This window comes from Nocardia sp. NPDC050435 (assembly GCF_040655395.1).
Lineage (GTDB): Bacteria > Actinomycetota > Actinomycetes > Mycobacteriales > Mycobacteriaceae > Nocardia.
This window is the reverse complement of sequence record NZ_JBFAJW010000017.1, coordinates 53,551-155,645: the sequence shown is the minus strand read 5'-3', so window position 1 is coordinate 155,645 and position 102,095 is coordinate 53,551. Positions and strand designations below refer to the sequence as shown.

At 68.7% G+C, this 102,095-nt stretch carries 105 protein-coding genes, 2 pseudogenes and 1 riboswitch (1 of these 108 running past the window's edge); of the genes and pseudogenes, 46 read left to right on the top strand and 61 right to left on the bottom strand.

The window, feature by feature from the left end; all coding sequences use genetic code 11:
* The 7 genes from AB0I43_RS38345 to AB0I43_RS38315 form a co-directional block, all read right to left on the bottom strand.
* The coding region (locus AB0I43_RS38345; RefSeq protein ID WP_357433663.1) for a hypothetical protein at positions 1-246 on the bottom strand (246 nt) is incomplete at its 3' end.
* Positions 243-704, bottom strand: coding sequence for a hypothetical protein (locus AB0I43_RS38340; RefSeq protein WP_357433661.1), 462 nt, complete (start codon positions 702-704; stop codon positions 243-245). The genes AB0I43_RS38340 and AB0I43_RS38345, both read right to left, overlap by 4 nt.
* An 85-nt stretch (positions 705-789) precedes the next feature.
* Positions 790-1,320 carry a single-stranded DNA-binding protein gene (locus AB0I43_RS38335; RefSeq protein ID WP_357433659.1) on the bottom strand — a complete coding sequence of 177 codons (531 nt, stop codon included), beginning with the start codon at positions 1,318-1,320 and terminating at the stop codon, positions 790-792.
* A gap of 46 nt (positions 1,321-1,366) precedes the next feature.
* Positions 1,367-3,049, bottom strand: a complete 1,683-nt coding sequence (locus AB0I43_RS38330) for a ParB N-terminal domain-containing protein (protein WP_357433657.1) — start codon at positions 3,047-3,049, stop codon at positions 1,367-1,369.
* A 36-nt stretch (positions 3,050-3,085) separates the two neighbouring features.
* Positions 3,086-3,310, bottom strand: coding sequence for a hypothetical protein (locus AB0I43_RS38325; RefSeq protein ID WP_357433655.1), 225 nt, complete (start codon positions 3,308-3,310; stop codon positions 3,086-3,088).
* A gap of 123 nt (positions 3,311-3,433) precedes the next feature.
* A complete protein-coding gene (gene dprA, locus AB0I43_RS38320; protein ID WP_357433653.1) occupies positions 3,434-4,339 on the bottom strand; it encodes a DNA-processing protein DprA in 906 nt (301 codons plus the stop codon).
* Positions 4,336-5,391 carry a DUF4192 domain-containing protein gene (locus AB0I43_RS38315; RefSeq protein ID WP_357433651.1) on the bottom strand — a complete coding sequence of 352 codons (1,056 nt, stop codon included), beginning with the start codon at positions 5,389-5,391 and terminating at the stop codon, positions 4,336-4,338. Before AB0I43_RS38315 ends, dprA begins: the two co-directional genes overlap by 4 nt.
* Before the next feature lie 85 nt (positions 5,392-5,476).
* On the opposite strand from AB0I43_RS38315, the gene AB0I43_RS38310 reads away from it, so the two are divergent.
* From AB0I43_RS38310 to fxsT, 3 genes are all read left to right on the top strand, one after another.
* Positions 5,477-5,704: a hypothetical protein gene (locus AB0I43_RS38310; protein ID WP_357433649.1), complete on the top strand. Its 228-nt coding sequence runs from the start codon at positions 5,477-5,479 to the stop codon at positions 5,702-5,704.
* A 385-nt stretch (positions 5,705-6,089) separates the two neighbouring features.
* A complete protein-coding gene (locus AB0I43_RS38305; RefSeq protein WP_357433647.1) occupies positions 6,090-6,518 on the top strand; it encodes a hypothetical protein in 429 nt (142 codons plus the stop codon).
* Positions 6,519-6,534: 16 nt separating this feature from the next.
* Positions 6,535-9,369, top strand: a complete 2,835-nt coding sequence (gene fxsT, locus AB0I43_RS38300; protein ID WP_357433645.1) for an FxSxx-COOH system tetratricopeptide repeat protein — start codon at positions 6,535-6,537, stop codon at positions 9,367-9,369.
* A gap of 51 nt (positions 9,370-9,420) precedes the next feature.
* Here fxsT and AB0I43_RS38295 read toward each other — a convergent pair whose 3' ends face one another.
* The 19 genes from AB0I43_RS38295 to AB0I43_RS38205 all read right to left on the bottom strand — a co-directional run bounded on the left by AB0I43_RS38295 (position 9,421) and on the right by AB0I43_RS38205 (position 20,881).
* On the bottom strand, positions 9,421-9,759 hold the full coding sequence (locus tag AB0I43_RS38295) for a hypothetical protein (protein ID WP_357433643.1): 339 nt from the start codon (positions 9,757-9,759) through the stop codon (positions 9,421-9,423).
* Positions 9,760-10,161: 402 nt separating this feature from the next.
* On the bottom strand, positions 10,162-10,725 hold the full coding sequence (locus tag AB0I43_RS38290) for a hypothetical protein (protein WP_357433641.1): 564 nt from the start codon (positions 10,723-10,725) through the stop codon (positions 10,162-10,164).
* A 15-nt stretch (positions 10,726-10,740) separates the two neighbouring features.
* Positions 10,741-11,184, bottom strand: coding sequence for an HIT domain-containing protein (locus AB0I43_RS38285; protein ID WP_357433639.1), 444 nt, complete (start codon positions 11,182-11,184; stop codon positions 10,741-10,743).
* Positions 11,185-11,222: 38 nt separating this feature from the next.
* Entirely contained in the window at positions 11,223-11,447 is a 225-nt protein-coding gene (locus AB0I43_RS38280; protein WP_357433637.1) for a hypothetical protein, read from the bottom strand.
* Between the two features lie 49 nt (positions 11,448-11,496).
* Positions 11,497-12,180 (bottom strand): hypothetical protein, encoded by a 684-nt coding sequence (locus AB0I43_RS38275; RefSeq protein WP_357433635.1) that lies wholly within the window; start codon positions 12,178-12,180, stop codon positions 11,497-11,499.
* Positions 12,181-12,218: 38 nt separating this feature from the next.
* On the bottom strand, positions 12,219-12,422 hold the full coding sequence (locus AB0I43_RS38270) for a hypothetical protein (protein ID WP_357433633.1): 204 nt from the start codon (positions 12,420-12,422) through the stop codon (positions 12,219-12,221).
* Positions 12,410-12,910 (bottom strand): hypothetical protein, encoded by a 501-nt coding sequence (locus AB0I43_RS38265; RefSeq protein ID WP_357433631.1) that lies wholly within the window; start codon positions 12,908-12,910, stop codon positions 12,410-12,412. The genes AB0I43_RS38270 and AB0I43_RS38265 overlap by 13 nt, the downstream gene beginning before the upstream one ends.
* A gap of 5 nt (positions 12,911-12,915) precedes the next feature.
* Positions 12,916-13,185: a hypothetical protein gene (locus AB0I43_RS38260; protein ID WP_357433629.1), complete on the bottom strand. Its 270-nt coding sequence runs from the start codon at positions 13,183-13,185 to the stop codon at positions 12,916-12,918.
* A gap of 74 nt (positions 13,186-13,259) precedes the next feature.
* Entirely contained in the window at positions 13,260-14,033 is a 774-nt protein-coding gene (locus AB0I43_RS38255) for a hypothetical protein (protein ID WP_357433627.1), read from the bottom strand.
* A complete protein-coding gene (locus AB0I43_RS38250; protein WP_357433626.1) occupies positions 14,021-15,157 on the bottom strand; it encodes an amidoligase family protein in 1,137 nt (378 codons plus the stop codon). The genes AB0I43_RS38255 and AB0I43_RS38250 overlap by 13 nt, the downstream gene beginning before the upstream one ends.
* An 89-nt stretch (positions 15,158-15,246) precedes the next feature.
* Positions 15,247-16,047: a class II glutamine amidotransferase gene (locus AB0I43_RS38245; RefSeq protein ID WP_357433624.1), complete on the bottom strand. Its 801-nt coding sequence runs from the start codon at positions 16,045-16,047 to the stop codon at positions 15,247-15,249.
* On the bottom strand, positions 16,035-17,243 hold the full coding sequence (locus AB0I43_RS38240; RefSeq protein ID WP_357433622.1) for a hypothetical protein: 1,209 nt from the start codon (positions 17,241-17,243) through the stop codon (positions 16,035-16,037). The genes AB0I43_RS38245 and AB0I43_RS38240 overlap by 13 nt, the downstream gene beginning before the upstream one ends.
* Positions 17,244-17,405: 162 nt before the next feature.
* Complete coding sequence (locus AB0I43_RS38235) at positions 17,406-17,759, bottom strand: hypothetical protein (RefSeq protein WP_357433620.1); 354 nt, start codon at positions 17,757-17,759, stop codon at positions 17,406-17,408.
* Positions 17,756-18,163 carry a hypothetical protein gene (locus AB0I43_RS38230; RefSeq protein ID WP_357433618.1) on the bottom strand — a complete coding sequence of 136 codons (408 nt, stop codon included), beginning with the start codon at positions 18,161-18,163 and terminating at the stop codon, positions 17,756-17,758. The genes AB0I43_RS38235 and AB0I43_RS38230 overlap by 4 nt, the downstream gene beginning before the upstream one ends.
* Before the next feature lie 201 nt (positions 18,164-18,364).
* On the bottom strand, positions 18,365-18,691 hold the full coding sequence (locus tag AB0I43_RS38225; protein WP_357433616.1) for a hypothetical protein: 327 nt from the start codon (positions 18,689-18,691) through the stop codon (positions 18,365-18,367).
* Positions 18,630-19,466: a hypothetical protein gene (locus tag AB0I43_RS38220; RefSeq protein WP_357433614.1), complete on the bottom strand. Its 837-nt coding sequence runs from the start codon at positions 19,464-19,466 to the stop codon at positions 18,630-18,632. The genes AB0I43_RS38225 and AB0I43_RS38220 overlap by 62 nt, the downstream gene beginning before the upstream one ends.
* A gap of 213 nt (positions 19,467-19,679) precedes the next feature.
* Positions 19,680-20,294, bottom strand: coding sequence for a class I SAM-dependent methyltransferase (locus tag AB0I43_RS38215; RefSeq protein WP_357433612.1), 615 nt, complete (start codon positions 20,292-20,294; stop codon positions 19,680-19,682).
* 48 nt (positions 20,295-20,342) lie between these two features.
* On the bottom strand, positions 20,343-20,483 hold the full coding sequence (locus tag AB0I43_RS38210) for a hypothetical protein (protein WP_357433610.1): 141 nt from the start codon (positions 20,481-20,483) through the stop codon (positions 20,343-20,345).
* 137 nt (positions 20,484-20,620) lie between these two features.
* Positions 20,621-20,881 (bottom strand): hypothetical protein, encoded by a 261-nt coding sequence (locus AB0I43_RS38205; RefSeq protein ID WP_357433608.1) that lies wholly within the window; start codon positions 20,879-20,881, stop codon positions 20,621-20,623.
* A gap of 88 nt (positions 20,882-20,969) precedes the next feature.
* Here AB0I43_RS38205 and AB0I43_RS38200 point away from each other — a divergent pair, with 88 nt between their 5' ends.
* Positions 20,970-21,515, top strand: coding sequence for a hypothetical protein (locus AB0I43_RS38200; RefSeq protein WP_357433606.1), 546 nt, complete (start codon positions 20,970-20,972; stop codon positions 21,513-21,515).
* Positions 21,516-21,531: 16 nt separating this feature from the next.
* Here the strand turns inward: AB0I43_RS38200 and AB0I43_RS38195 are convergent, their stop codons facing one another.
* Complete coding sequence (locus tag AB0I43_RS38195; RefSeq protein WP_357433604.1) at positions 21,532-22,149, bottom strand: hypothetical protein; 618 nt, start codon at positions 22,147-22,149, stop codon at positions 21,532-21,534.
* Between the two features lie 582 nt (positions 22,150-22,731).
* Here AB0I43_RS38195 and cutA (AB0I43_RS38190) point away from each other — a divergent pair.
* Positions 22,732-22,854 (top strand): annotated as a pseudogene (cutA, locus tag AB0I43_RS38190) (divalent cation tolerance protein CutA); the annotation flags it as partial.
* Positions 22,855-22,933: 79 nt separating this feature from the next.
* Complete coding sequence (cutA, locus tag AB0I43_RS38185) at positions 22,934-23,053, top strand: divalent cation tolerance protein CutA (protein WP_357433602.1); 120 nt, start codon at positions 22,934-22,936, stop codon at positions 23,051-23,053.
* Between the two features lie 423 nt (positions 23,054-23,476).
* On the opposite strand, the gene AB0I43_RS38180 is transcribed toward cutA (AB0I43_RS38185), so the two are convergent.
* Positions 23,477-24,361 (bottom strand): helix-turn-helix domain-containing protein, encoded by an 885-nt coding sequence (locus tag AB0I43_RS38180; protein ID WP_357433600.1) that lies wholly within the window; start codon positions 24,359-24,361, stop codon positions 23,477-23,479.
* An 896-nt stretch (positions 24,362-25,257) separates the two neighbouring features.
* On the opposite strand from AB0I43_RS38180, the gene AB0I43_RS38175 reads away from it, so the two are divergent.
* From AB0I43_RS38175 to AB0I43_RS38145, 7 genes are all read left to right on the top strand, one after another.
* Positions 25,258-25,563 (top strand): hypothetical protein, encoded by a 306-nt coding sequence (locus tag AB0I43_RS38175; RefSeq protein WP_357433598.1) that lies wholly within the window; start codon positions 25,258-25,260, stop codon positions 25,561-25,563.
* A 110-nt stretch (positions 25,564-25,673) separates the two neighbouring features.
* Positions 25,674-26,684: a hypothetical protein gene (locus tag AB0I43_RS38170; protein WP_357433596.1), complete on the top strand. Its 1,011-nt coding sequence runs from the start codon at positions 25,674-25,676 to the stop codon at positions 26,682-26,684.
* 101 nt (positions 26,685-26,785) lie between these two features.
* Positions 26,786-27,490, top strand: coding sequence for a murein transglycosylase (locus AB0I43_RS38165; protein WP_357433594.1), 705 nt, complete (start codon positions 26,786-26,788; stop codon positions 27,488-27,490).
* A gap of 163 nt (positions 27,491-27,653) precedes the next feature.
* Entirely contained in the window at positions 27,654-27,842 is a 189-nt protein-coding gene (locus tag AB0I43_RS38160; RefSeq protein ID WP_357433592.1) for a hypothetical protein, read from the top strand.
* Between the two features lie 351 nt (positions 27,843-28,193).
* Positions 28,194-34,604: a PA14 domain-containing protein gene (locus tag AB0I43_RS38155; protein ID WP_357433590.1), complete on the top strand. Its 6,411-nt coding sequence runs from the start codon at positions 28,194-28,196 to the stop codon at positions 34,602-34,604.
* 209 nt (positions 34,605-34,813) lie between these two features.
* The gene (locus tag AB0I43_RS38150) at positions 34,814-35,188 is read left to right on the top strand and encodes a hypothetical protein (protein WP_357433588.1); all 375 of its coding nucleotides are present in this window, start codon (positions 34,814-34,816) and stop codon (positions 35,186-35,188) included.
* A 1,037-nt stretch (positions 35,189-36,225) separates the two neighbouring features.
* Complete coding sequence (locus AB0I43_RS38145) at positions 36,226-38,184, top strand: UvrD-helicase domain-containing protein (RefSeq protein WP_356976787.1); 1,959 nt, start codon at positions 36,226-36,228, stop codon at positions 38,182-38,184.
* 86 nt (positions 38,185-38,270) lie between these two features.
* Here the strand turns inward: AB0I43_RS38145 and AB0I43_RS38140 are convergent, their stop codons facing one another.
* On the bottom strand, positions 38,271-38,456 hold the full coding sequence (locus AB0I43_RS38140; RefSeq protein ID WP_356976786.1) for a hypothetical protein: 186 nt from the start codon (positions 38,454-38,456) through the stop codon (positions 38,271-38,273).
* Between the two features lie 171 nt (positions 38,457-38,627).
* On the opposite strand from AB0I43_RS38140, the gene AB0I43_RS38135 reads away from it, so the two are divergent.
* Together AB0I43_RS38135 and AB0I43_RS38130 are read left to right on the top strand one after the other, a co-directional pair.
* Positions 38,628-39,359 carry a hypothetical protein gene (locus AB0I43_RS38135; protein ID WP_356976785.1) on the top strand — a complete coding sequence of 244 codons (732 nt, stop codon included), beginning with the start codon at positions 38,628-38,630 and terminating at the stop codon, positions 39,357-39,359.
* 249 nt (positions 39,360-39,608) lie between these two features.
* Positions 39,609-41,174, top strand: coding sequence for an NAD(P)/FAD-dependent oxidoreductase (locus AB0I43_RS38130; RefSeq protein ID WP_356976784.1), 1,566 nt, complete (start codon positions 39,609-39,611; stop codon positions 41,172-41,174).
* Here the strand turns inward: AB0I43_RS38130 and AB0I43_RS38125 are convergent.
* Entirely contained in the window at positions 41,161-41,730 is a 570-nt protein-coding gene (locus AB0I43_RS38125) for a hypothetical protein (protein WP_356976782.1), read from the bottom strand. The two genes, AB0I43_RS38130 and AB0I43_RS38125, sit on opposite strands and share 14 nt — an antisense overlap.
* 149 nt (positions 41,731-41,879) lie before the next feature.
* On the opposite strand from AB0I43_RS38125, the gene AB0I43_RS38120 reads away from it, so the two are divergent.
* From AB0I43_RS38120 to AB0I43_RS38105, 4 genes are read left to right on the top strand one after another with little or no spacing between them, the layout of a single operon-like run.
* Positions 41,880-42,368: a hypothetical protein gene (locus AB0I43_RS38120; RefSeq protein WP_356976781.1), complete on the top strand. Its 489-nt coding sequence runs from the start codon at positions 41,880-41,882 to the stop codon at positions 42,366-42,368.
* Between the two features lie 34 nt (positions 42,369-42,402).
* Complete coding sequence (locus AB0I43_RS38115) at positions 42,403-43,233, top strand: ABC transporter permease (RefSeq protein WP_356976780.1); 831 nt, start codon at positions 42,403-42,405, stop codon at positions 43,231-43,233.
* Positions 43,230-43,952, top strand: coding sequence for an ABC transporter ATP-binding protein (locus AB0I43_RS38110; protein WP_356976779.1), 723 nt, complete (start codon positions 43,230-43,232; stop codon positions 43,950-43,952). The genes AB0I43_RS38115 and AB0I43_RS38110 overlap by 4 nt, the downstream gene beginning before the upstream one ends.
* A 20-nt stretch (positions 43,953-43,972) precedes the next feature.
* On the top strand, positions 43,973-44,950 hold the full coding sequence (locus AB0I43_RS38105; protein WP_356976778.1) for an ABC transporter substrate-binding protein: 978 nt from the start codon (positions 43,973-43,975) through the stop codon (positions 44,948-44,950).
* A gap of 6 nt (positions 44,951-44,956) precedes the next feature.
* Here AB0I43_RS38105 and AB0I43_RS38100 read toward each other — a convergent pair whose 3' ends face one another.
* Together AB0I43_RS38100 and ribB are read right to left on the bottom strand one after the other, a co-directional pair.
* On the bottom strand, positions 44,957-45,631 hold the full coding sequence (locus AB0I43_RS38100) for an HAD family phosphatase (protein ID WP_356976777.1): 675 nt from the start codon (positions 45,629-45,631) through the stop codon (positions 44,957-44,959).
* The gene (gene ribB / locus AB0I43_RS38095) at positions 45,628-46,287 is read right to left on the bottom strand and encodes a 3,4-dihydroxy-2-butanone-4-phosphate synthase (protein WP_356976775.1); all 660 of its coding nucleotides are present in this window, start codon (positions 46,285-46,287) and stop codon (positions 45,628-45,630) included. The genes AB0I43_RS38100 and ribB overlap by 4 nt, the downstream gene beginning before the upstream one ends.
* Positions 46,288-46,446: 159 nt before the next feature.
* Between ribB and AB0I43_RS38090 the strand changes: the two genes are divergently transcribed.
* Together AB0I43_RS38090 and AB0I43_RS38085 are read left to right on the top strand one after the other, a co-directional pair.
* Entirely contained in the window at positions 46,447-47,982 is a 1,536-nt protein-coding gene (locus AB0I43_RS38090) for an alpha/beta fold hydrolase (RefSeq protein ID WP_356976773.1), read from the top strand.
* Between the two features lie 43 nt (positions 47,983-48,025).
* Positions 48,026-48,859, top strand: a complete 834-nt coding sequence (locus tag AB0I43_RS38085) for an alpha/beta hydrolase (RefSeq protein ID WP_356976772.1) — start codon at positions 48,026-48,028, stop codon at positions 48,857-48,859.
* On the opposite strand, the gene AB0I43_RS38080 is transcribed toward AB0I43_RS38085, so the two are convergent.
* Positions 48,825-50,018 (bottom strand): macrolide family glycosyltransferase, encoded by a 1,194-nt coding sequence (locus AB0I43_RS38080; RefSeq protein WP_356976770.1) that lies wholly within the window; start codon positions 50,016-50,018, stop codon positions 48,825-48,827. The genes AB0I43_RS38085 and AB0I43_RS38080 overlap by 35 nt on opposite strands.
* Positions 50,019-50,030: 12 nt before the next feature.
* Positions 50,031-50,690, bottom strand: coding sequence for a CatB-related O-acetyltransferase (locus AB0I43_RS38075; RefSeq protein WP_356976768.1), 660 nt, complete (start codon positions 50,688-50,690; stop codon positions 50,031-50,033).
* Positions 50,691-50,780: 90 nt separating this feature from the next.
* Here AB0I43_RS38075 and AB0I43_RS38070 point away from each other — a divergent pair, with 90 nt between their 5' ends.
* The gene (locus AB0I43_RS38070) at positions 50,781-51,422 is read left to right on the top strand and encodes a TetR/AcrR family transcriptional regulator (protein WP_356976766.1); all 642 of its coding nucleotides are present in this window, start codon (positions 50,781-50,783) and stop codon (positions 51,420-51,422) included.
* A 132-nt stretch (positions 51,423-51,554) separates the two neighbouring features.
* On the top strand, positions 51,555-54,716 hold the full coding sequence (locus AB0I43_RS38065; protein WP_356976764.1) for a BTAD domain-containing putative transcriptional regulator: 3,162 nt from the start codon (positions 51,555-51,557) through the stop codon (positions 54,714-54,716).
* A gap of 3 nt (positions 54,717-54,719) precedes the next feature.
* Here the strand turns inward: AB0I43_RS38065 and AB0I43_RS38060 are convergent, their stop codons facing one another.
* Both AB0I43_RS38060 and AB0I43_RS38055 read right to left on the bottom strand, forming a co-directional pair.
* The gene (locus AB0I43_RS38060) at positions 54,720-55,535 is read right to left on the bottom strand and encodes an alpha/beta hydrolase (RefSeq protein WP_356976763.1); all 816 of its coding nucleotides are present in this window, start codon (positions 55,533-55,535) and stop codon (positions 54,720-54,722) included.
* A gap of 164 nt (positions 55,536-55,699) precedes the next feature.
* Positions 55,700-56,926 carry a glycosyltransferase family 4 protein gene (locus AB0I43_RS38055; protein WP_356976761.1) on the bottom strand — a complete coding sequence of 409 codons (1,227 nt, stop codon included), beginning with the start codon at positions 56,924-56,926 and terminating at the stop codon, positions 55,700-55,702.
* 345 nt (positions 56,927-57,271) lie between these two features.
* Between AB0I43_RS38055 and AB0I43_RS38050 the strand changes: the two genes are divergently transcribed.
* The 7 genes from AB0I43_RS38050 to AB0I43_RS38020 all read left to right on the top strand — a co-directional run bounded on the left by AB0I43_RS38050 (position 57,272) and on the right by AB0I43_RS38020 (position 67,533).
* Positions 57,272-58,747, top strand: coding sequence for an alpha/beta fold hydrolase (locus AB0I43_RS38050; protein WP_356976759.1), 1,476 nt, complete (start codon positions 57,272-57,274; stop codon positions 58,745-58,747).
* A gap of 47 nt (positions 58,748-58,794) precedes the next feature.
* The gene (locus AB0I43_RS38045; RefSeq protein WP_356976757.1) at positions 58,795-59,478 is read left to right on the top strand and encodes a response regulator transcription factor; all 684 of its coding nucleotides are present in this window, start codon (positions 58,795-58,797) and stop codon (positions 59,476-59,478) included.
* Positions 59,478-60,785, top strand: a complete 1,308-nt coding sequence (locus AB0I43_RS38040) for a HAMP domain-containing sensor histidine kinase (protein ID WP_356976755.1) — start codon at positions 59,478-59,480, stop codon at positions 60,783-60,785. The genes AB0I43_RS38045 and AB0I43_RS38040 overlap by 1 nt, the downstream gene beginning before the upstream one ends.
* Positions 60,786-60,958: 173 nt before the next feature.
* Positions 60,959-61,148, top strand: a riboswitch (cobalamin riboswitch).
* 12 nt (positions 61,149-61,160) lie between these two features.
* Positions 61,161-62,756: an ABC transporter substrate-binding protein gene (locus AB0I43_RS38035; protein ID WP_356976753.1), complete on the top strand. Its 1,596-nt coding sequence runs from the start codon at positions 61,161-61,163 to the stop codon at positions 62,754-62,756.
* Positions 62,757-62,761: 5 nt separating this feature from the next.
* Positions 62,762-63,727, top strand: a complete 966-nt coding sequence (locus AB0I43_RS38030; RefSeq protein ID WP_356976751.1) for an ABC transporter permease — start codon at positions 62,762-62,764, stop codon at positions 63,725-63,727.
* Entirely contained in the window at positions 63,724-66,261 is a 2,538-nt protein-coding gene (locus AB0I43_RS38025; protein WP_356976749.1) for an ATP-binding cassette domain-containing protein, read from the top strand. The genes AB0I43_RS38030 and AB0I43_RS38025 overlap by 4 nt, the downstream gene beginning before the upstream one ends.
* A 57-nt stretch (positions 66,262-66,318) precedes the next feature.
* Positions 66,319-67,533, top strand: coding sequence for a nitrate/nitrite transporter (locus AB0I43_RS38020; RefSeq protein WP_356976748.1), 1,215 nt, complete (start codon positions 66,319-66,321; stop codon positions 67,531-67,533).
* Here the strand turns inward: AB0I43_RS38020 and AB0I43_RS38015 are convergent.
* A complete protein-coding gene (locus AB0I43_RS38015; protein WP_356976746.1) occupies positions 67,530-68,504 on the bottom strand; it encodes a hypothetical protein in 975 nt (324 codons plus the stop codon). The two genes, AB0I43_RS38020 and AB0I43_RS38015, sit on opposite strands and share 4 nt — an antisense overlap.
* Before the next feature lie 226 nt (positions 68,505-68,730).
* On the opposite strand from AB0I43_RS38015, the gene AB0I43_RS38010 reads away from it, so the two are divergent.
* Positions 68,731-69,414 carry a MarR family transcriptional regulator gene (locus AB0I43_RS38010; protein ID WP_356976745.1) on the top strand — a complete coding sequence of 228 codons (684 nt, stop codon included), beginning with the start codon at positions 68,731-68,733 and terminating at the stop codon, positions 69,412-69,414.
* A gap of 2 nt (positions 69,415-69,416) precedes the next feature.
* Here the strand turns inward: AB0I43_RS38010 and AB0I43_RS38005 are convergent, their stop codons facing one another.
* From AB0I43_RS38005 to AB0I43_RS37975, 7 genes are all read right to left on the bottom strand, one after another.
* Complete coding sequence (locus AB0I43_RS38005; protein ID WP_356976744.1) at positions 69,417-70,172, bottom strand: nucleotidyltransferase domain-containing protein; 756 nt, start codon at positions 70,170-70,172, stop codon at positions 69,417-69,419.
* A gap of 130 nt (positions 70,173-70,302) precedes the next feature.
* Entirely contained in the window at positions 70,303-70,692 is a 390-nt protein-coding gene (locus tag AB0I43_RS38000; protein ID WP_356976742.1) for a hypothetical protein, read from the bottom strand.
* Between the two features lie 100 nt (positions 70,693-70,792).
* Complete coding sequence (locus AB0I43_RS37995; RefSeq protein WP_357433586.1) at positions 70,793-71,776, bottom strand: ABC transporter substrate-binding protein; 984 nt, start codon at positions 71,774-71,776, stop codon at positions 70,793-70,795.
* Between the two features lie 31 nt (positions 71,777-71,807).
* On the bottom strand, positions 71,808-72,767 hold the full coding sequence (locus AB0I43_RS37990; protein ID WP_356976738.1) for a hypothetical protein: 960 nt from the start codon (positions 72,765-72,767) through the stop codon (positions 71,808-71,810).
* Entirely contained in the window at positions 72,764-73,840 is a 1,077-nt protein-coding gene (locus tag AB0I43_RS37985; protein WP_356976736.1) for a hypothetical protein, read from the bottom strand. The genes AB0I43_RS37990 and AB0I43_RS37985 overlap by 4 nt, the downstream gene beginning before the upstream one ends.
* Positions 73,837-74,280, bottom strand: coding sequence for a hypothetical protein (locus tag AB0I43_RS37980; protein WP_356976734.1), 444 nt, complete (start codon positions 74,278-74,280; stop codon positions 73,837-73,839). The genes AB0I43_RS37985 and AB0I43_RS37980 overlap by 4 nt, the downstream gene beginning before the upstream one ends.
* Positions 74,277-75,845 carry a hypothetical protein gene (locus AB0I43_RS37975; protein WP_356976732.1) on the bottom strand — a complete coding sequence of 523 codons (1,569 nt, stop codon included), beginning with the start codon at positions 75,843-75,845 and terminating at the stop codon, positions 74,277-74,279. Before AB0I43_RS37975 ends, AB0I43_RS37980 begins: the two co-directional genes overlap by 4 nt.
* Positions 75,846-75,986: 141 nt before the next feature.
* Between AB0I43_RS37975 and AB0I43_RS37970 the strand changes: the two genes are divergently transcribed.
* Positions 75,987-76,655 (top strand): L,D-transpeptidase family protein, encoded by a 669-nt coding sequence (locus AB0I43_RS37970; RefSeq protein WP_356976731.1) that lies wholly within the window; start codon positions 75,987-75,989, stop codon positions 76,653-76,655.
* Positions 76,656-76,661: 6 nt separating this feature from the next.
* On the opposite strand, the gene AB0I43_RS37965 is transcribed toward AB0I43_RS37970, so the two are convergent.
* From AB0I43_RS37965 to AB0I43_RS37950, 4 genes are read right to left on the bottom strand one after another with little or no spacing between them, the layout of a single operon-like run.
* Complete coding sequence (locus tag AB0I43_RS37965) at positions 76,662-77,996, bottom strand: hypothetical protein (RefSeq protein ID WP_356976730.1); 1,335 nt, start codon at positions 77,994-77,996, stop codon at positions 76,662-76,664.
* Entirely contained in the window at positions 77,993-78,532 is a 540-nt protein-coding gene (locus AB0I43_RS37960; RefSeq protein ID WP_356976728.1) for a GNAT family N-acetyltransferase, read from the bottom strand. The genes AB0I43_RS37965 and AB0I43_RS37960 overlap by 4 nt, the downstream gene beginning before the upstream one ends.
* Before the next feature lie 5 nt (positions 78,533-78,537).
* Positions 78,538-79,752, bottom strand: a complete 1,215-nt coding sequence (locus AB0I43_RS37955) for a hypothetical protein (protein WP_356976727.1) — start codon at positions 79,750-79,752, stop codon at positions 78,538-78,540.
* A 43-nt stretch (positions 79,753-79,795) separates the two neighbouring features.
* Positions 79,796-80,716 (bottom strand): LysR substrate-binding domain-containing protein, encoded by a 921-nt coding sequence (locus AB0I43_RS37950; protein WP_356976725.1) that lies wholly within the window; start codon positions 80,714-80,716, stop codon positions 79,796-79,798.
* A gap of 132 nt (positions 80,717-80,848) precedes the next feature.
* Between AB0I43_RS37950 and fdxA the strand changes: the two genes are divergently transcribed.
* Positions 80,849-81,187: a ferredoxin gene (gene fdxA, locus AB0I43_RS37945; protein WP_356976723.1), complete on the top strand. Its 339-nt coding sequence runs from the start codon at positions 80,849-80,851 to the stop codon at positions 81,185-81,187.
* A 7-nt stretch (positions 81,188-81,194) separates the two neighbouring features.
* Here the strand turns inward: fdxA and AB0I43_RS37940 are convergent, their stop codons facing one another.
* Complete coding sequence (locus AB0I43_RS37940; RefSeq protein ID WP_356976721.1) at positions 81,195-81,764, bottom strand: GNAT family N-acetyltransferase; 570 nt, start codon at positions 81,762-81,764, stop codon at positions 81,195-81,197.
* Between the two features lie 99 nt (positions 81,765-81,863).
* Here AB0I43_RS37940 and AB0I43_RS37935 point away from each other — a divergent pair, with 99 nt between their 5' ends.
* Positions 81,864-82,709 carry a hypothetical protein gene (locus AB0I43_RS37935; RefSeq protein ID WP_356976719.1) on the top strand — a complete coding sequence of 282 codons (846 nt, stop codon included), beginning with the start codon at positions 81,864-81,866 and terminating at the stop codon, positions 82,707-82,709.
* Here AB0I43_RS37935 and AB0I43_RS37930 read toward each other — a convergent pair.
* Positions 82,699-84,165, bottom strand: a complete 1,467-nt coding sequence (locus AB0I43_RS37930; protein WP_356976717.1) for an FAD-dependent monooxygenase — start codon at positions 84,163-84,165, stop codon at positions 82,699-82,701. The two genes, AB0I43_RS37935 and AB0I43_RS37930, sit on opposite strands and share 11 nt — an antisense overlap.
* 71 nt (positions 84,166-84,236) lie before the next feature.
* On the opposite strand from AB0I43_RS37930, the gene AB0I43_RS37925 reads away from it, so the two are divergent.
* A complete protein-coding gene (locus AB0I43_RS37925) occupies positions 84,237-84,890 on the top strand; it encodes a TetR/AcrR family transcriptional regulator C-terminal domain-containing protein (protein WP_356976715.1) in 654 nt (217 codons plus the stop codon).
* A gap of 64 nt (positions 84,891-84,954) precedes the next feature.
* Here AB0I43_RS37925 and AB0I43_RS37920 read toward each other — a convergent pair whose 3' ends face one another.
* The 4 genes from AB0I43_RS37920 to AB0I43_RS37905 form a co-directional block, all read right to left on the bottom strand.
* Positions 84,955-85,671 carry a hypothetical protein gene (locus AB0I43_RS37920; RefSeq protein WP_356976713.1) on the bottom strand — a complete coding sequence of 239 codons (717 nt, stop codon included), beginning with the start codon at positions 85,669-85,671 and terminating at the stop codon, positions 84,955-84,957.
* Positions 85,672-85,981: 310 nt separating this feature from the next.
* The gene (locus AB0I43_RS37915; RefSeq protein ID WP_356976712.1) at positions 85,982-86,413 is read right to left on the bottom strand and encodes an XRE family transcriptional regulator; all 432 of its coding nucleotides are present in this window, start codon (positions 86,411-86,413) and stop codon (positions 85,982-85,984) included.
* Between the two features lie 76 nt (positions 86,414-86,489).
* Positions 86,490-87,566 carry a hypothetical protein gene (locus AB0I43_RS37910; RefSeq protein WP_356976710.1) on the bottom strand — a complete coding sequence of 359 codons (1,077 nt, stop codon included), beginning with the start codon at positions 87,564-87,566 and terminating at the stop codon, positions 86,490-86,492.
* Positions 87,567-87,570: 4 nt separating this feature from the next.
* Positions 87,571-88,044, bottom strand: a complete 474-nt coding sequence (locus AB0I43_RS37905; RefSeq protein ID WP_356976709.1) for a hypothetical protein — start codon at positions 88,042-88,044, stop codon at positions 87,571-87,573.
* A 219-nt stretch (positions 88,045-88,263) separates the two neighbouring features.
* On the opposite strand from AB0I43_RS37905, the gene AB0I43_RS37900 reads away from it, so the two are divergent.
* On the top strand, positions 88,264-88,716 hold the full coding sequence (locus AB0I43_RS37900; RefSeq protein WP_356976708.1) for a hypothetical protein: 453 nt from the start codon (positions 88,264-88,266) through the stop codon (positions 88,714-88,716).
* Between the two features lie 65 nt (positions 88,717-88,781).
* Complete coding sequence (locus AB0I43_RS37895) at positions 88,782-89,390, top strand: hypothetical protein (protein ID WP_356976707.1); 609 nt, start codon at positions 88,782-88,784, stop codon at positions 89,388-89,390.
* A 104-nt stretch (positions 89,391-89,494) separates the two neighbouring features.
* On the opposite strand, the gene AB0I43_RS37890 is transcribed toward AB0I43_RS37895, so the two are convergent.
* The 3 genes from AB0I43_RS37890 to AB0I43_RS37880 all read right to left on the bottom strand — a co-directional run bounded on the left by AB0I43_RS37890 (position 89,495) and on the right by AB0I43_RS37880 (position 92,135).
* Positions 89,495-89,698 carry a DUF397 domain-containing protein gene (locus tag AB0I43_RS37890; RefSeq protein WP_356976705.1) on the bottom strand — a complete coding sequence of 68 codons (204 nt, stop codon included), beginning with the start codon at positions 89,696-89,698 and terminating at the stop codon, positions 89,495-89,497.
* 271 nt (positions 89,699-89,969) lie between these two features.
* On the bottom strand, positions 89,970-90,512 hold the full coding sequence (locus AB0I43_RS37885) for a YaeQ family protein (RefSeq protein WP_356976704.1): 543 nt from the start codon (positions 90,510-90,512) through the stop codon (positions 89,970-89,972).
* A gap of 21 nt (positions 90,513-90,533) precedes the next feature.
* Entirely contained in the window at positions 90,534-92,135 is a 1,602-nt protein-coding gene (locus tag AB0I43_RS37880) for an alkaline phosphatase D family protein (protein WP_356976702.1), read from the bottom strand.
* 97 nt (positions 92,136-92,232) lie between these two features.
* On the opposite strand from AB0I43_RS37880, the pseudogene AB0I43_RS37875 reads away from it, so the two are divergent.
* Both AB0I43_RS37875 and AB0I43_RS37870 read left to right on the top strand, forming a co-directional pair.
* Positions 92,233-94,002 (top strand): annotated as a pseudogene (locus AB0I43_RS37875) (arabinosyltransferase domain-containing protein); the annotation flags it as partial.
* 176 nt (positions 94,003-94,178) lie between these two features.
* Positions 94,179-95,024, top strand: a complete 846-nt coding sequence (locus AB0I43_RS37870; RefSeq protein ID WP_357433584.1) for an arabinosyltransferase C-terminal domain-containing protein — start codon at positions 94,179-94,181, stop codon at positions 95,022-95,024.
* Between the two features lies 1 nt (position 95,025).
* Here the strand turns inward: AB0I43_RS37870 and AB0I43_RS37865 are convergent, their stop codons facing one another.
* From AB0I43_RS37865 to AB0I43_RS37855, 3 genes are all read right to left on the bottom strand, one after another.
* Positions 95,026-96,465: an MFS transporter gene (locus AB0I43_RS37865; RefSeq protein WP_356976699.1), complete on the bottom strand. Its 1,440-nt coding sequence runs from the start codon at positions 96,463-96,465 to the stop codon at positions 95,026-95,028.
* A 73-nt stretch (positions 96,466-96,538) separates the two neighbouring features.
* On the bottom strand, positions 96,539-96,997 hold the full coding sequence (locus tag AB0I43_RS37860; protein WP_356976697.1) for an SRPBCC family protein: 459 nt from the start codon (positions 96,995-96,997) through the stop codon (positions 96,539-96,541).
* Positions 96,994-97,500 (bottom strand): NUDIX domain-containing protein, encoded by a 507-nt coding sequence (locus tag AB0I43_RS37855; protein ID WP_356976695.1) that lies wholly within the window; start codon positions 97,498-97,500, stop codon positions 96,994-96,996. Before AB0I43_RS37855 ends, AB0I43_RS37860 begins: the two co-directional genes overlap by 4 nt.
* 34 nt (positions 97,501-97,534) lie before the next feature.
* On the opposite strand from AB0I43_RS37855, the gene AB0I43_RS37850 reads away from it, so the two are divergent.
* Both AB0I43_RS37850 and AB0I43_RS37845 read left to right on the top strand, forming a co-directional pair.
* Positions 97,535-97,867 (top strand): MmcQ/YjbR family DNA-binding protein, encoded by a 333-nt coding sequence (locus AB0I43_RS37850; protein ID WP_356976693.1) that lies wholly within the window; start codon positions 97,535-97,537, stop codon positions 97,865-97,867.
* The gene (locus tag AB0I43_RS37845; RefSeq protein WP_356976691.1) at positions 97,864-98,370 is read left to right on the top strand and encodes a DUF1990 domain-containing protein; all 507 of its coding nucleotides are present in this window, start codon (positions 97,864-97,866) and stop codon (positions 98,368-98,370) included. The genes AB0I43_RS37850 and AB0I43_RS37845 overlap by 4 nt, the downstream gene beginning before the upstream one ends.
* A 5-nt stretch (positions 98,371-98,375) precedes the next feature.
* Here the strand turns inward: AB0I43_RS37845 and AB0I43_RS37840 are convergent, their stop codons facing one another.
* Complete coding sequence (locus tag AB0I43_RS37840) at positions 98,376-99,104, bottom strand: tyrosine-protein phosphatase (RefSeq protein ID WP_356976689.1); 729 nt, start codon at positions 99,102-99,104, stop codon at positions 98,376-98,378.
* A gap of 39 nt (positions 99,105-99,143) precedes the next feature.
* Here AB0I43_RS37840 and AB0I43_RS37835 point away from each other — a divergent pair, with 39 nt between their 5' ends.
* The 5 genes from AB0I43_RS37835 to AB0I43_RS37815 all read left to right on the top strand — a co-directional run.
* On the top strand, positions 99,144-99,404 hold the full coding sequence (locus AB0I43_RS37835; protein WP_356976688.1) for a hypothetical protein: 261 nt from the start codon (positions 99,144-99,146) through the stop codon (positions 99,402-99,404).
* A 97-nt stretch (positions 99,405-99,501) separates the two neighbouring features.
* Positions 99,502-101,361: a hypothetical protein gene (locus tag AB0I43_RS37830; protein ID WP_356977021.1), complete on the top strand. Its 1,860-nt coding sequence runs from the start codon at positions 99,502-99,504 to the stop codon at positions 101,359-101,361.
* Positions 101,358-101,528, top strand: coding sequence for a hypothetical protein (locus tag AB0I43_RS37825; protein ID WP_356976686.1), 171 nt, complete (start codon positions 101,358-101,360; stop codon positions 101,526-101,528). Before AB0I43_RS37830 ends, AB0I43_RS37825 begins: the two co-directional genes overlap by 4 nt.
* A complete protein-coding gene (locus AB0I43_RS37820; RefSeq protein ID WP_356976684.1) occupies positions 101,525-101,890 on the top strand; it encodes a hypothetical protein in 366 nt (121 codons plus the stop codon). Before AB0I43_RS37825 ends, AB0I43_RS37820 begins: the two co-directional genes overlap by 4 nt.
* Positions 101,887-102,095, top strand: the start of a protein-coding gene (locus AB0I43_RS37815; protein ID WP_356976682.1) for a hypothetical protein. Its footprint extends 1,114 nt past the window's final position; the window shows 209 of its 1,323 coding nt (coding positions 1-209); the start codon lies at positions 101,887-101,889; its stop codon lies beyond the right edge, outside the window. The genes AB0I43_RS37820 and AB0I43_RS37815 overlap by 4 nt, the downstream gene beginning before the upstream one ends.

Here is a 102,095-nt window from a genome sequence, read left to right as displayed (position 1 = left end):
GAAGCTGTGGGCGTAGACGCGGAGACTGCCCGCCGCCGGCTGATCGGGGTCGGCGGGAAGGCGCGGCCAGCCAGTCGAAATCAGATACGCCCCGTTGGCGACGACCAGCAGCAACGTCGGCTCGACCGGGACGGTGATCGCGTCGGGGTCATCGATGAAGATTCTGTTCTCGTCGGCGTCCATCGCATGGCGTGACAAGGGAAGGACCTCGGGCAGGGAGAACCACAGGTCGACGACGTTGCTCACAAGGATCCCTTCGGATTTCGGGCCGAGTCGGTGTCGGGCCCGGATCGCTGGAAGCCGACGACGATTCCGCGGGGCGACACCGACAGGGTCATCCAGGCATCGATGCGGGCGTAGGTGCGGATGAGTCGATGTAACGGCACACGGTCGCGTTCGGTCTCCTGGGTGAGGTCGAGATAGTCGGCGAAGTCGTCGCCGTGCCCGCCCTCATCGGGCTGGTAGTCCACCGAGGCCGCGCGCACATGCCGGATACCCCAGTACGGCACGGCGAGATCCGGGGCGACTTGGCGCGGGAAGCCGTTGCTGAACAGATAGATCCCGTCGTCGCGGGCGAGCACCAGTGCGGGCGGGCAATGCCGGCCCGGCTCGGCGAAGGGGTTGGCATGCTCGGCGGCGTTCATCGCGTGCTCGGATAGCGGTGCGATCTCGCGCACCGGAAACCACAGCTGGAGTCTGTTCATCACAACCTGTTCTCTGCTCGACAGAAAAAGGGGGGGCTCGGCACGAAGGGCGCGCCGAGCCCCCGAACGCGGGGTAGCGGGTCGCTCAGCTGGCGAGCCGGTCGGTGAAGGGGTTGGGTCCGGCGAAGACCGGCACCTCCCACGGCTCGCGGCCCTCGCTCGTGTCGGTCTCGGTCTCGACCGCGGCGACCGCCGCCGAGACCGGTACACGCCCGAAACCGTTACCGCCGTTGCCGGTGTTGGGTCGCCCGGTTGTGCGGTTCACCTTCGCGGTGGCCCAGCGCAGCGACGGCCCGACCTCGTCGACGTCGAGCTCGACCACGGTGCGCTTCTCGCCCTCACGAGTTTCGTAGGAGCGTTGCTTGAGCCGCCCGGACACGATCACCCGCGCCCCTTTGGGCAGGTCGGTGTCGGCGAGATTCTCGGCGGCCTCACGCCAGAGGTTGCAGCGCATGTACAGCGCGGCACCGTCTTTCCAGGCACGGGCATCCCGGTCGAATACCCGTGGGGTGGAGGCGACGGTGAAGCTGGCCACCGCTGCGCCCGCGGGGGTGAAGCGGAGTTCGGGCGCGGCGGTGAGATTCCCGATGACGGTGATGACGGTATCGCCGGACACGGGCGCTCCTTCCTGAAAACTGTTGTGCGGGTGGGGGAGACGACACTCAGGCGGCAATGTCGATGGTGTTGTAGTCGATCTCGCCGACCGCGGCCTGTTCGACATCGAGCAACGCGAAGTCGTTGCTGGCGGCGACCTCGGCGAGGAACCGCAGATACCGGGCGGTGCCCGGGCCCGCGTCACGCCACAGCGACTTGCCGATCGCCAGCGCGTGCGGGGCCATGGCCATCGCCAGCACGATCACCCACGCCCGCTGCACGCTCGCCGATTCGATCGCTTGAAGCAGGCTGTCGCGGCTGCCGCCGACCCCGAGCCAGCGCAACACGATTTGCAGTTCCCTGGGCTCCAGGGCGCGAGCCATGGACCCGGCGACGAACTTGGCGGCCTGGGTCGGCGGGGTGCGCCGCTCCAGGAATTCCTTGGTGATCTCCTCGCGGCGTTTGTTGGCGGCATCGCCGCGCTTGTTGAGTTCGATCACCCGTCGCCGCGCCTGGCGAGCGTGTTCGCGTTCTTCGGCGGCGCGCTGGGCCTCGAGCGCGGCGGCGACCTGGGCGGCCTCGTCGAGCGCGGGTGCTTGCAGGTGCAGGCCGCTCTCGGCCAGCGCCCGGGCGGGCAGGTAGATCAGCGGGGTCCAGCGTTCGCGTTCCTCGACCTGGCCGACGTGCAGCAACCCCGACCCGGCGGTGGCTTCGGCGTCGTCCTCGGTGCTCCAGTCCACGGCGTCGCGGTCGACGATCTCCCCGGTGGCCTTGTTCACCAGATCGGTGGCGTCCTCCCGTTCGAGATACACCACATACCGCGACGGATCGGCATCGATCGCCTCGACGGTCAGCGGCTCGCCTTCGGCGTCGACCAGCAGCTCGGCGGGCAGGAACTGCGCGTCTTCACCGCTGGTGTCGGGTTCGGCGGTCAATACACCGAATCCACGTGCCCCGTAGGGCAGCGACGCGCGCAGGGTCGCGCGTGTCGCGTCGTGCTCGTCGACGATGCGTTGAGTCTCGTAACGGAAGCCGTAGCCGCCGCTGGCGGTCAACCGCCGCACGGCGTCGGTGTCGCCGAGGGCTTCGTAGTGGCCGATGATCGCGAGTTCATCGAAGCTGAATTGGTGGCCGTCGGCCAGAGCGCGCGCGGTCGGGGAGGCTCCGATCTTGGCGGCTGTCTTGACCTCGTCGCGTTTCATCTGCAACTCGCGCGCGATCCGGGTCGGTGTCGCGCCGAGGTCGAGCATGTCGGCGATGCCGCGGGCCCGGTCACCCTTGGTGAGCCCGATCCGGCGGTCGTTGAACATGATCTGATCGCGGGTGCGGATGATCGCGCGTTCGTTGGCACTGACGCCCTCAGGGGCGGCGGTGAAGTACACCGGCACGTACTCGAGGCCGACCTCGGCCGCGATCAGCAGGCGCAGCTGGCCGTCGTAGGCGACGATACGACCATCGGCCTCGCGGATGGCGTTGATCGGGTCGCGGACCCCGAATTCCCTGATCGAGGCGACCTGGTCGGGGTGCTCGGCCAAATCGAAGGTCTTGCGGACGTTGTCGGCCAGAACGACATCGGTGACACGCACCCACTGGACGCCGATCTCGGGCAGATCCGCCGGAAGGCTCGTGGACTCACCGGCGGCCGGGGAGTCCTCGAGGTTGTCGGCGGTGTCGACGGTGTCGGGGACGACGGTCAGTGTGGTGGTGGCACGGTCGGTTTCGGTTTCAGCGACGGTGGCGGTGGCGGGCATGCGGACTCCTCAGTGCGGCGGCGAATGCGGGATGGGTCAGGACGAGCGGCGGCGGGTCACGTTGAGCGGATGCAGGAACAAGACGCCGTGCTCGTCGGCGGTGAAGGCCCAGTGCTGCCCGGACCAATCCGGGTAGGCCTCGCGCCAGTGCTCGAGCACCGCGGTGACCTGGACGACTTCGACCGAGCCGGCGTGACCGGTGTGCTGGAGGCGTTCGTACTCGGTGCGGTCGACGGTGTGGACCGGGTGGGTTGTGGACATGCGAAAGTTCCTCTCTGCGAAGGGACTGTGATGGAATCGGCCGCAGCCGAGGTGATGCGGCGGCGGTCGCGCGCATCGGCGCTGCGAGTGCGCGGCGGTGCTGTCGTGGAGTTCGTCTGGCCGCTAGGGGGTTTCGGCGACCGACGAGGACAGCTCTGCGAGGAGCTGCTCGGTGCCGACCACGCATCGGGCGCGTCCTGCCGCGATGAGTTCGTGGCAGCCGCGTGAGCTGGCGGAGGTGATCGGGCCCGGCACCGCGAACACCGGCCGCCCCAAGCGTTGCGCCCGGAAGGCAGCGGCAGTAATGCCCGATCTCAACCCGGCCTCGACAACCACCAGCGCACCCGAGAGTGCGGCGATCAACCGGTGGCGGGCGAGGAAGTTCGGTTTCGCGGGCCTGACGCCGGGCGGGTACTCCGAGATCAGCGCCCCGGTCTGTGCCACCTGCTCGAAGATCTGACGATGTTCATTCGGGTAGGCGCGATCCAACCCATGCGCGGCGACGATCACTGTCGGCGCGTCGGCGGCCAGGGCGGCGCGGTGGGCGGCGACGTCGACGCCGTAGGCGCCACCGGACAGGATCGTCCACCCGCGGCTGGTCGCGGCGGCCACGATCTCGGCGGTGACGTGTTCGCCGTACGGGCTGCTCGCGCGGGCACCGACCACGGCCAGCGCCGGTCCCAGCACGTCGTTCAACGCCCGCCCGCGCACCCACAGCCCCGCCGGCATCATCGACTCCGGTGCGGCGTCGACGCCGGACATGGCGGCCAGCAAGTCGGCCGGCCATTCGGGGTCGCCGGGAATCACGAACCGGCCACCCAGACGCTGGATCTGTTCGAGATCATGGACCGCGCATTCCCACGCAGCTGCCCGGTGCCGCCCGAAGTATTCGTCGACGAAGTTGTGCAAGATCGTGGTGGTATCGGTAGCGCCCAGATGCCGGATCAGCGACAGGTAGGAGGCTGGGTCACTCGAGACCCGGCGAGACAGCAGCGCCCACAGGGCGCGCGTTCGGTCGATGCTGGTCACGGGTCTACCTCCGGGAAGCTGGCTTGAGCGGTGAGATCGATGCCGAGCCGGATCGCGTCGGCGATGCCGTCGGAGAGGACGCCGCGCACGAGTGGCTGTTGTGTCGGGGACTCGAGAGCACGGGAGATCGTGCGGGCCAGGCGATGCTCGGGCTCGGTAGTCATCGCGATGCCGAGTGCCCGGCGGGCAAGTGCGGTGGATCCGGCGCGGGCGTAGAGCGAAAACCCCAGCAGGACCGCGGGTTCGGTCCGATACGGATCGGGCAGGGTGCGGGTCAGCAGCATCCACATCCGCTCGGCGGTCCGCGCGCACGGATATAGCGGCAGCGCCAGCATCACCGCCGACACCTGCCGATAGCTCAGCCCGACAGCGAGTTCGGCCAGCTGATCCGGTGACAGCTCGTGCTCTGCGGAGCGGCGCAGCAGTTCGAACACCCGCAGCACCAGCGCGGTGAGCATCCGTCCACTCGGCTCGACCGTCCCGGCACGCAGCCTACGATCAGCGGCGATCGCGCCGGGCATCGCCGCCAGCACTCGCCGGTGTAGCGCGGGGTCCGGTTCGAGAGAGTTCTCCGCCGAGGACGGTCGGGCGGCAGTGCGAGCGGGCAGCCGTCCGTGGCGACGCGGGTGGTCGAGGTCACGGTACGGTGCGCCTTCGGCGATCTCGGTGACCGCCCACCAACCCAGCACGGCGACCGGGGTTGCGGCCACCTCGCGGCGGAGCCGATCGAGCATGCGGCGCTGGCGACGTTTGTCGCGGGCACGGCCGTGGGTGGCCGAGACCCGGTCATCGACAATCACCGCGACGACCCCGGCCACGCGCGCTCGCGTGGACAGCCGCTCGAGAGTTATCGCGATCTCGCTGCCGGCCAGACGGCCGTGGATGGCGATATCGATATCGAAGCGCGCCGCACCGGCCAATCCCGGTGCACCACTGGCCGCGTCGGCGACGATGACGGCGAACACCAGCGACCGGTGCGGGATGACGCCGAGGGCCTCTGGCAAGGCGGTGATCAGGTCCACTGGGTCAGGGACAGCGACAGCAGCGGGCATAGAGGAACTCCTGTTCTGAAACGGTGCGAGCACAGCGCCAGGGCGAGGCCGTGGAAAGCCACGAGCGCGGCGGTAGGTTCGGGTGATGGCCGATGAGGACCTCGACCGGTTGCGCGCCGAGATCACCGACAGCAAGCTCGCCGAACTACGGGAAGACCGTGACGAGCTGCTCGCCGACCTCGCCGGTGCTCGCGGGCGGGATCGGGTGATGCTGGAGCGCCAACTCCAGCAGGTCGAAGACGAGATCGCGGCGGTGCTCGACCGAAAATCGCGAAGAGGCCACCAGAGGCCGCCACCGGATCAGTTGTTCTGAGAAAGCGGCCGAATGGAGAACAGTCCACGCGCCCACACGGTGGGGAGCTCCGCGGGACGGGGGTCGTCGACAGTTCGGCTATATCGTCGGCCTCCTGGTCGACGGGTCTGTGATGGCACCGCGCGAGATGATCGCCGCCGAAGTCCCGACGATCACCTGGTGACCGACCCACGCGACCGAGGTCGCCGGGCGGCTACTGTCGGCCTGATTCGGATGCCTGTGGGAGATCCGGGCACACCATCCCGACCCCTCCCGGACCGCGCGCGGGCGCCGCACCCGGTTCCGGTAGCGGATCGATTAGGGGTTTGTTCGCCTGCACCGCAGCGGAGTCGGTGGTTAGCCTTGGGGCACGCGTGATTCGGTGTCCGCATGAGGGAGGACCGCAGTGGCTTCGACGGGGGCTGTGCTGAAAAAAGTTGCGTTGCCGACGGCGGTGGTGGCCGTGGTGAGTACCGGGCTGGCGGTAGCGGTGAACATGGCCACCGGCGCCGAAGCGCAATGGTGGTGGTGGCTGATCGTGGCCGCGTTGACCGCGGCCGGGTTCGCGGGCTCACTGTGGCAATTCCTGCACCAATCCGAGACCACCACGCACAGAACCATCCACGCCTCAGGGCACCGCAGTGTAGCCGGGACCGGCACGGTCTCCGGGGCGATCACCACCGGAAACACTGACGCCCCGAGCGCACCCGCACCAGCAACGTCACCGATCCCCGCGTCGGCGGACCCGGCGCCGGGATCGGTGACGGCATCGGGAGAACGGTCTATCGCGTTCGAGGGCAACGCCGGAAGCCTGTCCACCGGCGACACCGTCTGAGAACAAGGACGACGATTTGAGCCGGCTGACCCGCAGCGAGTGGGAGGACGACCACAGGCGCGGTCCTGTCGCGGCCTCGACTACCCATGCCGAGGGGGCCCGCTCGGCCGCGATCGGCCCGGGGTCAGTGGTCGGTGCCGTGTTCACCGGCGACAACGCGCAGGCGACGGTCGTGCCGCCGGAAGCCTTCCGGCCGATGGCCGAAGTCGAGGCCCCGCCCGGAATCGACAACTTGCCCTCGGCGACAGCGCATTTCGTCGGCCGCGACCACGAACTCACCCGCTTGGACGCCGCGCTGGCAGACTCCGGACGGGTGATGGTGCAGGCGGTGCACGGTTTGGGCGGGATCGGGAAAACCACCCTGGTCGCGCGATGGGCGGCCACCCGCGCGCACGGCCACACCCCGCGGTGGTGGATTACCGCCGAGAACCCCGCCCGAGTGGAGCAGGGGTTGGCGAAGTTCGCGACGGTCCTGCAACCAGCGTTGGCGCGGGTATTGACCGACGAGCAGCTCGCCGAGCGGGCCGTGCAGTGGCTGGCGACCCATTCGGGGTGGCTGCTGGTACTCGACAACGTCGAAGACCCCGCCGATATCGAGCCGGTTCTAGCACGCGCGCGCGGGGGCCGGATCGTGCTCACCAGCCGCTTGGCGACCGGGTGGGCGCGCACCGGCGCCACCGTGGTGCGGGTCGATGTGCTCGACCCGGCCGATTCGGTGGAGCTGCTGAGCGGACTGGTCACCGAGGCAGGGCCGCGAGACCTCGACGGCGCACCGGGGTTGTGCCAGGAGCTGGGCCATCTGCCGCTGGCGATCGAACAGGCCGGGGCGTATCTGGCGCAGACCCTGCTTACTCCCGCCGCCTATCTCGATCTGCTCGCTCGGTACCCGGCCCAGATGTACCAGCATGGGGGCGAATCGACCGAGGTCGAACGCACGATCGACCGGATCTGGCGGCTGACCCTGGACCGGATCGTCGTCAACCATCCGGTGGCCGCCGATATCCTGCGCACCCTGGCCTGGTTCGCCCCTGACACCATCCCGCTCACATTGCTCGACGGGTTGGCCGACCCGCCCACGCTGCATGCGGCCTTGGGTTCGCTCACCGCTTACAGCTTGGTCACCCTCGACCCCGCCGGCGGCACCGTGTCGGTTCACCGGCTGGTCCAAGCTGTCGCACGCACGCCCACCCCCGATGATCCGCAGCGTCTCCCAGCAGCGATCGAACGCGCCCACGAACACGCGGCCACCGCGCTGTGGGCCGCGCTACCCAATCACCGGGACCCCGCCACCTGGCCTGCCTGGCGAATCCTGGTGCCGCACATCGACGCCCTGATCACCTACACCACCCACGATTCCCCCACTATCGCAAACATCCTCGCGATCACAGGCCTATTTCTTACCGGCCAAGGTATGACCGGCAAGGGTATCGAGTACCTACTGCGCGCTCTCACCGACCGGGAACGCGTCCTCGAACTCGATCACCCCGACATCCTGACCTCTCGCGGTCACCTCGCCTGCGCCTATTGGTCGGCGGGGCGGGCCAGCGAAGCCATCACCCTGTTCGAGCGGACCCTCGCCGACCGGGAACGCGTTTTCGGACCCGATCACCCCGACACCCTGACCTCTCGCGGCAACCTCGCCGGCGCCTATTGGTCGGCGGGGCGGACCAGCGAAGCCATCACCCTGTCCGAGCGGACCCTCGCCGACCGGGAACGCGTTTTCGGACCCGATCACCCCGACACCCTGGCCTCTCGCGGCAACCTCGCCAGCGCCTATTGGTCGGCGGGGCGGACCAGCGAAGCCATCCCCCTGTTCGAGCGGACCCTCGCCGACCGGGAACGCGTCCTCGGACCCGATCACCCCGACACCCTGGCCACCCGCAACAACCTCGCCAACGCCTATTGGTCGGCGGGGCGGACCAGCGAAGCCATCCCCCTGTTCGAGCAGACCCTCACCGACCGGGAACGCGTCCTCGGACCCGATCACCCCGACACCCTGACCGTCCGCGGCAACCTCGCCAACGCATACGAGTCGGCCGGCCGGACCAGCCAAGCCATCACCCTCTACGAGCAGACCCTTACCGACCAGGAACGCGTCCTCGGACCCGATCACCCCGACATCCTGACCACCCGCAACAACCTCGCCAACGCCTACCAGTCGGCGGGCCGGACCGGCGAAGCCATCACCCTGCTCGAGCAGAACCTCACGCAGAGCGAACGCATCCTCGGACCCGACCACCCCCACATCCTGATCATCCGCAACAACCTCGCCAACGCCTACCAGTCGGCTGGCCGGACCAGCCAAGCCATCACCCTCTACGAGCAGACCCTTACCGACCAGGACCGCGTCCTCGGACCCGACCACCCCCACATCCTGACCACCCGCAACAACCTCGCCAACGCCTACCAGTCGGCGGGCCGGACCGGCGAAGCCATCACCCTCTACGAGCAGACCCTCACCGACCAGGACCGCGTCCTCGGACCCGACCACCCCGACATCCTGACCACCCGCAACAACCTCGCTAACGCCTACCAGTCGGTGGGCCGGACCGGCGACGCCGTCACCCTGCTTGAGCAGACCCTCACCGACCAGGACCGCATCCTCGGACCCGACCACCCCGACATCCTGACCACCCGCAACAACCTCGCCAACGCCTACCAGTCGGCGGGCCGGACCGGCGAAGCCATCACCCTGCTCGAGCAGAACCACACGCAGAGCGAACGCATCCTCGGACCCGACCACCCCCACATCCTGACCACCCGCAACAACCTCGCTAACGCCTACCAGTCGGCCGGCCGGACCAGCGAAGCCATCACCCTGCTTGAGCAGAACCGCGCTGATCAAGAATGACCCCGACTCATCTACCTCTCACCGGGCATCCGTGACTCCTGCCAGGTTGGGCTAGGCCCCACCCTGGCTCATATCGTGGTGATTGTGGGGTCGTCGATCTGCGGGCGGGTGGTCCGGGCACACCATCCCGACCCTGGACACCGCGCGCCAGCTCCGCACCGCCAGCAGCCGCGCCACCAGCGCCGGGACCTCGCCGGTGGTGGCCAGTTCCTCGGCGAAGTGCCCGACCAGTAGCGGGCTGTCGGCGGAGGCACATACGGCACAGTCGATGTCGGCCACCGCCACCCCGGGACCGGGTCGGCAGTGCTCGCAGTGCCGGGCCTCGACCAGGCCGCCGGGGTACTCGCGGTCGGGTTCGAGCCAGTGACCTCGATGTCCTGGCCCCAGCATCCGTGCGCGGCCTCGTCGTCGGGGCCGGGGGCGTAGCCGCAGCTCGGACAGACCACCGGGGCACTGGGCAGGCGGCGGCGTGCGGTCTCGCGCATCGCCCACGCGGAGCTAGTTCCGCAGCGCAGGTCGCGCTGATAGGCGCGCACCGCCTGGTCGGCGTCCTCGACGCTCCCGAGCTCGGGAGGGCGGGACTCAAGCAGGGGGTGCGAGTACCCGCCCCGCGCCGCGACGCCGATCCCGGGGAGGGGGTTGGGAGCGGCGCGGGCCGCATCGATCACGCCCGAGTGCTTCGGACGAACAGTCCGGCACGATGCGCGACGACCCCGACGCGAGTTTAACTGCGCCGCAGGGCTTCCCGGTGCGGACGGCGCGAATGCGACTGCGACTGCGGTGCCGGGGTGGTCATGCCTCGACATTCAGGACGTAGCGGCGATGAGCGGTCAGCTCGAAAGGAATCCGGCGGTAGTCCGTGGGCGCCGTGTCCTGGACAGAGATGCGCTGCCGGGCCCACGAACCCACGATCGATGGTTCGAGGTGGGGGTGGTTTTCGCCGGTGCCGCGTCCGTAGCCCTCGGCGGTGAGCAAGGGCAGCGGATGCAGGGGCCGGCCGTGGTCGCTGTAGCGGCTGCGGTCCTTGTCCACGAAGAGGCGGCGGTCGTGGTTGATGACGTAGCGGCCGCGATGTTCGGGCGGGCCGAGGATGGCGTGGGTGGCCCCAGCGGCGCGAGCGTAGAGGTTTCGCCGATCCTGCGCCTCGGGTTCGGCGTCGGCGAGCGTTCCGGCCCACACCACTCGCACCGGGTTTCGCAGCAGCTGTTCGACGGCCACGACGAATCGGAATCCGACCCAGGAGTGCTCCAACAACTGGGGTTCGTTGTCGAAGCCGCGCGGATCGAGATAGGAGCTGATGGTGTCGCTGTTGTCGCTGTTGTCGGCGAGCAGAACAGCACGATAGAACTGGTCCATCAAAAGCTCCTTCGATCACGGCGCTGACGAGTGTCCGGCCCAGGCGTCAGGGTCGCAGCCGGGCAGGATCTGGCGGATGCCGCCGCGCGGGTCGGCGACGTCGCCGTGCCAGCGCGGAATCAGATGCAGGTGCACGTGCGCGATGGTCTGTCCGGCCGCGGACCCGTCATTGATCCCGATCGTGTAACCGTCGGGCCGCAACTCGGTGTCGAGTCGCGCTTTGACTTGGCAGGCCAGGTAGTGCAGATCGGCGGCTTCGTCGGCGGTGAGCTCGAAATAGGACTCGACGTGGCGCAGCGGCACGATCTCGACATGCCCACGCGCGGCGGGGAAGTTGTCCCAGCGGGCATACATCGAACCGCGTCGGGCGAGCACCCGATTCTGGGTGGGGTCATCCGGGCGACAGAACAGGCACGCGGTGCTATCGGAGGCTGGTGGGCGATCGAATTCGTTGTCCACGTGTGTATCTCCTTCTGAAGAGGAAGCGTCAGAGGCATCTATCGCCGTGCTGCCGCCACCGGCTCGAACGAGCGGTGTTCGCAGTCGGGCGCCGCGGGAGCGAAGTACAACACCGTCGTTGCGGCGCCCGCCGTGATCATCGCGACCAGCAATTCGAATCGCTGCCGGGAACGATTCGCCAGACGTGGCCGCACTATCCGCACGAATCGCTCTACCAGCACCCCGATCCCGAGGGTGAAGGTGAAGGCAATCACGAACGACATCAGGTGTTGCGTGGTGGTTTCCCACGGTGGGTTGTTGGTCAGAGGAAGCTCAGTGGTGCTCGCCGAGCCCGAAGAACTCGCGTACGGCCATCGTCATGGCGAGCGGGTCGATGTGGCGTTCGCTATCGGGGTCAGGGGCGGCGTCGCGGATCTTGCGGAGTCGCCCGATCCTGGTCGGTGGGCGCAAGCTGATCCCGACGGCGGGGGCGTCGTGCTGGTCGCTGGGATTGGTGACGATCTTGTAGTCGGCCAGGCTGATCGAGGCTTCGTACCAGGCTTCGGCGGGTGTGCCCTCTCGCACGGGGTCGCCCGCGTCGCGCTCTGCTGCTCGCCACAGCGCGCAGGTGCACGCCGGATCGTTGCAGCGGCGAAATTCGGTGAGCGGGTTGGGGTTGTGGCGGTCCATGGCACCGGCCAGCATGGGGCAGACCGCCGTCGAATACTGCCCGCAGTCGGGATGCAGGCCCGCCTCGACAGCGACACCGGTGCGGAAATCATAGGGGCGGATGTACACCACGAACGGATCGCCGAGCGGGTCCCCGCAGATCTGGCACAGTCTGTCTTTGAAGGCTTTCTGCACGCGGGCGGGATCGAGCTTGCCCCAGATCGGGCGGGTGCGGTCGGTGTGGGCGAGGGTCACGAACGGCACGACCATGCCCGCCGAGAGCGGGCTGGTGTGCAGCCGTGCCGGAATCCCGGCTTTGGGCGCGGGGTTGTTGGCGGGATCGGTCATGGATACCTCACTGTCGTTGTTCGGCACTGCGATCGGCCTCACCCCTGCCCTCGGGTGAGGGTGAACCGGGTGTGGGCCGGTGGGCGTCCGGTGACGGCGACGCTGATCCGGACGAGCGCGGTGGGAGCGTCCGGCGCGGGATCGGGGTCGGTGCACCACGGGGTGTCGGGATCATCGGGGCCGGGCAGTTGCGCGGCGATCCATCGGGCGAGATCGGCGCTGCTGGCGATCAGCTCGGCCACCTGCGGCCGGTGTGGGGGTTGTGGTCGTAGAGGGCCACCACCTCGGGTGCCCCGGGTACCAGGGCGCGCACAGCCGCCGGCAGCAGGCCGCGGCGCGCTCCCGCGGCCCACGTCCCGGCCGCGATCACCCAGCGTCCGGTGGCGGGGTCGCGTTCGGCGGGGAGCAGCTGCCACAGGATCCCGGTGGGCAGGCCGGGGAACACGGCCTCTTCCCACCGCACGCTGGTCGTGCCGTCGGGCGCCACGACCCGGCGCTCGATGGCTTGCTCGACCCGCACCAAGCCCATGGCCGGATAACGGGTTTCGGTCAGCTCGGTGGTGCCCGGGAAACTGGCGAGGGCGGTGCCGGGTCGCGGGTTGCGGGCGAAGGCGGCGTGGTGACCGACGATCAGGATCGGGCCGCGCGGCCGCTCGTGCTCGGGCAGATACCCCTGGTAGGCCGGGTCGAGTCCCACGGCGGTGAGGTAGCGGACCACTTCGGCGCGCATCGGGTTCACCACCACCCCAGACGCCGATCCGGTTGGGGAGTGGCTGTTTCGATGAACGCCAGCGGCATCAGCACGGTGCCGGCGCCGGCGGTGAGGACGGCGTGGTGGCGGCGTACCGCGTCGATGCGCACGCCGGTGAGAGTGTGGCCGCCGTGTGCGGTGAGGGTGACCGGGTGCCCGGTCGTGCGCAGTTGGTGCAGCCGGGTGGGCAGGGCGGTGTCGACCGGATCGCTGGCCAGCGCTCGGCGAAAATCGAGTCGGGAGAACACGGTCATCGGCAGGTGCTCCGATCGCAGGGAAGTAGGCGCCAGCACAGACGCCTTGGTGGGCGTGGGCGGCATGGCGGGGTTCAGGTGGTTTCGAGGTCGAGTAGGTCGGCGTAGCGGCTTTCACCCTCTGGAGCCGGGCATTCGCAGCTGGGGTAGTCGAGTTCGCAGGCCCAGCAGAAGGCACACCAGGAGCAGTGGGTGCCCTCGTGATCGATCGGGTAGCCGCATTCGCCGCAGTAGCCGCCTTCGTCGTCGTCACCGTGCCTGGGTGGGTAGCTGTAGTAGCGCGGGGTCAGGTAGCTGTGGTTGGAGTACCAGCGGCCCTCGGCGTCCCAGTGTCCGTGGCGTTCGTTGAAGATGTAGGCGGGATGCTTGTAGGCGGGGTCGCGGGTCAAGATGATGAGTTTGTCCCCGCCGAGCCACTTTTCGAGCTGTTCGCGTCCCTGCCAGGAATCCAGCGACCCGAACGGCATCGTGGGCAGGAAGTCCTCGGCGGCGACACGGGTGTCCGAACGCCAGTCACCCGCGGCCGGAGTGACGTTGGCCGGCAGCATCCCGTTGTGGGCCAGCACTGTTCGCGGGTCACCGCCCAGGGCGAAGGGGTGGCAGTTGTCGATATCGCGGATCCCGTGGGTGGCGAAGCGGGAGTGGAACAGCGCCGGCCCGCCCGGGTGGGCTTGGCGTACGCGCGCGAACTCGTCGAGCACCGTGGCGGCGTCCATGCCGCGTCCGACCAGGATGGTCTCTTCGGTCAGGATGGCGTAGCCGTGCCCGTGCGGGTTGGCCTCGGCGCCGATGGCCAACGCGTCGAGGTCGGGGGTGATGCCGGGTTTGAGGAAACTCAGCAAGCACATTCGAGGGCCTCCAGATCGGTGAGTTCGGCCAGCAGCGGCGCGTAGTCGGGGCGGGTGGCCAGCCAGGTGACGAAGGCGTCCCATTGCCAGCCGCCCTGGCGGGTGATCCGGGCGGCGGTCAGAGTGCGGGTGTATTCGACCGAGGCGTCGGCGAAAGCCAGTGCGGCCTGCACCTGCTGAGGTTCGAGGCTGCTGGCGAAGACCCGCAGTTCGAAGGTGTGCTCGGGGCAGGTGTTGATCGCCTGGTAGCGGTCGAAGCCCCGCCGGGTGCCCTTGGCGATGTCGGCGGCGCGTCGGCGGGTTTCGGGACTGAATCGGGCCCAAGACGAGCACTCGCGCCGTGCCAGGGTGGTGACCGCGGATTCGTTGCGGTACACGAACTTCAACCAGCGGTACACATGGGCCGGGGAGCTGAATCCGGCGCGGGAGATGTGGACGTGGATGCCGACCCCGGTGTCGGTGTAGGCACCGAGTTGGCGCAGGCGTGGCAGCAGCCGCCATGGGAAGCGGGTGCGGGCGTAGCGGTAGGACATCGGGTGGGTGACCAGTTCGAAGCCGTGGCCGTCGGTGATCGACCCGTCCTCTTTCAGGTAGCCCAGCCGACCCAGGTGCGCGACCGCGGAATCGACCGCGTCGGTGAAAGCGGATCCGGGGGTGCGCATTTCGAGTTCGAGCCCCAAGTACACGGGGCCGGTGCCGTGGAAGATCGGGGTGGGCTTGTAGGTGCTGTCGCAGACCTCTTCAGGCGCGTCCGGCGGCGAGCAGTCATCGCAGTAGCGGTCCCCGAGCGAGACCCAGGTGTAGCAGTCGCCGCACTCGTGGTAGTCCTCGTCGCGGCAGTTGCGGCACACCTCACGGTCGCCGTCGACGATGAAGTAGTCGCGGGCGTAGCAGTCGCAGTCGTCGCACCGGTTGTAGTTGTATGTGCACTCCTGGCACACGTCCGGGCCACCTGCCACGGCGGTTCGCTCGCGGGTGTGGCGGTGGCAGTCATCGCATTTGGGCACCTGCGAGAGGCATTGCCCGCACAGACGCTCGCCATCGGCGGTCAGGGTGAGTTCGGTAGTGGGATCGTGGTCGGAGCAGTCCTCACACAACCGGTCGAGCACAACGGACAAGGGCATCGGGGGTCACCGACCTTTCGGCGGAAGCGAAAGAACCCCGCACCCGCCCAGGCGGGGGCGAGTGCGGGGTTCGAGAGAAAGGGCTGGAGTCAGCGGCTGCTCGCGCTCGAGCGCGGTGAGGGCTGTGCTGGTAGAGCTCTGGCGAGCCGGAGCGGGCGCGGGCTGCGGTCGGTGTCGCTGAATCGCGCTGTCCAGCAGCTGCATTCGAGCAGACGAGTTTCGCAGTGGAAGCACCAGCCGCAGAGCGGGCAGTAGCGGCCGACGCGGTCACGGGGGAAGTGGAGACAACCCCCGCAGATCAGGCGCTCCCAGTGGGCGGGTTGCGCCTGCGGGCGGTAGCCGGTGTTGGAGTACCAGATCTCCTCGTGCCAGATTCCGGCCTGCTCGTTGAAGATGTAGCCGCGGTGGCGGTAGGCGGAGTCGACGGTGAGGATGACCAGCTTGCTCGACCCCAGCCAGGAGGTCAGCCCGCGAGCGCCACGACGGGTGTCGATGGACCCGAACGGCTCGGTGGGCAGGTAGTCCTCGGCGGCGATGCGAGTGTCCGAGCGGTGGTCGTAGGCGCGTGGATGCACACGTTTGGGCAGTGTTCCGTTGTGCGCCAGCACGGTTCGCCCGTCACCGCCGAGGTGGAAGGGGTGACAGTTGCCGAGGTCGATCGCGCCTTTGGTGGCATAGCGGGAATGGAACAGCGCCGGCCCGTCCGAGAAGCGGGCGCGCACCGTGTCGAACTCGGCGATCACCCGCGCCGCGTCCAGGCCGTGGCCGACCAGGATCCGGTCGCCGGCGACGACGGCATAACCGTGCCCGTGCGGATTGTGGACCGCCCCGCGGACCAGGGCGGTGAGGTCGGGGGCGATCCCGGCGGGCAGGTAGGTCAGCAAGCACATCGCAGGTCCTCGAGTTCGGCGGTGAGAGGCTGGTAGTCCGGATGCCGGGTGACCCAGGCGGTGAATCGGTGCCATTCCCATGCGCCGTCGTGGATGTCGGCTGATCGCAGCGACCGGGTGTATTCGATCGAGGCCGCGGTGAACGCCAGCGCGGCCTGCACGCTTTGGGCCGACAGCGAGGACGCGAACACCCGCAGCTCCAAGGTGGCGCGCGGGTAGGGGTTGATCGCCTGATAGCGGTCGAGCCCGAGCGCGTGCTGCGGGCCTTTGGCGGTGTGGCGGGCGCGGGCCCGGGCGGAGGGGTCGAACGCCGCGTAATGGGTGCGCCGCCGGGCAAGGGTGGTGAGCTGGGATTCGTTGCGGTACAGCAGCTTCAGCCACCGATACACATGCGCCGGGTTGTCGAACCCGGCGCGGCTGGCGTGCACGTGCAGGCCCACGCTCTCATCGGTGCGGCACCCGGATTCGGCGAGCTGATCGAGCAGCCCCCACGGGAACATGTCGCGTGCGTGCTGCCAGCTCATGGGGTGGGTGACGATTTCGAAACCGCACGGCTGGATCGAGGAGTCCTGCTTCAGATAGCCAAGCGTCCCGAGCTGCTCGGTCGCCTCATTGACGCATCGTGAGTAGCGGTAGTTCGGGACGATCACCTCGAGCTCGAGCCCCAGATACAGCGGGCCTTCGCCGTGGAAGCGCGCGTCGGGTTTGTAGCTGTAGGACCAGACCCGCCCCGGGTTCTCGCACGGATCGCAGTCCTCACCGGGAGAGACGAGGGTGCCGCAGTTCCGGCAAGGGGTGTAGTGGGTTTCGCAGCCCGGGCAGACGCGGTAGCCGCCGGAGACGTAGCGGGTGGTCGCGCTGTAGCGGCGGCAGCGTGCGCAGCTGTCGTAGAACACCGCGGCGCAACCACCGCACACCGGGTCGCCGGTGGTGGTGCGCACGCTGGTGCCGGTGAGCCGGTTGCACGACACGCACGGTGTCCAATCGGCGCTGCACCTGCGGCACACGAAGTAGTCGTCGGCCAACTCCGGCGGGTGGAGCATGGTGTGATCGCAGCGGGTGCAGCGGGGCAGCATCGGCCGGCAGCCGGTACACACCAGGCTGATCGGGTCGTCGTCGACCGGGTGCAGGTCCCGGCCCGTGGCGCTGCGGCGCCGGCAGTGCACGCACGGCGGCAGAACAGCCAAATACGGCATGACAGAACACCTTCCGGAAACGGCGAAGACGCCGCACCCAGGGCAGGAACCCGGATACGGCGTCGTCGTGAGGAGAGGTTGTGGATTAGCGGAGGCGGGGGGCGGCGCGTCCCCTGGTCGGGGCGCTGTGGATGGTTGGGGATAACCGAGTTCGGCGGGGTTTCAGAGCAGGTGCAGATCGGCGGGCAGTGTCGCGATGACCGGGGTCCGGTTGATCAGCGAATGCACCTGCGCGGGTGTGAGGTTCGCGGCGATGACGAGCATCTGCTCAAGGGTGTCGGCGGTGATGTAGGCGAGCTGGCCTCCGTCGTCGTGGAAGATCCCGAGATTCCAGTACTGGTAGTCCTCGCATTCCATTTCACCGTTGGACGCCGCGACCTTGAGGCCGTTGGGCAGCTGGGCCCAGATCGCATTACAGGCGCCGCCGGTGGAGCCGATCTCGGCGGGCGAGGTGGCATAGCGGGAGAGCAGAGCGATCTCGGCCCGGTATTTCTCGGTGAGGTGGTCCACGTTCACGAACCCTTCTTCTGCCGTCGAGGGGTGCCAGGAATGCATCTGTTGATAAGTGCGGCGGGCACCGCGACCTGAGCGGGCATCAGATGCTCGAAATCGGCTTCGCCGTAACAGCTTTTGCACGACAGTCTGCTGTCGCAGAAGGTCACGAACGCCGCACAGCAGGGCGTGAGCGCGGTCAGTTCGCCGTCGCGGTCGATGACCAGATAGCCCGAGACCGACAGACCCGCGAACTCCTCGTAGACCTCGCCGGGCATGGAGACCGCGAGGATGTTGATCATCACGAACGGGCGCGGCGGGCGGTAACACTGGTGGTGGGCGTTGGGGGCGAGGTCCTCGATCCCGGTGGGACCGAACCCGCACTCACAGTAGTAGAGGTCGCCATCGCATTCGGGTGGGTGAGCCACGAAACCATCTCCTGATCGCAGGGTCGCTGGAGAGTTGTCTTAACAAGCGGGTGAGGTGCGGCAGAAGCGTTGGCGCGCGCCCCGTTACGGCTTCCCGGAGGGGCGCGCGAGGCCGTCGGTGCCGCTCGTCCGGGCGCGGGAGATGTCGGCAGTCCCACCCATGAGGGCCGGTGCTGCGCCGTTTGCAGTTCGGTCGCCGGCCTACAGCGGTGTCTGCAACTCCCGGATGGCCTGTGCGGTCTTGGCCGCCGTGAACAGCTGCTCGCAGGCCGCTTCGAGCAGATAGTCCCCCTCGATGGCGGTGCGCCCGTGTTCGATCGCCATCAACGTCAGCGCGCTGGCCCACTGCAACACCGCCTCCCGGGCCGCGCGCTCGAGCCGGGAAGGGTTCGCGACCTGGTGCAGTGCGGTGCGGGCCTGCAACGCCAGCGACAGCGACCTGTCGGAGTCGGGCAGCACGATCGGCTCAGGCAGCACCGCCAGGGCGGTGACGATCTCGAGATGCGTGGCTGCGGCCAGCGCGGTCATTGCGTCGGAGTCGCGGTAGTCGAAGTCGCGATACATGCAGTCCCTTTCGAGGATGTCGGAGTCGCCGCAGCCGCAGGCGGAAACGACCATCTGCTGACTGCGGGCTCGTGTCGGTCCGTGCGGGTGTCGGCGCGGGTGGGAGCAAGTCCGACCAGTCGACGACGCGGCCGCTGCGCACCCACTCCTGAACGAGGGCGTGGGCGCAGTCGCGGTGGATGGCCGCGGCGGCACGGCGTTCGATGGGCTGGCAGGCCGAGTGGGTCGAGCAGCCCCTGGCCCAGCCCGCCACGTCCTCGTCGAGCACGATGACATTCACGCCGTGCAGCCGACCTTGGCAGTCCTGTGGTGCGAGCAGGGCCGCCTCTGCGTGGCGGTCGCCCAAGGCCGCTGCGGGCAGGATCGCGTCACGCCAGCGGTGCTCGGGGGTGCGCACCGCGACGCGCACGGGTGTCTCGAGCAGTGCGGTGGCGGCCCGGACCGCGTCCTCGACGCGCTCGGCGTAGCAGAAGATGTCCAGCGGGGATCCGTCGTGACTGGAATAGACCGCGGCACACCAATTCTCGGGTTGCTCGTCGTCGAGGATCAGCCCGTCGCCGTTGCAGACCAGCATCTCCGCCGGGATACCGCGACGCATGACCCCGAGCGGAATGTGGATGTTGACGTGCCCGACGACCTGGACCCCGGCGTCGAATCCGAGGCTGCGCAACAACCGCAGTTCGGGGGAGTATCGGTGTTCGGCCTGGGCGATCAACTTCTCGAAACTGGGTCGGGTCATCGGGTTCCTCTCCGTGGCCGGGGCGCTTCGCCTGATCTGCTGGGCGGAACCCCGGATCGAGCAACAACCGCACAATCGCTGCGGTGCTCTCGACACCAAGACCGTAGGACCAGCACAGCGGGACGGCCCCGTCATCGAAAAGGCTAGGGAGAGCGAATAATCCGTCGGAATGCTCGTCCATCGGCGCTGCTCTTTCGGTGGCGGTAACCGGTATCACGCCTCGGCGGACTTGCCTTCGCTGTCCAGTGGGCGACGGGCGTGCAGGATCACGGTGTTGACCTGTGTTCCGGCCGAGCTGAATGTCCCGGAGGGTAGGTCGGTGTGGCCGCCGTGGCGGGTGATGAGAGCACGTACCGCCTGGTGGCGGCGATCGCTGCGGAAGGTGTAGCCGCCCGGTGCGATCGCCAGCAGTCGCCCGCCCTCGCCTAACAGGCTCCACGCGATGTGCAGGTGATCGATCCACACGGTCGGCCGGCCGGGCAATGCGAAAGGCGGGTTCATCACCACAGCCGCGAACTGCGGGGGAGCGGTCGAGGCGAACTGTTCGAAGGTGGAGACCACAACCGTCACCCGCGGGTCGGTGCCGATCGCGGCGGCACGTTCGGGATCGGGTTCGACCGCAGTCACATGCACGCCCGGATTCGCTTGCAGGATCGCGCGCACGAACACGCCCTCACCGGCCGAAGGTTCGAGGACATGAGCCCCAGCGCCGAGTGTGGGGATGCCGGAGTGTTCGTCGGTGACCAGCTGGGCCGCCAACGAGGCCGGTGTCGCGAAGTACGCGTCCACGATCCTGCTGTTCGCATTGGGGGTCTGGCCGTCTGCCACCGCCGCGGCGATGGTCCTCTGGGAAGACGTGGGCTCGCTCGCGGTGGCTCAGAGGTCGAGATCGGGGAGGGTGTCGATCAGCCGGCGCGGCCAGGGCTGGAGTTCGCCGGTGATGGGGTGGGGGATTCCGGGCTCGGCGGCCATGGCGTGGACGTAGGCGATCAGCCGCAGCGGTGAGCCTGCGAACATGGCGCTGACGAGGTTTCGCAGCGCTCGCAGGTCGTGGCCTCGGCGGAACTCGCCGCTGGTGAGGCGTTTGCAACCACATCCACACAGAACGTGCTGTTCGACACCTTCGGTCGGGTTGCGGCTGGTCGAGGAAGCCATCAGGCCCAACCACTTCGGCCAAGCCGAGCCACGACAGGGACACGCAGTCGCGCGCGATCGGTGAATTCGGCGATCTCTCTGGTGTCGGAGTCGTTGTCTGAGCCGGAGCTCGGCAGGAGACCGGTCTGGCGCAACGCGGCCAGGATCGCGTCCTGAGCGGCGAGAGGCGAAGCGGTGCTACCGGGTTCGAGGCGGAACAACATCAGGACATCGCCAGGCTGTGGCGTGAACGGCCGGTCCTTTGCGGACTCGTCGGACATGGTGCGGCTCCCGATTCGAGTGGACTTGGAGAGGCCCGGTATTCTCGGGCGTGGGATCGACGTGCGGGTCTGCCGGTAAGGAAGCGGCATGGACAGCACAGATAAACCGTGGCGTGGCAGCGGTTCTCGCCCGCCCGAGGTGACTGAACGGCTGCAACGATCACGAGATCGGCTGCGGGACCTACGTGCGGCGCAACGGCTCCGCGAACGGCTGGTAGGGGCCGCGGTGAAGGAGTACCTCGCGGCCTGGCAGGCGATCTCCCGGATCGAGCAGAGTTGTGACGGCGAAGTCGCCGACCTGCAACAGCAGATTCTGGACGCTAAAGCTCGGGCGCAGATTGCTATCGCCGAGCATCACCAGCAACAAGCGGTAGCGGCTGCGGCTATCCGGGCGCACGGACACAGCGATGAAGAGACCGCCGAGCTACTGGAAATCTCGGTCAAGCAGGCACGCCGGCTCATCGCTGCGGTCAACGTTGAATCGACCAGCAGGGAGAGCTCAACGGACAAGCCGAGCACGACCAGTCGGGCGCTGCGTGAAATCGACGCCGTAGTGCATGACGACGCGCCGATCATCGGAGAAGAGCCAGCCGTTGAGCAGCGTTCAGACGACGGATCGGATCAGATGCGTTGAAGCCGAACGGGCACGATTACCAGGTCATCAGGTTGGCGTAGCCGCCGATGCTCCATACCAGCCACGTGAACTGCCGCGGTGGCATCGATTGCCGAGCAGGGATGTGCGGTGCCGGTGAATACGGCCAGAAGCACAACCCGCAGCCGTGGCAGTACTGGCCCGCCCGCCACACCGCCGAGGCTGTGTTGCGGCCGCGCGCGACTCGGCGCTTGCGCCGCAGACGGTTGACGACCACTGTGAACGTCAGTGCCGCTGGCCAGGAAAAAAGCGCGAAGGCCAGCACACCCGCCAGGAACGTGGTCACCGCGGTGCGGCCGGGTTCGGGGTTCACCAGCATCGCGGTGAATGTCACGATGACCATCAGGCCGGGGATCGTCAGAACGGTGCCCAGTGCGATCAGTTTCCCCGATGACCGTACGTACGGTGTCAGTGGAAGAGAACGAGCAAGGTTCGACACGGCGGTGCGCTCCACGGTGGCGGTGCCGAACGCAGGAACGAGCCCCGACGGCGCGACGCCGACGCCGGTGAAGTAGTCCACACCGGTCACTGTCTGAACGTCGGAAGCCCGGACCGCGGGAACGCTTTGGACCCAGTCGGATCGCCCGCAGTTCGGGCAGCTGATGTCGATCTCCATGTCGAGCTTCCTCCCAGGGGCTCAGGACCGGAACAGACAAGCGCCTCGGTTCTCCCGCAGCGCACGATGGCCTTGGTCCTCATATGGAACACAGTTCGGATGCGAATGTCGAGGGTTCGCCAAACCTCTGGACTACCTGAGGGCCGAGCAGGTCGAAATCCCCCGGCTGGTGGGTGTCGGTACTGTGGGTCGGTGTCCGGCGTGAGGGGCGTGATCGTGCTGACCGAATCCGCAGGTAGCGATATGGATTTCGCCCGTTGCCATCTTGCCGAGAACTTGCCAAGGACGATACGAGCTGGACGCCTGGAAACGCGACGATACGGAAAACGCCTCTGAACTGGACGTACTGACACCAGCCGGACGGACTGGACGGTTCGTGGATCACTCGTAATGAAGAGCTCATTGGGGTGTACGGAGCGGACGAGGCGTTGCGGCTCCGGAGGGTGAGTGAGCTAGTTCTGAAGTGGCACGCCGCGGCGATGCGGAGCGACGTCAGTAGGCAAGTCATTTGCGCTCGCTTAGCCGCGCGAGCGCGACCGACCACCGACGAGGCCCAGAACGGACGAGACCTAGTCTGGAGGAATGGCATCTGTGACTGTCTGGACTGTGACCACCACAACGCCTACCGAGCAGTCTGCCGAAGAGATTGCGGAAACCGTAGTCGGGGAACAGCTTGCCGCGGCCGCATGGATCAGCGGGCCGGTGAGGTCAGTGTGGTCGCATCTCGGAGAGTCCGGAAACGGACGGGAATGGTGTGTCGAGCTCCGGAACCCCCGCCGGCATCATGGACCGGATCAGAGTTCTGCACCCGTGGGACAACCCGGAATTGGTCGGTCTCCCGGTCGGTGCATGCTCGCCGGAGTATACGAAATGGGCTGAGCAGGCCACTGCACCCGTGGAATAGCGTCAGCGGCATCGCGCCTTCCGGCTGAATCACGTCCACCGGGAGGCCACGCTCGCGTGCCATTCGACTACGGACCCCCGTTCCGCCTTTGTTCCCCCTCTCGCCGTCCCACGCCGCGACGAGACGATCGCAGGAATCGAGCACGGCGGCGTTCGCGGCCTCATAGGCGTCCATGCCGGTGTCATCGAAGTCCACGGTCAGGACAACCTCGGCGCGATCGAGGAGCTGATCGAACTGCTCAGCGTGGTCGGGTTTCACCTTGCGCTGACGGTAGTTTGGGGACGGTGGTTCCACTTGAGGCCGACCGCCGGCTTCGAGTAGCACACCACGGCGAAGGAACGGCGAGTTGGTGGGGATCAGCTGCCTCGCTCGCGGCGCGGATGCGGTATCGCGCAGGCGGGCGCTGCGGCGAGTGTCGGTTTTCTAGGCGAGCAGGCCCACGGGATTGCTCCGCCTCACCAGGTTCAACTGTTCGTGGGGTCGTAGCGGCTGGTTCGGTCGAGAGAGCCTATAGGTGTATTGCACGTGCTGATTGGTCAGAGGGTCCCGGAGTAGGACCAAGTCGTCGTTCATGACGGTTTTGCTGGGTGATGCGCAGAAGATGCGGGTGAAGTGCTTAGGCGCCAGAGCGTAGGCGGTGTTGAATATCTCATCCATGCGGTGCTGCGGGACAATGCCTGGGCCCATGACGCGCAGCAGGTACACCAGCCGGGTGGCGACGGTCTCCCAGTTTCCGATCCGCGTGCGGGCGTCGGCCGACATGATCCATTCCACGATGTTGGAGGGGCGGGGAGCCGAGATCTGCGCTGGTGCGAGGCTCGGTACCCATCGGAGCGCGGCGCGGTTGGCGGCAAGGACATCGAGCTGCGGAAAGCTCAGATAGTAGGCGGGACTGCGGAAGTCATCGAGATGATCTCGGTCGTCCTCGGAGATTGCCGGCGGCCAGCTGCCTGCTTGCAGGGTATCGATACCGTCGAAGACGATCGAGATCACTTTGCGCACGGTCCAATCCGGCAGATCGAGTGCTCGGCACCACGCAATCAAGCCTTCGATGCTCGGGTTGCGGAGCCCGGCTTCCCATTTGCGAAGCGAGGAGACCGTGGTCGCTGCCGCGAGCGCGAGTGCCTCCTGGCTGATGCCGAGCGCTTCTCGTCTGCGGCGCAGATAGATGCCGATCTCAGGGCGATCCAGGACCCATGAAAGCCCGTCTTGCCCGGGTCGTTCGCGAACTGCGGGTGCCAGCTGAGGTCGCGGTGCAGTGGGCTGACGGGTGGCATGAGGCAGCGATGTCGCGGCAGCACTGTGCACGGTGAAACCTTTCTCGAACCTGTGTAGAGCCCGATACACCCCCGAAAGGTCCAGGCCGCCAACCGATGCTGGCAAGGTTCTAGGCCACCTCTGGCGAATACCTGGCGATAGTCATCGAATTGCAAAGAGAAGATATACGCGAAGGAAAAGATACTTTAAACGTGATGATCATCACCTGACTGGCTTCTGGCTCCCCAGTGGGTAGGTCTGCTGTTCATAGCGTTACAGGGGCATCCCCCGTTCGGTTGTGGCGTGTGTTCGCGAGCGACGTGAGGCCGTCGACGGTTGGTGTCGGTAGTCGGTAGGGATCGAGCCTCAGCGCTACGCAACTTGAAATGGCAAATTGCGAGTGATCGTCTGGCGCATGATCCGCAGCCCCTGCTGGCGGCCGCTGAACGGCTGGTCCTTCGAGTGGGACATCTTGTGTCACCTCCACCTCGGCTTGAGGGTTGCCCGGCGCTGTGTGTGCCGTTAAATACGCCCCTCGGCCAGGGCTTTCTTGCTGTGGGGCCGCCGAAAGTGCTGACGCAAAAGGTTGTTACATCATCGATTGCCGTAGATAAGCTGACTTTGAGATTCGCGTGGACGATTGATGCCGCTCGTCTAAGTAGTTGCCCCTGACAGGCAGGGTAGTTTCCGTTGGAACGAGCAAAATGAGTTACAACCATGTAATTAGCGGTTGGATTGCTGACTCGTTTAGTGGGGTCTGCCTTGTGTCGCTGCCTGTTTGGAGAACCTCAAGTCCCGGCTGCACAGTGCTGTCGCAAGAACCTGAGGAGCTCCTGAGAGCGATCCGGGTCGATCGGCCGTGATCAGCGTGTTCGAACCTCCCAGCCATGAAGTCCCAGACCTGGCTGCGAGGCGTCGGCGCACGGCCACACAAGCTGAGGAGTGTTGTGAAGAAGAAGCTGTGGGCCGGCGGCGCTGCGATGGCGGTGGCCTCGGGACTGATGTTGAGTGCGGCCGGACCAGCCGCCGCTGACATGACTCCGCCAGAGACCTACACCGCGGTGGACGAAGATTTCGAAGCAGAGAACTCCACGCCGCGCAGCGGCTCCTCGTTCTCGGGGCCTGGCTTCTCTGGTTCCTCCACCACCGGTTCGGGAGGCTCGTTCGACACCGGATCCGGCGAGGACGGAACCGGAAGCAGCGTGGAAGGTTTCACCGCCCGGTTTCTCCGCGGACTGATCACAGGGTCCTGACCGCTCGCCGTCAGCGCAGGCGCGCTGGAGTCATCTGCTAGTCACGCGTTCTGAACTCTTTGTAGAGCTCGAGACGCGGTAGTTCAGCACGAGTTGGAAAGTTGCATGGAGTGCAAGGCACAGAAGTAGACGACGCAGAAGGTCGGGATCCCGAACCGACGGAGATCATCGGGGTCGCGCGGGGCCACCTCGTAAACGAGCCGCTGGGTGATCACGAGGACACTGGCCACGACGATGACGTGTCCGCATCCTCCGCGGCGTTCACCGACGATGACGAGGATGCGGAATACGGGGACTTCGACCACGGCCCAGCTGACGAGGGATCGCGGTGGCGGCGGAGCTGGAACCAGGGCATCGAGTATCTCCGGTCCGCCCAGGTACGACGCCACCTTCCCTATGCCGCCGTAGCGGCCATCGCAGCGACCGCTGTCGTCGGCGCATTGATCGTTACGACCACCAAACCGGAGTCCGCCGACGATGTAACCGACACCGCAGCCTCCTCCGAAGACTGGGGGACCCAGAGTTTCGATGACCTATCCGGGCTGAATGCCGGCCTGGACACGACGTCACCGGTAGAGGCCACAACGTTTCCAGAGCTGACTCCCACCGAGGAACCGCTGCCGGACGCCGATCCGCTCGCGCCGATCGACCCCAGCGCCGAACCCATCGCGCTGCCAGGCGACACGATCACCGAAACCGTCCCGGTCGATCCCGTCGACAGCAACCCCGTGACCGAGACGATCACCGAGACCCCCACCGAGTCGCCGACCACGATTACCGAAACCCCTTCGGGACCGGACTGGCCGAACATCTCGGTAAGCGCCTCGGTCCCCGACATCGGCAGCAACGGATCAAACCCGTCGACTGTCACCGTGGTGGTCCCCGCAGACCCGTCGACGGTCACTATCACCGCGACACCGGCGACGACGACCAAGCCGAACAAGACGACTACCCCGAAACCCGGTCAGTGCCGTCCCACCACGACACCGGCGAAGCCGTCGACGACCACGCCGAAAAAGACGACCCCCCCGAAAACTTCCTCTTCGTCTCCCACCACGACGACGAAGAAGAAGCCCACCACGACGACGAAGACGACGAAAGCGCTTCCCCCATGCCGGTAGAGACCCCGGCACCGAGGTCGGTCGACCTCGAAGCGCGAGATGATTCGACAGCGTATCGGCTCAGATGGTGGAGTCGCGGCATTGCCGTAGCGGTGGTGGCCATGGCGTTTCTGATGCTGAACCGCAGCCACGAACTCGGGAACGGCGTAGGTGCCGCCGCGCCCAAGGACAGCCACCCGGTACCCGCGATCAACCTTCTCGCAGCTGATCGTGACAACACGATGTTGTACAGGTGGGCACAACGCCATGCCGGCAAATACGGGATCCCCGTTCGTGCCCTGCAGGCCTACGGCTACGCGACGGTAGTGTTGGCCCGAGCGAAGCCGGATTGCCATCTCGGCTGGACGACCCTGGCCGGAATCGCGCAAATAGAAAGCGACCACGGTCGGTTCCGCGGCGCGAAGATCGCCGCCGATGGCCTTGTCCGCCCTCCCATTCGCGGTGTGCCCCTGGACGGAACCAACGGCAACGCTCGCATCACCGACACCAATCCCGAGGGACGTAGCGTCTATGCGCGGGCGTCGGGACCGTTCCAATTCATCCCAGACACCTGGAAACGGTGGGGGATACGCTCCGACCTCGGCTACGACGCGGTGACCCGCGCCGCCGCGGTCGAGACCGCACCGAAGGTCCCCGGCAATCCGGATGACATCGACGACGCCGCCCTGGCCGCCGGACGATACCTGTGCGCCTCCGGCGGAAATCTGTCCACCTACAGCGGATGGCGAAAGGCGATATTCGCCTACAACCATTCCGAAGCCTACGTCCGGAACGTCCACCAGGCAGCCGATACCTACACCAAATAGCTCCACCCGTGTCGACATCCCACGCGTAACGCGATCGACGGAAAAGGAATTCGTCATCGCCGCTCACCACCGCTCCGACGGCGCACTTCCACATCGGCATTCCGGGCTACATCGGCAACGCCGCTGCTGTCCGTGCGACAAGTCAACTCACGTAAGGGAATTCATGTACAGAATCTTTGCCTACAGTTTCGCGGTCGCTTCCGCCGCCGTCCTGATGCTCGGCTCGGCCGCCACCGCTTCGGCGAGCATCGCTGATCACATCGGTGGGCTGCTGTCCACCGGCAGCGCGGGCGCTGGCTCGTCGATCAGCATCGGCGACAACGACCAGGACTCCACGGACCGAGACGAATGACCGTGCCTGAAAACCGAATCCGCGGATAGCGACTCGTCCGGGGACCGTGCGTGCATCGGTTCGGGCCATGCCAGCAGCGCAGCAGAGCGCTGTGCTTGTCGGCTGCATCGAACCCGACGGTGACGAACGCGAATTGCTCAAACCAGCCCAGCCGCGCCATTTGTCAAACCCTTCGCTGGATGCGTGAGGTGAACAGGCGCGATCACTGGACTGTCCTTTTCTTTTCCAATCCCTCTCGAGTAGTGGAGTGTCATGAGGTTTCGCCATCAAGGCGGCTCTCTAACGCGTTGGTTACTCGCTGGCAGGCATCGCCTCAGCGGAATCACGTGGTCGGCCATCCTTGTCGCGGCATTGATCGCGACCCTGATCCAAGTTGTCGTCACCCCCGAAGCCTCAGCGGCGCCCAAAGGCAAGAACCCGCGCGAGGTTCCGCTGATGCTGTCCAAGGCAACCTCCAAGCAAGAGGCTAAGCGGCCGGCGTCCCCGGTCGCCGACTTCACGCCGCTGCTCGACCAAACCAAAGCGGTCCCGAAGAAGAGCGGGTTCGACCCGAAGACCTCGAAAGAGTCCGCGCGTACCGAGAACTCGGTCGAGTTCACCAACACCAACGGCACCAAAACGATGGTGCTGGCGCAGAACCCGATCAGCGTACGCAACCGCACCGGAGGCTGGGACCCAGTCGATACCCGCCTGGTCGAAAACAAAGACTCCAAGCGCGCCACGCCCGTACGCAGCGACGTCAGCGTCGACTTCGCCGAGTTCGCCAACGACCCCAAACTCTTCCGAGTCAACCAGGACGGCACCCCGATCAGCCTCGAGTTGAAGGGAGCCCGCAAGGCCGGCCGCAAGATCGACGGTTCCACCGCGACCTACGCCGACGCGCTGCCCGGCGCCGACCTCACCTACGAGGTGTCCGCGGGCGCGATCAAAGAGTCGATCATCCTCAAGTCCGCCTCCGCTGTCGGTGACGGACGCTGGGAATTCACGCTCAACACCGGCGACCTCACACCGAAGGTCGACGGCGACACCGTCAAGATCTCCGACAAAGCCGGCAAAGTCGTTGCCGCCCTACCCCCGATCGAGGTATGGGACTCCGCAGCCAGCAAGGACAAGCCCTCCTCCCGCACCGGCGGCACTTACAGCCTGCGTCGCGACGGCGAAGGCTGGCAGCTGGTCGTCGCGGTCGACAAGAAGTGGCTGAAGGACTCCGCCCGCAAATTCCCTATCGTGGTCGACCCGACCTACACCTACGGCTTCGGCACCCAAGCCCAGCAGATCGTCTACAGCAAACGAGGCACCGCGGCCCCGCAGGGCTGCTCCTCCGAATGCGTGATCAGTACAGGTACCTCTAAGAACTTCCTCAACCAGTACACCTACTACCGGTCGGCATTCCGGTTCAACTACCAGCCGCTGTTCGGAAAGAACATCACCGGCGCCCGCCTGGATGTGAAGCTCGCCGCCAACATCGCAGACCAGAAGCCCGCCTCGCAAGTGAACCTATATGAAGCGGGCACCCCTGCGGGCTATGACGCACTTGGGCCGCAGTTGGCGTCGATCAGCCTCGGTGAAGCCGGCGCGATGCAGTCCGAAGCGTTGACCACATCGATCTCCAACAGCGTCAAGGCCTCCAACAACAACACGTGGTTCATGCTCACCGGCACCGAAACCACCGCCACCTCCTTCAAGAACCTCGTGGTGGCGCTGGTGGTCGACTACGGCGACGGCTCCACCAACCCTGATCCGACGCCTGGCCCGGCAGTCAACCCTGTTGCTCCGGTGGAAGATTCGGTGATCGCCACCGACACCCCGACCTTGGAGGTGGGCGCTGGGGCAGCGGGTACCAAGTACTGCTTCAAGATCTCCACTGGTTTCGACGGGCGTTCCGGCGCGGTAGTGGACTCCGGGTGTCTGACCACACCCAAGTGGACCGTTCCTGTCGATGTGCTGCGTGATGGCGGCCGCTACAGCTGGACCGTTTACACCGTCGCATCCGGTGCCACCAACCCAACCCTGTCGAACTGGGTGCGACACTTCACCGTCGACAAACGCATCGGCCGACCCGGACCAGCGCCGAGTGACCAGCATGGTCCGGTCACGGTCAACATGTTCAACGGCAACGCCAGCACCGCGGCCGCAGGTCCGGTGTTCGAAACCCTCGGCGGCTCCGCGGGCGTGACGTTCACCTACAACTCGCGCCAATCTGGAGAAGGCAACGGTGTGCGAGCGTCGTACTACAACGACTCCGACCACAACGGAACCCCCGACGCCACCCCGGTTATGGTGCGCAGTGAACCTCAAGTCAACCTCGACTGGGGAACCATCGGAACAGGTGTGCCGAGCAATCTTCCATGGAAGGAAGATCCAATGCCGGCCGCCTTGGACAAGCAATGGTTCGTCATCAGGTGGGAAGGCTATTTCCGCGCCCAGGTAACCGGCGATTTCAGTTTCGCGGGCTCTCACGCGGACGGCGCCAAGATCTGGGTCGACAACAAACTGGTCTACGACAACCCCAATGCTGCAGCCGTCGGCACGGATTTCTCAACCGCGACAGCAAAAAAGACCACCGATGTATCGATGATCGCGGGGCAGCGCCTGCCGATTAAGGTCGAGATGTATCACCGCTCGACCGAAAAGCCCAAAATGGTGCTGTGGGCCAAGAGTACCGTCGGCACCACCCAGCGCAGTCACAACTGGGCACCCCGCATGGTGACGACGGAATGGCTTTTCGCCCAAGATCCTTCCCCGCTGCCCGGCGGCTGGACCCTCGGATTGATGGGGAGCAAGTACGTTGAGGCCGAAATGCTCGACGGATCAATCATTCTCACCGACACTACAGGCGGCAAACATACCTGGGCGAAGGCCTCCGAAGGCGGCTACACGCCACCAAAGACCGGCGACGGCGTCCTGGCGATCGACGCTGGTGGGCGGATCTCGGTCACTGAAAGCGGTGTGGTTTCGGTCTTCAACGTTGACGGTACGCTTGCTGCGGTCTCCTCGGTGGCTGACTCCAAAAAGCCTGCCTCATTGCAGTATCTCTACAGTGGGGCACCGGCTCGGCTGACCCAGATCAAGGACCCCGTAACGGGACGAGCCCACGTCCTTCATTACAACATCGACAATAACAACAACTGCTATGGCGGAGCCTCGTTTCCGCCCGGTACGAACGCTGCACCGTCGCAGAAGCTGTGCCGTATAACGTACTGGGACGGCACCGAAACCCGCCTGTGGTACATCGTTGGCGCCCTTGGGCGGATTGAAAATCCCGGCTCAGAAATTACCGACTACAGCTATGTCGACCTGGCGGGTGCAAAAAACCTCTACGATCAGGCTGGAAACGATACCGAAAAGAAGCTGAAGGCCATCGACATGGTCGGTCAGCTCAACGAGATTCGTGACAGTTTGGCCGTCGATTGGCGCGCCACGCAGTCCTCATTCTATGGGAACCCCGAAAGATGGATGATCGAATACTCGGCCTTCCTTGAGGAACCGCAGAGCGATCGACCTCCGCACTCAAGGGCCGTATCGGTCACGGCCCCGCATCCGCAGGGCAGCTCAGCAGATGGTGCTGGCTTCTATCGGACTCGGCACATTTATCGATACGACATCGCCCAGAAGAAGGCATTTCTCGATATCGGCGGACTCGGCACCAAACAGGGTGTTCGAACTGTGACTTGGGACGCAGCAGGCCGACAGCTGACCTCTGCGAACTCGGTCGGTGACACCACAAGCTCTGAGTGGAATGCCAAAGACCAGCTGATCGCTCAGACTGACGCCACGGGACGCCGCTCGACAGTGGTGTATGACCGTGCGGATCGTCCGACGGATCATTTCGGGCCAGCTCCCGCAGGGTGCTTCAATGGCCAGTTGCCCAAATCCGAGTGCGCGCAGACAATGCCCCACACGAACAAGAAGTACGACGAGGCTCTGAACGGTCTGGAAGCAGCCTTCTACGACAATCCATACCTCGCAGGGGTGCCGAAGGAGTGGGCCACTGGCGTCGGTACCGGTGACGGCACACTGAACCGGAACTGGGGATCTAATCCGCCGATTTCGAATGCCAATGGCTGGTCGGCGCGGTTCACCGGCGAGATCAATCTCGCTCACGCTGGTGAGTACAAGCTCGGGTTCACGGTCGTAGACGGCGCACGGCTGTGGATCGACGACCTGCTCGTCCTCGACAGCTGGACAGACAAGGGAGCCTCGGCGGTCGCTGGAGCCTTCAACAACACCGCAGCCGGAACGTGGCACCGCATTCGCATCGATTACTACAACCGCAATGGCAGCACCGGCGGACTCGACTTCAAGTGGGCCCTACCAGGTTCGGGGGCCATGCAAACAGTGCCCGGCCAAAATCTGCAACCTCGCTACGGTCTGCAGACAAGTAGCGTCAGCCATAACGCCACTGAACGAGCACCTTCCAAGAAGATCTCGACTGACTACTCGGATCCCACCAACGGAATCGACCCGGTTCTCGGTCTATCAGTGTCGGTCACCAGTGACCCTGGTGGAACCAACCTGACGACACGTCGTGTCTTCGAGAAGCCGGGCGACGGCTTCCTTCGACAAGTAGCAGCGAACCTTCCGGCAGGCGATCTGTCGGACCCGGACAAGCGAGGTACATCCGTCTACTACGGCGACAACGAAACCCGAGCCAACCCCTGCGACCCCAACTCGTCGGCTGTCCACCAGGGTGGTCGCGTGAAGGCCGTGCGTGGCGCGAAGAATTCTGATGGGGCTGCCAGCGTCCTCGAAACCGTCTACAACGTGCGGGGTCTAATCGTCGCCGCGCGAACCAACAGCGAGCCGTGGTCGTGTGTTGGCTACGACTCTCGCGGCAGGACGGTGAAGAAGACATTCCCTGCCATGGGTGACCAGCCGGCACGGGTAATCAACTACGACCTTGCCGTCTCCGGGGACCCGCTGAAGCAAAAGGTCAGCGACGGCAGTGGATCCACCAGCACGTTGATCAACCTGCACCGCCAGGTCGTGTCATACACAGACACCAACGGAGCAACGACTACCACGGCATACGACAGTTTCGGTCTCAAGACGAGCGAGACCAGCACCGTCAAGGGGATTACATCCACCCTCGCGTACACCTGGGACGACGCGCTCCGGCTGGCGCAAGTAAAGCTAGACGGCTCGGTTGTAGCGGCGCCTGCCTACGCTGCCGGTGTCGTATCTGCGGTCTCCTATGCAAACAATTCCAACCTCGCTATAACCCACAATGATGCTGGCTCGGCCGTTGCGTTGAAGTGGAGGCTGGCCGGCGGGGAGGTCACAAGCGCGGTCACCCGTGACCGTGACCAGCGCATACTCGATGAGTCAGTCACAGATACCGCCAGCCCCGGCAGCGCCTACAATTACAGCTACACCTATGACAGCGTGGGACGTCTGGTGGGAGCGAACGTTCCATTCCACCAACTCGCCTACCGCTTCGACGCAGAAAACGGTTGTGGAACGAATACGAAGGCGGGGTTGAACACCAACCGCACCTCTTTCGTCGACAGCTTCAATGGGGCTGCGCCGACAGTCACGAACTACTGCTATGACGACGCCGACCGGCTGCTGTCCACCAACGGCGCCACTGCATTGTCGTTCACGTACGACCAGTACGGGAATGCAACTAAAGTCGGCACTGACACCCTCGAATATGACTCCACGCTGCGTCACATATCCACCAGGACTGCTGCAGGCAACGAAGTCGTCTACACCCGAGATGTCAACGACCGCATTGTGGCCCGGACGGCGGAAGAGGATGGCAAACCGACTCAAGTCACACGCTATGGCTTCGTCTCCAACGCAGGCAGTCCCGACTTTGTCCTGGACAGTTCCGGCGCACTGCGTCAACGCGTCCTGAAGTTGCCCGGTGGCGTAGTTCTCACCAAGAGCTACTTCGCCAACCAACCCGCCAACTGGTCCTACCCGAATATCCACGGCGATATCCTGCTGACCGCTGACCAAGCGGCAAATCGCACCGGCTCGATCCGGCTATACGACCCATACGGTCAAAATATCGATCCAGTCACCGGACATTTTGGAGATATACCGCTGCCGGCGACCGCTGAAGGCGGCATGGATTTTGGTTACCTCGGAAGTCATGCGGTGCCAATTGAGCACATTGCAAGTCAGCAAACAATCGAGATGGGCGACCGCTCCTACCTGCCGATACTCGGTCGATTTCTCCAAGTAGATCCAGTGCTCGGCGGTTCGGCTAACGCTTACGACTACTGCAACGCCGATCCGATTAACAGCACCGACCTCACCGGTAGACTCCCTGTAATCGCGCCGCTTGTCGTCCCGGCTATCGAATTGATTATTGCGGGCGTCCTGACAGAACAGTTGCTGGATCCCGAGGAGGCTCCCGATCCGAAAACTCCGGGCCCTGATGCCACCCAGAACAAAAAAGAAGAATCAGAGATAGTCACGATCTACAAGGCGCCGTATGAAGGCCAAACCGCTCGCATTATGCTTGAGGGGTTCCGGGCGTCAGATTATCCCGGTAGCGGAAATTCGTATCCGGACGGGAAGGCGTATTTCGGCGTTGGCAACAATGGCCTAGTTGTTGCCCTTCAATATGCAGGCAGGGGCGGGTATGACGGTCAAATTATCGCTGTGCACATCCCGAAATCGGACTATGATCGGTACTTCAAACAGTATGAAAGCTACGAGGATGGTGATCCGAGCAAGCCTCAGCTTGCGATACCAAATAGCGAGATCGAGCGGCTGAACCAATATCCGCGAAACTCCTCCTATATATAGCCGCCGTTCCTGGCGATGCGGAGACGTCTTCCGATGTGGGTGGGCGCCACCAGGAAGATCCAGTCGAGGGCGACTCTCCATTGGCCTGTCTGCGGTCGAGTTGAACGCGGGCACTGGTGCTGCGGCATCAGCGCCCGCGTTCGGTCGCACGTGGCGAACGGTCTAGGCAGTAGTGATGTAATACTTACCCGACGCGATGGAGTGCTGCTGTGTGCAACGACGAAAATACAAGCAACGATCAGCCTGACTGGGACAGTCTGCGGAGCTCCCTAGAATTAGGCCAACGTTTGACCGGATCCGTAGCCCTCGTGCCGCGGCCCGGCGCAGTTGGCATCGTCATCGACCTGGGACTCCCAGTTCAAGGGTTCGTGGATGTTCTGCTGCTGCCGTTCGATGTTGGCCGATGGCCAATCGAAGGCACGGTCACAGATTTTCTCATCTGGTGGATGGACCCAAAGAAGGCTCAGATACGCCTTGTGCCTGCCAAGGCGATGTACCGTCGGGAGGACTTCGACACTTGGTGTCTATCTAATGCGCCGGCTGGCAATCCAAAGCTTTTGGCAGAGTTCGATTTCGAGTCCTGACCTGCCTGCCGAGGTTTCCTGGGTGCTTGTTCCAAGAGTGGAACATAGCCCGTCGGAGCAGCGAGGCGCCGTCTCCGGGCCGTTCGTAGCACCAGCTCGCGATGTATTCCGGGGCGGTACCGCCCTGAAAGGCACATGCGTCGAATGTGTGGTGCCCAACTGAGGGTAGATGTGCCTTGGATCAAGTAGTGACCGTGCTTCACCCGGACCGCTCCAACGAGGGTCGGTGAGGCGATGCCATGCGCAGACGATGCGCCCGCCGCGTGAGCAGGACCGAGGTCCGAGCTCAGTACCCGGGCGCCAGCCAGCAACTAGCAGATAGGAGTTGTGCCCCGAGGAGGCTTCGGTGTTTGCCGGCGCCCAATCAGATCTTGCTGACGGCATAGTTGTGGGGGGCGTATGGATCGACTTGGTGCGCGAGGCATCGGTGCCTGCCGAATACTGGGGCTGAGCAGGTGTTTCCGATCGCCACCAACTTGCCGAGAACTTGCCAAGACGCGCCGATACGGCACGGACGAGGCCGCACAACCGGGATGCGAAACCGTCGCTGAACTGGACAAACGGGGATGAGCGGGACGCGCAGGCACGTGTAAATGACACTGGCAGTGTGGGGGTCAGGGGTTCGAGTCCCCTTAGCTCCACCTAAGGAAAAGGTCAGGCCCGGTCTAAGACCGGGCCTGACCTTTTTGTTTGCCGCGCCCTGATGGATCGGCCGCAAGTGTAGGTCGGGGCGGAGCATCCGTCGTGGGTGCGATTCGGACAGGCATCACGGCGTCGCGTATCGGGTGAGCGGAATGGACTGCAATATCACCGCGTCGATCACGAGGGTGGGTTGCCGCCCTTGTGGCCGCTTTGCTCATACCGTCGTGCCGTTCAGAACCTCGTCGGCAAGAGCCTCGAGAGATCTGGCCGCCCACCCATTCCGTCAGCATGCGCGTTCGGCGAAAAGTCCATCCCCAGAATGGAATTCGCTGACATGGGTGAGGCTCGTCCTCTACCTTGATCGATAGGTTCATCCAAGGATCGAGGGGGAAGCGATGCCTGATATCAACCGTGAGCGACGCCGGAGCTGGGTTGAGCGCAGTCTGGCCGAGTTCCCGGCGCTGAGCACCGACCAGCGCCGGTTTCTGTCGATTCCGATGATGGAAAGCCGCTGGCATGTCCTCATCGATCGCGCTCCAACCAGGCCGGATCGGGCATCGGGCTTCGCGATCGGGCCTACCGGGGTGTATGCGCTGGTGTTCACCACAGACATACCCGAGCGGCAGAATCTTCGTGCGATCCGCAAGCATGCGGAGGAAACGTTCGCAAGCCTGGTGTTCGGACGAAGTCAGTACGTGCCGCACATGATCGAGATCCTGCTGCTCATGCCCCGGGCAGTGGCTACCGAGGCGCACGACCACTTCGTCTCCGTGGATGAGTCCACGATGCGGCGGACTCTGCTCGATGGCGATAACAGATTGCCTCTCAAGTGGATTCGCGAGTTCTCTGCGACCGTCGCCAGCCGCAGCGGTCGATACGAGTGGCTGAGTGGTGACGAGGCGCCGGTGGCGGAAGCCGTCGTTGCCGACTCGCTTTTCGGTGCGGCCGAACTCCAGGAAGACGAGCGAGGCAAGATGCTCGGCCGGCCGTTCAAGGAATGGATGACCTTCCTGGACCCGGATCAGATCGGATTGGTGAACATCAACTTCACGGGGCCGGCTCGCTTCAGCGGGCCTGCGGGAACCGGGAAGACGGTGGTGGCCCTGCACCGAATGGCGCGCTTCGTGAAGATGAACCCTGGTCGAGTGCTGTTCACCAGCTTCGTCAAAACCCTGCCTACCTATCACGAATCTGCTTTTCGGCGGCTGGCTCCGCAAGCCTTGGACCGAGCGGAGTTCACGGGCCTGCACGCTTGGACGACGCGGTTCCTCAACCGGCGCAAGGTCGCCTATACCCTCGGCGATGACGACGCCTATGAGGATGCTTTCGCCCGTGCGTGGACCAAAGCCCGGCATGTCCTCGGCGAGATCCGCGATACCGACTACCAGTATTGGAAGGACGAGGTCGATCGGGTAATCAAGGGCCGCGGTCTGCCCGACCTCGATGCCTACAAAGAAGTCGGGCGCTCCGGTCGCGAGGGTATAGCCCTCGGCCCGAAACGCCGCGAAGACGTCTGGAAACTGTTTTACGAGCCGTACCAGGCGCGTCTGAACGAACGCGGAATCGACGACTTCAACGATGTGATCGGCAAGGCGATCGATGAGGCTCGCGATCGCCCGCTCGACGACACAGAGGGCTACGGCATGGTCGTGGTCGACGAGGTACAGGACTTCACCCTGATGCAGCTGATGCTCGTGCATCAGATCGCTGGTGGGGGTTCGGATGCTCAGCTGCTGCTCGTTGGAGACGGTCAGCAACAGGTGTATGCCGGCGGATGGAAGCTGTCCGACGCCGGGATCCCACTGCCAGGTGGTCGTGGGCGAGTGCTGCGGAAGAACTACCGCAATCGTGAAGCCGTCCTGAGGTCGGCGCAGCGCGTCGAGGCAGCCAACACCGTCGATGATTTGGACGGCGGGCCCGGATTCGTTCTGCGTGACAGCGAGATCGTCTTAACCGGGGGCAAAGCCATCGATCGAGAGGTTCGCCGCGCCGACATCGACGGCGAACTCGTTCGCGCGATAACCGAATCCGGTTACGCCTCCTCGGACGCCGCGGTGATAGTCGGCAGTCGGCGAGATGCCATTCGTTACCAGCAGGTTCTCGACCGTGCAGGTCTGGCGACGCTCTCGCTCGACAGATACGACGGCACCCAGCATGACGCGGTGAAGGTCGGTACGGTGCATCGAGCCAAGGGGATGGACTTCGCTGCGGTCTTCCACATCACGGAGAAGCCGGAAGTCCCGCTGAGCGAGCTCACCGGCGGTGCTCGTGATCGAGCCGAACTGCTGGCGCGGCAGGCGCTGGTGGCCATGAGTCGACCCAGAGACTTTCTGTGGGTCGGGTACCTGACTTGATCTCAACGCTCGACGCGGTACTCCAAGGAAAACCAGGTCCGAAATCGGACCTGGTTGTCCTGCTTCCCGAGGAAGCGTTGACGCCGCTAGTCGGAGCCGCTGGTGAGCAGGCACCAGACCTGCAGCAGCGGGTGGGAATCACAGAGGTTCGCCGGCCAGCCCGCGCCGATCGCGGTGGGCGCGGACGGGGCGGCAGTGGCCGCCGCGGCCGGTCCGGCGGATACGACGAGCCCGGCGATGATCACCGCGGTGGCGGCAACAAGCTTCTTCATTCGAAGGTCCCATTCTTTCGTTGGTGTGCAACGTGATTCGGCAGGCGGGGTTCGCCGCGAGCGGCACGCCCGGCTGGATGATCGGCGTCGGCGGGGCATCCGTTACCAACAAACGCATTTTTTGGTGCATTAGTCCAGCCCGAACTTCCACCGGCGAGCAAGATGGGTTGTATGGCGCGCGAGCGGGACTACCCATCCGAGATCGTGTCGGTCGGTGCGGGACTGGAAGTCCTCTCGATCCGGGGCGGGCAATCGGGATCCGTTCTCTCGATCGCGGGTGATCCCGTGCAATCGGAGTCCAGTGACTTCAGCGGCAGTCTGGGCTGGCTTGCCAATCGGTATGTGCCGTGGCCGCGCACGGGGGATACCTACCTGGTCAGTGAGTGGATCGAGGACGTCGAGTGGCAGGGGCTGAGGCGGTGGCTGGCCGCGCCGACGGCAGCGGACGGGCTGGCGGGGCCGTTGGCGCCACTGCTGTCGATTCTGGAGGCGGGGGAGTACCGGCTGAGTCTGCGGCCGATTCCGGATCCGAAAGTCGTTGCTGTCGCGCCGGATCGGCGGTCGGGCTGGTATCGCGGTGGGTGGGGTCCGAGCTTCGATTTCGAGCTGATGCCCACGCACCGTTGGCCGCCGCCGGATGCCGGTACCGTCGCGCACTTCCGCAAGGAGTTGATCGCCGGGCGGCGTCCGGCCCTGATCGTGTTGGCGCACTCGGAGTCCGGGGGCGACCTCTGGTATCTGCTGGACGGTCATCACAAGCTGGCGGCCTATCTCGAGCGCGGACTCGATCCGGTTTGCGTCGAGATTGTTCGGCAGCCGCCGCACGAGGTGCGCCGCACGGACGTGCCGCGATATTGGCCGGACCACAATCCACCCTGGCCGGAACGGGATTCGCTGTGGTAGGCGGAGCCGCTACTCGGCGTTCCATTCGGCGCGCAGGCGGCGGCTGAATTCCTCGAGGTCGTCGTGGCGGTCGGCGGCGAGGGATTTGCCCGTGCGCTTTCGCCGCCCTGCAATACGCGGGGATCCGCAAAGCATCCTGACCTGCACGTCCCAACGTGGTCGAGCCGGAACCCCCGCTGGGGCGGGACAGTGGCATTGCGCCCGCCCGCCCCACGGTGCGACAGTGGTGCCGTCGACATCGATGAGCAGATGTCCGGCGGAGTGGGCGAGGTGGACATCGTGGTCAACACAGCCGGTACGAGCGACGGACGCGGGGTGGATCACGAGATCGTGATCATCGGCGCCGGATTCTCCGGAATCGGGTTCGCCATCAAGGCGAAGGCGGCCGGGTATACCGACCTGCTGATCGTCGACGATGCCGACGGCGTGGGCGGCACCTGGCACTGGAACACCTATCCCGGTGTCGCCGTGGATATTCCGTCGTTCAGCTATCAGTTCTCGTTCGAGCAGCACGCCGCGTGGTCGCGCACCTACGCGCCGGGTCGGGAGCTGAAGAACTACGCCGAGCATTGCGTGGACAAGTACGGCCTGCGGCCCTATCTGCGCCTGAACACCGCGATCGAGTCGGCGGAGTACGACGAGCCCGGGAACCGGTGGGTGCTGACCACCGGGTCCGGTGCGCGGATCACCGCGCGGTTCGTGGTGAACGCCGCCGGCGTGCTCACCCGGCCGAAGCTGCCGGAAATCGCTGGGCTGGAGCAGTTCTCGGGGATCACCATGCACACCTCGCGCTGGGATCACCGGGTGCCGCTGCGCGGCAAGCGGGTCGGCATCATCGGGACCGGAGCGTCGGCAGTGCAGGTGATCCCGCAGATCGCCCCCGAGGTGGCGCAGCTGACGGTGTTCCAGCGCACGCCGATCTGGTGTCTGCCCAAACTCGACGCGCCCCTGGCCCGCCCGGCCGGGTGGGTGCTCGGGCATCTGCCGGCGGCGCGGCAGGCCGCGCGGATCGCCAGCCAGGCGTTCGTGGAGCTGACTTTTCCGATCGCGGCGCACTACGGCCGGATCCTGCCCACGGGGCGGGTGGGCGAGGCGGTGGCGCGCAACTTCCTGCGCACCCAGGTCGCCGATCCGGTGCTGCGGGAAAAGCTCACGCCCCGATACGGATTGGGCTGCAAGCGTCCCAGCTTCCACAACAGCTACCTGTCCACCTTCAACCGGGACAACGTGTATCTGGAAACGGATCCGATCAGCCACGGCGACGCCCGCGCGATCCACACCCGCACCGGCACCGCCCACGAGTTCGACGTGCTGATCCTGGCCACCGGGTTCAAGGTCATGGACCCGGGCAATATGCCGACCTACGGACTCGTCGGAGCGGGCGGACGGCAGCTGGAGAAATGGTGGAACGAGAACCGGCTGCAAGCCTACGAGGGCGTGAGCGTGCCGGGTTTCCCCAACCATTTCACGATCTTCGGCCCCTACGGCTACAACGGCTCGTCGTATTTCACCCTGATCGAGGCCCAGACCCAGCACATTCTGCGCTGCCTGCGGCACGCCCGGCGCGTCGGCGCCGACCGCATCGAGGTGACCGAGGCCGCCAACCAGCGCTATTTCGCCGAGATGCTGGCCCGCCGCAAGAATCAGATCTTCTGGCAGGCCAGCTGCGCCAACGCCAACAGCTACTACTTCGACAAGCACGGCGACGTGCCGCTGCGCGCGGCCACCACCGTCGAAACCGCCTGGCGCAGCCGCCGGTTCCAGCTCTCGGACTACGCCTTCGAGCGCAGCCCGGCCGAGATCAGGACGGCATGAGGGCGAGCAGGCCCAGTTCCGGAACCAGCGCACCGTCCTGACCGAGGGCGTGGAAATCCTGCTCGACCGCCGAGCGCGCGAGAACCCCGTCGCGCACCGCGCGGTACCGCACGAACGACCAGAGGAAGACGTCGAGGTTGTCGAAGCGCGTGTTCTCCTCGAGCACCTCTTCCTCGTGGAACCACACCGCCACCTGGCCGTTGGTGAGCACCACGTAAAGGTTGCCGCCGCCGTCGGCGCCGATGGAGTAGACGTCGTCGTCGGTGAGCTCGGTTTCATAGTCCGAATCGAGGATTCCGCAGTCGTTTCCGGCGAAATCGAAGCCGTAGGTCCAGTCGAAGACGTCCAGGAACTGCGGCATCCGGCCGGAGCGCACCCGGCGGTCGAACGCGGCCAGCGCGGCGGCGTGCTCCGGGGCGAGCCGGGCGAGAAACGGCGCCACCGGGCGGGTCTGCTCGGGAATCAGGACGGGTTCGGCCGCGGGGAACCAGCGACGCAGATCGGTATCGAGGTCGCGATCGGTATAGCCGACGAGGTCGGCGACAGTTAGAGCCACGCCCAGGATTGTAGAAGCGGGCCCCGACAGGGGGATCTAACCGGTGTCGCCGTCTAATCGGTTGTCTAGCAAGACAACTGCCAATCCGTAATCAAAGTGAGGCCGGGTTGTTCCTGTGATTCCGGGCGTGGCCCTCTTAGCCTTGTCGAATGCCTGAACCGAAACCGGAGGACTGGGGTGAACCGCCGGTGCTCCTGCGGCTCGCCGGCCTTCTGGTCGCGGTGCAGGGCGTGGCGGGTTTCGTGGCGACGATCTGGCCGGGCCCGTACCCCCGTGACCAGGTGCTGGTCGCGCTGGCGCTGGCGCCGGCCGTCGTGGTCGTCTGGGCGGGTATCGCGCTGTTCCGGGGGCGCTGGTGGCCCCGGGCCATCGCGACGATCGTGCAGGTCCTGCTGATCCCGCCGGCGGGCGTCCTGCTGGCCGAGGCCCGGTTCCTCCCGGCCGACCTGGTCGCCGGCACGCTGCTCGCGGTGAGCGTGACCGTGGTGCTGATCGGGTTGTACTCCCCGCCGAGCAATCGGTGGATGGATCACGCCTACGACCTGACGCCGCCCGCCGGCGATACCCACTACCCGGCGGACAACCCCATTCCGGTCACGGTGATTCGAAGGGTTCAAATGGGCGAACCCCGGCGGTGATACTGCCAGGCGTCCCTTTCGTCCCAGGAGAACCATGACACTCGCGATCGGCGGGAAAACCGCCGACCGGCAGCGCGCCGTCCCGGCCGCGCCCACGCCGCCGCGCGGCCGGGTGCTGCGTAGCCCGTGGCTGCTGCGGTCGCTGACGCCGCTGGCCCTGTTGCTGGCCTGGCAGATCGGCTCCGCGACGGGTGTGCTCGCGGAACGGATCCTGCCCGCGCCGTCGGTCATCGTGGACGCCGGTCTCGAGGTGTGGCGCAGTGGTGAACTCGGCGACGCGCTGGCGGTGTCCGGTCAGCGCGTGCTGCTCGGGTTCGCGCTGGGCGCGACGGCCGCGGTGCTGCTGGCGATCCTGGCCGCCTCCAGCCGGATCGGCGAGTATCTCGTCGACCCGCCCATGCAGATGCTGCGCACGGTCCCGCTGTTCGGCCTGATCCCGGTGTTCATCATCTGGTTCGGCATCGACGAGCAGCCCAAGGTCTTCCTCATCGCCCTCGGCGTCGCGTTCCCGCTCTACCTCAACACCTACGCCGGGATCCGGCAGCTGGACCCGAAACTCGGTGAACTGTCCCGGGTCCTGGGGCTGACCGCGTGGGAGCGATTGCGCGACATCGTCTTTCCCGGCGCGCTGCCGCAGGTTCTGGTCGGATTGCGGCAGAGCCTCGGCATCGCCTGGCTCTCGCTGATCGTCGCCGAGCAGATCAATGCCAGTGCGGGCCTGGGCTTCATCGTCAACAACGCGCGCGAATTCCTGCGCACCGACATCGTCATCTTCGGGCTGCTCGTCTACGGCGTGCTCGGCCTGATCACCGACGCGCTGGTGCGGATCGTCGAGCGTCGCGCGCTGCGCTGGAGCAAGCGATGACCGCGCCCGCGACCGGGCAGCTGCTCCGGATCCGCGGCGTCGGCAAGAGTTTCGGCGATCGTCGCGTGCTGCACGGCGTCGACCTGGACCTGCGCCAGGGCGAGATCGTCGCGCTGGTGGGGCGCAGCGGTTCGGGCAAGTCCACCCTGCTGCGCGTGCTGGCGGGTCTGGCGGGGGAGCACGCGGGCAGCGTCGAGATCGACGGCCGCGTCTCGGTCGCCTTCCAGGAGGCCCGGCTGGTGCCGTGGCTGTCGGTGGCCCGCAATGTCGCGCTCGGACAGCCGGATCGGCGGCGCCGGGCCAAGGGCCTGGCCCGAGCGCGCGCGGTGCTCGACGAGGTCGGCCTCGCCGAGCGCGAAGCCGCGTGGCCGATCACGCTGTCCGGCGGGGAGGCCCAGCGCGCCGCGCTGGCCCGCGCGCTGATCGCCGAGCCGGCGCTGCTGCTGCTCGACGAACCCTTCGGCGCGCTGGACGCACTGACCAAGATCGCCATGCACGACCTGCTGCTGCGGCTGTTCGCCGAGCACGGCTTCGGTGTGCTGCTGGTGACCCACGACGTCGCCGAGGCGGTGACGCTGGCCGACCGGGTGCTGGTGCTCGACGAGGGCCGGATCGCCGACGAGATCGACATCCCCCTGGACCGTCCGCGCCGGCACGCCGGACCGGAAGGCGCCGTGTACGCGGCGCGCCTGCTCGAACTGCTCGGTGTCGAGCAGTAGTTCTATCTCTGGAGATCACTGTGCAGAAGTTGTTCCGTTCGGCTGTCCTGGTGCTGGCCGCCACCCTGGCTCTCGCCGGCTGCGGCAGCGAGGAGGCGCCGCGGGCCGCCGACGGGCCGGTCGACCTGAGCACGGTCACCCTGAAAGTCGGTGACCAGAAGGCGATCTCGATCGAGGTGCTGCTGAAGGCGTCCGGTCAGCTGGAGAATCTGCCGTACAAACTGGAGTTCTCCACCTTCACCGCGGGCCTGCCGCTGGTCGAGGCGGCCAGCGCGGGTGGGATCGATATCGCGCAGACCGGCAATACGCCGCCGATCTTCGGGACGGCCGCCAAGGCCGACATCAAGGTCATCGGCGCGCTCGCCGCCACCGGCAAGGGCGATGCCATCCTGGTCGGCAAGGATTCCCCGATCAGCTCGGTCGCCGACCTGAAGGGCAAGCGGGTCGCGGTGTTCAAGGGCAGCTCGTCCAACGCGCTGTTGCTGCTGGCCCTGGACAAGGCCGGGCTGACGCTGAAGGACATCGAACCCGTCTACCTCTCGCCGGCCGACGGCTATACCGCCCTCAAACGCGGTGACGTGCAGGCCTGGTCGACCTGGGACCCCTACACCGCGATCGCCGAACAGGAGTCCGGCGCCAAGCAGATCATCGCGGCCGACACCGTCTCCAACGGCAACAACTTCTGGGTGAGCGGCAACAAGGCGCTCGCCGACGCGGGCAAGGTCGCGGCCATCGAGGACTTCCTGCGCCGCTATGCCGCCGCCACCGCCTGGTCGCAGCAGAACGTCGCCGAGTGGAGCGCCAAGTACGCCGAGCTCACCCAGATCAGCCCGGCCGCCGCGCAGGTGACCTGGACCCGCTCGATCAAGCAGCCGATCGCGCTGAGCGAGGCGATCGTCGCCTCCGAGCAGCAGATCGCCGACGCGTTCACCGCGGCCAAGGCGATTCCGGGCAAGGTCGATTTCGCCGACTACGTCGATCGGCGGTTCCAGGGCTGACCCCCGCTAGCCGGTTCGCCGCGCGGTCGTCGAGAGCTGATCGCGCAGCCAGCGCCCGGCCTGCGCGGCGTCGGCGGCCAGGTGATCCGCCAGCGCGGCCTCGTGCGCGGATCGGGTGGGCGGCCAGCTCGGGATGGCCAGCACGCGCATGCCCGCCGTGTACGCCGACCGGATGCCTGCGGCTGAATCTTCCACGGCCACCGAGTGTTTCGGGTGCACGCCGAGTTGCCCGGCGGCATGCAGGTACGGGGCGGGGTGCGGCTTGGTCGATTCGTGGTCTTCCCTGGTCACCACGATCGCGAAGGTCCGGTGCAGATCGAAGTGTTCGAGGACGGCGTGCACGAATCGCTGCGGCGAGGCCGATACCACCCCGGTCGGCACCGTGGCGGCGGCCGCGAGCAATTCCCGCACGCCGGGCAGGAGTTCGATGTTCCCGGCGCACAGGTGTTCCAGCATCCGGTCGACGCAGTCCGTGACCACCTGATCGCGCGATCGGGCACCGCACACCTGGGCGAGGTGGTGCGCCCAGTCCCCGCAGCCGTGAGTCTGCTGCCGATCGGCATCGGTCCAGGCGTGCCCGTGCCGGGCGGCGTAGTCGAACCAGCAGGTGTCCCAGGGCTCCATCGTCGCGGCGAGCGTCCCGTCCAGGTCGAACAGGACCGCCCGGACCGGCTCGCTCACGCCGGGACCGGCGCCTCGGGCGCGGCCCGGTCGAGATCGGCGCTCAGCTGGTCGATGCAGATGAGCCGCAGTCCGTGGGTGTCGGCGAACACGCGCAGGTCGGCGAGCCGCATCACCGATCCGTCGTCGTGGCAGACCTCGCTGATGGCGGCCACCGGCGCCATCCCGGCCAGGCGCATCAGGGCCACCCCGGCCTCGGTGTGGCCTTGGCGGGCGGCCAGTCCGCCGGGGTGCGCGCGCAGCGGGAACACGTGCCCGGGGCGTTGCAGATCTTCGGCCCGGGTCGCGGGGTGGGCCAGCGCCCGCAGGGTCGCGGCGCGATCCGCGGCGCTGATGCCGGAGACGACACCGGCCACGGCGTCGACGGTGACGGTGAACGCGGTCTGCTTGCAGTCCTCGTTCGCGGTCGTCATGAGCGGGAGCGCGAGCAGGTCGGCGCGTTCGGCTGGCATCGGCGCGCAGATCACGCCGCCGGTGTAGCGGATGTAGAAGCCGAGCGTCTCGGCCGTGGCCGCCTGCGCGGCCATGATCAGGTCGCCCTCGTTCTCCCGGTGCTCGTCGTCGACCACGATCACCGGACGGCCCGCCGCGATATCGGCGACGGCGTCGTCCAGCCGGTCGAACATGCTGCCTTCCGGCCGCTGCGCAACTGTCATCGCTGGTGGTCTCCGCCCTGTCGAGGATTGGAAGAAGCGGAGCAGAAGGTATCGCAATCAAGATCATTTTCCGGGCTGATTCGGATCGTGTCCGCTTCAGATGATCATGGCGGGGTAACCCCAGCAGGGCGGCGTGCCACCTTCACCGACGGGAGTTCGATGCGCAATCTGACCAGGATGACGACGGTGGTGCTGCTGGCCCTGGGGCTGGCCGCGTGCGGACAGGAGTCGGAGCCGGACGACGCGGCGCGGTTGCAGCGCTTCTACGACCAGGAATTGGCTTTCGGAGCCTGCGCGGAGTACGCCCAGACGATCGGGGACACCCAGGCTTTCGCCGCGAGCCCCGACTTCCGGTGCGCGCGGCTGGAAGTGCCGGTGGATTACCAGGATCCGGGCGGGCGCACGATGAAGATCGCGGTGCTGAAGGCGCCCGCGCGGGGTGAACGGCTGGGGTCGCTGCTGCTCAATCCCGGCGGCCCCGGCGGACCGGGCATGTCGATGGCCGCCTTCGGCGCGAAGAGCTGGGGGCAGAGCCCGGTCACCGAGCGCTTCGACCTGATCGGATTCGACCCGCGCGGAGTGGGCGCCTCGCAACCGGCGGTGCGCTGCTACACCGATGCCGAGATCAACGCCGGCAAAGCCACCTTCATCACCGCGTCGGCGGTCGGCCGCTGGACCGCGACCGACAGCGAGGCGCTGGTACAGCGCTGCGCCGAGCGATCCGGTGGCCGGGATGTGCTCGCACACAGCGGAACTCGCGATGTGGCCCGGGACATGGACGTGCTGCGCGCGGTGCTGGGCGAGGAGAAGCTCAGCTATTTCGGGCAGAGTTACGGCACCCGGCTGGGCGCGGTCTACGCGGAGATGTTCCCGCGGCACGTGCGCGCGATGGTGCTCGACAGCGGGATCGATCCGAACGCCGGGACAACCGCGCGCCGGATCGACCAGTTCACCAGCTTCCAGCGCGCTTTCGACAAGATGGCGGCCGACTGCGCGACCCGGCCGGATTGTCCGCTGGGCACTGATCCGGCGGCGTTCACCGAGCGTTTCCAGAACATCGTCCGGCCCCTCTTCGATCGCCCGATCACACTGTCGGACGGCCGGATCATGGACTTCGCCGGCGCGTGGGGCGCGGTCACCGCCGGCCTGTACGACTCCGCGGCGTGGCCGGTGATCATCAAGGGCCTCAGGGAAATCGGAACCGGAAGCGGTGACACGCTGGCCGCGATCAGCGATGCCTTCGGCGGCCGGGGCGCGGACGGTCGCACGCCCAATACCGCGGACGCCAACTACGCGATCAACTGCCAGGACGAGCAGCGGCACTCGCCCGAGGAGGAGACCGAACTGCGCCGCAGGCTCTACGAGGTGGCACCGTACATGGATCCCGGCCGTGGGCCGGAGGGCGCGCGCGACGGCTGTGAATCCTGGCCCGTGGAACCGAGCCTGGGCTACCCGTACGCGACCGGGATCGAGGGTCTGCCGACAACGCTGACCATCTCGATCACCGGGGATCCCGCCACGCCGTACCAGGGCAGTCTCGCGCTGGCGAAGGCTCTGAACGGTGCGTCGCTCACGGTCGAGGGCGAGCAGCACACCATCGCCTTCTCCGGTGCGAACGCGTGCGTGAACGGCTATGTCGCCGATTACCTCATCGACCTGAAAACCCCGCCCGCGCAGGCACGGTGCACGGCGTAACGAGCAAACCCATTGTCAAGTAAGCATATGTTAACTTGACTACGTGGAGACGATAGAAAGCCGCGCGGCGGTGTTCGAGCGCGACCTCGAACACCGTCATGACCGAATCGGCGCGCACGACTGGTCCTACTATCTCGGCGGGACGGGCCCCCAGGCCGTGCTCCTGCTGGCGGGCGGCGCGGGCATCGCGATCGGCTGGCTGGATCTGACGCCCGCCCTGTGCGCGGACTACCGGGTCCTCGCGGTCGACTATCCGCCCACGGCAACCACTTTCGATGAACTCGCCGACGGCATCGCCGGGCTGCTGGACGTCGCCGGGATCGCCCGCGCGCATGTGATCGGTCAGTCGGCGGGCGGGATGCTCGCGGAGGTGCTGTCCCGGCGCGCGCCGGACCGGGTCTCCTCGATCGTGTTCACCGGCACCGGCCTCTACGGCCCGGAAGACGAGACCCGCCTGCGGGATCGGATCTCGGCGACGGAGTCGACGCCCTGGGAGCAGACCCGCGCCGCCGCGCGCGCGGCGCTGCGGGCCACCTGGAAAGATTCCGGCGCCGCCGAATTCTGGGTCCAGCAGGTCGATTCCGCCTACGAGCGATCCGGGCGGCAGGGCGCGGTGCACGCGCTCGGCTGGCTACTGGACCTGGTCCAGCGGCTGCCACAGTGGCAGCGGGACCCGGCCTGGCCGGGCCCGGCCCTGATCCTGCGCGCCGCCGACGACCCGCTGATCACCGAGCTGCACACCCGGCGCCTGCGAGACCTGCACCCGGACAGCGAATTCCGACTGCTGCCCGAGGGCGGGCACTCGCTGCTGGTGAGCCGCCCGCAGGACTACATCGACATCGTCACCGACTTCCTGGCGCGGCAGCCGGCCGGGTAGCGACGAGCCGCTCGATCGACTCGACGGCGCGGACCGTGCCCCCTTCGCGCTGCGCGTCGGCGCGCAGCACCGCGCAGCGGCCGGCGATCTCGGGATCGGACACGATCTCGCGCAGCGCGTCGCGCAGCGCCTCCGGGGTGGCGTCGGCGGTGTCGAGGCGGCGTGCCACCCCGAGTTCGACCAGCCGATCGGCGTTCTGGAACTGCTCGGCCCCCTGCGGGACGGCGATCATCGGCACGCCGGCCAGCAGCCCTTCCCCGCAGCCGCCCATGCCCGCGTGCGTGAGGAAGGCGTCCGCCGCGGCCAGGATGGCGCGCTGCGGGACCCAGGAGTGCACCTCGATGTTCGGCGGTATCGACCCGAGTTCCGCTGCGTCGACGTGCTTTCCGATCTGCAGGACGACATGCCAGCCGGGCAGCTCGCCGAAGGCTCGCAGGCAGTTGCGGTAGAACTCGGGCTGCCGGGTGTAGGCCGAGCCCAGCGAGATGAGCAGCACCCGCTCCGCCGCCGGACGCGTCCAGGCGGGTTCGGCCCCGCGCGCGGGGAAGCACGGACCGACGAAGGTGACCCGGCCGCTATCGACGCGGTCCGCGTTCGGTTGCATCGCACGCGGGATCAGGGCGAGCGTGCGCTCCGGCGGGCCGGAGAAGGCATCCACCTCGGTCGTGGTGGCCCCGTTGTCGAGCAGCCAGCCGCCGAACTTCGCGTAATAGGCGGCTGCGCCCGGCATTCGGCGGACCTGCGCGCCGATTTCCTCCGTATAGCCCTCCCAGGCAACGAAACTCGGCGACAACTGCAGCAGCGGCCGCCCTTGCTTTTCGGCGAGCGCTCGTCCGGCGTATGCGCCGATGTCATAGAGATACAGGTCCGCGGGATCAGCATCATAGGCCGCGCGCAACTGCGAGAGGGCCTGCACGGCGTTGTCCAGGAACAGGGTCATGGCGGCGATCGGGTCGTCCGGCCAGGCATTGTCGGCGACCGGCAAAGTCGACGTGCAGGATATGAATTCGGCTCCGGTCGCGGTGACGAGGTCGGCCACCGCCGGATCGTTGGCGTAGGTGACGCGGTGTCCGCGCGCCACCAGTTCGCGCAGGACCTCGAGGCTGGGCAGGACATGGCTGACGATGGGTACGCCGATCATCGACAGGTGTGCGGGCATGCGGGTGCTTCCTCAGGACAGGGCCGCGGCGGCGGCCTCGAGGTCGGCGATGCTGCCGGACATGACGGCCGGGATGTGGGCGGTGAGGTGGTCCAGCGGCCAGTCCCACCAGGCGACGGCGAGCAGCCGGGCGATGTCGGCCTCGTCGAAACGACGGCGCAGCAGGCGGGCGGGATTGCCGCCGACGATGCCGTAGTCGGGCACGTCGGCGGTGACGACCGAGCCGGTGCTGACGATCGCGCCGTGGCCGATCCGCACGCCGGGCATCACGGTGACGCCGTTGCCGATCCAGACGTCGTTGCCCACCACGGTGTCGCCGCGGCTGGGCAGGCCGGTGAGCAGGTCGAAGTGACCGGCCCACGAGCCGCCCATGGTGGGGAACGGGAAGGTCGACGGGCCGTCCATGCGGTGGTTGGCGCCGTTCATGATGAACCGCACGCCGGTGGCCAGCGCGCAGAACTTCCCGATGATCAGTTTCTCCGGGCCGTAGTGGTACAGCACGTTGCGGGTCTCGAAGGCGGTGGGCTCGTCCGGGTCGTCGTAGTAGGAGAACTCGCCGACCTCGATCAGCGGCGAGGTGATCAGCGGGCGCAGCAGCGTCACCCGCGGCTGACCGGGCATGGGGTGCAGCACGGTCGGGTCGGCGGGCGGCGCGGGGGAATGCTCGGGCACGGGGATCTCCTTCGGCGGGCCGACTCACTAGTACGACAAGTGTCGCACTAAGCTAGACGGCATGCTCCCGAGACGTCAAGCAGGCCCCAGATGAACGCCACGCCGCCGCGCACCCGCCCCGGCGGCCGCACCGCCCGCATCCGTGACCAGGTCCTCGCGGCGGTACACGCCGAGCTGCTCGAAAACGGTTACGACACAGTCACTGTCGACGCGGTCGCGGCCCGCTCCGGCGTGCACCGCGCCACGGTGTACCGCCGCTGGCGCGATGTCGGCGGTCTGCTCGCCGACCTCTTCGCCGCGGCCGCCGACATCGCATGGGAGCCGAGCGACACCGGATCCCTGCTCGGCGATCTGACGGTCCTCAATACCGAGATCCAGGATTCGCTGCTCGAGGAATCCTCGATCGCCGTGGCGCTCATCGCGGTCTCGTTCCGTTCCGCGGCGGCCGCCGAGGCGCTGCGCACCCTCTGGGAGGGCCGCTACGCGCAGTGCGCGGTGATCGTCGAGCGCGCGATCGGGCGCGAAGAAATACCGCCCGGCACCGCGGCGCGGCCGTTGCTCGTCGCCGCCACCGCCCCGCTCTATCACCACCTCGTGCTGCTGCGCAGTCCGGCCGATCCGCTCCTGCCCGCGCAGGCCGCCCGCGCCGCGGCGCTGGCCGCGGCGGCGGGCGCGTTCACCGGCGGGCCGCCGAGCGAGGTGGACGGGCCGGATGCGGCCGGTGGCCGGTAAAATCAATCCGAACATCGACGGAGCTGTTGTCCGTCCGGATGATTCGGCACGCCGATCCGGGCGGGTAGTTGCGGAAGGGCGTGCGGGTAGATGGGGCAGGCGGGCGACTTACAGCTGATCTTGCTCGATGGCGTGACGGCACGGCTTGGCGGGCAGGCGCTGCCGCTCGGGCCGCCGCAGCGGCGGGGCGTGCTGGCCGTGCTGGCCGTGCGCCGCCGCCAGTGGGTGTCGGCGTCGGCGCTGCTGGACGCGCTGTACGCGGAGAGCTGGCCCACCAGCGGCAACGCGGTGATCCAGACGCATATCTCGGCACTGCGCCGCGCCCTGGAACCGGACCGGCCGCCGCGCTCCGCGCCGACGACGCTGCTGTCCGGCCACGGCGGCTATCAGCTGCGGCTCGAGGACGACCGGATCGACGTCGGAATCCTGGAGCGGTTGGCCGCCGCCGCGGCGCAGGCCGATCGCGCGGGCGACGGTGCGCAGGCCGCCGCGCACTACGCCGCGGCGCTCGCGCTGTTCGTGGGTGAACCGCTGGCGGGCATCGCGGGGCCGTGGGCCGAGCAGCAGCGGGCGGTCCTCCTGGAGCGCCGTCTCGCGCTCCAGGAGGACAGCCTCGCGCTCGCCGTGCGGCGCGGCCGGGCCGATCAGGCGATCGATACGCTGCGCACGCTGACCCGGGAACACCCGCTGCGCGAACGACTACAGGCGATCCTGATGCAGGCGCTCGCCGATCGTGGACGGCAGGCCGAGGCGCTGGCCGGGTACCGCGACACCCGGCGTCTGCTGGTCGGCGAACTGGGCGTGGAGCCCGGCGCCGAGCTGCGCGAGCTGCACGATCGCATCCTGCGCGGCTGGACTCCGACCCGCACCGAAGAGCGTGCGGCCGAGGCGGTTTCGCCGCCCGTCGCCGAGCGCTCCGGCGGCAATCGAGATCTCACCCTGGTCGACGCCTACGCCCGGCGCGGCTCCGGCGGGCTGATCCTGATCACCGGCCGCCCCGGCTACGGCAAAACCGAGCTGCTCGACGCGATCGCGCGGCGTCATCCGGAAGCGACCCGTTTCGATCTGACCACACCGGACGAGGATCTGGCCGGGGGGCTGCTGACCCGGCTCGGCGGTATCGGCTCGAGCAGTGACCAGCACCCGGGCGCGGAGCTGCGCGCCGCGTTGACCCGCCGGACCGCCGAGCGACCGCTGCTGATCCTGATCGACAACGCGGCCTGGATGAACGAGCGCTCGGTGCGCGCGCTGGTCGCCCTCGGGCCCTGGCTGCGCGACAGCCGGGCCCTGCTGGTGCTGGCCCTGGACGGAAGCTTCTGGGATCAGCGGAATGTGGAGCTGCACAGCCGGTTGGAGCCGCACGCGGCGGAGGTGCTGCGGCTGCGCCGCCGCAGCCTGGCGGCGATCGCCGCGCGCTACCGGGAGCGCACCGGCCTGGACTGCGCGCCGGAGCTGGCCACCCGAATCCAGCACGCGGCGGGGGAGATACCGTTGCTGGTCGACGCCCTGATCGCCGATCTGGCCGACCGCGCGGATCCCGCCGAGGTGCCCGACCGGCTGCTCGACGGCCGCTACACCCGCGTGACAGCCACACTGCTGCAAGGGTTTTCCGCGCGCGGCGCGACGATGCTGCGCGCGCTCGCCGCGCTCCAGGACTTCGACCCCGACGTGCGCACCCTCGCCGCGGCCTGCGACCAGCCGCCCACCGAGGTCCGGCATCGCTGTGCATTGCTCACCGAGGCGGGCGTTCTCGCCGCCGCCGAACCGCCCAGGGTCCGGCATCCATTGATCGCCAACACCATTCGCTGGCTCGGGCGGCGCGGGGAAGCCGAACGGTTCCAGACCGCCGCCGCCGAATACGAACGCGGCCTGGGGTATCCGGCACGGAGAGTGGCGCGGCTGCTGCGCGATCTGTGCGGCTCCGAGTACGCCGAGTGGACGGTCGTGCTCCTCGACGCCGCCGAGGAAAGCCTGCGCGAGTGCCTTTTCGGGGAGGCCGTGCGCTGGCTGGAGCTGGCGTTGCGGATCTGTCCGCCGCGGCAGCGCGACGATCTGCTGGTCCGGATCGGGCAGTGGGAACTGTGGACGAACCCGGCCGCCGCCCGCGCCCACCTCGACGCGGCCCTGCGCGGTCAGCGCGAGCGCGGCAGCGCGCCCACCGCCGCGATCCCACTGGCCTGGACCATGGCGATGCGCCACGAAGCCGAGGCGGCGATGCCGCTGCTGAACGCCGTCATCGCCGAAACCGAAGCCCGCGACCACCGCTACGCCGAAGTGCTGCGCGCCTCACGGTGGATGGTCGCCGGGCTCACGGCGTCGACCTGGCACGCGCTGATCACCGAGCTGCGCGCGCTGCCCGCACCCGACCGCGTCGACGGTGCGGTCCTCACCTGGGCCGACGCCTTCGCCGTGCGCGTCGACGCCCGCACGGCTCTGCGCCGGCTCACCCCCATCCGGCCCGTGGACCGGTTGCCGGATCCGCTGCTCGGGTTGCTGGCGCACCTGAACATGTGGGCCGGTGATCTGCCGGCGGCGCAATCGCTCACCGAACAGCGCACCGACCAGCACTTCGGCGCTATCGACACCTACCGCGCGGTGCTGCGCTCGGAGGTGCTGTTACGCGGTGGCGCCTATCGGGAGGTGCTGGCCGAGTTGGGTCCGGTGCTCGGCGATCTCGACGACGAGCTCGTCGTTCCGCCGGCCGCGCTGGCCGCCCAGTACGCGCACGCGCTGCTCGGCCTCGGCCGCCTCGCCGAGGCACAGCGCTGGCTCGACGTGCGCACCGCCAACGCCGACCCCGAGACCTGGGAATGGACGATCGCGCTGCACATTCGTGGTCTGCTGTGTGCGGCCCGGGGCGAATCCCGTGAGGCGGTACGGCATTTCCTGGAATGCGGGCGGCGCGGGACGGCGGTGGGTCTCACCAATCCGGCGCACATCGCCTGGCGCAGTGCCGCGGCCCTGGAGCTGGTGCGCCTCGGTGCGCACGAGCAGGCTCGCGAACTCGCGGACGAGGAATTCGACCTCGCGCAGCGCTGGGGCACGCCGGCGACCATCGGGCGCGCGCTGCGCGCCCAGGCCCTGGCGCGCTCGGAGCCGGAGTTGCTGCTGCGGTCGGTGGATCTGCTCCGCCGCCAGGACGATCCACGCGAATTGATGCTGGCCCTGCTCGATCTCGCGCGGCTGCGTCGCGACCCCGCGCCGCTGCGCGAGGCCCGCGCGCTGGCCGAGCGGATCGGCGCGGCGGGCTATCTCGCCGAGATCGAGGACCTGCTGCGCGCGGCGGCGGAGTAGCGCTCAGCGCGTACTCGCGGCGGCCTGCTCGATGACCGCCACCACGGCCTCCGGCTGGGAGACGGCGAGGGCGTGACTGCCCGCGTGTTCGGTGACGGTCGACCCGGCCCGGGCCGCCATCGCGCGCTGCCCGGCGGCCGGGATCATCCGGTCGTCCGCGGCGACCAGATACCACGACGGCAGCGTGCGCCAGGCCGGGTCGCGGGTCTGCTCGGCGAAGGCCGTGACCGAGATCGGACGCTGCCCGGCGGCCAGCACCGCGGCTCGGGCGGGCGCGACATCCTGGGCGAAGTACTCCGGGAATTCCTCGGCCACGATGCTCAATTCGGGTGCTGCGACACCGCTGATCTGGTGCGGGACGGTGATCTTCGTGGCCGGCCCGCCGTAGCGGGCGTCGAGTTCGCCCAGTGATTCGCCCTGGTCCGGAGCGAAGGCCGCGACGTAGACCAGACCGGCCGCGTTGCGGGACCCGGTCGCGGCGTTGGTGATGACGGCGCCGCCGTAGGAGTGCCCGACCAGCAGGGTCTTTCCGGGCATGGCGTCGAGCAGGCCGCGCAGGTACGCGCTGTCGTAGTCGAGTCCGCGCAGCGGCACCGCCGCGATGGTGACCCGGAAGCCCCTGCGCTGCAACTGCTCCGCCACCGCACCCCAGCTGGAGCCGTCGGCGAAGGCGCCGTGCACGAGCAGCACGTTCGGCTCGGCCGGGTAGGGTCGCGGCGCGGGTGCGGCGGGTGTCTCGTCCGCCGACGAGCAGGCGGTGGCGGCCAGCGCCACGGTCAGTGCACCCAGCAGCGTCAGGGTGCGAAGAGTCTTGCGCATATCCGAGGTGTCTCTCTGTAGCAGGACGGCCCGCGTGGGCGGCGCCGTGGACAACCCTGTCCCCGCCGACTCAAAGACACCTGTGCGTTTTCAGAACGCGCAGTTCGGAATCGTGCGCTACCCGGCACCGGCCGATCGCGGATCGGCCGGTGCGCGGGCGTGCACTACTTGTTCGCGACGATCGACAGGTCGCGGTTCGGGACCCGGCCGCTCTTCGGGATCGTGCGCACCTGCGACGGCGCGCCGCGCAACTCCGCGCCCGCCGCCAGGCGCGGGAGGCGATCGGTGCGGTCCAGCGCGGCGTAGTAGGCGTCCTCGTAGCCGGCGCCGAGCTGGTCGACCGAGAAGTGCTTGATCACGCGATTGCGGCAGGCGACCGGATCCAGTTCGGCCGCCGCGGCCATCGCGGCGGGCAGTTCGGCGGGATCGTCACAGATGAAGCCGGTGACGCCGTGCTCGACGACCTCCTCGACCGCACCACCGCGCAGTGCCACCACCGGGGTGCCGCAGGCCATGGCCTCGATCATCACGATGCCGAACGGCTCCTCCCAGCGGATGGGGAAGAGCAGGCAGCGGGCCTGGGACAGCAGCAACCGCTTGGCCATCGCGTCGGCCTCGCCGAAGATGAAATCGCGTTCGCCGAGCATCGGGCGCACCGAGCGCTGGAAATACGCTTTCTCGGCGGGCTCGTTCATTTTCGCGGCGAGCACCAGTGGAATTCCCGCGGTATGCGCGGCCGCCAATGCTAGATCGGGGCCTTTATACGGCGCGTAGCGACCCAGAAAAAGGGCGAAATCCTGTTTCTTCTTCTGGAACGGCCATTCGCTCGGGCGCACCGCATTGTAAACGCGGTCCACCCAATTCAAATTCGGCGCCAAACTGCGCTGCCGGTCGCTGATCGCGACCATGTGCGCGGCGGAGCCGAGCGCGCTGTAGTAGGCCTGCTCCTCGCCGTCCACCGGTCCGTGCACGGTGACGACGGTCCGGATGCCGAGGGCCTCGTACACGGGCGCGTTCAGCGGGCCCGCGAAGGTGTGATCGTGGATGACGTCGATGTGTTCGGTCCGTGCCAGTTCCATGATGGTTTCGCGCACCTTGAGCGCGTTGACCACCTCGGGGAACGGATCACCGAGGCGATCGGCGAGGATCTTGTCCCACACCGGGATGAACCGGGTGGCGGCAGTCCCGGGCCGGCCCGCGCCGAGCAGTGTGACTCGATGCCCACGCGCGACCAATGCGTCCACCAGTTGTGCCACCACCGCTTCCACGCCGCCGTAACCGGCCGGTGGAACCTCGAAGTAGGGTGGGGCAACCATGACGATGTTCAGTGGCGCACCGGATTCCCGAAGATTGTAGATCAGGGAATCGGAACCGGACGGCGAACTGATCATGGAAATGCCTCCTCAATAGTGTGAAGCACGACCAAACGGGTGCGACGGAAAAGTCGCGGATGCAGCGTCGGAACCAATTCATCAGGGGGCAACCACCCGCCAGGTGTGATACCCAGCACGCGTGCGGCTAACCATCATGACTGGAAATTCCTGGCAACCGGGGTTTACCGGAGGCCGTGTCTGATCCGACCGCGCGTCGACGAGCTGGTGTTTCCCGGTGCGAGCGCCCGATTCGGTGTTTTCTTACGTGTTTTTGTCATTGCTCTCCCGGGCGTCCGACATCGGCGGCCGAGTATCGCTGTCGTTGCCTCGCTGGGAGGCACGGTGGCGAAAGAGGTTTCGAGGATGCGCAGGAGTGTGCTGGCGGCGGCCGCGGCGATCTTGGTGACGGCAGGTGCCCTCACGGCATGTACCGGCACGCCCGCCCCGGCGAGCGCCGCGCCCGAGTGGTGCCCGGTAGTGCCGGAACATCGCGTGGAATGTGGCACGGTGCCGCGGGAATTGGTGGCCGGACAGCCGGAGCTCGGCACGATCGAGGTCGCCTACGCCATGGTGCGGCGCGCCGCGGACACGGCGCCCGCGGCCGGGGTCATCGCGCCGAACCCGGGCGGCCCGGGCGTGCCGCTGATCGAGAACACGGAGCTGGCGGTCGCGACGCTGGGCGAGCTGCTCACCGATCACGACCTGCTGCTGGTGGACCCGCGCGGCACCGGGCGGTCCGCGCCGCTGGATTGCGGTATGGCCGACCAGGACTACCTGACCCAGTCGCGGGCCGAGCAGCGGGACAGCGTGACCCGCTGCGGCGAGCGGCTGGGCGCCCGCGCGGCGGGCTACACCTCCGCGGCCACGGTCGACGACGTCGACGCGGTCCGGGCCGCGGTCGGGGCCCCGAAGCTGGTGCTCTACGGCCTGTCCTACGGCACCTACCTGCTGCCGGTCTACGCCCAGCGGCACCCCGACCACGTGCAGGCGATGGTGCTCTCCGGTGCCTACCCGCACGATTTCGACACGCTGAACCGGCCCAACGCCGAGGCGGTCTCGCTGGCTTTGCAGCGCATCTGTGAGCGCAGCGGCAGCTGCGACGGCGCGCGGGCGGTGTCGGACCTGCGCGAGGTGAACGCCCGGCTGCGCGAGCGGCCGTTGCCCGTGCCGGGCGCGCGGCCGTTCGCGCTGACCGAGGACAAACTGGGCACGCTGCTCTTCGAGAACGCCACCTCCGGTGTCGGCGCGGATCCCGAACCGCTGCTCGGCACGATCCCCGCCGCCTTGCGCGCGGCGGTCCGCGGCGACGACGGCCCGCTGCGCGAGTTCGCGCTGCGCGCGGCGGCGCAGGCGCCCACCGAGAACATCGATCTCTATGTGACCGTGGCCTGCAACGACTACCCGACGATCTGGTCTCCGCAGGCCGCGCCGGAGCAGCGCGAGCAGCAGTACCGCCGGGCGATCGAGGCGGCTGGCCCCAGCGGCGCCTTCAGCGCGGCCGGCTTCTCCGCCGCGCAGCGCGACGGCGGAGACCTCTGCCTGGGCTGGCCCGCGACCACGCGGATCGACTACGCGAGCCGGCCGCTTCCCGAGGTGCCGGTGCTGGTGCTGTCCGGTGACCTGGACGCGATCACGCCGGACGCCAACGGCCTGCGCGTCGCCGAACGCTTCCGGCACGCCACCTTCGTCTCGGTGCCCAATGTCGGCCACGTCCCGGACCTGGCGCCCGGTGGCTGCGTGACCGGCATCGTCACCAGCTTCCTGCGCACCGGTGAGCCGGGGCCCACCGAGTGTGTGCGGAGCCTGCCGCCCATTCCGGTGACCCCGGTCTCGAACTGAACCGACCGGTTGCCATGTCTACTACCGCGGATCGACACAATGGTCCGGTGACCGCCCCCACTGTGCTCGTCGTCGAGGACGACCCGAACGTCCGCAGCACCCTCGATCAGCTGCTGCGCTTCGAGGGCTACCAGGTGCTCCAGGCCGCCGACGGCTCCGCCGCGCTGGCGATCCTGGAGTCCCGGCAGCCGGATCTGGCGGTGGTGGATGTGGTCATGCCCGAGCTGGACGGCCTCTCGCTGTGCCGCCTGCTGCGGCGGCGCGGGGATCGGTTGCCGATCCTGGTGCTCACCGCCCGGCACCAGGTCGGCGACCGGGTCGCCGGACTCGACGCCGGGGCCGACGACTACCTGGCCAAGCCCTTCGACGTCGAGGAACTGCTGGCCCGGCTGCGCGCGCTGCTGCGCCGCAGCGCACCGGATCCCGAGCAGCGTGTGCTCGAGGTGGCCGATCTGACCCTGGATCCGGCGACGCGTGAGGTGCGCCGCGGCGGCCGGCCGCTGGAGCTGACCCGCACCGAATTCGACCTGCTCGAACTGCTCATGCGCAACGAGCGGCTTGTGCTGCCGAAAAGCCGGATCTACGAAGAGATCTGGGGGTTCGACTTCGACACCGAGTCGCGGTCGCTGGATGTCTACATCGGGTACCTGCGCCGTAAGACCGAGGACGGCGGGGCGGCGCGGCTGGTGCACACCGTCCGCAACGTCGGCTACACCATCCGGGGCGCGTAATGCTGCGCACCAGAATCACTCTCGTCGCCGTCCTGGCGGTGGCCGTGGCGATCGTCGGCACCATCGTGATCGCCTATCGCAACGTCAGCCCACTGGTGGCCGCCCAGGTCGATCGTGGTCTGTCCGATCGCGCGGACACCGTCCTGGCGCTGCTCGCCGTGGACGCGCCGGTGCCGGTGCGCCCGGACATGACCGAGCAGCTGCTGTCGCCGGACGGCGCTGTGCGGGTGCTCACGCCGGGCCGGAACCCGTTGCCGGTCAACGCCTCCGATCGGGCCATCGCCGCGGCGGGCGCGGGTGCGGGGGAGACCGAGATCGAGGTGGACGGCGTCGGCTACGGGGTGCTCACCAAGGGGCGGCCGGGCGGCGGGGCGGTCATGGTGAGCCAGAACTACGCCGACGTCGAGCGGATCGATCGCGAATTCCTGTGGCGCACAGCCTGGATCACGCTGCTGGCGCTGGCCGCCGCCGCGCTGCTGTGCTGGCTGGCCATCGGCCGCATCCTGCGCCCGATCCACCGCCTGGCCGCCGCCACCGAGCGCATCGCCGGCACCCAGGACCTGGCCGTCACGCTGCCCGCCGGACAGTCCGGCGAGGTCGGCGAACTCACTCGCAGCTTCAACACGATGCTTGCGGCACTGCGCTTTTCGCGCGCCCAGCAGCAGCGCCTGGCCGAGGACGCGGGGCACGAACTGCGCACCCCGCTGACGTCGGTGCGCGGCAGTGCCGAATTGCTGCAACGGGCGAAGGGGCGGCTCGCCCCCGAGGATGAAGCCAAAGTGCTGGCCACCCTGGTGCAGGAGGCCAAGGCGCTCGACGCGCTGGTCGGCGAACTGGTCGACCTGGCCACCGATCAGTACGCCGACGAGGAGCCGGTGAGCGTGGATCTGGGCGAACTCGCCGAGGACAGCGCCCAGCGCTTCCGCCGCCGCACCGGGCGCACGATCACCGTCGTCCGCCGGGACCCGGTCCGGCTGCCTGGCCGACCGCGCGCCTTGTCCCGCTGCGTGGACAACCTGCTCGACAACGCCCTCAAGTTCAGCTCCTCCGAGACGCCGGTGGAAATTACCGTGGTCGCCCACCAACTCACCGTCCGCGACCACGGGCCGGGCATCGCGCTCGCCGACCGCGCCGCCGTCTTCGACCGCTTCTATCGCGCCGACAACACCCGCGCCACACCCGGCTCCGGTCTCGGTCTGGCCATCGTGCACGACATCATCGCCGCGCACGGCGGCACCGTTCGCGCGGACGCGCATCCTGCGAGCGGCGCGGTGGTCGGATTCACCCTGCACACCGGAATGCGGTAGCGGCGCGGCACGATCGGCGGCCCGTGGTGCCCTGCGCCTTCGGTGCGAGCTGAGCTCTTCGGTGTCGGTCACGGGTTGTCGCCGGTACAGCCCGTGGTGTGGCCTGCGTACCGGTACCAGCCGAAAGGGCTGGTCGGTGCAGGCAAGCCGGCGCAACGGCGAGCGGGCGCGCCGGGGTGAACCGGGCTGCCGGTAGGGTTCGTGACCGGCGTAGGGAACACCGGTGCGAATCCGGGGCTGTCCCGCAACTGTCACCGAGGAGCGATCCGCCGATACATGGTCACGACCTACCCAGGTTGGAAGGCCGGCGGAGAGCGCTGATCCGGGAGCCAGGATACCTGCGCCGGCAGGCAGGGATCACCCACGAGGATGGCAATGGACAACTACAGATCGGCACGGCTCGAGGTCGGGCGGCGCAAGCTGCTGCTCGGCGGCGCGGGCGCCTTCGGCGTCGCCGCACTGGGCGGGACGGCGATGCTCGCGGGCTGCGGCACCGAGAACGGCCCGCTGGGCGCGGAAGGGCCGCCGCAACCCGGTGGGCGACTGCGCACGGCGATCGCCGGGCGCTCGGCGAGTGCGGACGTGCTCGACCCGCACCAGGCCGGCAGTTCCGCCGGCGGCGCGGTGTCGAAGAACGTCTGGGACAAGCTGGTCGCCTACAACAACGACCTGACGCTGCGCTACCGGCTCGCGGAGTCGTTGCGGCCCAACGCCGACGGCAGCGAATGGCGGATTCGGCTGCGCCCGGGCGTGCGCTTCAGCGACGGCAGCCCGCTGACCGCGCGCGACGTGCTCTGGAGTTTCGAGCGCATGCTCGATCCGGCCAAGAACTCCTCCGGCGACCTGGCCGTCGTCGACCTGGCGAACACCCGCGCCGAGGGCGACCTGGACGTGCTGGTGCGCATGAAATCCCCACTGGCGGACTTCGGTTCGGTGCTGGCGGGCTGGTACTGCTACATCGTCAAGGACGGCACCGGCGTCATCGACGGCTCCCGGATTCCGGTGGGCACCGGGCCGTTCGCGCTGGAGCGGTGGTCGCCCGGCGACCGGACGCTGTTGCGGCGCAACGAGCAGCACTGGGACGGTCGGCCGCTGCTGGACGAGGTCGAGATCATCCAGATCGCCGAGACCGAGGCGCGCGTGAACGCCTTCCTGTCCGGGGAAGCCGATGTGGTGCACGAGATCTCGTACCTGCAGGCGCGCACGCTGTCCGACACCGCGGACACCACCGTGGTGGTGCCGCCCGCCGGACTGATGGGCGCGTTCCAGATGCGGGTGGACACCGCGCCTTTCGACGATCCGCGCGTGCGCCAGGCCATGCGGCTGGCCGTGGATCGGCAGGCCATGGTCGACTCGGTCTACTACGGCTACGCCGAGGTCGGCAACGACGTCTACGGGAAGGGCGCGCCCTTCTACCACGACGCGCTGCCGCAGCGCGCCTACGACCCGCGGCGCGCCCGGGAGCTGTTGCGCGAGGCCGGAAAAGAGAACCTGACGGTCACGCTGCCGACCGCCGACGGGATGCCGGGCATGCTCGAATCGGCGACCCTGTTCGCCGAGCAGGCCAAAGCCGCGGGCATCACCATCAAGCTGGAATCGGTGCCCGCCGACACCTATTTCTCGCAGGTCAGCGGCAAGGCGTCGCTGAGCCACATCGGCTGGTGGAACTACAGTCTCGACTACTTCTACGGCCAGACCATGACCAGCTCCTCGCCCAGCAACGGCACCGGCTGGCGGCGGCCCGGCTGGGACGCCACCTTCGCCCAGGCCCGCGCCGCCATGGATCCGGAGCGCCGTCGCGCCCTCTATGCCGAACTGCAACAAGAACTCTGGAACGAGGGCGGCTACATCCTGCACAGCTTCGCCAAGCGGCCCGACGCCGCCAAGAAGTACGTGGGCGGTGTGCGCAACGGGGTGCCGGGCACCGACGACTGGGCCAACTACGCCACCACCTGGCTGGCCGCGCGGTAGCGACCGTGCTCGGCTATGTCGCATGGCGCGTCGGCGGTGGCCTCGGGGTGCTCGCCGCCGTCGCGCTCGTGGTTTTCGTGCTGTTCGAGGCACTGGATTCGGACGCGGCCACGGTCATGCTGTCGCGCACCGGCGGCGGGGACCCGGATCCGGCCCGGCTGGCCGCGCTGCGCGTCCAGCTCGGACTGGACCGGCCGGCCCCGATTCGCTTCGCGGAGTGGGCGTCCCGGTTCGTGCGCGGTGACTTCGGGCAGTCGCTGATCTCCGGGCGGCCGGTGGCCGAGGTGCTGCTGGGCCGCACCGCCAACAGCGTCACCCTGGCCTGGCTCACCGCGAGCCTGCTGCTGCCCGCGGCGCTCGCCCTCGGCCTGGCCGCCGGGGCCCGCCCCGGTTCCCGGACCGATCGGGTGATCAGCACGCTGGCGCTGGCGGCGGAATCGGTGCCCTCCTTCGTCTTCGGTGTGCTGCTGGTGGCGACGGTGTCGCTGTCGCTGCGGCTGCTGCCCGCGGTGTCGCTGCTGCCGACCGGTGCGAGCCCGTGGAGCCGCCCGGAGATCCTGGTGCTGCCGGTGACCTGCCTGCTGATCGGGCTGGCGCCGCACCCGGTGCGCATGGTGCGGGCGCAGACCGCGGAGGTGATGGCCGGGAACTACATTCGCACCGCCCGGCTCAACGGCGTCACCGGGGCGCGGCTCATGCTGCGCCACGTCGCGCCGAACGCGGTCTCGGCGTCGATCCATCCGCTGGCGGGGTCGGTGGTCGGGCTGGTGGGCGGCGTGGCCGTGGTGGAGACGCTGTTCGGGTACCCGGGGCTGTCGCAGGAGGTGCTGCGCGCCATCGAGGCTCGTGATTTTCCGCTGGTGCAGGCGGCCGCGGTGCTGATGGCGGCCGTGGGGATCGGGGTGTACCTGGCCGCCGATCTGCTCACGCTGCTGGTGAGTCCGCGGGCGCGCCGGGAGATGCTGTCGTGAGGCGGCGGCGCGTGCGCTCGTTCTGGTTGCTGTGCGTGCTGGCGGTACTGGCGCTGGTGCTGCTCGGACCGCTGCTCGCGCCGCACGCGGCGACCGCTCCGGTCGGGCCGCCCTTTCAGCCGCCCTCGGTGCGCTTTCCGCTCGGCACCGATGTGGTCGGGCGCGATGTGATGTCGCGGTTGCTGCACGGCGGGCTGCCGCTGCTCTCGCTGGCGGGGCTGGCCCTGCTGGTGGCCTACGCGCTGGGGCTGGGCCTGGGACTGCTCGCGGGACTGCGCCGGGCGCTGGACGGGTGGATCGCCCGGCCGGTGGACGCGATCGTCGTGATCCCGTGGTTCCTGCTGCTCGCGGTGATCGCCACCGTGCTGGGCGCGGGACCCGTCGCGATCGTGGTGACCGTCGCGCTGGCCTCGGTGCCCTGGATCATCCGGATCGTGCGCGCCTGCGTGCTCGAACTCGCCGGCACCGGATACGTCGAATCCGCCCGGGCCCGAGGCGAACCGCTGTGGCGGCTCGCGCTGCTGGAGGTGCTGCCGAACCTGCGGTCGGTGGTGCTCGCCGATGCCGGGGTGCGGATCTCGGCGAGCATCTCGATGGTGGCGGTGAGCGGGTTCCTCGGACTCGGGCTGCGGCCGCCGTCGCCGGACTGGGCGCTGATGATCACCGAGAATCGGCCCGGATTCGGGGTGCAGCCGTGGGCGGTGCTCGCCCCGGCGCTGCTGATCATGGTGCTGGTGGTGTCGGTGAACATGGTGACCGACCGGGCGTTGCGCCCCGACCGGCCCACCCGCGCGCCGCGTCCGGGGCGGCGCGGAACCGGGCTGTCGGCCGAGGCGTTGACGGTGCGCGATGCTCGCGGAACCGTGGTGCTGGAGGAGGTTTCGTTCGCGCTGGCACCCGGATCCGGTCTGGCTGTGATCGGCGCCTCGGGGGCGGGCAAATCCACGCTCGCGCTGGCGCTGCTCGGCGGGCTGCCGCCCGGACTCCGCATGTCGGGCAATGTCGATCTCGGCGCGTCGCCCGGCCGCCGGGCCGTCGGCTACGTGCCCCAGGATCCGGCGAGCGGCCTCAACCCGGCGCTGCGGATCGGCACGGCGATCCGCGAAATCGCCCGTGCCCAGGGGCTTCCCGGCACCAATGCCCAGATCCACGCCGCGCTGTGTGACGTCGACCTTCCGGCCGACCGCGCTTTCCAGCGCCGCTACCCGCACGAGCTCTCCGGCGGGCAGCAGCAGCGCGTCCTGCTGGCGATGGCGCTGCTCGGCGACCCCGCGTTGCTCGTGCTCGACGAGCCGACCACCGGATTGGACCCCCGCACCCGCGACCGTTTCCTCGAAACCCTGCACCGCCTCCGCCGAACGACCACGACCATACTCCTGGTGATCACCCACGATCTGGAACCGCTGGCACCGCTGGTCGATCAGGTCCTCGAACTGGAGGATGGCCGCCGAAAAGCCCTGCGGCCCAGCCCCGCGCGAAGCGCGGCGGTCGGTCGAGATTCCGCTGCCGAGGCGGCGGAACTGGTGGCTGCCGCCCAGACGCCGCTCGACGAGAAGCAGTGCGCGGCGGAGTCGTCCGAGGTGCCCGGCGGGAAGCAGTGCGCGGCGAAGTCGTCCGAGGTGCCCGACGGAGTCGGCTCGCCGTCGGTGGCACGCACGGAGTCCGGCGCATCCGTGGAGCCGAACCCGGTCGGCGCGCCGGCGGGGCCAGTGGCCGCGTCCTGCGCAGTGCCCGATTCGGCTGTGCGGACGAGCAGCCCCGCGCTCCGGTTGTTCGATGCGGTTGTGGAGCAGAGGTCTTCGCGTGCTGTCGGCGTGGCCGAATCCGCGCCGACCGCACCGGTGCCGCGCGCGGCAGGCGTTCCGGTGTTGCGGGTGTCGGGTCTCACGGTGGGGCACGCGGCGCGTCCGGTCGTCGCCGAGCTCTCGTTCGAGCTGTGGCCGGGACAGTGTTTGGCGGTCACCGGGCGGTCCGGGATCGGGAAGACCACGGTGGCGCGGGCGCTGGCGGGGTTGCATCGGCCCGAGCGCGGGGTGATCGAGCTGGCGGGGGAGGAGGTGGCGGGGATGGTCGACCGGCGGTCGCGAGAGCAGCGGCGGGCGCTGCAGTTGGTATTCCAGAATCCGGCGACCTCGCTGAATCCCTCGTATCGGGTGGGGGCGCAGGTGCGGCGGCCGTTGCGGTTGTTGCGCGGGCTCGGCGAGGCGGACGCGGGGCGGCGGGCCGCGGAGCTGCTCGCCGACGTCGGGCTGGACGACGAGCTCGCGCTGCGGCGGCCGGGGCAGCTCTCGGGTGGGCAGCAGCAACGAGTCGCGATCGCGCGGGCGCTGGCCGCCGGGCCCGGGGTGCTGCTCTGCGACGAGGTGACCTCCTCGCTCGATCCGCGCAATCAGGAGCTGGTGCTGGATCTGCTGGACCGTCTGCGGCGGGCCGGGCTGGCGCTGATCGTGATCAGCCACCAGCAGGCAGTCCTGGATCGGCTCGCCGACCGGGTGCTGCGCCTCGACGACGAGCCGATGATTGCGAAGAGATAACCGACACGGGTCGGTCAATGTCGGTGCGCAGTGGTTTCGGCGTGGTTTGCTGTAGCGGTGACTGCCTCCGAGTCGGTGCACGGCCCCCGTCCGGGGCTGAATCTCGCGCTTGCGACCTGGGTTTCCGCGCTCAACTTCTGGGCCTGGAACATGATCGGCCCGCTGTCGACCACCTACGCCAACGACATGTCGCTGAGCAGTAGCCAGGCGTCCATGCTGGTGGCGACGCCGATCCTGGTCGGCTCCCTCGGCCGGATCGCCGTCGGCGCGCTCACCGACCGGTACGGCGGACGGATCATGTTCATCGCGATCTCGCTGGCCTCGATCCTTCCGGTGCTGGCGGTCGGCCTCGCGGGCTCGGCCGACTCCTACCCGCTGCTGCTGGTGTTCGGGTTCTTCCTCGGCATCGCGGGCACCATCTTCGCGGTCGGTATCCCGTTCGCGAACAGCTGGTACGAGCCGAGCCGTCGCGGCTTCGCCACCGGAGTGTTCGGCGCGGGCATGGTCGGCACCGCGCTGTCGGCCTTCTTCACGCCGCGCTTCGTGAACTGGTTCGGCCTGTTCACCACGCACGCCATCATCGCCGTCGCGCTGGCCGTCACCGCCGGTGTCTGCGTGGTGGCGCTGCGCAACTCACCGGAGTTCCGGCCGAACACCGATCCGGTCGTGCCGAAACTGGCCGCCGCGCTGAAACTTCCGGTGACCTGGGAGATGTCGTTCCTGTACGCGATCGTTTTCGGCGGGTTCGTCGCCTTCAGCACCTACCTGCCGACCTACATCAAGAACGTCTACGACTTCTCCGCCGTCGACGCCGGCGCCCGTACCGCGGGCTTCGCCCTCGCCGCGGTGATCGCGCGCCCCATCGGCGGCGCGCTCTCGGACCGCATTCCGCCGAAGTTCGTGGTGCTGGCCTCGCTGGCGGGCACGGCCGTCATGGCCGCCCTCGCCATCTCGCAGCCGCCGCCGGACCTGTGGTCGGCGGTCACCTTCATCTTGCTGGCGGTCTTCCTCGGTATCGGCACCGGCGGCGTTTTCGCCTGGGTCTCGCGGCGTGCGCCCGGCAAGTCGGTCGGCTCGGTCACCGGCATCGTGGCCGCCGCGGGCGGCCTCGGCGGCTACTTCCCGCCGCTGGTGATGGGCGCGACCTACAACGAGCAGGGCAACGACTACACCGTCGGACTGGCCCTGCTCGTGGTGACCGCGGCGATCGCGTTCCTGTACACCGCGTTCCGGCTGAAGACCGTGGAGTCGCCCGAGGCCGGCCGGCTCTAGTCGCGCCGGCAGATCTCGGCCAGGGCGGCGAAGGCGCGTTTGGGGGCGAGCGTGCCGTCGGGCAGGAGCTTGCAGACGCCGAAGGAGGCCAGGTCCAGGTCGAGGTGCGGGTCCGGGTGGTGCGGCAGGGTGTAGGCGGCGAAGTTGTACCAGAACGCGGTGTCCACGGCCTCCTCTTCGAAGAGGGCGAACAGTTCGCGCATGTAGCGCACCGGTTCGTCCTCGTCGCGGCGGTAGTCGCCGACGATGCGCGGCGGGTCGAGATCGTAATCGATGATGTCCCAGCCGATTCCGTTGCGCTCGGCCGCGCCGCGGTAGGTGCAGCAGCCGACCTCGGTGGCCGCGATCGGCTTGCCCAGCTCGCGCAGCGCGTGCAGACCCGCGCGGTAGGCGGGGTGGGCCGGGTCGCCGTAGGCGTCGATGCCGATGATGTCGAACGGCGTCCAGTCCACGTCCTCCCAGGTACCGGCGGCATAGGTGAGCTTGCCGCGGAAGCGCTCCCGCGCGACGGCCACGAGGTCGGCGAGCGTGGCGTTGAGCGCGGTGTTCATGGCGGGCAGCGCGGCCACTGCCGCCTGTTCGTCCCCGGTGAACGACGCGATCCGCGCGAAGGTGTCGGCGCCGGGCAGGAATCCGGTGGCGAACAGGCTGAATTCGCAACCGGTGACGAAGACCGCCGCATCGGCGGCCGCGGCGCGTTCGGCGCAGTCGGCGAAGTAGGGCAGCAGCTCGGCGGCCGAGAGTTCGCAGGGAAACGGCGAGAACCAGACCTCCAGGCCCGCCGCCGCGGCGGCTTCGGCGGCCACGCTCAGGCGGTCGGGGCGGTCGCCGGTGATCCGGACGGCGTCGCAGTGCAATTCGTCCGCGATCATGCGCAGTTCGCGCCGGGCCGCGCCGGGGTCGAAATCCGGGCGGGAGTCGCGGCCGCCGGGGGCGAAGCCGGTGTCGTAGGTGATGCCTCGGGCACGCATCGGTGTTCTCCTCTGTGCGAATGTTTCGGGCTGCCCGAACTCTAGGTATGAACCGAAAATCGAAACCACCACGCAGGGCGCTGCTCTCACAGAAACTGCACGTCAAACCGCAGTGAGTGGTTGCAATGACACAGTCGGCGAACGCACTGCCCTGTTGCAACGAGCGCGGGTCGGCCGGATACTGGCTCCGAGCAACAGATCGGAGCGCCGCGTGCCGGGAAGCAGATTGACGAGATCCGATCGAGGCCGGATAGCGGACGGTTTGGCGCGGGGCCTGGACCACGCCGAGATCGGCCGCCGCCTCGGCCGGCCCACCTCGACCATCAGCCGGGAGATCGCCCGCAACGGGGGTCCCGGCCGCTACAGCGCCGAACTGGCGCACCTGGCCACGCGGCACCGTGCCCGGCGCATCCCGCGCCGGATCGCGTCGGCGCCCACCCCCGAGGTCTCGCCCGCGCTGCTCGCCGAGCTCACCGACGCCCTGGTCGGCACCGGCGTCCCACGCACGGCGGCCGGGGTGATGGCGTGCCTGCTGACCTCGGAGACCGCCAGCGCCACAGCGGCGGAACTGGCGCGCCGCCTGCATGTCAGCGCCCCGACCGTGTCGCAGGCGGTACGACTCCTGGAGGAGCAGGGCATGCTGGTGCGCGGGCGGGACGGCGACAGCCGCCGCCAACGCTATTTCCTCGGCGACGACGCCGGTTTCAGCACCATCCTGGCCAGCGTCCGCGCCAATCAGCACCTGGCCGACACGGTGCGTCGCGGCGCGGGGGCGCTGGGGACCGGCACCGCGGCCGGAGAACGCCTAGAGACCGCCGCCGACCTGCTGGAGCAGATCGGCGCCGACATCCTGCGGTCCGCGCACCGCTGGCGGGCCGACGCCGACGCGAAACGTGTTCGCACGCCGTAGAACTACCGCGCTAGTGCGTTCCGGAACAGGCCCGCGGCGGCGTCGACGGCGGCGGTCAGCACCTCCGGCTCGGCGGTGAGACCCGCGACGATCGCATCGATGTCGCGCAGCCCCGCTCGGCGCAGCAGCCGCTTCTCGTTGGTGACCCACTCACCGCGGGTCGCGAGCACCGCGTGCCCGGCGTACATCGCCGCGGTGGCGAGGGCACCGGCCACCTCGGTGCGCTGGCCGCGCGCGGCGAAAGCGCCGCGCGCGTAATCCAGGGTCAGGTCGGCGCGCTGCCGCCAGGCCGCGGCGGCGGCGGTGCGCAGCGGATCCGGAAATGCGGGACGGGGGAGTGTTCCGGCGAGCACCCGGTTCACGGCGAGTTCCGCGACGACCAGATAGCTGGGGATGCCCGCGAGGTGGAACATCAAGGGCTCCCAGTGGAATCGCCCCTGCCGTGCCTGGTCGAGTTCGTGCTCGACGGCGTCGAGATCGCGGTAGTGCACATCGGCCCGGCGGCCCTCGATGGTCAGCCAGGCGCCGCCGTTGAAGACGCCGCCGCCCCAGGCGCCGAGCTCGGAGACTTCGCCGGGCCAGCCGATCGCGCGCAGGTCCGCGGGGTCGAACGCGCCGCGATAGTAGATCGCGAAATCCCAATCGCTGCCCGGGTTCTGCGTGCCTTCGGCGCGCGAGCCGCCGAGCGCGACGGCCTGTACGCGCGGTAGGGCGGCCAGTTGTGCGGCTACGGTGCTGAGGAATTCGTCGTCGGTCATCGAGCTCCATTGTGTGTCACGAGGTTCGGTGGTTCCCGTATACGTGACACCGGCGAAGCCCACGATGTGACAGCACCGGGCCGGTTCGGGGCGGATTGCCCGCCACGAACCGGCCCGGTGGGTTCACAACTCAGGTGTTGGCGACCTTGGCCTGCCCCTGCACGACATTGTCGGTGCCGTCGACGAGCGCGACCCGCACCTGGACCTGCTGCCCCTTGGACAGGGGCGCCCCGTCCAGGACGACCACGGTGTTGTGTTTGGCTCCGTCACAGGTGATGTCGGTCTGGGCGCCGACGGCCGAGGGCTTGTCGGCCTGGGGTTCGCCCACCATCGCCTTGATGGCGGTGACACCGGCCGCCGCGTCGCAGGCGTAGTCGACCGCGACATTGGCGGGGCCCAGGCCCGTGGCATCGATGGTGTTCTCGGCGAGTGCGGGCGCGGCGGTCGCGAGGACCGCCGCACCCAGGGTGCCGAAAACGGTGAGGGCCAGGGTCGGGCGGAAGTTCTGGATTGCTGCCATGGATCTCGTTCCTCCTGGTTAGCGGAAGTAGATCTGGAACAGACTCGGAAAAATGCCGAGGCGCGCGGCCCGGCACCTTCCTCCATGGTGCCACCTTCGCCTACTTGAAGGTCTTCGCGATCAGATCCAGGGTCGCCATCACGTGGCGATAGTCCGGGCGCTGGCTGGTCGAGGGCAGTTCGTAGAGCTGCCCGGACCGGAACGCCGGCAGCGCGGCCAGCACCGGGTCCTGCTTCAGCTGTGCGATGGTGCGCCCGCCGTCGAGCTGCACGATGAACAGCGCGGGGGCGTCGACGACGACGCTGGTCAGCTCGGGGCTGAAGTTGACCCAGTCCGCGGCCGCGGGCCGGGCCGGGTTGCCGGCCTTGGCCTCGACCGCGCTGTCGACGGTGAAGCCGACCTCGGTCAGCAGCGCCGCCAGCGGCGTGGTGGGCGCGACGACCGAGGGCTTGTTGTCCTTGCGGGACTGGAACACCGAGATCGTGCCCGCGGGCACCTTGATGGCGGCCTTCACCTCGGCGACCTTGCGGTTGTAGGAGCTGATCAGGCCTTCGACCTTGTCGGACTTGCCGATCACGTCCGCGACCGCCTTCAACTGGTCCTGCCAGTTGGTCAGCTTCGACGAGATCAGCACCGTGGGCGCGATGGCGGTCAGCTTGTCGTAGGCGTCGATCGACTGCTGGCCGGGGTAGCCCTGGCCGCCGCCGATGATCAGATCGGGCTGCTGGGCGGCGATGAATTCCAGATTGATGTTGTCGCCGGAGGGCAGCACCGCGGTGCCCTGAGCCTTGGCGTCGGCCGACCACAGGGCCGGGAACTCACCCGGGGGCAGGGTGACGCCGAGCAGGCGCGGATCCGCGGCCTTGACCTTGGCGCCCAGGTCGAACAGGTAGCCGCCGAGCGAGCCGTTGACGACGGCGATGCGCTGCGGGTCGGCGGGCACGGTCACCGGGCCGCGGTCGGTCTGTACCTCGCGGGTGCCGGAGGACTGGGTGCCCTCGGTGTCGGAGCTGCTGCAACCCGCGACCACGGCGAGGGCCGCGAGCAGGAACAGGGCAAGTGCGGCGCGCACGCGGGCCGGCAATCGGGTTAGGCTAAATCTCGCGGACGGAAGGTTAGCCTAACTTTACTGAGCTGCGGAAGTCGCGTCGGAACGACGGCGCGGGCGGGCTCGCGGGCTGCCCGGCCCGGGCGAGATGCAGAGTCCGCTCCGGGGCCACGCCGAGCAGTCCGGCCAGTTCGTCGCGGGTCGCCGCGCAGTCGATGACCTGACTCAGCGGGTGCGTGGCATGACCGTGCCGGGTCAGCTCCAGCCAGATCCGCAGCAGCGCCCGGCCCGCCGCGAGCGGGTCGTCCGGGTCGGCGATCAGCACGAAAAGTTCGCCCGCCCCGGCGATCCCGCCCTGCGCCGCCAGCACGCGCGCCAGGCCCAGCGGGCGCAGCGCCGGATACCCGGCCAGCGCCAGCCGCAGCCCGCGCGCCTGGCCCGGGCTCAGGTGCAGCGCCGCGGCGGTGAGGCCGTCGTGGCGGTAGCGCGGATGACGGGTGCTCAGCCGCAACCAGTCCCGGAGCTCGCGGACCACGGGCGCGGTGCCGAACAGCCACCGATCGGCCCGGCGTACCAGCGGATCTGCGCTGTCGCACGGCAGGAAGCGCAGTTCGGCCCCCGCCGCGCGGGCGATGCCCAGCAGGCGGCACCGCAGCGCACGGTTCAGCGGGGTGGGATGGAACGCGCCGCGATGGGTGCGGCGGCGGTGCAGATCGCCGATCGTGTAGGGGGTTTCGTAGGGCAGTGCCGCCGCGACCAGGCGGCCGACACGGTGCGCGCCGCGATCCGGCTCGAACGTGATCGCGAGACCCGCACCCGCACAGGCGATCAGGCACCCTTCGACGAACGCGCCCAGCGAGAGCAGCAGATCGCGCGCGTCGGAATCTCCTTCGGGGAGTGTGCGTTCCGGATCCCAGCCGACCTCGATGTGGTCCGCGTGGTAGGTGAGGGTCCACGGCTGGGTGTTGTGCGCGCTGGGCGCGCGCCAGAAGGTGGGTTCCAGGGCGCGCACGGCATCGATGTTCACCGGAGCTCCTTGTCGTAGAAGGTGTAGCCGTGCAGCGGGCGTCCGCCCAGCGCCCGGAAGTGCGCCGCCGACGCGGGATTCGAGCGCTCGACGAAGGTGCTGCGTAAACCCTCGTAGCCGCCCGCGCGCAGATTGCGCAGCAGTTCGCGCGACAGATAGCGCATGTAGCCGTGCCCCTGCTCCTCGGGAACGGTGCCCTTGATGACCAGCACCGCCTCGCGCCGGTACCGCGAGCGCCCGGCGAGCAGCCGCAGCTGATTGCGCAGGCCGAGATCGCCGCCGATCCGGCTCAGGAACTCGGAGATGTCGGGCACGCACAGCACGAACGCCACCGGGCGATCCGCCTTGGTCAGGTAGAGCAGCAGCGATTCGTCCAGCAGGTAGGCCAGCCCGTCGGTCTGCGCGGCCAGCTGGCCACCGGAGATATCGGTGTAGTACCCGAGTTGGCCGAAGGCCGCGTTCAGCATGGTGCGCAGGATCGGCAGTTGCTCGGCGATGCGCCGTTTGTCACCGCGGTGCAGGCGTAGTTGTTCGGCGGCCGGCCGGTTGTCGTCGAAGTCGAACACGCTGTCCGGATCGGCCGTGGTCGGGCAGATCCAGGTGTCGGACTCGAAACGCCTTGTGAAGCCGAAGGATTCGTACTCCAGCGGATAGTGCTCGGGGTTCCAGGCGCTGTCCAGGAAGCCGCGCTCGGCGAACCCGGAGGTGATCACGCCGCCGGATTGATTGGGCAGCAACGACACCGGGCCGAACACTGCCGAGCGCTCCGCGCGCACCGCGGCGGCGTGGATCTGCTCGAACAGCGCCTCGCCCGCGCCGGGCCGGAATTCGGTCAGCCCGAACAACTGTGACCGCCGGCCCAGCTTCGCGTCGAGCGCGGCGTCGGTGTGCAGGGTGGTGCGCCCGATCACCCGGCCCGCGTCGTCGCGCAGCAGGTGCAGCGCGACGCCCTCGCGATACCAGCGCCGGATCGTCTGATGGGTGATCGGCACGTACCGGTGATCGTGCAGCCGCCCCGGCAACGCCAGGAACTCGCGCAGCGCCCGGGCGTCGGCCACCCGCTCGAACCTCATCGCCGCACCACGGGCGGACCCGCCTGCTCGGTGGACAGCGGCGTGAAGGTGGGAATGTGGCCCATCTGATTGCCCTCGGCCCGCCAGACACCGTTGCTGTAGCCCGCCGGATCGGCGTAGTAGAGCCGGATGAAGCCGCCGGTGGCGTTCTTGGTCTCGTCGGTCACCCAGACCATCAGCTCGCGATGGTGCCGGCTGCGCGCGAAGGCCAGCAGGGCGTCGCGATCGGCGAAGAACGCGATGGTGCCCAGGGTGAAGGGGAACTCGTAATAGACCTTGTGCCAGCGGTATCCGCGCATCCGGCGCATATCGCGCACCAGGCGGATCCAGGTGCGGCTCATCGTGATGATCGAGCGCGGGCCGCGGTAGCGGGTGGCGCCGATGAACATCGCCGTGGCCTGGCCCTGTGGCGGCGCGAGGCGGAAATCGGTGGTTCTCACGACGCCTCCACCAGGTAGGAGTTCTTCAGCTTGGTCATGGCGGCGAACGGGCCCGCACCGGGCTCGAACAGGCGCACCCGCAGGTCGGCGGCGCTCGGATCCTCGCGCAGCGACGCGGCGAAGTCCCGGGAGACATGCGCCAGGTGATCCAGCACCCCGGTGCGGCACGCCGCGGCCAGCAGCAGCCGCTGGTCGGCGTCCAGTCCGGCGTCGCGCAGCTCCAGGTTGACCACCGGACGCGATTCCAGATCCGGCGCCTCCTCCAGCGACAGGCAGAACCGGGAGATCCGGTCGGCATACGGATTGTCTTGGTAGAGACCGTTTTCGACGTCCTGCGGATACAGGTTCGCGCCCATGTAGGAGACGGTGCTGTCGGCCCGCCCGAACAGGAACAGCAGCGGCAGGTTCATCGTGTCCGCGCCGCGGTGCCGTCGGAACTCGGCCCAGCGCGCCGGATCCCGCCGCAACGCCCGCAGCACCGCGGGCAGCGTGTGCACCCGCGCCTCGTCGCCGATGTTGTAGCGCAGCTTGGGCTGCACGCAGTGCCGGGAGGTGAGCGTGCACAGCAACTCCGAGCGCGCGTTCACCTCCAGGTAGGTCTCGAGCGGGTTGTAGTGGAAGATCATCGGCAGGCGCTGCTCGTGCGCGCCGAGCAGTTCGCGGCGCAGTTCGGGGTCCGCGTCCAGTTGCTTGCGCAGCCAGACCGTGAAACTGGTCTCCGCGCCGATGCCGATCGACAGATCGCTGGCGCCGTAGCCGGAGCGCACCCGGGTGAACCGCTGCTCCAGGTAGTCGCGCAGGGCCTCGGTGAGCGCCTCGCCGCCGACCATGCCCTGCAATCGATAGGCGTCCCAGTCGAATTCGAGTTCGTCGAGGCGATCGCGCAGATGCTTGAGGAACGGCGGGTAGGCGGCCACGATGTAGTCGTAGCCGGGACCGAAGTGCCGCAGCGTGTCGATGATCTTGTCCAGGTCCGGGCCCGTGTTCTTCACCATGGCGATGCGGGCCAGGGCCGCGCCGGTGGTCGTGCCCGTCGCCCACGCGCCCATCGAGTAGGCGTTGATGACGAACAGCCGGTCACCGGGAAAGGCCATCTGCACGTAGCCCGCCGCGTTGCGGTAGATGGTCCGCAGCTCTTTCGGCCCGCGCGCCCAGTTGAACGGGGTGCCGGTAGAGCCCGAGGACTCGTCGACGATCACCCCCGGGCGATGCAGCCGGCCGTGCCGGCAGCGGCTCTCCTCGTCGTAGCGCCCCGCGTATTCGGCCTTGCCGGTCTCGGGAAAGTCGCTGAGCCGCTTGGCGTTCCCGGCGCCGGCCCGGTGCAGGAAATCCCGGTAGGCGGGCACCTGCACGGCGGCCGATCGGCAGGCGAGCGCGGCGTGCCCGGCGGCCACCCGGGTCAGGCTCGGATGGTAGCCGCGCGCCATCCGCCGCCACAGCGCCGGATGGGCCGCGGCCAGATGGTAGACGCCGGTCAGTGCTCCGGAAAGGGCTTGCAGCCGAACGCTTCTCGTCCGCTCCCGCACCGTCGCCCGATGCGTTCCCCCGGTGAAAGTTCTGTTCATACCGCAAGCTTCGCCGAGCGCGCCCCGGCTCGGACCTGTGCGCCTACCCGATCGCCCTAGGTGTCTCTACTCAGTCGGGGGCGACACGCCGGTGGTGCGGGCGGTCGGCCCGCGCGGCGGCGCGGGCGGAGACAATGCCGGATGCCCTCGCTGCGGTCGTCCCTGGTGGTGTGCCTGATGCTGGCGGCGATCGGGTCGGCGGGCGGCCCGGCGCGGGCCGATTCGCTGCCCGTGCCGTACGCGGGTCCGGCTCGGCAGGTCGTCACCGTGGTGGCCGCGGACTCCGCGGCGACCACCGCGGTGCTGGCGGCCTGGGATCGGGTGGACGGCGGCTGGGTGCGGGCGCTCGGGCCCTACCCGGCTTTCGTCGGCGCGGCGGGCGTCGGTGCGGCCCGCGAGGGGCTGGCGCGCACCCCGGCGGGGGTCTGGGGGCTGAACCAGGCGTTCGGCAACCGGCCGGGCGGCGGCACCCGCCTGCCGTATCGTCAAGTGACACCGTGGGATTGGTGGGTCGGCGACTCCGGCTCGCTGCTCTACAACATGCCGTTCCTGTGCCCGCCGGGATTGTGCCCGTTCGACGAGAGCGCCAGCGAGCGGCTCGGCGCGGTCGGCCCTGCCTACGACCGCGCCGTGGTGCTGGACTACAACCGCTGGCCCGCCCAGGCCGGCCGCGGCTCCGCGTTCTTCCTGCATGTCGCGACGGGCGAGCCCACCGCGGGCTGCGTCGCCATCGCGGCACCGGACCTCGACGCCGTGCTGCACTGGCTGGACCCCGCCGACCAGCCGGTGATCGTCATCGGCGTCGCGTAGCCCGGCTCAGCGGAAACCGAACAGCGGCGGGAAGACCAGCACCACGATCCACGCCCAGGCGGCGTAGACCACCAGGTAGCCGGTCTGCCAGCGCTCCAGGCGTTCGACGGGGGCGCGACCGCGCAGGAAACCGAACAGCAGCCAGGCCGACCAGGCCAGGTTGGCCAGCAGGATCAGATTCTCGCCCAGGGCCGCGATCTTGTTCGGCGAGCCGCCGTACTCGGTGATCCGGCTGGTGATGACGATCAGCACGAGCAGATCGACCAGCAGCGCGCTGACCACCAGGGCCAGTTGCAGTTTGTCGAACAGCTTCGGTTCGGCCGGTCGGTCGACGGCGGTGAGGGCGTAGAGCAGCAGGCCCAGCACGACGACCAGCAGCACGTCGAACAGGATGAGCACCTCGCGGTCGGGCTCGAGCCCGGTGCTGCTCAGACCGAATCCGATCAGCAGGGCGAGCAGCACCGCGGTGAACAGCGGGGTGAAGATCCTGGTCAGCATCGGGGCGATCGTCTCGATCACGCCCTGCCTGGTCTCCACCAGCCAGGCCGCGACCACGATCGCCGCGACGCCGCCGCAGGGCACCAGCCACTCGCCTACGAAGGTCTCGGCGTCGATGCCGATGGCGCCGAAGGTGCCGACCGTGATGCCGGTGAGCACGCCGCCGCCCAGGCAGATCAGGACGAAGTAGACGACCCATTCGCCGGTGAACCGGATGAAATCCATGCGGCGCGGAGGCGAGCGCCAGTCGCCGCCCGCGTAGGCGACGCCGATCACCAGCCACAGCGCCAGCGGCAGATGGATGGCGGTCAGCACGATCGACTGCGAATCGAAGTCCAGCCCATAGGCATTGGCGGCGACCGCGCCCAGCGCGAACAGTCCGGCGACCACCGCGGCGACGGCGGGGCGCAGCCGCCGGCGCACGCCGAAGTAGAGCGCCAGCGGCGCGAGCGCGAGCAGCGCGAGATTGCGCGGGTAGAACTCGTCGTCGTCGAAGTCGACGCCGAACAGGGTGGGCGCCTTGAGCGCGACGATCGCCAGCAGCGCGCAGGCCAGCATGGTGCGCAGCGCGTCCCGGTTGCCCGCCTTGTCCGCCCGTTCGCCGAGCACCAGCTCGCGCCACAGGCGGCTGCCGTGCGCGCGGGCGAACTCGCGCGCCGGGCCGTCCTCGGCCGCACGGCGTTTGAGCGCGACGAGAAAACTCTCTTCGGGGCGCAGTCCGGCCGCGGTCAATTCCGTCATGTCGGTGTGCAGGCGCTCGTCCAGCGTCTCCACCGGTGCGCCCTGCTGCCGCAGGTAGCCCTGCCAGCGCGCGAGTTGTGCGTCGAGACCCTCGGTACTCATTCCGTCATCACAGGCAGATCGAAACACAGGATGTTGTAGAAACTGTGCGATTCCGGGTCCGGAATGGTGTGACCCGCCGGGCGCCAGCCCCACGCCCGGTAGATCGCGTCGGCGGGCGCCGCCGGCGCGACCGTGAGCACCGCGAGCGGCTCGGCGCGGTCGTCCAGCAGCGCGCCGAGCAGCGCCCGGCCCAGCCCGCGGCCCTGATGATCCGCGCGCACCGCCAGTTCCATCACGGCGAACTTCGGGACGCCGAGCGCCTCCGGCGGCGCCGGTGTGGCCGAGCCCGGCCACCACACTTCGGGCGCGAAGGTGAAACCGTAGGCCATGCCGACCAATTCGCTGCCCTCGATCGCCCGGACCAGGGCGAATCCCGGCTGCTCCAACTCGGCGGTCAGCAGTTTGCGGAACCGGAGCACGTCCTCGGGGCCCTCGTAATAGGGCGGGCTCGCGAAAACCTCGGCGTACAAGTCGATCAGCGCCTCCAGCCCGGCCGCCGCGGCCCTCGGCCCGGCGTGCACGATCAGCGGCGCCACGCCGGTCAGCTCCGCGCGTGCACGGTGGTGGCGGCCTGGGACAGCCGGGTGAGCAGGTCCGGGGTGGGCCAGCTACGGGCCTCGTAGCGCGGCGGATCCAGGCCGGGCACCGGCGTGAGCCCGGTGAGGGCGGCGACGGCGTCGAAGGGGACCTCGAACAGCGGCCGCAGCCCGCCCGCGCCGTCGTCCGCGCCGAAAGCGACGTACTCGGCTTCGGGTAGCAGGTATTCCACGCCTTCGCACCAGATCGTGATCGTGCGCGGGCCGTCGGGGCCCTCGGTGAACTTCAACTCCGCGGCGTAGGCGGGCTCCAGGTCGAAGCCCGGGTACTCCAGGAAATCCTCGACCGCCTGGTTCAGCCACCCGGTCTGGGTCGTGTACTCGGCGGAGGCCAGACCGCAGCGCGCCCGGTGCGCGGCGGGCAGTTGCTCGTGCGGGCCGGCCAGGTCGAACGGCACCACCGCGTCGGTGTCGTCGAGGGTGTAGCCCTGCGGCGAGAGCGGGCGGGTGGCGGTGCGGTACTGCTCCTCGGCCAGCTCGTACATCCGGCCCAGCACCTGCGGCGCGTCCGGCACCACGATCAGGCTGTCGTTGTCGGGCATGAAGGCGACCGGGCGGCGATGGCCGTAGCGGGCGCGGAAGGAGGCCAGCCAGCCGGGCGCCAGGGGCCAGGAGGTGAAGTAGGCGTTGCCGTCGTCGACATAGCGCAGGATGGCGTCGCCGGAGCTGTCGTGCGGCCGCACCAGCCCGGCGAGATTCTCGCGGGCCGCGTCGAAGACCTGCTCGGGCGTCACACCCCATTCGGCGACGTGCGAATTCGCCACGATCGTGCGCGAATCCGGCTTGTCGACCGCCACCAGCTCGCTGAGGAACGGGAACGCGGGCCGCGCCAGCGGCCGGGACTCGGGCGCCTGGTCGATCGCGTAGGTGACCGGGCGCAGGATCGGGCGCAACCGGGGCCGCACCTGCTCCCACGTGCTCGCGGGCTCGTCGTCGGTGGGCAGCGACGACAGGAAACGGGTGAGGCGCTCGGCCCGCGCGTCGGCGGGCAGTTCGTAAGTTTCGCGATAGATGTTGGTTAGGTTGATCTCCCAGCCGTCGGGCAGTTCCAGGGTGAACTCGGCCGCGTCGTAGACCGCCGGGCCGCGCCCGAGCTCGGCCAGGTGCGCCATGGCCAGCGCCGCGAAATGATCCCGAGACTCGTCCGTGAAATCCGCCACCCCGCAACAGTAGTCGGGGTTACGGCGGCGTGCAGGCCGATCCTCAGGCGCCGCGGTCCTGTTCGAATCGCGCGGCATACCGGATGAGCAGATCGCCCGGGTCGGCGGGCGGCGCCTGCCGGCGCCAGACCGCGCGGAATTTGCGGGTCAGCACCGCGTCCGCGAGCGGGATCTCGAGCAGCTCGCCCGCGGCGAGGGCGGGTCCGGCGATCAGGCGGCTGAGCACGGCGGGCGCCGCACCGGTGCGCGCCGTCGTCAGGATGGCCGCGGTCGAACCGAATTCGGCGGCGGGGGAGCGGGGTTCGGTGTCGGCGGCGAGGAGTTCCCAGACCGTGTCGCGGGTGCCGGAGCCGGGTTCGCGCCACAGCAGCGCGGTGCCGGCCAGTTCCCGGACGGTCAGCGGCCGGCGGCGGCGGGCCCACGGATGACCGCGGCCGACCACGACCACCAGATCGTCGGTGCCGAGCACCCGGCTCGCGAGTTCGGCCGGTGGGTGCGGTCCCTCGACGAAACCGACGTCGGCCTGCGCCTGCTGCACCCAGGCCTGCACCTGGCGGGAGTTGCCGACCTCCAGCGCCACCGACACCTCGGGCCGGGCCGCGCGCAGCGCGCCGAGCCAGTGCGGCATCCGGTGATCGGCAATGGTTTTCGAGGCGGCGACCCGCAGCTTGGGGCGGTCGGCCGCCCGCAACGCGGCGACGGCGACCGTGAAGGCGTGGGCGGCGGCCAGCACGGGCCGGGCCTGGTCGACGACGGCGCGGCCCGGCTCGGTCAGCGCCGAGCCGGTCGGGCCACGATCGAGCAGGCGCAGGCGCAGGCGGCGCTCCAGGGCGGCGACGCGCATGCTCGCGGCGGGCTGGGAGATGCCGTGGCGGCGGGCGGCGGCGCCCAGGCTGCCCAGTTCGGCGACCGAGACCAGCAGATCGAGCACCTCCAGCTCCGGTGTGCCCGGTGGGAGGGTCATGGCTGGAATTATGCGCCGCCGGGTCATAAGGACGGCTGATGAGGTGGTCGGTGCGCGGCGGCTACCGCGGTCCGGCCGCGGCGGCGATGGTGGATTTCTGCGCCTGCGGGCCCGGAAAATCGAGGAGACATCATGACTTTCGTCATCGGAGCGGCCTGCGTCGACGTCCTGGATCGCGCCTGCATCGAGGAATGCCCGCTGGACTGCATCTACGTCGGTGACCGCATGGCCTACATCAATCCCGACGAATGCACCGACTGCTCGGCCTGCGAACCCGCCTGCCCGGTCGAGGCGATCTACTACCAGGACGACATGCCCGACGGTCAAGAGGTGTTCGTGGCCGAGAACGCGCGCTTCTTCACCGAGGTGCTGCCCGGGCGCGAGGCCGCTCTGGGCGATCCCGGCGGCGCCACGGCACTCGGCGCGCTCGGCGTGGACACCGCCTTCGTGGCGGCCTACGCCCCGGAGTAGCCCGGGGTCAGCGCGCCGCGAACCATTCGTCGGCGAGCAGCGCGAAATCGAGCTCGGTGGTCCATTCGCCTTTGAAGAACTCGTTCTGCACCAGCCGGGCCTCCTGGCGCATGCCGAGACGGCGGGCGACGGCGGCGGAGGCGGTGTTGCGTTCGTCCAGCCGGGCCACGATGCGGTGCAGGCCGAGTTCTTCGAAGCCCAAGCGCAGCACGGCGTGCGCGGCCTCGGTGGCATACCCGTGGCCGCCGGCGTCGGGATGCAGCACGTAGCCGAGCTCACCGAGGCCGTGCTCCCGGCTCCGCCAGAACAGGATGACGTCGCCGATCAGCGCACCCGTCTCGGCTATCTCGATGCCGAGCGTGAGGTCCTGCCCCTCGTCGGTGAGTTCGGTGTTCGCCCAGCGGGTCTCCAGCCGCTCCACCACCTGCGCCCGGCTCATCGGCTCGAACGGCACATACCGGCACACATCCGCCCGGCTCCGGTAGCCGAGCAGCGCGTCGATGTCCGCGCTGCCCAGCGGCCGCAGCAGCAGCCGCTTGGTCCGGACCGGGTACACGGGCTGCAGTGACGGCGACACCCCGACCATCGTGCCAGCTTCCCCCTGATCCCGTTGCGCCCGAGCGAAATCCCGGTCACGCTGGAGGGGTCGGGATGCGCCGTTCTCCGGAGAGATGTCATGGTCGAACTCGGTTTCGTCGGGCCCAGCCGGCCCGCCAACGATCACCGCTTCCTCAGCACCACCGATGGCGATACGCCGAACATCGAGATGGCCGTGCGGATGGTGTCCATCGACACTCCCGAATCGCAGTTCGGCGGCAGCCCGCCGACGGCACAGGCGGCCCTGGAACGCGCGAAGGCCCGGTTGGCCGACGGCACCTACGACGCGCTGCCGAAAGACCTGCGGGACTACCTGATCGGACGCATCACCCCCGACGCCGCCGAGCGGCACCTGGCCGCGGGGAAGGCCGCCGCAGCGGCGCACCGCGAGCTGGTCGAGACGAGGCTGACCAGGCCCGACGGCAGCCGCCGCAAACTGGCGGTGATCGCGACCGGCGAGTTGATCGAGAGCAACGGCCGGATGCTGGCCTACACCGCGCCCTGGTTCGTCGGCACCGCCGCCGATCCGCTGCCGCCGCGCGACGATCCGCGCCGCCGCACCTTCAATCTCGACCTGGTCGCGGCGGGCTGGGCGGCGACCTTCGTCATCTATCCGTCGATACCGCCCGCCGCCGACCTGAACCTGCTGCTCGACGCGGCCGCGTCGGCCTGGGAGCGGAAATCCGGCGCCTGGGCCCACGGTGGGCCCGACCTGCTGCTCGCCTACGAATACCGCGCGCTGATCAAGCTCGGCGCCGCCCGTCCGGTCGCCCTCGCCGAGGCGTACCAGCGCGTCTGCGTCGACCTCCGCAGCCTGACCGAGGTCGGCCTGTACGGCTACCACGAGGTTCCGCCGCCGCACCGGCTGTGGATCTGGTCCACGGATCTGGAGCAGGCCCGGCGCGACCTGCCGATCAGTCACTGACTCCGACCCAGGTGCCGAGGGCTTCGGTCAGGCCGGTCTCGGTCGGCGCGTCCGCGGCCCAGGCGACGTAGCCGTCGGGTCGGATCAGCGCCAGGGCGGGGGCGCGGAGGTCGCCGAGCTCGGGCAGGGTCCAGTGGTCGGTGGCGGTGTGCGCGTGGACGACGTCGACGCGGCCGGTCCAGCCCGTGATCGCCGGTGGCCGGGAGTCGTTCAGGCACAGCAGGATCGGGCGAGGTGTGCCCAGCAGGCGGTGCACGCGCGGAGCGGGGCCGGTCAACTCGGCGTCGGGGATCCGGCGACCGCAGAGGGGGTGCTCACCCTTGGTTTCGTAGCGGATGTCCAGGGCCGCGATCATCAGGCCGAGGCGGCGGCGGACCTCGTCGACGCCGATCAGGTCGCCCATGATCGCGCGCAGGGCGTCGATGTGCGGGCCGCCGCGTTGCAGCGCGGTCTGGGCGCGCGTGTTCTGCAGGACCCGCGCCGCGAGCGGGCGGCGTTCGCTCTCGTAGGTGTCGAGCAGCTCGGCGGCGGCGTTGCCGTGCAGCGTGGCCGCGAGCTTCCAGCCGAGATTGACCGCGTCCTGCAGGCCCAGGTTCTGCCCTTGGCCGCCGGCCGGGAAGTGGATGTGGGCGGCGTCGCCCGCGAGGAACACCCGCCCGGCGCGGTATCGGTCGGCGAGCCGGGCGGCATCGCTGAAGTGCGAGACCCAGCGGGGGCTGTGCATGCCGAAATCGGTGCCCGCGACCTCGGTGAAGTAGGACTTGAAGTCGTCGTAGGACAGTGTGGTGCCGCGTTCGAGCACCAGGTCGTGGCGCTGCACGAGGAGGCGGTACCAGCCGGGCTGGAACTGGACCGCCGAGAAATCGCCCGGGCCGTTGCGGTGCGCGAAGAAGGGCGCGGCGGGCGGTTCCGCCAGCTCGACGTCGGCGAGCATGCCGGTCATCGTCGCCTCGGTGCCGGGGAACCCGATGCCCGCGAGCTTGCGTACCGCGCTGCGCCCGCCGTCGCAGCCGACCAGGTAGGCGGCGCGCAGGCGGCGGCCGTCGCCGAGGTGCACCTCGACGCCGTCGGCGTCCTGCCGGAAGCCGGTGACCGGTGCTGCCCACCGCACCGGCGCGCCCAGTGCGGTGGCGCGGGCGTCCAGTTCGCGTTCGATCACCGATTGCAGGACGGCGAGCACATAGGGATGGCGGGTCTCGAAGTCGCGAAAGTCGAGCGCGAGGCCGCCGAAGTGCCCGGCCTGCATCGTGCGGCCCTGGGCGAGCAGCGGCTCCAGCAGCCCGCGCTGGTCGAGGATCTCGATGGTGCGCGCGTGGATGCCGCCGGCCCGCGATTCCCCGGTGCGCTGGGCGAGCCCGTCGACCAGGACCACCTCCACTCCGGCCAGTCGCAGTTCGATGGCCAGCATCAGCCCGGTCGGCCCGGCGCCCGCGATCACTACCTCGGTGGTTTCCATCGTCAGTCTCCTTAACAACGTTAAGCATTTAACGATGTTAAGGACAACAGAACATTGTTAAGCTGTCAACCGTGAAGGACACGACGGGGAAGCTCGACGCCGCGCTGGTCGCCGAGGCCGCACTGGGCCTGCTCGACGAATTCGGACTCGACGGACTGACGATGCGCAAGGTCGCGGCGGCGCTGAATGTGCAAGCACCCGCGCTGTACTGGCATGTCAAGAACAAGCGCGAGTTGCTCGATGTGATGGCGCGGTCGGTCTTCGTCGCCGCGGTCAGCGGCGTGGAAGCGCCGCGCCGGGACGAGGATTGGCAGGACTGGCTGGTCGGCCTGGCCGGGCGCCTGCGGCGGGCCATGCTGCGCTACCGCGACGGCGCGAAAGTGGTCGCGGGCACCTACGTCGAGGACGAACACCTCTGGCGCACCATCGAGCTGACGCTGCGCACCCTGGAGGACGCGGGCTTCGCGCCAGCCGACGCCGAGCGGGTCTTCCCGATCATGCTGCACTACACGATCGGTTTCGTCATCGAGGAGCAAGCCCGCTCGGGCGCGGAATACCACGGCGGCAACCCCTACGCGGGGGTCTCCGGGGTGGTCGACACACAGCGTTTCCCGCGCACCGCGCGCTTGGTGGCCGGGGCCTTCGGTGCGGACCCCGACCACGAATTCCACTACGGCCTGCGCGTCGTCATCGCCGGCATCCTCGCCACCCGGACGGATTCCTAGCCGGCCGTGGAACGCGAACGGCCCGGTCCGCGGGAAGCGGACCGGGCCGGAAAGCGCGAGGACCTTACTGGTTCTCGGGGGCGTTGATGCGGTTGTGGAAGCCGATGCCGACGACGATGGCCGCGGGCACGCCGGTCAGCACGAGGCCGGCCGCTGCGCCCAGCGGGATGCCGACGGCGGCGCCGGCGAGGCAGCCGGCAATGCCGGTCGCGCCGCCGAGGTCCAGGATCGGCAGGCCCAGGATCAGGCCGCCCGCGCCGCCGATGGCGCAGCCGGCGCCACCGCCGACGATGGTGCCGATCAGGGTGCCGATCGAGGTGATGATGCCGAACTGGGTCGCCGCGGCGGAGACGGCGTCATCGAAGGCCTCCTGCTTGGCCACGTCGTGGCGCAGGCCGACCGGGTGCGCGGCGTTCTGGTCCTTGACCGGGGTCAGCACGGCGCGCAGGCCGTCGACACTGGCGTTGATCGGGTACTCGAGGTCGTTCAGGGTGTAGCTGAGCGGCAGGCCCACGAGCACGTTGCCCTGCTCGTCGTGCACCTGGAACTGGCCGTTGTCGGTGGTCAGCGAACCGCGGTCGGTCTCGACGACGACGGAGTCGCCCTCGAGGGAGGTCTTCCAGCCGATGCCGGGCAGAACCTGCTGCACGCCCTGGTTCACGCCGTCGAGGAACGACGGGATGACCGGGGACGGCGCCGGCTCGGCGTGCGAAGTACCGGTGGCGATGCCGAGAGCCGCGATAACCAAAGCCGAGGTTGCGGCGATCTTGCTGAACTTCATTACTTTGCTTTCCCTCAGTGGCGCGGCTCCGGGCTGGAACCGCAGGTCCTCGACCGAGCACCCATGGTCAAGTGTCCAAGGGATTGTTGCTGAAAAGTAACTTAAGGTTTCATAAGCGGACGAATGGGACTGTGATCTAAATCAAGTCCGGGCAGGCCCGCCGCTCAGGGCGCGGTTTTCCGGGCCGTGACCAGTTTGTGACTCGCGCCACAAACTGGTGACGAAGCACCGAAAAGTCGCCGTCCTCACGCGTGGCGGCCGGGATCGGCTCAGTGAATTCCGATTCGACAGTTTTGCGACAAGGGGCTGGTCAGGAACGGTCCTCGGGCAGATCCGGCGGGTCGGCCGGCAGGCCCTCCTGCACGCGCAGGAATCGGAGGTAATCGATCAGTGAGGCCAGCGACTGCTGGGACAGGTCGAGGGCGCGGAACGCGATCGCCTCGAGCCCGGGCGCGGTGCTCAGGCGCAGATACTCGATTTCCTGACGACCGCGCTGCCACGCGTCGTCGTCGGTGAAGAAGCGGATGTCGACACCGAAGGCGGCGGCCAGGCCGCTGGCGTGTTTGAGCGAGGGGTTCTGCTTGAGCCCCGAACGCAGTTGCGCCACATAGACGGCCGAGATGGGATGCCCCAGTTCGGTGGCCCGCCGGGAGATCTCGTCGGCGGTGTACCGCCGGCCGTCCGGGTTGGGCATCGTGCGGAACAGATACTCCAGTCGGTCCGAGAAGGCTGCGCCCCCCATTACACGCTCCTCCACTTCTCGGCGCCTCGTTGCGCCGTAATGCTACAGCATACGTTGATTGTGACGTGGGTTACATTCATCGGGAGCTCAGCCCCGCGCGCAGGATCGGCAATTCGGGTGCGCGCCAGCGCGGCCGGAGCGTCCGGGTCGGCGCCTGCGGGCGGCCGTCGAAGAGCCGGGCGGCCGCCAGTTCGTAGGCGGCACAGTGCGTATTGCCGTGCGCGGCGGCGCGAATGGTGTGATCGGCCAGCCCGTGCGCGGCCGCCACGGCCGGCTCGTCGCGTTGCAGCAGGCGCAGGGCGTCGCTGACCTCGATCAGCATGTCGGTGACGCGGGTTTCGCCCCGGCGACTGGCCTGCGCGCGGAAGCGAACCTGCGGATAGCGCCGGGTCAGCCACTCGTGCAGCGGATCTAGCTGCTCGATGTAGAACCGGGCCAGGCGGGCGCTGCGCAGCGCGCCGAGCACGGCGGGGCCGAGACAGCCGGCCACCAGCAGCAGGCTGGCGGTGATCTGGAACGCCGTCGTCAGATGCTGCGCCCACAGCGGCGGCAGGTCGGGCCACACGGTGACCACCACGATCACCCACGCTTCGTACAGCGTGTACAGGCCGATCATGCCGACCAGGATGCCGAGCAGCACCCGCCGCCAGTGCCGTTCCCGGGCCCTGGCCCGTGCGGCGGCGACCCCCAGCGTGCACATCGCGTGCATCATCACCCCCGCCTGGATGATCCAGTAGACCTGCATGCCGGGACTGTCCTCGAATTCGCGCGCGAACCCCGCGCCGTGCGGACGCTGCGGCGAGCTCAGGAACAGGGTGACCAGGGCGATGGCGGCCATGCCGTAGACCGCGCGGGTGAGCAGCACGCGGCGCCGGCTCGGCGGCTTCGCCGAGATCGCCTGCTCCCAGTAGAAAGCGGTCAGGGCGATCGCGGTCAGCCCGCACAGATGGCTGAACAGGTAGGCGCTGTTGACGCGGAAGGCGTCGAAGAAGGTCTCCGAGCTCGGGCCGAGCGAGAGAAAGCTGAGCGAGAGCAGCACCAGGATGCCGATCGGCACGCGCTGGCCGCGCGCGCCCTGCGGCGTGGCCTGCCAGACCAGGGCGCAGGCGCCGAACAGGATCAGCACGGAGACGATGACGACGAATTGTGCCACTGGCCTACTCGATTCGAGTCCGGGGAAAGCCCAGCGCGCCGCGGATGTCCGCGGTTTCGCCGGTGTCGGCATCGCTCCACAGGATGGTGCGCAGGGTTTGGCGGGCGAAGCCCTCGGCCTCGCGCTCGCACCGCGAGTCGTAGGCCGAGCGGTATCGGACCTGTGCGAAGTGCCCGATGGCCGTCGGGCTGAGGATCGAGCACAGCGCCTGGCCGGTGTCGAGCTGGAGTTCGACGCTGGTGTGGCCGTGCAGGATGTGCCCGGCCTCGTGCAGCACGGTGTTGATCCGGGCGATCGCGGGCAGGTTCGCGTCGTACTCGATGAGGTCGCCGGCGCCGGTGCGCAGCCAGCGGCCGGCCACGGCGGGCGGCAACGCGGTGCTGGGCGCGATGTGGACCGGAATTCCACTGGCGGTGGTCAGGATCCGGCCGAACTCGGCGAGCGTGAAAGGTTGCAACTGCGCGGTTTTGCGTTGCACCGCACTCAGGGTGCGGCGTCGGGTGCGGCGGCTCATGGTCAATCGGCTTTATGGATCCTCTGGCAGGTTCCCCCTCGCTCGATATTGCCACAACCTTGCGCCGGACCCGCTACCCGGCCGGGCCGGGACTTCCTGGGGCTTGCCCGGCAATAGTGCGCTGGCGCAGGGGGATTCGTGGTGATCTTGCCGTCGTCACCGCGATTGCGGAAAGATGACGGGATGGGTAGACGCGCGCGGGAGCCGGATTCGCCGCCCGCGGCGGCCCCGGAGCCCGGTTCGGCCGCGCTGGTGGCGGCCCTGCACGCGGACCTGGCGGACTGGATGGGCACGGACGCGCCCCCAAAGGTGTTCGACCGTTTCGCGGCGGCGCTGCACGAGAAGTTCACGGCGGTGACGATTCTCGCGGAGGTGGTCGACCGGGAGGCGCTGCTCACCGGCGTCTGGTCGGTGCGCAACGCCCAGCCCGGGCTGCGGATCGAGATCACCGATTTCGAGGAGCTCGCCGACGCGGGCCCCGTGCTCGCGGTCCGGTTCGTCGCCGAGTACCGCCACGGCGACATGCTGGCCCGCCGCCGGGTGAGCGCGGTCCTGAGCGCCTCCGATCACGGCTACCAGTGGCGTTCCCTGCACGAAACGGCCTTTCCCGCCGACCGGCAGCCGCCGGCCGGCTAGTGACACGCGCAACGCCCCGCCCAGGCCATTGGCCCCTGGGCGGGGTCAGGCGCTAACTTGTTCGGGTGACGAAGAGCGGTGTATCCACGGTGGCGGCGGCATGGCAGGCAGGCGACGGAACTCCGGTGCCGTTGAAGGACGCGACCGTGGCCTGGGCGCTGGCCGCGCACACCGAGTTGGCCGAGATCGCCACCGGTTACGGGCATTTCATCACTGTGACAGAACTTGCCGAGCGGGTGCAGGAGGTGTCCGGCGTGCACACCGCCGCGCCGACCCGCACCTGGATGGAGGCGATTCTGCGTAAGGTCGCCCGCCGCTGTCACAAGGCGGGGGAGCCGCCGCTGACGGCGCTGTGCGTCCGGCAGAACCACACCGTCGGCGAGGCGTACAAGTACGTGCTGGAGCTGGCCGCGCTGCCGGTGCCCGACGATCTGGAGCTGCACGCCGCCTACGCGCGCTGGCAGTGCTACCAGTTCCACGGCGCCGAGATGCCCGAGGATTTCTCCGTCCCGCCGCTCACGCCGAAGGTCGCCAGCCGCCGCCGTCCCGCCGCCAAGATGACCACGCAGGTCGCCCACACCGGCGCCGAGATCGCGCAGCCGGTGCGCCCGGCCGTGTGCTCGCAGTGCTTCATGCAGCTGCCCCGGGCCGGCGCCTGCCTCAACTGCCTCTGAGATCGGCGTGAACCCGGCTGCGCCGTCGCGACATTCGCGATAGCCGGAGCGCGCGAAACTCCGCCGCCGCCCGGTGCCTCGGGCGGCGGCGGAGTTCGCTAGGCCTACCGGTCGAAGTCGCCGGAGGCGATGGACGTGGTGAAGGCGGTCCATTCACCGGGGGTGAATACCAGTGCCGGACCGGCGGGATTCTTCGAGTCGCGGACGCCGACTCGGCCGGTGTCGAGGAAAGCGACCTCGACGCAATCTCGGGACGCACCGCTGCGCCGGCTCTTGAACCACTGTGCCGCGGACAGTTCTGATTTCACGGACTTCTCCTTTGCAATCCTGCGAATGAGAGTTGGCGCCTCCCCGCCTCATCCAACAGCGCAGACCCGGAGGTCTGTGCAGAACCACGATACGACCGTATCCGTGCGAGCACTATCGATTCCGGTGTAAATCCGATAATGCCGTAATCTTTCGAGTCCGTCCGGTCGCGCAATTGTAATAGCCGATGGATGGCGATCATGTGATTAACAAAGTTAACGAATGCTTTATCACGATGCGGCGCAACCCATTTCGGTCATCACAATTGCCGGATCAGGCGAAGTGGTGCGTGCGCACCGGAGTGCTCACCGAGACGCCGTTGAGCTCGAGGAACAACTCCCGTTCGGTGATCGAGACCGTGGCCGTGTTGCGGCGATCCAGTGCGGCCACGGCGGCATCGATGCCGGCCCGGTCGAAGCTGTGGATCGGGATCTCGCCGCCGCGGTGCACCCGCTTGCCCGCCAGTTGCGCGAGCACCTTCGCCGGATCGCGGTGCGTGTAGACCGCGGCGCGCCCGGCCAGCTTGCTGCCGCGGTGCAGGCGCTCGGCATCCGGCGCGCCGACCTCGATCCACGCGGTGATCCGGCCGGTGAGATCGCGCACCAGCACCGCGGGCTCGTCGGTGGAGGAGACGCCGCCCTCGCTGAAGGCGATGCCCTCGGTGTACTCCAGGCAGTAGGCCAGCAGCCGGGTCAGCATGAACTCCGCCGTCTCGGAGGGGTGCCGTGCGACCCGCAACTCCAGCTCCTCGTAGACGCCGCGGTCGACGTCGGCGAGCTGGACGGTGAAGGTGTGCAGGGTCGCGCTCAATGCCATAGCCGCGCAGCCTACTGGGTGCTACCCGTCGGCTCGCAGGTCGAGTTCGGCCACCCGGATCAGGCCCTCGTCCGGGCGGGCGGTTTCCAGGACGAACCGGGCGCGGCGGCCCTCGATCTCCAGCGCGGCGATGGAGTTGCCGAAGTGTGGCCCGCTCACCTTGTCCCAGCGGACGGGATCCGGGGAGATCCCGCGCCGGTCGGCGAGCCGGCGCAGCGCCGCCGCGAGCGGGCGCGCCCAGGACAGCGCGAACAGGACGTGGAAACGCCTGGGCGGATCGTTGTGCACCGGCGAGCACACCAGTTGCAGCACCTCGGATTTGGTCGGCTCCCGGTACTCGGCGCGCGCGGCATAGCTGTGGTGTACGTCGCCGGACAGCACGCAGATGGTGCTCGGTGCGTCCGCGGCGGTGCCCAGCCGGAAGATCAGGCGGGCGAGCCGCTCGAAGGAGGCCCGGAAGGCGGGCCAGTGTTCCAGGTCGGCGACCTGTCTGAGCGTTTCGCCTAGTCGGCCGCGTAGACCGGGCAGGCTCGCCGCGCGCTCGTTGAGCGACTGCAGGTGGCTGACGGCGTGCGGCATCAGCCAGGGCAGCGAGGACCCGATCAGCAGGTGATCGACATCACCCGCGGCATTGGCCTCGATCCAGTCGAACTCCTCGTCGCCGACCATGAGCCGCTCCCCATCCAGGATGCGGCCGCTGCGCGTATCGATGACCAGCAGCCGGACCCGGCCGAAATCGCGCCGGTAGGACCAGCGGAAGGGTTTGCGGCCGTCGACCTCCTTGTCGGCCCGCTCGGCGAAATCCTCGAGCAGCTCCTGCACATCGGTGCCCGCCTTGCTGATCTCGCGATAGAGGTCGTCGCGCTCCAGCTCGTCCGGGCCGAGATTGCCCAGATGCTGATAGACCCAGTAGGAGGCCAGCCCGGCCCGGATGCGCCCGCGCCACCACGGCTTCTCGGCCATCTGGGCGCGCCAGGTGCGCGAGGTGTTCCAGTCGTCGCGCACATCGTGGTCGTCGAAGATCATCGAGGTCGGCGTGGTCGACATCAGCCAGCGGATCTCCGGGTCGGACCAGGATTCGTGGTACAGCTCGGCGTATTCGCGGAACGACACCACCTCGTGGGCCGGCTCCGCGCCGTCGCGCCGTTCGTCCAGCCACTGCTGCACCTGCGGTGTCGGCTGGTCGGCGTAGACCTGATCGCCGAGCAGCACCAGGGCGTCCGGCCAGTGCTGCTCGGACTGGTCGCGCATGCGCAGGGCGTAGGCGTCCAGCGCGTCGGGGCCGACCTTGTCCGCCTCCAGCACGCCGGGCGTCGCCTTGGCCGCGCGGCACGAACCGAACAGGATCCGCCGCACCGGCCTGGTCCGGATGCGGCACGGCGGGAAGTCGGAATCCGGCTCGGGCCAGACCGTTTCGCCGTCCAGCGCGACCTGGTACGGAATAGAGGCGCCTGTTTCCAGGCCCTCGACGCACACCAGCGCGAAATGCAACTCACCGACCTGGAAGGTGCGGGACCGATGCCCCAGCACCTCCACCTCGCATGCCGTATCGGTTTCCACCCAGACGGTCGCCGACGTCGCGTCGACATGCCGCAACACCGGACCCAAGACCAACTCCGCCATACCTCCGACGGTACTTCCCCGCGCGCCGCGGGGGTAATGAACATTCGCCTCCGGCTCATCGGGTGCTCGGCGGCCCGGATGGCTAGCATCGTGCATCGTGCGTGCAGTATCGCCGGGCTCACCTCTGGTTCGCCTGGTCGCGATCGTCTCGGGGAGTCTCGGCGTCCTGCTCGCGGTGCTGACCCCGCTGCTCCCGGTCCGGCAGGAACGGGCGAGTCTGGATTGGCCGCAGCCCCAAGCCGTTCGAGTCGCCGCTCCGCTCCTGGGCTCCGCCCCGTTGTCGCTGGACCTCTCGATCCCGTGTTCGACGCTGCGCGACCTGCCCACCGGAACCGTGCTGTCCACCGTGCCGACGACCGAATCCGCGGATCGCGCGCTGCTGGTCCGGATCGAGCACCGCGTCGAAATCGGCCGCACGCTGACGGTTTCGCTGCGTGAGTTTCCGTTGCTGACGGCGGCGGTCACCCAAATAGCCGGTGCGGAAACAGGTTTCGACTCCGCGCCGAAGAGCGCCTGTGACGCGCTGGTAGTGCACTCCTCAGCCGCGCGGACGACCGCGGAGCTGTCCGGTCTGCAACGTCCGGACGGCACCCCGTTCCGGACGGTGCGCGCCGGTGACCTCCGGCCGCGATTCGCCGGGCTCTTCACCGATTTCGATCGGGCCCAGCTGGCGGGGGCACGGGTGCGCGCCGAGCTGGATACCCGGTTCTCGTCCAGCCCGAGTGGGTGGAAGATCGCGGCGATCGCCGGTGCGATCACGGCGACCTTCGCGGCGCTGATCTGCCTGCGTCTGCTCGATCGCGCGGACGGTCGCCGGGACCGCCGGCTCGTGCCCGCCGGTGCGTGGCGGGTGCGCGCGAGCGACGGGGTGGTCGGCGGAATTCTGCTGCTGTGGCTCGTGATCGGGGCGAGCACCGCCGAGGACGACGGCATCGCGACGATGCTGCGCGCGCGGCCGGACGTGGGATACCTCGCCGACTCGTCCGGAGTGGCGGCGGCGCCATTCGGCTGGCCCTACGAGATGCTGAGCCGACTGACCGTGCTCGGGGGTTCGAGCCTGTGGTGGCGATTGCCCGCGGTGCTCGCGGGCCTGCTCTGCTGGTGGGTGCTCAGCCGGGAGATGCTGCCGCGCTTGGGATCACGGATCCGGACCGATGCCGCCGCGCCCTGGATCGCCGCCCTGGCCTTCCTGGCGATCTGGCTGCCGTTCGGCAGCGGCCTCGGCGCGGCTGCCCTGATCGCCGGTGCGGCGGTGCTCACCTGGTGTTCGATGGAACGCGCCATCGCCACCCGGCGCCTGCTGCCCGCCGCGTTCGCGCTGCTGATCGCCGCTTTCGCGTCGGCGGCCGCCCCGGGGGGATGGATCTGTCTGGTCGTCCTCGTCGCCGGTTCCCGGAGAATCCTGCGGAGTTCCACCGAGGCCGCGGCGAGAACGCGCCTGCCTACCGGGCGATCGGTGACAAACGTTCTCGCACGGGCGATTCCGCTGCTGGCGGCGGGCACCGTGGTGCTGGTCGTCGTGTTCGCCGATCAGACGTTCGCGGCGGTGCGCGAAGCGATCCGGGTGCGGTGGTCGGCCGGTCCGGATCGGGGCTGGTTCGGCGGAGTCGAGCGCTGGGCGGCGTTATTCGATATGGCACAGGAGAATTGGCTCGCGCGGCTGTTCGGGGTGCTGGTCCTGTCGGTGTGCGTGGCGGCGGCGCTGCGGAACCGCGGGCCGAGTGCGCGGACCACCCGTGGTCCGGTGGCGCGGCTGGCCGTGGCCGTGGGTGCGGCGCTGGTACTGATGACCATCCTGCCGATCGAGTGGTCGCCGGATTTCGCGGTGTACGCGGGCTTGGCGGCGGCAGTGGCGGTGGTCGCGTGGGAGGACCGAGCGGGTAAGCCACTCGGAAACGGTCCGCTCCGGCGGCGGTTCCCGGTCGCGGCTCCGGCCATTGCCGCCGTGGTGCTCCTCCAAGTGGTGTCGCTGGCAGCGTCCACGCGGTACCCGGCCGCCTGGTCCAGCCTGCGGACCGGTGCGCTCTGGCCGATTCTGTGCTGGTGGAGACCGACACCGCGGATTCCCTGTTACAGCCCTTCATCGGTTCGGGCCTGGCGGCGGAGAACGTCGGATTCACCCCCAACGGTGTCGGAGATCTGCCCGCCGAAAACGGCGGCGGCACGGGCGCTTTGCCGTTCCGGCTGGACCCCGCGCGCACCCCGGTCCTGGGCAGTCACACCGGCGGTACCCAGCCCGCCCACCTGATCTCGCAGTGGTACCGCCTGGATATGACCGCCGCACAACAGGATCCCGCGTACCGCGTCCTGGTCCTGACCGTCGCCGGGCGCGTCGACGGCGAGCGGCTGCGCGTGGAGTTCGCCGATCGGGCGGGCGACGGCACCATCCGGTGGCTGAGCGAACTGGTCCCGCCGGCCGCAGCCGGGAGTCCGGCGTGGCGCAACCTCCCGGTGGCGCTGGACCGAATTCCAGCCGAGGCCAACGCGGTTCGCGTCATCGCCACCGTCGCCGAACCCTCCGGCGCGCAGTGGGTGGCCCTGGTCCCGCCCCGGCTGCCGCGCCTGACCACCCTGCAATCCCTGGTGGGCAGCGACGACCCCGTCCACACCGACGCCGGGTTCGCCTTCCCGTGTCAGCGCCCCTCCGGCCACCGCCACGGTGTGGCGGAGCTGCCGGTCTGGTGGATCACGAACGAGCCGGACGGTGCACCCCCGGGCTGGGCCGCTCCGCTGACGCGGGCGCACACCCTGCCCGCCTACCTGGCGCACGACTGGACCCGGAACTGGGGCCACCTGCGGCTGCTGACGCCGAGCACCGAGGCGCAGACGGCGACCATCCAGGTTGCTGTGGAAACAGTCTGGGGCGCAACGGGCTACGGAACCCGCTGAGCTACTTCGCCGCGGTGGCGCTGAGCGGGCGCGCCAAGTCCTCCAGCGACCGCTGCTCGGCCTTGACCCCGTAGGCGACCTCGACCAAACCTGCCAGCAGCATCGCCGTCGCGCCGATGGCGAAGGCCAGCGCGGTACGCCCCGGATCGCCGTCTTCCGCGAGATTGGCGAACACCAGCGGCCCCGCCACGCCGCCCGCGACGGTGCCGATGGCGTAGAAGAACGCGATCGCCATCGCCCGCGTCTCCATCGGGAAGATCTCGCTCACCGTCAAATACGCGGCGCTCGCGCCGCAGGAGGCGATGAACAGCACGGCCGTCCAGCAGGCGGTGAGCGTCATCGCGGTGAGGTGCCCGCCCTGGAACAGCCAGGCGGTGCTGAACAACAGCAGCGCCGAACCGATGTAGCAGCCCGCGATCATCGGCTTGCGGCCGACCGTGTCGAACAGCTTGCCCAGCAGCAGCGGTCCGAGGAAATTGCCGAAGCAGATCACCGCGAAGTAGTACCCGACCTTGTCGTCGGCGATGTCGAACGACTTGGTCAGGATCAGCGCGTAATTGAAGGTGATCGCGTTGTACAGGAACGCCTGTCCGATGAACAGCGAGAAGCCGAGCGCGGCCCGTTTCGGATACAACCGCACCAGCACCGAGGCGATCTCCCCGAATCCGGTGGCGCGCCGCTGCTCGATCTCCAGCTGCTGTCCGGAGACGTCCTCGAGTTCCGCGCCCGTATCGGCGCGCACCTGTTTCTCGATGTCGGCGACGGTGCGTTCGGCGTCCTGCTCCCGGCCGTGGATGAATTGCCAGCGCGGACTTTCCGGCACGGTGCGGCGCACGAACAGAATGATCAGGCCGAAGACCGCGCCGAGCGCGAAGGTCAGCCGCCAGCCCACATTCGCGGGGAACAGGTCGGTATTGAGCACCAGCACCGACAGCAGCGCGCCGCCGACCGCGCCCAGCCAGTAGGTGCCGTTGATGACGATGTCGATGCGCCCGCGATATTTCCGCGGGATCAGTTCGTCGATGGCGGAATTGATGGCCGCGTACTCGCCGCCGATGCCGAATCCGGTGAGGAACCGGAAGAACACGAACCACCACAGGTCGAACGACAGCGCCGTCATGGCGGTCGCGAACAGGTACACCGCGAGGGTGAGCAGGAACAGCTTCTTGCGCCCGAACCGGTCGGTCAGCCAGCCGAAGAACAGCGCGCCCGCGCCGGCGCCCGCCACATACAGGGCCGCCGCCAGGCCGGAGACCTGCGCGGCGGTGATGTCCAGTCCGCTGCCCGGCTCGGACAACCGGCCCGCCACGCTGCCGACGACGGTGACCTCGAGCCCGTCCAGGATCCACACCGACCCGAGCCCGATGACGATGGTCCAGTGCCAGCGCGACCACGGCAGGCGATCCAACCGGGCCGGAATGTCGGTGGAGATGGTTCGCACGGGGCACCGCCTTCGATCGCCGTCGCTCTGCGGGGCGAATACCCGCCGAGCCGGGGCGCAATCGGGCGGTGGCTCAGAGCTTTTCGGCGTACTCCGCGAGGCGATCGACGGAGGCCCGCAATTTGTCCGGTGTGGTGGCGCGGGCGCGCGGCAACCGGCTCTCGTCGGTCAGGCCGGACCAGTCGTAGGTGTGGGTGACCAGGGTGCGGCCCGCGTCCAGCGGTTCCAGCTCCCAGCGCCACAGGTGGCCGGGCGGCTGTTTGCCGGGCTCGGAAGGCCGCCAGGCGATTCGGCGCCCCTCCTCGAAATCGACGACGTGGTTCTCCCGCACGTGCCCGTTGGTGAGCGTCATCGAGAAGACCTGACCCGCCTCGCGCACCCGCTGCCCGGCGGGCGCCTCGGCCAGGTTGTCGTTGCCGTCCCAGTTCGGCTGGCGCGCCGGGTCGGCGATCAGCTCGAAGAGCGTCGCGGCCGCCACCGGGATCTCCCGGCTGGCCAGGACCACCCGGGGCACGTCGATATCGTCGGTCATGGAGTCATCGAACCACGCCCGCCCGGGGCCCGCCGGGCGGGCTGGAACCAGGTGGGGCCGTCGGTCCGGGCGTGCTCGATGCGCAGCGCCTCGTGCGGCGAGAGTTCGGGCAGGGCGTCCAGCGCGAACCAGGCCACCTCGAGCGACTCGTCGTCGTTGACCCGCGCGGTGCCGCCCACCGCGCGGCACACCATGGTGATGTCCATGAACTGGCAGGTGTCGCCGTTGGGGAAGGTGTGCGGCGGCATGGCCCGGACGTGGGCGACGCGCTCGGGGACGCAGTGCACCGCGGTCTCCTCGAACACCTCCCGCACCGCGCAGTCGGCGGGCTGCTCGCCGGGCTCCGGGATGCCGCCGATCACCGTCCAGCGCCCGCTGTCGGCCCGTCGCCCGAGCAGCACCCGGCCCGCGTCGTCGAAGACCACCGCGGCCACGCCGGGCATCCACAGCAGCTGCTGGCCCGCAGTGACCCGCAGTTCTCGGATGAAGTCGGGAGTTGCCATGCGACGACAGTAGAGCGATTGGGAAAATGCCGGGGTGAGTGCCACTGGGGATGATGTTCGAACGGTCGCGTTGTCGCTGCCGGAGGTGACCGAGGAGTTCGCCTGGGGAATGCCGATCTTCCGGGTCGCGCGCAAACTGTTCCTGACGCTGCCGGACGCCGAGACCTCCATGGCGGTGCGCTGCCCGATCCTGGACCGGGACGAGCTCGTGCTCGCCGAACCCGGCAAGTTCTGGATCGCCGCCCACGAGGCGAACAACGCCTGGGTGCGGGTCCGGCTGGCCGCGCTGGACGACCGGGACGAGCTGCTGGCCATCGTCGCCGACTCCTGGCGGCAGGCCGCCCCGACCCGGCTGGTCAGCGAATGAACGAGCTGAGCTACGGTCCCGCCGGGCTGACGGCTCCGGCCGAAACGACCTGGACCGCCCATCCGCCCGGCTTCCGCCGGTTCGAGCGGACCGTGGTCGTCGGGCACGGCGAGGCCGACTGGGAGCGCGCGTCACGATCGGTCCTGCGCTGGGGCGTCAAGCGCCGCAGCGGTTTCCGGGTCGACCCGGACGAGCGGGTCGGCGTCGACGCCCAGTATCGCATCACCGCCGGGTGGGGGCCGATCGCCGTGCACGAACCGGTGCGCGTGGTGGCGGTCGTCGAGACCGCCACCCGCTGCGGCTTCGCCTACGGCACCCAGCCGGGCCACCCGGTGTCCGGCGAGGAGGCGTTCATCGTGCACCGCGACGCCGAGGGCACGGTCTCGCTGACCCTGCGTTCACTGACCCGGCCCGCGCCGCACGGCCCGTGGCGCCGGATCTTCCCGCTGCTGCTGATCGCCCAGCGCGTCTACCGGCGTCGCTACCTGCGCGCCCTGACCTGACGTGGTCAACCCACCAGCAGCCGCGCACGCAATCGCTCGAGGCTCTCGGGCGCGACTCCGGCCGCGCCCGTGAGGTATTCGCGCACCGAACCATAGGTCCCGGCGAGATCGGCGAGCACCAGCCGCATCACCTCGGCCGGTGCCCGCCCGTACCCCGGCCAGCGCAGCACCCGCCCGGGATGCGCGAGCTCCCACTCCGCGATCAACCGCCCCGTGGCCAACTCGGTGAGCGCGAAATCCGCGCTGATCTGCTCCTCGGAGACGTCGAGCGCGGCGAGCAGCAGCGCCGCGAGCAAGCCGGTGCGGTCCTTCCCGGACGCGCAGTGGAAGACCACCGGCCCGTCCGCCGCCGCGATCAACTCGATCGCGGCCCGGATCTCCACCACGCCGTCGGCGGCGACCTCGGCGAACCGGTCGGCCAGGTATCGCCACGGATCCAGCTCGGGATCGATCTCGGCCTGCTCGTAGGGGCGGTGCTCGATGCTGAGATTGGCGTAGCGGAACCGATCCGCCTGCGGGATGCGGCCTTTGGCTTCGATCTCCCAGGGATAGCGCAGATCGAGGACGGTGCCGATCCCGAGCTCGAGGAAGCGCTCCCAATCGTCGCCGCGCAGCTTCGACAGCGCGTCGGAGCGGTAGAGCCGACGCCAGGCGACGGTGCGGCCGTCGGCGCTGTGATAGCCGCCCAGGTCGCGGAAGTTGTGCAGATGCTCGAACTCGAGGTGGCGCTTCATGTTTCGTAGCGTGTCATGGATCGGCCGTAGGCTCGGGCGATGACGCTGCTGGAGTTGCTGGGCGAGGTGCGGCGGCACATGGTGTTGCCGGACAACGATTTCTCCTGGTCCACCTGGGATGACGTCGACGAGGCGCTGGCGGAGTACGACGGGCTGGTCGCCGCAGTGGCGCGGGGCGAGCGGCCGCGCACGCTGACGGTGTTGTTCGCGCCGACCGGCCCGCTGCAGGAATTGGCGATATCCAGCGGTTGGGCCGAGCAATATTTGGTGCTGGCGGCGCGTTTCGACGAACTGTTCTGACCGTTTCCGCCAGGTCTGTCCGTCCTGCATACCAACGGTGATCTCGGGCATACGCTCTGTACAAGAGACTCCGGGTTACAGGAAAGAGCGGTTCGTGATGAGGCCCCTGCTCGCGCGCGGAACCGAAGGCGGCGGCGCCGCACTGGATCAAGTGGTGATTCTGACGGCGTCGGCGACGCTGATCGCGGCCGTGCTGATGTGGGTGGCCTATCTGCATCGCACGCGCCGGATCACCTGGTTGCGGACAGCGGCAGACCGGCTGGGGCAGATCTCGAACCGCCCCGGCTGGGTGGCCCTGCCGATCACGGTCTTCACCACGACGATCCTCACCGCGATGCTCGGCTTCATCTGGGACGTCAGCCTGCACATCGGCCAGGGCCGCGACGAGGGCCCGCTGGCGAACCCGGCGCACTACTTCATCATGGTCGGGCTGTTCTTCCTGTTCATCGCGGGCATGCTCGCCGTCATCCTGCCCCTGGACGAGAAACCCGGACCGGCCGCGATCAGGATCACCCGGACCTGGCACGCGCCGGTCGGCGGCGTGCTGATGGCGGGCGCCGGACTGTACGCCCTGATCGGCTTCCCGCTCGACGACATCTGGCACCGCCTCTTCGGCCAGGACGTGACCCTCTGGGGCCCGACCCATCTGATGCTGATCGGCGGCGCGGGCCTGTCCCTGATCGCGGTGCTGCTGCTGGAATTCGAAGGGCGCCTGGACAAGCCGGATCCCGACCGGGCCGACGGCGCGTTCATGTGGATCGTGCGCAGCTTCGCCTTCGGCGGCCTGGTGATCGGGCTCTCGGTCTTCCAGGTCGAATTCGACTTCGGCGTACCGCAATTCCGGCTGGTGCTGCACCCCATGCTGATCGTGGCCGCCGGCACGGTCGCGCTGGTGGCCGCGCGCTACACGCTGGGTCGCGGCTCCACCCTCATCCTGGTGGCGTTCGCGTTCCTGGTCCGCGCGATCATCGCGGTCGTCGTCGGCCCGGGGCTCGGCGCGCCGTACAACGTTTTCCCGCTGTACCTGGGCATCGCGGTGGTCGTGGAGCTGATGGCCCTGCTGCCGCTGATCCGCAAGCCGGTGTGGTGGGGCGCGGGCACCGGTCTCGCCGCCGCCACCGCCGGGCTCTGGCTCGAATCGCTCTGGGTGGACCTGATGTTCGTCGATCCGTGGCCCGCGTCGATGTGGCCGGAGCTGCTCGCGATGGCGGTGCCCGTGGGCATCGCGGGCGGTGCGCTGGGCGCGCTGCTCGGCATGGTGCTCAACGGTGACCCGCTGCCGCGCCCCGCGATCCGGCGGGCGGTGGTGGTGCTCGCGGTGCTGGTCGCCGCGATCGCCACCACCAACGGGCTGCGCCACGAGACGCCGCGCGAGGCCACCGCGACGGTGCGCCTGCAGGACGCCGAGCCGGTGAACGGCGGCCGCATGGTGACCGCCGAAATCACCCTCGCGCCCGCGGATCTGGTGCGCGAGGACCCGGAGTGGCTGCAGGTGCTGGCCTGGCAGGGCGGCACCGGCGAGGTGCTGGGGCGCTGGCGCGCCGAGGGCGTCGAGAGCCCGGGCCGCGGCCTGGTCGTCGATCACCTGCGCCGCGTCGGCCCGGGACAGTACGTGACTACGAAACCCGTTCCGGTGCACGGCAGCTGGAAGACGGTGCTGCGGCTGCAGAACGGCCGCACGCTGACCGCGCTCCCGGTGTTCCTGCCCGACGATCCGGGCATCGGCGCGACCGAGGTCAAGGCCGACGCCGAGTTCACCCGGCCGTTCGTCAGCGAAATCACCGTGCTGCAACGGGAACGCTCCTTCGACAGCCCCGCGTGGTTGATGCCCGCGGCGGGTCTGGTCGTGCTGCTCTGCTCGCTCATCCTGATCGGCGCGCTGTCCTGGGGCGCGGCGCGGGTCGGCCTGGCCTTCCAGCGGACCAGCCGGGCCGAACCGGAGTCGGTGCGCGGATGAGCTACGAGCCGGGAGTCGACATTCTTGCCGATCATTCGGCACTGCTGGCCATTCCGGCGTTCGCGCCCGCGTTCGCGATCGTCGGGGTGGTCGTCTATCTCGCGATGCGGGATCGGCGATCCGAGCGCCGGGAGTCCGCGCGACGGCCTGGCGAGGAGGAACAATGAGGTCGCCGTGGGCGCTGGGGCTGGCGCTGGCCGCCGCGATCACCTGCGGGTGCGGGTCGACCGCCGACGAACCGAGCTCCTCGCCCGGAGGCGTGGAAACTGTCGTCACGATCCGGATCGCTTCCGGCGCAGTCGATCCGCGCAATACCCGGACCGAGGCGAAGGTGGGGCAGCCGATCGTGCTGCGGGTCGACAGCGACGCCGCCGATGAACTGCACGTCCACTCCGATCCGGCGCACACCTTCGCGGTGGCGCCCCGGGCCGGACAGGAGTTCCGTTTCACCGTCGGCGTTCCCGGGCAGGTGGCGGTGGAATTGCACGAGCTCGACCAGACGGTCACCACCCTGCAGGTACGCCCGTGACCGTGCTCGCGCACGGACTGGGCGGAGCCGACGATCTGCCGATTCCGCTGTCCTACGCCTTGATCGGGGCGGCCTGGGCGCTGACGTTCTCCTTCGCGATCCTGCTGCTGGCCTGGCGGGAACCGCGGCTGGACCCCGAATCGCCCGGGCGGCGACTACCCGCGTTCCTCGATGCCGCACCCCTGCGCCGCGCCATCGACCTGAC

Coding starts and splice junctions, on each gene's coding strand:
- AB0I43_RS38330 (WP_357433657.1), bottom strand. CDS start 3,049: ATGCCCGCCACCGCCACCGTCGCTGAAACCGAAACCGACCGTGCCACC.
- AB0I43_RS37845 (WP_356976691.1), top strand. CDS start 97,864: ATGAACGAGCTGAGCTACGGTCCCGCCGGGCTGACGGCTCCGGCCGAA.
- AB0I43_RS38340 (WP_357433661.1), bottom strand. CDS start 704: ATGAACAGACTCCAGCTGTGGTTTCCGGTGCGCGAGATCGCACCGCTA.
- AB0I43_RS38290 (WP_357433641.1), bottom strand. CDS start 10,725: ATGGACCAGTTCTATCGTGCTGTTCTGCTCGCCGACAACAGCGACAAC.
- AB0I43_RS37950 (WP_356976725.1), bottom strand. CDS start 80,716: ATGACCCTCCCACCGGGCACACCGGAGCTGGAGGTGCTCGATCTGCTG.
- AB0I43_RS38225 (WP_357433616.1), bottom strand. CDS start 18,691: ATGACCGCGCTGGCCGCAGCCACGCATCTCGAGATCGTCACCGCCCTG.
- AB0I43_RS38055 (WP_356976761.1), bottom strand. CDS start 56,926: ATGATCAGTTCGCCGTCCGGTTCCGATTCCCTGATCTACAATCTTCGG.
- AB0I43_RS38165 (WP_357433594.1), top strand. CDS start 26,786: ATGGCGTTTCTGATGCTGAACCGCAGCCACGAACTCGGGAACGGCGTA.
- fdxA (WP_356976723.1), top strand. CDS start 80,849: ATGACTTTCGTCATCGGAGCGGCCTGCGTCGACGTCCTGGATCGCGCC.
- AB0I43_RS38200 (WP_357433606.1), top strand. CDS start 20,970: ATGGACAGCACAGATAAACCGTGGCGTGGCAGCGGTTCTCGCCCGCCC.
- AB0I43_RS38035 (WP_356976753.1), top strand. CDS start 61,161: ATGGACAACTACAGATCGGCACGGCTCGAGGTCGGGCGGCGCAAGCTG.
- AB0I43_RS38145 (WP_356976787.1), top strand. CDS start 36,226: ATGCCTGATATCAACCGTGAGCGACGCCGGAGCTGGGTTGAGCGCAGT.
- AB0I43_RS37840 (WP_356976689.1), bottom strand. CDS start 99,104: ATGAAGCGCCACCTCGAGTTCGAGCATCTGCACAACTTCCGCGACCTG.
- AB0I43_RS38050 (WP_356976759.1), top strand. CDS start 57,272: ATGCGCAGGAGTGTGCTGGCGGCGGCCGCGGCGATCTTGGTGACGGCA.
- AB0I43_RS38120 (WP_356976781.1), top strand. CDS start 41,880: ATGCCTGAACCGAAACCGGAGGACTGGGGTGAACCGCCGGTGCTCCTG.
- AB0I43_RS38260 (WP_357433629.1), bottom strand. CDS start 13,185: ATGACCGTGTTCTCCCGACTCGATTTTCGCCGAGCGCTGGCCAGCGAT.
- AB0I43_RS37885 (WP_356976704.1), bottom strand. CDS start 90,512: ATGGCATTGAGCGCGACCCTGCACACCTTCACCGTCCAGCTCGCCGAC.
- AB0I43_RS38070 (WP_356976766.1), top strand. CDS start 50,781: ATGAACGCCACGCCGCCGCGCACCCGCCCCGGCGGCCGCACCGCCCGC.
- AB0I43_RS38015 (WP_356976746.1), bottom strand. CDS start 68,504: ATGCGTGCCCGAGGCATCACCTACGACACCGGCTTCGCCCCCGGCGGC.
- AB0I43_RS37880 (WP_356976702.1), bottom strand. CDS start 92,135: ATGGCGGAGTTGGTCTTGGGTCCGGTGTTGCGGCATGTCGACGCGACG.
- AB0I43_RS38195 (WP_357433604.1), bottom strand. CDS start 22,149: ATGGAGATCGACATCAGCTGCCCGAACTGCGGGCGATCCGACTGGGTC.
- AB0I43_RS37835 (WP_356976688.1), top strand. CDS start 99,144: ATGACGCTGCTGGAGTTGCTGGGCGAGGTGCGGCGGCACATGGTGTTG.
- AB0I43_RS38130 (WP_356976784.1), top strand. CDS start 39,609: ATGTCCGGCGGAGTGGGCGAGGTGGACATCGTGGTCAACACAGCCGGT.
- AB0I43_RS37930 (WP_356976717.1), bottom strand. CDS start 84,165: ATGGAAACCACCGAGGTAGTGATCGCGGGCGCCGGGCCGACCGGGCTG.
- AB0I43_RS37825 (WP_356976686.1), top strand. CDS start 101,358: ATGAGCTACGAGCCGGGAGTCGACATTCTTGCCGATCATTCGGCACTG.
- AB0I43_RS37860 (WP_356976697.1), bottom strand. CDS start 96,997: ATGACCGACGATATCGACGTGCCCCGGGTGGTCCTGGCCAGCCGGGAG.
- ribB (WP_356976775.1), bottom strand. CDS start 46,287: ATGACAGTTGCGCAGCGGCCGGAAGGCAGCATGTTCGACCGGCTGGAC.
- AB0I43_RS38060 (WP_356976763.1), bottom strand. CDS start 55,535: ATGCGCAAGACTCTTCGCACCCTGACGCTGCTGGGTGCACTGACCGTG.
- AB0I43_RS37985 (WP_356976736.1), bottom strand. CDS start 73,840: ATGAGGTTCGAGCGGGTGGCCGACGCCCGGGCGCTGCGCGAGTTCCTG.
- AB0I43_RS38140 (WP_356976786.1), bottom strand. CDS start 38,456: ATGAAGAAGCTTGTTGCCGCCACCGCGGTGATCATCGCCGGGCTCGTC.
- AB0I43_RS37830 (WP_356977021.1), top strand. CDS start 99,502: ATGAGGCCCCTGCTCGCGCGCGGAACCGAAGGCGGCGGCGCCGCACTG.
- AB0I43_RS38265 (WP_357433631.1), bottom strand. CDS start 12,910: ATGCGCGCCGAAGTGGTCCGCTACCTCACCGCCGTGGGACTCGACCCG.
- AB0I43_RS38160 (WP_357433592.1), top strand. CDS start 27,654: ATGTACAGAATCTTTGCCTACAGTTTCGCGGTCGCTTCCGCCGCCGTC.
- AB0I43_RS38090 (WP_356976773.1), top strand. CDS start 46,447: ATGCGCAATCTGACCAGGATGACGACGGTGGTGCTGCTGGCCCTGGGG.
- AB0I43_RS37965 (WP_356976730.1), bottom strand. CDS start 77,996: ATGAGTACCGAGGGTCTCGACGCACAACTCGCGCGCTGGCAGGGCTAC.
- AB0I43_RS38110 (WP_356976779.1), top strand. CDS start 43,230: ATGACCGCGCCCGCGACCGGGCAGCTGCTCCGGATCCGCGGCGTCGGC.
- AB0I43_RS38325 (WP_357433655.1), bottom strand. CDS start 3,310: ATGTCCACAACCCACCCGGTCCACACCGTCGACCGCACCGAGTACGAA.
- cutA (WP_357433602.1), top strand. CDS start 22,934: ATGGACCGGATCAGAGTTCTGCACCCGTGGGACAACCCGGAATTGGTC.
- AB0I43_RS38250 (WP_357433626.1), bottom strand. CDS start 15,157: ATGCCCTTGTCCGTTGTGCTCGACCGGTTGTGTGAGGACTGCTCCGAC.
- AB0I43_RS38245 (WP_357433624.1), bottom strand. CDS start 16,047: ATGTGCTTGCTGACCTACCTGCCCGCCGGGATCGCCCCCGACCTCACC.
- AB0I43_RS38210 (WP_357433610.1), bottom strand. CDS start 20,483: ATGTTCGCAGGCTCACCGCTGCGGCTGATCGCCTACGTCCACGCCATG.
- AB0I43_RS38205 (WP_357433608.1), bottom strand. CDS start 20,881: ATGTCCGACGAGTCCGCAAAGGACCGGCCGTTCACGCCACAGCCTGGC.
- AB0I43_RS37975 (WP_356976732.1), bottom strand. CDS start 75,845: ATGAACAGAACTTTCACCGGGGGAACGCATCGGGCGACGGTGCGGGAG.
- AB0I43_RS38005 (WP_356976744.1), bottom strand. CDS start 70,172: ATGACCGACGACGAATTCCTCAGCACCGTAGCCGCACAACTGGCCGCC.
- AB0I43_RS37915 (WP_356976712.1), bottom strand. CDS start 86,413: ATGGGGGGCGCAGCCTTCTCGGACCGACTGGAGTATCTGTTCCGCACG.
- AB0I43_RS38275 (WP_357433635.1), bottom strand. CDS start 12,180: ATGACCGATCCCGCCAACAACCCCGCGCCCAAAGCCGGGATTCCGGCA.
- AB0I43_RS38240 (WP_357433622.1), bottom strand. CDS start 17,243: ATGCCGTATTTGGCTGTTCTGCCGCCGTGCGTGCACTGCCGGCGCCGC.
- AB0I43_RS37920 (WP_356976713.1), bottom strand. CDS start 85,671: ATGAAGTTCAGCAAGATCGCCGCAACCTCGGCTTTGGTTATCGCGGCT.
- AB0I43_RS37820 (WP_356976684.1), top strand. CDS start 101,525: ATGAGGTCGCCGTGGGCGCTGGGGCTGGCGCTGGCCGCCGCGATCACC.
- AB0I43_RS38220 (WP_357433614.1), bottom strand. CDS start 19,466: ATGACCCGACCCAGTTTCGAGAAGTTGATCGCCCAGGCCGAACACCGA.
- AB0I43_RS38135 (WP_356976785.1), top strand. CDS start 38,628: ATGGCGCGCGAGCGGGACTACCCATCCGAGATCGTGTCGGTCGGTGCG.
- AB0I43_RS38315 (WP_357433651.1), bottom strand. CDS start 5,391: ATGCCCGCTGCTGTCGCTGTCCCTGACCCAGTGGACCTGATCACCGCC.
- AB0I43_RS38310 (WP_357433649.1), top strand. CDS start 5,477: ATGGCCGATGAGGACCTCGACCGGTTGCGCGCCGAGATCACCGACAGC.
- AB0I43_RS38000 (WP_356976742.1), bottom strand. CDS start 70,692: ATGGCAGCAATCCAGAACTTCCGCCCGACCCTGGCCCTCACCGTTTTC.
- AB0I43_RS37900 (WP_356976708.1), top strand. CDS start 88,264: ATGGGTAGACGCGCGCGGGAGCCGGATTCGCCGCCCGCGGCGGCCCCG.
- AB0I43_RS37855 (WP_356976695.1), bottom strand. CDS start 97,500: ATGGCAACTCCCGACTTCATCCGAGAACTGCGGGTCACTGCGGGCCAG.
- AB0I43_RS38040 (WP_356976755.1), top strand. CDS start 59,478: ATGCTGCGCACCAGAATCACTCTCGTCGCCGTCCTGGCGGTGGCCGTG.
- AB0I43_RS38280 (WP_357433637.1), bottom strand. CDS start 11,447: ATGTCGTTCGTGATTGCCTTCACCTTCACCCTCGGGATCGGGGTGCTG.
- AB0I43_RS38255 (WP_357433627.1), bottom strand. CDS start 14,033: ATGTGCTTGCTGAGTTTCCTCAAACCCGGCATCACCCCCGACCTCGAC.
- AB0I43_RS38115 (WP_356976780.1), top strand. CDS start 42,403: ATGACACTCGCGATCGGCGGGAAAACCGCCGACCGGCAGCGCGCCGTC.
- AB0I43_RS37970 (WP_356976731.1), top strand. CDS start 75,987: ATGCCCTCGCTGCGGTCGTCCCTGGTGGTGTGCCTGATGCTGGCGGCG.
- AB0I43_RS37935 (WP_356976719.1), top strand. CDS start 81,864: ATGGTCGAACTCGGTTTCGTCGGGCCCAGCCGGCCCGCCAACGATCAC.
- AB0I43_RS38080 (WP_356976770.1), bottom strand. CDS start 50,018: ATGCCCGCACACCTGTCGATGATCGGCGTACCCATCGTCAGCCATGTC.
- AB0I43_RS38295 (WP_357433643.1), bottom strand. CDS start 9,759: ATGCTGGGGCCAGGACATCGAGGTCACTGGCTCGAACCCGACCGCGAG.